We start from the raw sequence: 115,343 nt of genomic DNA on the forward strand, positions 1-115,343 counted from the left end.
GCCCGCGAGGCCCTGGAACGGGCCGCCGCGTCGGGGACCCCGGTCGCGCGCCCCGCCACCGGCGGCCCCCGGCGGCAGCGGGGCGCCCGGCCCCGGCTGCGCCTCGACCCCTACGCGCACGGCGTGCACGTCGCGCTGCCCGTCATCGGCGACAGCGACGACCACATCGTGCGCTGGCGCATCACCACCGACAGCGGCACGTACCAGGTGCGCGGCCACGGCCGGTGGGCCGCCGCCGCGGGCACCGCCTCCCCCACCCTGTTCCCGCTGCCCGCCCCCAGCCGCACCGTCCGCGTGGAACTCGGCGACACCGGCTTCACCGAACACCTGCCGCTGGTCGACCCCGAGGACCCGCTGCTCGTCTTCACCGACGACGGCGACCCGCTCGACCCCCGGCTCGCGCTGCCGCCCGGCCGCCTGTGGCTGCTGCACCCCGCCGACCGGGCCCTGCTGCGCTCCGGCGGCGACACCGGCGACGACCTGGTCGGCGACACCCCCTACGGCTGGGAGGGGTGGACACTGCTGCGGGTGACCCTGCGCCGCGGCGACCGGATCGGCCTGGAGGGCTGCCCCGAGCGCCTCGTGCACGGCCGCGCCCGCCCCCACCTCGACCAGTCCGCTCCCGTGCGGGGCGTGTCGACCACGTCCGGCTCCCCCGTCCACGCCGACCTGCCCGTGGTGGTGCTGCCCGACGCCGAGGGCGAGGCCGTGGACTGGCACATCGACGTGCTGCACGCCGACACCGGACGGCTGCTGGCCGGCGCCACCGGCCGCAGCGGGCAGCGCGTCAGCCCGCTGGAGGGCCTGCCCCGCCCCGTGCTCGGCTCGTTCCTGGTCACCGTGCGCGGCCCTCTCGGCCGCGGCCTGCGCCGCCACCTCACCGTCGCCGAAGGGCTCACCGCCCGCTACGAGCCCGCCTTCCGGGCGCTCACCCCCACCGGGCTGGAACCGGTGGACGCCGTCCTGGCCGGACCCGACGGGCTGGACGTCGAACCGGAGGCGCAGCGGCTCGGCTCCGGCGAGGCGACGCTCGCGGCGCGGCTGCGCACCGCCGCCGCCGAACTGGCCGTCACCGTCCGCCCGCCGCACCTGGCCGTACTGTGCACCGGCGACCCCAGCCCCCAGTGGCGGCCCCAGCCGCTGCGGCTGGCCACCGAGACCGTGACCGGGGTCGGCGACCTGCTGCTGCGCCTCCCCGAAGGCGAGGAGGACAGCGGGCTGCCCGGGCCGCTGTCGGTGATCTCCGGTGAGGACGTGGTGCAGCGGGTGGAACCCGCGGCGCACCGGGGCGGCGCCACCGTCCGCTACCCGATCGCCCAGATCGGCGACACCGCCGCCGCCCACCGGCACCTGCGGATCGCCGCCCCCTACCGGGACCGGGTCCTGCACGTCGCCGTGGTCAGCCCGCGCCGCCTGGCCACCGGGGCGCACCAGGAGGACGGCGCCGTCGTCCTGGCGGACTTCCCCGGCATGCCCGGGGTCGATGCCGCCCTCTACCCGCACCGCGCGCCGTGGCGGCCGCCCCGGGTGGTGCCGGTGTCCAAGGACGGCCGCATCGCCCTGCCCGAGGACCTGCGCGACGGCGGCCCGCTGGAGGTGCTGCTGGCCGTGGACGACCCGTGGTCGGCGGCGGAGTGGCCCGACTGGCCCGACCGGCGCGACGCCAACCGGCTCACCTGCCCCGCGCCCGGCGTCCCCGACTCCGACGACCCCGAGGAGGTGCTGCTCTCCCGGGTCCTCGCCGGGGAGGCCGACGCCGACCGGCTGCGCGGCACCGACGAGACCGCCGCCCGGCTGTGGCGGGTCGTGGGCCTGGCCGACCGGCTCGTCTCCGTCGGCGTGGACCGCGCCGCCGTCGACGCCTGTGCCCGCGCCCTCGGCGCACACCCCGTCACCGCGCTGCTCGCCCACGGCTCCGCCGGACTGGACCCCGCCGACAGCGTCCGCACCCTCATCGCCAGCGGCCTGGCCGCCGCACCCCAGCACGACCGGGTCACCGTGGACGAGGCGGTCCGGCTGTGGCAGCGGCTGCCCGCCGCGGCCGCCCTGGCCACCAGCGACCTGCTGCCCCGCATCCCCACCGACCCCGCCCGGCAGCGGCCCGAGCACGCCGAACTGCTGGAGGAGCTGGAGCACAGCTGCGGGCCCGCCGCCGCGCAACTGCTGGCCGGCGACGCCGACCCGCACGCCCGCGTCGGCCGCTTCGACGCCTCCGCCGAACACCTCGCCCGCATGCCCGAGGCTCAGGTCAGGGCCGCGTGGCGGGCCGCCGGAGTGGTGCCCCGGGCGCTGCTGGACGCCGACAACCGCTCCCAGGCCGCCCTCGCCCTGTTCGGGGTGCGCAACAGCACCGCGCTGCACAGGGTGCGCTCCCGGGCGGCCACCGTCCTGAAGCTGACCGCCGCGGTGTGCGACCGGCTCCCCGACGCTTACCGGACAGCGGCACGCGCCCTGATCGACAGCCGCCGCCCCGACCGGCCCGGGTCCTGGCGCGACCTGCCCGCCCTGTCCGCCGCGCTGGCCACCGCCGCCCGCCTGGCCGCCCGGGACGTGGACGACTGCCGACGGCTGGTGGAGCGCTACCGGCAGGAGTGGGCGGAACTGGCCGCCGCGGCCCCCGACCTCGCCGCCGTCGACCTCGTCCTCGCCGAACTCACCCTCGCCGGAACCGAACGCGCCCGACTGTTCAAGGAGCCGACCGCGTGACCACCACCCTGGACCCCATCGGCGTCAGCGCCCTGATCAGTGACAGCTACCGCCGCTACCTGCGCTCCCTGCTGCCGCTGCGCGACCGCGGACTCGCCGACGCCCTGGAGGAGCAGATCAGCAGCAGCCCGCTGCTGACCAAGGGGCCGCTGCTGGAGGCCACCCCGCCCTACCGGACCGGCGCCACCCCGCGCCAACTGGTCGCCGAAGGCGTGCTGTCGCCCTCCTTCGCCGCGCCCGGCGGCCCCGCGATCCACCTGGACCGCCCCCTCTACCTGCACCAGGAGCAGGCGATCCGCAAGGCCCGCGCCGGACGCAACCTGGTGGTGGCCACCGGCACCGGGTCGGGCAAGACCGAGAGCTTCCTGCTGCCCATCCTCAACGAGCTGGAGGAGCAGCACCGGCGCGGCGAGCTCGGGCCGGGCGTGCGCGCGCTGCTGCTGTACCCGATGAACGCGCTCGCCAACGACCAGCTCAAACGGCTGCGGGAACTGCTCTCCGGCAGCCCGCACATCACCTTCGGCCGCTACACCGGCGAGACCAAGGACAGCGACCGGCAGGCCCTCGACTCCTACCACCGCCTGCACGGCCAGCGCGACCCGCTGCCCAACGAGCTCATCAGCCGCGAGCAGATGCGGCGCAGGCCGCCGCACCTGCTGCTCACCAACTACGCGATGCTGGAGTACCTGCTGCTGCGCCCCGCCGACCTCGACCTGTTCGAGGGCGAGCACGCCGGGCACTGGCGGTTCGTCGCCCTGGACGAGGCGCACGTCTACGACGGGGCCAAGGCCGCCGAACTGGCGATGCTGCTGCGCCGCCTGCGCGACCGGGTCGCCCCCGGCCGCCGCCTGCAGTGCATCGCCACCAGCGCCACCGTCGGCGACGACCCGCAGGCGGTGATGACGTTCGCGTCCCGGCTGTTCTTCGACGCGCCGTTCGAGTGGGACGCGACCGACCCCGACCGGCAGGACCTGGTGACCGCCGCCCGCCGCACCGACGCCCCGGGCCGGCCGTGGGGGCCGCTGTCGGCCGCCGACTACGCGGCGATCGGCCGCGCCGCCGACCCCGGGGCCGAGCTCGTCGCCGCCGCCCGGCGGCACGGCGTCCCCGACGGCGACGCCTACCGGGTGCTCGCCGCCGAACAGCGCATGCGGAAACTGCGCGCCCTGCTCGCCGACGGCGGCCCGCAGCCGCTGGAGGACCTGGCCGTGCGGGTCTTCGCCGGAGAGCACGACGGCACCGTGCGGCCCGCCGCCGCGCTGGCCGCCCTGGTCGCCCTGGGCAGCCGGGTGCGCGACCCCGACGGCAACCCGCTGCTCTCCGCGCGCTACCACCTGTTCACCCGCGCCACCGAGGGCGCGTTCACCTGCCTGTCCGGGAAGGGGCCGCACGTCTGGCTCTCCCGCCACGAGCACTGCCCCGACTGCCACGCGCCCGCGTTCGAGCTCGCCGCCTGCAAACGCTGCGGCGACGCCTACCTGGTGGGCACCACGGCGGCCGAGGACGCGGCGGTCCGCTTCCTGCCCCAGCGCCGCCCCCAGGACCAGGTCCTGTGGCTGCACCTGGGCGACTCCCCGATCGCCGTCGACGACGATGACGACACCCTGGAGGAGCCCGTCGCGCGGACCACCCCCGAGGACGACCACCTGTGCGTCGGCTGCGGCGCGCTCGGCACCGCGGCGCGCGCCTGCGTCTCCGGCTGCCCGGGCCGTGCCGTGCGCGCGGTGCGGAAGCTGCGCAGCAGGAACGGCCGCCCCAGCGGCTGCCTGTCCTGCGGGGCGCGCGGCCTCGACACGGTGCGCCGCCTGGAGAGCGGCAACGAGGCCGCGGCGGCCGTGGTGGCGACCGCGCTCTACCAGGCGCTGCCCGAGGACGCCGACGCCGGGCGCGCCGACCGCCCCGGCGGGGGCCGCAAACTGCTCACGTTCAGCGACAGCCGCCAGGCCGCCGCGTTCTTCGCGCCCTACCTGGAGCACAGCTACTCGCTGCTGCAGCAGCGGCGGCTCATCCTCGAGGGGCTGGAGCACGGCTTCGACGCCGCCGACGACTTCCGGGTCGACGACCTGATCGGCCACACCGCGCGGCGGGCCGCGCGCGCCGGGAGCTTCGAGCGGCGCGTCTCCCGCCAGCGCCGGGAGCACGCCGCCGGCCTGTGGGTGATGCGGGAGCTCGTCGCCACCGACGACCGGCAGTCCCTGGAGGGGCGCGGCCTGCTGCGCGTCCGCATGGAACGCCCCGAGGGCGTGCGGCTGCCCCCGGCGCTGACCCGGATGCTCGGGCTGGACGAGGACGAGGCGTGGGACCTGCTCGGCGAGCTCGTGCGCACCCTGCGCCAGCAGGGCGCGCTGACCATGCCCGAGGGGGTGGCCCCCGACGACGAGGCGTTCGCGCCCCGGCGCGGCCCCGTCTACGTGCGGGAGAGCGGCCCCGCCCCCAAGCGGAAGGTGATCTCCTGGCTGCCCGGCCAGGCCAGCAACCGCCGCGTCGACTACCTGCGGCGGCTGCTGGACCGGCTCGGCGTCGCCGACCCCTCGCTCACCCCCGAGGACCTGCTGCGCGGCGCCTGGAAGCTGCTCACCGGGCTGGGCGGCGGGCGCGAGGGCGAGGGGTGGCTGTGCTCGGACAGCGACCGCGTCCTCGGCACGGTGTGGCGGGTCGACCACACCGCCCTGCTGCTGGCCCCCGTGGGCGCGCACGCCCCGCTCCACCAGTGCGACAGCTGCCGCCGCCTGCACCCGGTGTCGGTGCGCGGGGTGTGCCCCACCCTCAACTGCCCCGGCACGCTCCACCCGTTCACGCCGCCCGCCCCCGAGGCGGACGACGACCACTACCGGCGCCTCTACCGCAGCCTCAACCCGGTGGTGCTGCGCGCCCAGGAGCACACCGCGCAGTGGTCCACCGAGGAGGCCGCCCGCATCCAGGAGGACTTCGTCGAGGGCCGCGTCAACATGCTGTCCTGCTCCACCACCTTCGAGCTCGGCGTGGACGTGGGCGAGCTCCAGGCGGTGCTGCTGCACAACATGCCGCCCACCACCGCCAACTACGTGCAGCGCGCCGGACGCGCCGGGCGGCGCACCGACTCGGCCGCGCTGGTGGTCACGCACGCCCAGCGCCGCTCCCACGACCTGTTCCGCTACCAGGAGCCCGAGCAGATGATCGCCGGGCAGGTGCGCGCGCCCTACGTGCCGCTCGCCAACGAGCGCATCGCCCGCCGCCACGCCCACTCGGTGGCGCTGGCCGCGTTCTTCCGGCACTGGCACCGCGCCACCGGGGAGGCCTGGGCCACCGTCGGCGCGTTCTTCCTGCCCGGGGAGAACGGAGCACCCGCACCGGTGACCCGCGTGGCTGACTTCCTCACCCCGGTCCCTGAGGAGATCAGGGCCGCACTGCGGCGCATTCTGCCGAGCAACGTGGCCGCCGACATCGGGGTGGACGACGACCGGTGGGTTGCCGAACTGTGCGAACACTTGGAGCAGTTGCGTCTCGAAGTCGACCAGGACGTCGCCGACTTTGAACGCCGCCGCGTGGCAGCCTTTGAGAAACGCAACGACCTGCTGGCTGGGCGGTTCGGGAAGACCATCAACACCATCGTGCGCCGCTCGCTGCTCAGCTTCCTGGCGACCCGCAACGTGCTGCCCAAGTACGGATTCCCCGTCGACACCGTGGAACTGCGCACCCACCATGCCGAAGAGCCGGTGGGCAGCAAACTTGAGCTGGCCCGCGACCTCACCTCAGCGATCTACGAGTACGCGCCAGGCGTGGAGATCGTGGCGGGCAGCAGAAAATGGCAGTCGGGCGGGGTGTACCGGCTGCCCGGGCGGGAGCTGCGCCGCTTCTCCTACCGGGTGTGCGACACCTGCGGCTACTACGCGGAGAGCACGGAACGGCTCGCTGAAGTCTGTGCGGCCTGCGGGACCGCAGCCACCGGCACGCCCACCGAGTACTGCATTCCCGAGTTCGGTTTCGTGGCCCTGCCCAAGACGGAAGCCGCGGGCCTAACTCCGCCGCAGCGGTCCTGGCACGGCTCTACCCACGTGCTCCGGCTCGCGGTCGACCCCGTGGAACGACGGTGGCCGCTGCCCAGCGGAGGCGAAGTGGTGTGCCTGGCAGGCAGCCGCGGGGAACTCGTGGCGCTCTCCGAAGGGCCGTCTGGACGCGGATTCTGGATCTGTGAATGGTGCGGCTGGGGCGGCAGAGCAGCCCAGAAGCGTCCTAAAGAGCACACGCACCCGCTCAAAGGCATCCCGTGCACCGGCCCGCTCAGCCGCCTGTCCTTGGGGCACAAGTACGAAACCGACCTCGTGGACATCACCTTCCACGGGAAGCTGAACATCACCACAGCGTCGCCCCAGACCCGGTATTCGCTGCTGTACGCTCTGCTGGAAGGCGCGTCAGCCGCGTTGGAGATCAGCCGCGACGACATCGACGGCACCCTGTTCTTCCAGGCCGGGCAGACCACCAGCCTGGTGCTGTTCGACACGGTGCCTGGCGGGGCAGGCGGCGCCGTCCGGATTGCCACGCACTTCCGCGAAGTGCTGCTCGCCGCCCGGAAACGGGTGGAGAACTGCGAGTGCGGGGAAGAGACGTCCTGCTACGGGTGTCTGCGCACCTATCGCAACCAGACCCGCCACGACCTGCTGGTGCGCAGGGACGCGCTCGCCGCGCTGCACTCGCTGACCTGACCGGTCGGGGAGGGGGCACGGCCCCCGCGGAAACCCGTGTTCAGAGGGTTTCCGCGGGGGCCGTGCATGCCGTCACGACTCTGCGCGGAGAATCTCCAGCGACTTCGCCAAATCCTCCGGATACGAGCTGGTGAACTCCACCCGGCGGTACTGCGTGGGGTGGGTGAACGCCAACCGGATCGCGTGCAGCCACTGCCGGTGCACCCCCAGCCGCTCCGCCAACGTGGGATCCGCCCCGTACAGGGTGTCCCCCACGCACGGGTGGCGGATCGCCGACATGTGGACGCGGATCTGGTGGGTGCGGCCCGTCTCCAAGTCGATTTCCAGCAGGCTGGCCGCGCGGAACGCCTCCAACGTGGTGTAGTGGGTCACCGACGGGCGGCCGCCCGCCACCACCGCGAACCGGCCGTCCCCTGACGGGTGCCGGTCGATCGGCGCGTCGATCGTGCCGCGCAACGGATCAGGGTGCCCCTGCACGAGCGCGTGGTAGACCTTCTCCACTGTGCGCTCCTTGAACGCGCGTTTCAGCGAGCTGTAGGCGATCTCGCTTTTCGCGACCACCATCAGCCCCGTGGTGTTGGCGTCCAAGCGGTGCACGATGCCCTGCCGTTCGGCGGCACCACTGGTCGCGACCGCGACCCCTGCGGCCAGCAGCCCGTCCACCACGGTCGGCCCCGACCAGCCGATCGTGGGGTGGGCGACCACGCCCGCGGGCTTGTCCACCACGACAATGTCGGCGTCCTCGTACACGATGCGCATCCCCGGCACCGGCTCGGGACGCGGCGCAGGGGGGTTCGGGGGCGGGGGCAGGGTGATGTCCAGCCACGCCCCGGCGTTCACCCGGTCGGACTTCGCTGCTGGCGCACCATCGACCAGCACATTGCCTTCAGCGATCAGCTCGGCTGCACGGGTCCGCGACAGGCCGAAGAGGCGGGCGATTGCCGTATCGAGCCGATCGCCTTCCAACCCGTCAGGTACCGGCATGCTCCGGTGATCACTCACGCTTCGTCTCCTCGCGTCGCACCGCGTTTGTCGTCTGTCTCGCGCGTGCCGTCAATGTTGATCCCACGGAAAGCCAACAGCACGGCGAGGACACCGCCGCACACGATCGCGGAGTCGGCGATGTTGAACACCGGCCAGTAGGGCACCTGAATCCAGTCCACGACGTGACCGTGCAACGGGGACGGCGGATGGAACAGCCGGTCCACCCACGTCCCTGGCGCGTCCGGACCCACGAGTGCCGCCGGTATCTCCCGAGTGTCAGGACGCCACACGCGGTCGATGAAATTGCCTATGGCGCCACTGAGGATCAACCCCAGCGACACCGCCCATCCGGCGCTGCGCAGCCGAGGTGCCGTCCACAGGATGGTGCCGATGACCGCCACCATGATCAGGCTGAACACCCAGGTCATCCCGGTACCGATGGAGAACGCTGCCCCCGGGTTGAACACGAGTGTCAGCTTGAGCAGGCCGCCGAGAAGCACGATCGGGTCGCGGGGGGAGAAGTACGCGAGCGCGATCTCCTTGGTGACGAAGTCGGCAACCAAGGGCCCGGCGGCAACCGCCAGCAGCAGCCCTATCCGGCGCGGGCGGTCCTGTGGGGACGCGTTCTCAGCCTCAGTACTCTCGATGCCCTGAGCGGGGTCGACGTCACTCAGCGGGAACTCCTCAACGTGGGATACGGCGTACCGCCGCCTCCGTGGTCTCGCGGCCGTCGGTGTTCCGTCCGCGTGGCGTGCGGGCCAGCCCTCATTCTATGCGCCAACCTGATTCCCTCATCTGGCTGCGCAGCGGCCGTTACTCTTCGACGTGCACGAACCCGCCGTATTCTTCGGCGAGCGCGGCAAGCCCTTCCTCATCCATGACGGCGGGAGCACCGTCCGGGCCGGTGCGGACTTCCACGATCCAGTCCACGTCTTCGGCGTCGTCTTCCCCCGCGTACATGTCCCGGTGCACGGTGCAGGGCGCGTACCCCTGCTCTTGCAACTGCTCGGCGAGTTCTTCCGCGGCGTCGCGTTCCGCCAGCGTCACCAGGACGGCTCCCTCGTGGGTCGCTCGGGTCACCGTTTCCTCCTCGGTCTCGCGGTTTTCGGCGCAAGTATGCCCCGGTCACGTTACAGCCGGAAAACGGCGGCCGGACGGTGCTGCTTCCTGGGATATCCTCAACCCAGCAAGGCGTTGATGGGGACGAGTACCGGCGGACACAGCCATGAGCGACCCGGGGACGGTGGAAGCCTGGGGGTATGACCGCACGGGAAGATCACCCCGGAGCCGCCGGAAGAACGGCGTCTGTGCGGACGCTCAGTAGAACCGGCCGATCAGCAACGAGTGGGGCGCGCGGCAGGACGACGGCCGCGCGGCCAAGGAGGGTGGTACCGCGGGGCGTCTGCCTCGTCCCTCCGTCAGGTGACCAGCACCCCTGATGGAAAGGTACGCCACGTGTCGAAGGAGTCGACTCGACCGTTCCCCACGCTTCCCGCCCAGATCGACCTGCCTGCGATGGAGCACGAGGTGCTGCGGCGGTGGGAAGAACACAAGATCTTCGAACGGTCCCTAGAGCAGACACAGGGCGGCCCGACCTGGGTGTTCTACGAGGGTCCCCCGACCGCGAACGGGACGCCCGGCGTGCACCACGTCGAGGCGCGCGTATTCAAGGACGTGTTCCCCCGGTTCAAGACGATGAAGGGGTTCTACGTCGAACGCAAGGCCGGGTGGGACTGCCACGGCCTGCCCGTTGAGGTCGCCGTCGAAAAAGAACTGGGGATCTCCGGCAAGAAGGACATCGAGGCGTTCGGGATCGCCGAGTTCAACGCCCGCTGCCGCGAGTCGGTGCTGCGGAACGTGGACGCGTTCACCGAGATGACGCGGCGCATGGGCTACTGGGTCAACATGGACGAGGCCTACCGCACCATGGACCGCGAATACGTGGAGTCGGTGTGGTGGGCGATCAAGCAGATCTGGGACAAGGGCCTGCTGGTCCAGGACTACCGGATCAGCCCGTACTGTCCGCGTTGCGGCACCACCCTGTCCGACCACGAGCTCGCGCAGGGCTATGAGACAGTCACCGACCCGTCGGTGTATGTGCGGTTCCCGCTGACGTCCGGCCCGCTCGCCGGGCAGGCCGCGCTGCTGGTGTGGACCACGACCCCGTGGACCCTGGTGTCCAACACGGCTGTGGCCGTGCACCCCGAGGTGGACTATGTGGTGGCCACGGACGGTTCTGAGCAGTTGGTCGTGGCCGAGCCGCTGGTGGGTGCGGCGCTGGGTGACGGCTGGACGCTGACCGGGCAGCGGTTCAAAGGCGCGGAGCTGGAACGCTGGACCTACCAGCGGCCGTTCGAGCTGGTGGAGTTCGACTCCCCCGCGCATTTCGTGGTGCTCGGCGACTATGTGACCGTCGAGGACGGTACCGGCCTGGTGCACCAGGCGCCCGCGTTCGGTGCGGACGACATGCAGGTCTGCCGCGCTTACGGGCTGCCCGTGGTCAACCCGGTGCGCAACGACGGCACGTTCGAGGAGCACCTGGACCTGGTGGGCGGCGAGTTCTTCAAGACCGCGGACGCTGCCCTCGTGGCGGACCTGAAAGACCGCGGCCTGCTGTTCAAGCACCTCGACTACGAGCACAGCTATCCGCACTGCTGGCGTTGCCACACTCCGCTGATGTACTACGCGGTGCCGTCGTGGTACATCAAGACGACCGCGATCAAGGACCAGTTGCTGGCGGAGAACGCCAAGACCAACTGGGTTCCGGCGAACGTCAAGGACGGACGTTACGGGGAGTGGCTGCGCAACAACGTCGACTGGGCGCTGTCCCGCAGCCGCTACTGGGGCACACCGCTGCCGATCTGGGAGTTCCCGGACGGTCGGCGGATCTGTGTGGGCTCCTTGAAGGAGCTGAGCGAGCTGAGCGGGCAGGACTTGTCCGACCTGGACCCGCACCGCCCGTACGTGGACGACATCGTCATCCCCGACCCGGACGCGGACCCGTCGCTGCCGCTGGAGCAGCGGGTGGCCCGCCGGGTGCCGGAAGTCATCGACGTGTGGTTCGACTCCGGTGCGATGCCGTTCGCGCAGTGGGGTGCCCCGCACCGCAACCAGGAGAAGTTCGAAGCAAACTTCCCCGCCCAGTACATCTGCGAGGCGATCGACCAGACCCGCGGCTGGTTCTATTCGCTGATGGCGGTCAGCACGCTGGTCTTCGGCCGCTCCTCGTACGAGAACGTGGTCTGCCTGGGCCACATCCTCGCCGAAGACGGCCGCAAGATGAGCAAGCACCTGGGCAACATCCTGGAGCCGATCCCTGTCATGGACCGGCACGGCGCTGACGCGCTGCGCTGGTTCATGGCGGCCAGCGGTTCGCCGTGGATGCCGCGCCGGGTCGGGCACACGGTCCTGGAGGAGATTGTCCGCAAGGTCCTGCTCACCTACTACAACTCGGCGTCCTTCTTCACCTTGTACGCGGGTGCGGGCGACGGGTGGAGCCACGAGCAGTTGGCGGACGCGCCGGCGCCGCAGGACCGGCCGCTGCTGGACCGCTGGATCCTCTCCGAGCTGCACTCGCTGATCAAGACCGTGGACGACGCGTTGGAGCGGTTCGACACGGCGCTGGCGGGCCGGGCGTTGACCACGTTCATCGACGACCTGTCCAACTGGTATGTGCGCCGGTCGCGCCGCCGGTTCTGGGCGGGTGCGGGCACGCCTGAGGGGGCTGCGGCATTCGCGACCCTGTTCGAATGCTTGGAGACCCTCACCCTGCTGATGGCGCCGATCGTGCCGTTCATCACCGACCACGTGTGGCAGGCGCTGCGCCGTCCGGATGCTCCGGAGTCGGTGCACTTGGCGTCGTGGCCGAAGGCCGACGAGTCGCTGATCGACCCTGCGCTGTCGGAGCAGATGGCGCTGGTGCGCCGCCTGGTGGAGCTGGGCCGGGCGGCCCGGGTGGACTCGGGGCAGCGGGTCCGCCAGCCGCTGGCGCGGGCGCTCGTGGGTGCCCCGGGTTTTGCGGAGCTGCCGGAGCAGTTGCGCGCGCAGATCGCGGAAGAGCTCAACGTGGTGCAGCTCGACCCGCTGTCGGTGGTCGGCGGCGACCTGGTGGACTACTCGGTGAAGCCGAACTTCCGTGCCCTGGGCAAGCGGTTCGGCAAGACCACGCCGCGGGTCGCCCAGGCGATCCGGGAGGCCGACGCTAAGACGCTGGTGGAGCGGCTGCGCGCGGACAATGCGGCGACCGTGGACGTCGACGGGGAGCAGGTGGTGCTCTCCGCTGACGAAGTGGTGGTCACCGAGCAGCCGCGGGAAGGCTGGACGGTGGCGTCGGAGGCCGGTGAGACGGTGGCGTTGGACTTGGAGTTGACGCCGGAGCTGCGCCGGGCCGGTGTTGCCCGCGAGGTGATCCGTCTGGTGCAGGATGCGCGCAAGTCCAGCGGGTTGAACATCTCCGACCGTATCCACCTGTGGTGGTCGGCGACCGACGAGATGACAGCGCAGGCCATGGCTGAGCACGCGGAGGCGATCAGCAGCGAAGTGCTGGCGGTGTCCTTCACCGAGGGCACTGGCGACGCCGACGCCTACGAGGTCGTCTCGGAGGAGTTCGGGATCACCCTGCGGCTGCGGAAGGCCTAAGACACGTCGCACGGGGCCGTGGACCTTTCGGGTTCACGGCCCCGTTGTCGTGGAGTCGTTTCCTCAATCCGACCGTCGGCGGGCACCGCGGCCCCGGTGGGGATACTCGCGGGGGCGGGTGGGCCGGGACGGCGACGTCTCAGGATGTGGCGTCGTCTGCAGCGGCGGTGGTACTGCCGCGAGGCGGGTCGGCAGGGTCGGAACCGTCCTCGGAGTCGGTGGATGTGTCGGATCCGGTCTGGTCCGGTTCCGTCTCAGCGGCAGCCGCTTCCGTGCCCAGGTCGCTGCCCGTGGGGGTCCACCGGGCGGCGAGCTCGGCGATCGCCGCAGCGGAAACGCTCTTGTTTTCGTACTGCTCTTGGGATGGCAGTGTGAAAGGCGGATTCCATTCGGCTGGTTCGCGGAAGGTGATCACGGCCGTCTCGTCGACGTCCGGATCAGTGTCGTCCGCAGGATCCGCCGGGGAGTCGTCGTGGTCGGCGCTGCCGGGCGCGGCGCCGTCGTCACCGGACGGATCGGATTCGGCGGTGTCAGCGCTGCCGCTGTCTGCGGCCTCGGACTCCTCGTCGCTGTCTGCAGTCTCGGAATCCGGTTCCGCGATGGCGGCGTCGACAGACGCGGTGTCCTCGGACTCGCCGTCGTCCGCTTCCGCGTCCCGCTCGGAGTCGACTGTCAGCTCCTCCGCAGCAGAGTCCGGGGTTTCCTCGCTGTCGGCTGCAGGACCGTCGGTGTCGACCGCGGTTGCCCCGTGCAGCTGGTCGGCGAGGACAGGGAGCTCCTGGGTGGCTTCCATATCCGGGGAATGCTCTGCCGCGCTGTCGTCGGAGTCGCTGTCGGAGCAGGGAGGTTCCGCGACAGTCTCCACGGGCGGGTTTTCGTCGACCGGGTCGTCGGTGTCGACCGGGTCGGTGTCCTCCGCCGTTCCCGCCGCACGGTCCTCCGGCTCGGAGGCTGGGACGGCCTCGACTGCGTCGTCGGCGTCCTCTTGGGATGCCGCGGCAGTGGGGGTGTCGTCCGCAGAGCTGCCGCTGCTGGATTCGGCGGATTCGTGCTGCTCCTCCTGGGGAGGCTCGGACAGCGTAGCGTCGCGTGCCTCCGCAGGGGGTGGAATGGATGCCTCCCGCACCGGTTCGGAAACCGGCGCGGGGACGGAGATCCCGACTACCGCGGTCCTGTCTCCGTCGTCCTGGACTGCCACGGGAGGGCTGCCGACGCTGGTGGTCGGGGCTGCCACCTGGCCGGTAGCCGCTGCCGTGCCCAGAGGCGGGACGGACGCCTTCCCCACATCGTCCGTCCGTACCGGTCCGGTCACGGCCCCGGGGAGTCCGGCACTCCGGTGATCGGGCAGTGACTCCGCACGGCCCGGCCCAAACAGGGCTTTCCTGTTGCGGACGAACTCCACCGCGAGCAGTACAGCGGCGAGCCCGCCGAGACCGAGCGCGATGTTGACCAGAGTCAGCTCTGCGAGGGCTAGTGCTGTGCCCATCACGACGAACGCCGCTATGACCAGCACCAGGCAGACGATGATCACCGGGTGAGCGCCTTACTTAGGAATCGAGAGAACGGACAGGACCGGGGTGACCGTCGACCGTCACTCAGTGGCGATCGTGCGGATCACCCGGGTGGTAGCCATGCGGTGCCGGTTCGGGTGACGCGAACGGGTTCGTGCTCCCCGTGCCCGGGTTGGTGTGCTGCAGCGACGGGCTACCTCCCGTGGGAGCAGACATGGTCTGGAAACCGCCCGTGGTGTTCGGGTTGTTGCCGTAGTCGGGCGCTCCCTCGTTGAGCTCCCGCAACTGCCGTTCGAAGTACTCCTTGAGCCGGCTGCGGTACTCGCGTTCGAAGTCCTTGAGCGCGGCGACCTTGTGCTCCAGCTCGTCGCGCTGCTGCACGAGCGAGCCCATGACCTGGCGGTGGCGCTCCTGGGCATCCCGATCAAGGTTCTCCGACCGGGCGCGAGCCTCGTTGATGATCTGCTCGGCCTGGCGGCGGGCCTTGCTGAGGATGTCCTCGGCCTCGTGGCGGGCCCGGCCCAGGGTCTCGTCGGCCTCGCGGCGGGCGTCCGAGATGGCCTGGTCAGCGGTCTGCTGTGCGAGAGCCAGCACCCGTGCCGCGGTGTCCATGTTGTCTTCGCCGCCGGGCAGGCCCATGGCGGCTGCCGGGGCAGGCTCAGGCTGCCGCATCGGCATTTCAGGCTGGGGGGCCTCCTGAGGAGCGGGGGGCTCCTGGGGCTGGAAGTCGTTCATTCCCGCAGGGGGAACCTTGCCGCGCAGGCACTCAGCGAGTTTGCCGCGCAGTTCCTCGTTCTCCTGGATCAGACGGTCGAGCTCAGCCTCAACCTCGTCGAGGAAGGCGTCGACCTCTTCTTCGTCGTATCCCGGTCGTAGCCGGGTTGTACTGAATTGCTTATTGCGTACATCCGCAGGTGTCAGCGGCATGTTCGTCTCCTTGGCGCGCTTGGACTCTGTCCGTAGGGACGCTACCTGATCGTGACCTTATGGCACTCCAGATCATGGTTAAGACGCATGTATTGGAACCGGAGCCTACCTTCCTGCCTCTCGGATCTTGCTACACGGTCATGACAGACGCCACGATCTGGAGGAGGATCATCACCACAAGGAACAGGATCATGAAGCTCAAGTCGAGTGCGACACTCCCCAACCGGATGGGTTTGATGAAGCGGCGCAGGAACTTGAGCGGTGGGTCCGTGATCGTATAGGTCGTCTCGGCCAAGACCAATACCAACCCGGCGGGCCGCCAGGATCGGGCATACATCTGAACCAGGTCGAACACCAACCGTCCGATCAGCGCGATCAGGAAGAGGTACAGGACGAAGATCAGAACGTTGCCGAGCACGACTTGGACGATGTTCACTCTCGTACTCCGGCTGCCTCGCTGGATGTGTGTGCTGCTCTAACTCTGATTGAAGAACCCTCGCTCCGCGATACGTGCCTTGTCTTCAGCGGTCACCTCAACATTAGCCGGAGACAACAGAAACACTTTATTCGTCACACGCTCGATGCTTCCGTGCAGGCCGAAGATCAAACCCGCCGCGAAGTCGACCAGTCGCTTAGCGTCGCTGTCGACCATCTCGGTGAGGTTCATGATCACCGGAATACCTTCACGGAAATGCTCTCCGATGGTACGCGCTTCGTTGTACGTGCGGGGATGGAGTGTCGTAATACGGGCGAGATCTGCGGTAGCGGGCGCCGGAGCGGGGGAACGTCGCTCATTTCGTGACGGAGAGTGATCAGAGGAATCCGTCACAACATTGTTTCGAGAGTCGTCGCGGGGACTACGATTCCGACTGGGCCGCTCGTCGAGAGGCTCGTCGAAGTCCTCGAAGTCATCGTATTCGTCCGCGTAACGGTGATCGTAACGGTCGTCCTCCACGAGGCCGAGGTAGACCGCCATCTTGCGCAGCGCGCCGGCCATCTCTTGTCCTCCGTCGTCCCTGTGGTGATTCACCGCAGATGACTTGCCGATGGATTCGGTCCCCGTCCACCCCTGAGCGGAGGAGGGAACAGCGTATGCCCCAGGGTTCATCTGGGGACATTACCCCACGATCAACCTCCGATTGCCAAGCAACGCCGTACCTATTCTCAGATGTGTCGCTCCCCGCTCAATTGCGGCTTCTAGGTCTCCGCTCATCCCGGCGGAAATCACCGTGGCATGAGGGTAGCGAGCTTGGAGTTCCTCAGCGACCGTTTTAAGCCGGTCGAAGGCTTCTCGTGGATCACCCTGGCGCGGTGCGACGGCCATCACACCTCCCAGGGCAAGTCCTTCCTCGGCTTCCACTGCCTCCGCGAGGGCGGGCACGTCACCGGGGTCGGCACCGCCCCGGGGGCCTAGGACGCCCTGTTCGGAGTCGGGGTCCAGGTTGACTTGGATGAGGCAGGTCACCGTACGTTCCGCGGCGCGGACCCGGCGTCCCAGCTCAGTGACGAGCCGCATCCGGTCCACGGAGTGGACCACGTCAGCGTAGCGGGCCACCGAGCGGGCTTTGTTTGTCTGCAGTTGACCGACAAAATGCCAGGTGAGATCGAGATCACGGCATTCGGCTGCTTTCGGCGCCGCCTCCTGGTCGCGGTTCTCGCCGATGTCGCGGATACCCAGTTCCGCGAGAAGACGCACGTCAGAGGCCGGATACTGTTTGGTCACCGCGACGATGGTGATCTCCTCGGGCTTGCGTCCTGCCGCCGCGCAGGCGGCAGCGACCCGCTCGCGGACCCGTTCCAGGTTCGCGGCGAGCTCTGCGCGTCGTGCCTCCCCGCTCATGGGACCCTCCAGACATATCCGGCGAACCGTCCGGTGGTCGCGTCTCTGCGGTAGGAGAACAAGTCGGCGCTCTCCCGAGTACACCGACTGTCATGAGTGATATTCGTCACGCCCAAGTTCGTCAACTGTGCGGTGACTCCGGCTCGAATGTCTAGTCCTGGTGTGCCTTCCGCGGTTGTGCAGCGGGCTTCTGGAACCGTGCGGGCCACCCTGTCCTGCAGGTCGCGGGGCACCTCGTAGCAGCGGCCGCAGATCGCGGGCCCCAGGAGGGCAACACACCGCTCGGGGCGCGCCCCGTGCCGGGCCATCTCCGCCACCAGGGCAGGCACCACTCCCGCCGCCATGCCCGGGCGTCCCGCGTGCGCCGCGCCGATCACCCCGGCTGCGGCGTCCGCGACCAGCAGGGGCAGGCAGTCCGCCACCAGCACCGCCAAGGCGAGGCCTGCTTCCGGGGTGACGACTGCGTCGACGTCCCCCGCCTGGCCGGATCCGGTCACGGTCACCGCGGTGGCGCCGTGCACCTGGTTCATCCACACCACGCGGTCGGGGGAGATCCCGAACCCGAGGGCGGCCCGTTTCCGGTTCTCCGCCACCGCTGCAGGGTCGTCACCCACGTGGTCGCCCAGGTTCAGGGTCGCGTACGGCTCCCCGCTGACTCCTCCGGCACGGCCGGTGAATCCGGCGTGTATCCCGGGGGCCAACTCGACCACGGTGCCCGTCACGGGGAGCACCTCCTTATCCGATTCGTGGGGGAGCGAACGGTGCGGCCGGTCCGCGAGGACCGGCCCGGATGCGGCTATTTGAGGAAGTCGGGGACGTCGAGGTCGTCGCCTTCGTCGAAGACGACGCGGCGTCGCGGTGTGGGGATCTCACCGCTGCGGGAGAACGGGCTGTCGGAGACCCGGGGACGGGTGTACCCGCCCTCCCCTCCCATGGGGTAGAGGCCTCCGGGCCGGTAGGGCCGGTCTTCGTCCCGATTCGCCGGCGTGTCCTTGGTCTCCTTGGCCTCGCTGGCTGCCGCGCTGTCCGACTGCGGTTCCTCTGTTGCGGCCGGTTCCGCTGCCGTCTCAGCCCCGCTGTCCGGTTCCGTCGTGGGACGGGGGTCGCGCGCCAGGCTCGGCGTCGGCGGTTCGGAGCGGGGCGGCTCCACGGTACGCAGCGGCGGCGGAGGAGGCGGTGGCGGGGTGAACCGCTCTGGCGCCGCGGGCGTGGTCGGTGCGCTGACCGCACGGGAGGGGGTGGGGGATGGCGACTCCACCTGGGGTTCGTCGAACCCGGCGGCGATAACCGTGACCCGCACTTCGTCGCCGAGCGCGTCGTCGATGACCGCACCGAAGATGATGTTCGCCTCCGCGGCCGCGGAGTTGGCGACGAGCTGTGCTGCCTCGTTGATCTCGAACAGGCCGAGGTCGGAACCGCCTTGGATCGACAGCAGCACTCCGTGGGCGCCGTCGATGCTGGCTTCCAGCAGCGGCGAGGAGATCGCCATCTCGGCTGCTGCGACCGCGCGGTCGTCTCCGCGTGCCGATCCGATCCCCATGAGAGCCGAGCCCGCCCCGGACATGACCGACTTGACGTCGGCGAAGTCCAGGTTGATCAGCCCGGGGGTGGTGATCAGGTCGGTGATGCCTTGCACACCCGACAGCAGCACCTGGTCGGCGGCTTTGAAGGCGTCGAGGACGCTCACCTGCCGGTCCGAGATCGACAGGAGGCGGTCGTTGGGGATGACGATGAGCGTGTCTACTTCCTCACGCAGCATCGCGATCCCCGCCTCAGCCTGGGTGGCGCGCCGCTTGCCTTCGAAACTGAACGGGCGGGTGACGACACCGATGGTGAGCGCTCCAAGGGAGCGAGCGATGTTGGCGACTACGGGGGCGCCGCCCGTGCCGGTGCCTCCTCCCTCACCGGCGGTCACGAAGACCATGTCGGCGCCCTTGAGGACCTCTTCGATCTCTTCGCGGTGGTCCTCAGCCGCCTTACGCCCCACATCGGGGTTGGCGCCCGCTCCCAAACCTCGAGTAAGTTCACGGCCGACGTCCAGTTTCACGTCGGCGTCGCTCATGAGCAGCGCCTGAGCGTCGGTGTTGATGGCGATGAATTCGACGCCCTTGAGACCCTCTTCGATCATGCGATTGACGGCGTTGACACCGCCGCCGCCGATCCCGACGACTTTGATGACCGCGAGGTAGTTCTGCGGTGCTGCCACGACGAGGGGCCTTTCCGCTCGCTTCTTGCCAGCCGCGCCGCCCCTCCGGGAGGATCGGCCGTGGGGGACGTCCCTCCCGGAACCGGTTCGGCGCGAAAGCTGTCCGGTTCTGCTTGCTTCGTGGTTCCGGGCGCCTCCGGGGAGATGCCCGGGTGGGGCATGGACCGTGCGGGCACGTCCACGTCCCGCCCGCACCACCACTGTGGCACGGGAATGCTTGTCGTTATATCAACTAAAGACTGTGCTTTCTGACAGTAAGCCGCCACCCTGGTAACGGGCAACTAACCACCGCTTCAGCCTATCGGCGTGTCGCGCACTTCGGTGTCGGATACGCCAGTAAGCGCACCGTCCATCCCACCCTGGGCAGGCAGGGTTAGGAAGATCACCGGACCACCGCCACCCCTTCAGCGCTCACGTCGTAGTGGCGTCCCGGTTCAGGGGGATGCTGCGCCATGAGCACTTCCAGGGCGCGGGCCTTGTCCGCTGCCCGTTCGGTGTCTCCCCACATCGCTGTGGCCCCGGTGGTGAACTCCAGGGTGAGACGGGCCCGGTCGGTCGCCACCACGGCTGCCACATCCGCGGCCAGAGCGTCGGGGAGTGCGGCAAGCACCAGCGCGCTGTCGGCCACCGCGGGGTTGCCTTCGACGTCGCCGGATACGTGGAGCAGTGGGTAGCCTTCCGGCTCCGCTTCGCTCTTCTCCACCCACACCCCTTCCCAGTCCACGAGGAGGTAGCCGCCGTCTGCTGCGGCCAGCGCGAAGACAGGGACGCGTTCGGTCACCGCGACACGGAGCGTGGCGGGCCAGCCGCGCTGCACGTCCACGGAGTCCACGAGGCGCAGTTCGGACACTCGCGCCGCCACAGCGTCGGTGTCCACCCGGGCCAGCGGGGTCCCCGGGGTCACGTCCACGGCCGCCAACACTTCGGTCTCCGCGAGGCGGTCCAGGCCGGTGACCTCAATCTGGCGGACGGCGAGCAGGCGCGAGCCGAACAGCACCCACAGCACTGCCCCGACCAGGCCGCTCACCAGCAGGATGATGAAGGCGGCCTGCCACGGGTCCGGCCGGGACGCGCCCTCGTCGGAGACCGCTGCGCTGCTCCGCTCTTCGACCGTCACCCTCCTCCCTCCGCTCCCCGGTGGTCGACTGCGGCAGCATACCGCGGCGCCCGCGCCGGGCCCGGCTTATCCGAGGGCTTCGACGATGCGCGGGCCGAGCTCCGTCACGTCCCCGGCGCCCATGGTCAGCACGATGTCGCCTGGCTGCGCCACCGACACCACGCATTCGACCGCGGCGTCGCGGTCGGGACGGTAGTAGACCCGGTCGTGGCCGATGCGCTCGGTGATTAGCTCGGCGGTGACCCCCGGCTCGGGGTCTTCGCGGGCAGCGTAGATCCCGAGGACGACGACCTCGTCCGCCTTGGTGAGCGCGGCAGCGAACTCTTCGGCGAAGATGCGGGTCCGGCTGTACAAGTGGGGCTGGAACAGCACCACGATCCGGCCGGCCTTCCCGCCCTTGGCGGCCTGCGAGTCGAGTGCGGCGCGTGCGGCGTCCAAATCGGCGGCGATCTCGGTGGGGTGGTGGGCGTAGCTGTCGTAGACGCTCACCCCGTTCGCTTCGCCCTTGAATTCGAAGCGGCGGGCCGCCCCCGCGAATTCGGCGAGTCCTTCCACCGCGACTTCAGGGTCGTAGCCGATGGTGTCGGCGACAGCGACAGCGGCAGCGGCGTTGAGCGTGTTGTGCCGGCCGGGCAGGGGAAGGGTGCAGTGCACCGGGTCCCCGGTGGGCGGGTCGATGGTGAACATCGTGGTGAACCCGTCCACGGTGATGTCGCGGACCCGGTAGTCGGCCGTGTCGGCTTCGCCGTAGGTGAGGACTTTCAGCCCCCGCTGGCGGGCGACCTCGGCGACCCGGCGCGCCCCCGGGTCGTCCACCCCTACCACCACGGTTTCGGACACGCGGCCGATGAATGCGGCGAACTTGTCGTGGATCTCTTCCAGGTCGCCGTAGTTGTCCAAGTGGTCGGCTTCGACGTTGGTGATCACGGCGACGCGGGGCGAAAGCATGAGGAAGGAGCCGTCGCTTTCGTCGGCCTCCACCACGATGATGTCGTCCGCGCCCGCATCAGCGCCGAGCCCGGTGGTGACCAGCTGCCCGCCGATGACATACCCGGGCATGGCCCCCAGGTGCTGCAACACCACGGTGATCATGGACGTGGTGGTGGTCTTGCCGTGGGTTCCCGCGACGGCGACCCCGTAGCGGCCCAGCAGCAGTGTGCCGAGGGCCGCGGCGCGCGGCAGGATGCGCAGGTTGCGGGCGCGTGCTTCCACGAGCTCCGGGTTGGTGTCGCGGATCGCGGAGGAGACGACGACCGTGTCGGCGTCCCCCACGTGCTCGGCGGCGTGGCCGACGTGGACGGTCGCGCCGAGCTCCTCCAGTTCCCGGAGCAGGGCGCTGTCCCGTGCGTCACTGCCGGACACTTCCACGCCGCGCTGCAGCAGCACGCGCGCGATTCCGGACATGCCCGCGCCCCCCATGCCGATGAAGTGGACGCGGCCCAGCTTGTCGACTTCGACCGGTTCGGTCGGTTCGACCAGGCTCATCGGGTGTCCCCCGATTCCTCCGAATAGTCGATGGGCATCTCTGGAGTCGGCCGTTCCCCGCGGGCGATCGCGATGACCTCGCGGGCCAGCGCCATGTCGGCGTCCCGGCGTCCCAGCCGCGCCGCGGCCTCCGACATGGCCACGATTCGATCAGTGTCTGTGAGCAGCGGGATGAGGTGCTCTCTGATCCAGTCGCGGCTCAGCTCCGAGTTGGCGACCATGAGGCCGCCGCCCGCCTGCACGATCGGTTCAGCGTTGAGCCGCTGCTCCCCGTTACCGATCGCGAGCGGGACGAACACGGCGGGCAGGCCCACCGCGGTCAGTTCCGCACAGGTGAGCGCCCCCGAGCGGCACATGGCGATGTCGGCCGCTGCGTACGCGAGCTCCATCTCGTCGACGTAGGGCACCACCACGTAGGGCACGCCGCCCCGAGTGCGGTCTTCGGGGCCGTCCGCGTTCTTGGGGCCGACCACGTGCAGCACCTGGATGCCTGCCTGGTAGAAGTCTTCGGCGCTGTCGAAAGCGGCCTGGTTGATGGCCTGGGCCCCCTGGGAGCCGCCGAAGATCAGCAGGGTCGGCAGGTCGGGGCGGAGCCCGAACTTGGAGCGGGCTTTGTCGCCCACAGCGAGCCGGTCCAGGTTGGAGATCCGGGTCCGCAGGGGGATGCCGATGTAGCGGCCGTTGCGGATCTCCGTGTGCGGATGCCCGGTGAACACGTGGGGGGTGAGCCGGGCGCCGAGCCGGTTGGCCAGGCCGGGCAGCGGGTTGGCTTCGTGGACCACAATCGGGATGCGGCGACTGCGTGCAGCCAAGTATCCCGGGGTGGCCACGTAGCCGCCGAAACCGACCAGGATGTCGGCCTGGACACGGTCCAGGTGCTTGGCTGCGGTGCTGATCGCGTTGGCCAGCCTGCCGGGGACGGAAAGCAACTGGGGGGTGAGCTTCCGGGGCAGCGGGACAGCGGGGATCTCCGCCAGTTCGTAGCCCCGCATGGGGACGAGCCGCTGCTCCAGTCCTCGCTTCGTACCCAGGCACAGCACCTGGGTGTCAGGGTTGATCCGCCGTAGCGCATCGGCCAGTGCCAGTGCGGGTTCCACATGTCCGGCCGTGCCGCCGCCGGCGAGGACTACCCTCATCGTCGCCGATTCCTCCTCGCTTGAACCTGCGTCGGGCGTGTCTTAGGAGCCCGGTCAGCGCCTGGGGCTGTGCGGCCCGCGCTGTTACCCAGGCCAAGCCAGCTTAGAGCCCTTTGGGGGTATGTAGGGCCTCGAGCACTGAGTGCGCTGCGTGCGGCGGGCTCGTTCCGGGCTAGCGCCAGTAGGACCCCCATGCCCAACATTGTGGGGATGAGTGACGATCCCCCGGCTGAAACGAAGGGTAGCGGGATGCCCGTCACCGGGAGCACCCCGATGACCGTGCCGATGTTGACCATCGCCTGCACACAGATCCACGTGGTGATCGCCACCGCGGACAGTCGGACGAACGGGTCGGTGGTCCGGGCCGCGACCCGCAGCCCCGAGTAGCCGAGAACCCCGAAAAGCCCGATCACCAGCAGCGTACCGAGCAGGCCGAACTCTTCGCCGATGATGGCGAAGATGAAGTCGCTCTCCGGGTGGGGCAGGTGGCCCCACTTCTCTCGGCTCGCCCCGATACCGACGCCCAGGAGGCCGCCGGTGCCCAGCGCGTACAGGCCGTGCAGCAACTGGTAGCCGCTGTTGAACGGGTCGGCTTCCGGGTTGAGGAAGGCGGTGAGGCGTTTCAGCCGGTAGGGTTCGACCGCGATCATGATGGCGACCAGGAGTCCGACGAGGCCGACCACTCCGAAGAACAGGCGGCCGGGGGCGCCGATGATCCACAGCAGCGCCACGAGGACAGCCATCAGCACGAACGAGGTGCCCAGGTCGCTGCCCATGAGGACGAGCAGCACCAGGATTCCGCAGACGGGCAGCAGCGGGACCAGCAGGTGCCGCCATTCGGTCAGTTCCCGGAGTTCTTCTTTGCGGGCCAGCAGGTTCGCTCCCCACAGCGCGAAGGCGAGCTTGGCTGGTTCGGACGCCTGCACGGTGATCCCGCCGATGTTGAGCCAGCGGGTGGCCCCGTAGTATTCGACTCCGCGGAACGTGGTGATCACCAGGAGCACGATGGACACCAGGAGCAGCGGTCCGCCGAGCAGCCGCAGAGTCCGCGGAGGCAGCCGGGAGGCCAGCAGCATCAGCGGGATGCCGATGAGCGCGGCAACCGCCTGCTTCAAGAAGAGGGAGAACGCGGAGCCGGTCTCGGTGTAGGAGTCGACCATGGAGGAGGACAGCACCATGACCAGGCCGAGCACGATGAGCAGGACGCTGCTGCCGACCAGCAGGTAGTAGGAGGTCAGGGGACGGTCCAGCAGCCGGGTGAACTCCTTGACCCGGCTGAGCACGGCGCCGTCCGTCTTCGCGTTCCGCGTTCTTCTGCGCGCGCCGGCGCCTCTTCCCCCCGTAGCCGAGGAAACCGGTGTGGTGGCCGCCATGTCCCTCCTCCCTCCCACGCCGCCTGAGCACTCCATGGGGTGCGTGATGCACCGTGCTGCACCAGTTTGGCGGTTAGCAGGGCCGAGGACATGCACATAACCGGCGTGTTGGGGTTTTTTCTGACTCCATGTCTTCGCAGACGCACCGGCCCGCCAAAAAGTTCACGGGTTTTCGGCGGGGCCGGTGGCGGTTGAGGGTTCAGCCGGCGAGTGCACGGACTTCTCGGGCGAACGCTTCACCCCGTTCGATGTAGTTGGTGAACATGTCCATGGAGGCTGCTGCGGGGGCGAGGAGCACGGTGTCGCCTTTCTGGGCGAGCCGGGCCGCGGCGGCCACCACTTCAGCCATGGCGCCTTCGTCGGTGCGGGCCACGTCCACGACAGGCACGTGGGGGGCGTGCGTGTCGAGCGCTTCCCGCAACTGGTGCCGGTCGGCGCCGAGCAGGACGACGCCGCGCAGCCGGCTCGCGGCCTGCCGCACCAGGCCGGTGACGTCGGCGCCTTTGAGGAGGCCGCCGGCGATCCACACCACCGAGGGGTAGGCGGCCAGCGAAGCGGCGGCGGCGTGCGCGTTCGTCGCTTTGGAGTCGTCGACGTAGTCGACCCCGTCGATGGTGGCCACGTGGGCGATGCGGTGCGGTTCGGGCTGGAAGTTCCGCAGTCCGGTGCGCACCGCCTCCGGGGCGACGCCGATCGACCGGGCGAGTGCGGCGGCGGCCAGCGCGTTCGCCACGTTGTGCGGTGCGCGGGGGGTGACGTCGGCCAGGGTGGCGAGTTCGGTGGCCTCGGTGCGCGGGTTGGCGACGAAAGCGCGGTCGACGAGCAGGTCCTCGACGAGTCCGAGTTCTCCGGCGCGCGGCACGTCCAGGCTGAATCCGACGAGCGGTGCAGCGGGGTCGCCGTGGGTTTCGGCGAGCTCGCGCAGCGCAGGGTCGGCGGCGTTGACGATGCGGATGGTGCCGGCGCCGTAGACCTTGGCCTTGGCGGCCGCGTAGGGTTCCATGCCTCCGTGCCAGTCCAAGTGGTCGGGGGCGAGGTTGATGATCGCGGCCGCGTGCGGCTGCACGGTGGCGGACCAGTGGAGTTGGAAGCTGGAGAGTTCCACGGCGAGGATGTCCCAGCGGTCGGGGCCGTCGGCGAGCGCCGCGTCGATGACGGGGGTGCCCACGTTGCCGACGGCGAGGGCGCGCCGCCCGTCGGCCCGCAGCATCGCTTCGAGCATGCGCACCGTGGTGGTCTTGCCGTTGGTGCCGGTGACGGCCAGCCAGACCTGGCCGGCGGGGCGGAGCCGCCAGGCCAGTTCGACGTCGCCGATCACCTCGACCCCGGCGTCGGCCGCCGCGACCAGGACGGGCGCGTCGGGCCGCCAGCCGGGTGAGGTGACGACGAGGTCGGTTCCCGCGGGGAGTGTGGTGGGCTCACCGAGTTCCACGGTGGCGCCGAGTTCCCGCAGGGTGCGGGCGCGTTCCCGGTTCACGTCGTCGTCGCGGCCTTCCACGACGGTGACGTGCGCCCCGTGTTTCAGCAGTGCTCGGGCGACAGGGGGTCCGGAGACCCCCAGTCCTGTGACGCAGACCCGGCGTCCCCTCAGCTCCATCGCGGTGTCACTCATCGCTTATCGAGGCATCCATTCCAGGTAGAACAAGGCCATCGCTGCGGCGACGAACAGCCCTTGAATGATCCAGAACCGGATCACGATCGTGGTTTCGGCCCACCCTTTCAGCTCGAAGTGGTGCTGGAGGGGCGCCATGCGGAACACCCGTTTCCCGGTGAGGCGGAAGGAGCCGACCTGGATGATCACCGAGGCGGTGATGAGGACGAACAGACCTCCGATGACCAGCAGCAGCAGCTGGGTGCGGGTGGTGATGGCCAGTCCCACGAGCAGGCCGCCGAGCGCGAGCGAGCCGGTGTCGCCCATGAAGATCTTGGCGGGGGGTGCGTTGAACCAGAGGAAGGCGATGCACCCGCCGAGCGCGGCTGCGGCGACCACGGCCAGGTCGAGGGGGTCGCGCACCGTGTAGCAGTTGGGCTCCAGGGCGTTGATGCAGCTCTGGCGGAGCTGCCAGTTGCCGATGATGACGTAGGCGACGAGGGAGAGGATGGTCGCTCCGGTGGCCAGGCCGTCGAGGCCGTCGGTGAGGTTCACCGCGTTGGAGGTGGCCACGATCAGCAGCAGCGCCCAGATCACGAACAGCCACACGGCCATGGGGGGACCGAAGTCGCGCAGCAGGGACAGGTGGGTGGAGCCCGGCGTGTAGGTGTAGGAGTTGGGGAACATGGTGACGCCGATGGCGAACCCTACGCCCACGATGATCTGGCCGAGCATTTTCGCACCGCTGCGCAGGCCCAGGCTGCGGCGCTTGTAGATCTTGATGAAGTCGTCGAGGAATCCTACGCAGCCCAGCCCGACGAACAGGAGGATCACCAGCACGCCGGAGACGGTCGGCGGTGTCATGGTGACCGCGTGCGCGCCGAAGTAGCCGACGACCGTGCCGAAGATGATGGCGATACCGCCCATGGTGGGCGTGCCCTGCTTGGTCTTGTGGCCTTGCGGACCGTCGTCGCGGATCTCTTGTCCAAACTTGAACCGGTAGAGGATCCTGATCAGAGGGGGCAGGAGGAGGAAGGAGACCAGCAGGGAGATCCCCGCAGCTGCGATGATGCCGGTCATTCAGCCGCCTCCACATCGATCAGCTGCTCGGCTACCTGCTCCAGCCCAGCCACTCGTGATCCCTTCAACATGACGATGTCCTTGGGTCTGAGACGCTCTTTGAGCACCGCGACCGCCTCGGTCACGTCGGCGACCGTGACGGTCTCCCCTTTCCAGTCGGCAACGGAGGCGGCGCCGTCCGCGATGCTCGCGGCCTGCTCTCCGACGGTGATGAGGACGTCCACTCCGCTTTCGGTCACCAGCCGTCCGATCCGTTCGTGTTCGGTCCGGTGCGCGGAGCCGAGTTCGGCCATGTGGCCGAGGACCGCGAAAGCGCGGCGGCCGGAGGCCAGCGTCGCCAGGGTGCGCAGTGCCGCACTCATGGATTCGGGGTTGGCGTTGTAGGCGTCGTTGACGATGGTTACGCCGTCAGGCCGCTCGGTGACCTCCATGCGCCAGCGGCTCACCGGTCCGGCTTCGCTCAGTGCCGCGGCGATAGCGGTGACCGGTTCGCCGAGTTCGCGGAGGACTGCGGCGACGGCCAGGGCGTTGTGCACTTGGTGGGTGCCGACGAGCCGCAGACTCACGGGGGCGGTGTCCTCGCCGATGGCGAGGGTGAAGCGAGGACGCCCGCGTTCGTCTAGGGCGATGCCTTCAGCCCGCACGTCGGCGTCGGGGGCCAGGCCGTAGCTCACGACTCGCGCTGCGGTGCGCGAGGCCATGCCGATGACGGCGTCGTCGTCGGCGTTGAGGACGGCGACCCCTCCTTGCGCGGCCGCGGGAAGCGCTTCCACGAGTTCGCCTTTGGCCTGGGCGATGGTGTCCCGGCTGCCGAACTCGCCCATGTGGGCGCTGCCGACATTGAGCACGACTCCGATGCGTGGCGGCGCGATCTGGCACAGGTGCGCGATGTGTCCCACGCCGCGCGCGGCGACCTCCAACGCGATGAAACGGGTGGTCTGGTCCGCCCGCAACACGGTGAGCGGATGACCGATTTCGTTGTTGAACGATCCCGGGGGCGCGACGGTGGGGCCGATCCGCTGCAGCGTCTGAGCGAGCAGGTCTTTTGTCGTGGTCTTCCCCGACGACCCGGTGACGCCGATGATGTCCGCGTCGGGGAGTTCCGCTACGACCGCGCGCGCCAGCTTCGCCAGTGCCGCTACTACCGCGTCGTCGCCGCCGTCGACGAGCAGATGGGGCGCGTCCACGGGGCGGGAGCACAGAACGGCTGTCGCTCCGGCTCTGACCGCGGCCTCAGCGAAGTCGTGGCCGTCGACACGGCTGCCTCGCAAGGCAACGAACAGCGAACCAGGAGCGGCCTCCCGCGAGTCGATGACCACCGGGCCGTCGACAGTGTCCGTGGGCTGCGCCGATCCGCGTAGTCGTGATCGGGTGATCTTGGCGATCCGATCGAGCGTCAGCGCGATCAAATCCACTCCTCATGTCGGGCCCGGTCCACCACGCTGGAAGCGTCGTGATTGCCAGTGAACAGCGTGCGAGAAATGGGGATGCTGCCCAAAAGCCGCGAAAGCGGCATGCGGACGCCACGGTGCCGGGCTGAGAATTGCCGCACCTAACCTTAGAACAAGATCGCCCACCCGGGTTGCGCTCAGACCCGAATGTGGCATGAGTGAGATCCGTTTTGAACCTTAACGCCGAAAAAACCGGCAGGGTGGGGAAGTGTCCGACACGCCGTCCGCGCGTGGCGAACGACAGCGGGCTGCGGGCCCTCACGCGGAGTCCCCACCCGCGCCGGCGTCATTCCCTTGCGGGGTCTGCGCAGGTCAGTCGGTGTCGAGTCGGGCGCGGATCGCTTCGCGGAGCACGTCCCGGTCGTCGAAGGGGAGGATGCGGTCCCCCACGTGCTGGCCGCGTTCGTGCCCTTTGCCGGCCACGACCACGACGTCTCCGGGCTGGGCACGGGCCACGGCCAGTTCGATCGCGGTCCGCCGGTCCGGTTCCACGGTGATGCGGGCGCGCTGCGCGACAGGCACTTTCGCCACGCCTTCAAGCATGCTGGTGATAATGGTGACCGGGTCTTCGCTGCGCGGGTTGTCGTCGGTGAGGATGACCGCGTCGGCCAGGCGGGCCGCTGCCTCGCCCATGAGCGGGCGTTTCCCCCGGTCGCGGTCGCCGCCGCAGCCCACGACGATGGTGAGGCGCCCTTCGGTGATGGGGCGCAGCGATGTGAGAACCGCCTCAATCGCCCCGGGTTTGTGCGAATAGTCGACGATGGCGGTGAAGTCCTGTCCTTCGTCGACCCGTTCCATGCGGCCCGGCACGCCGCGGGCCGCGGCCACGCCTGCCACCGCGGTGGGGAGCGGCACTCCCGCTTCGATGAGGGCGACGATCGCGGCCATGGCGTTGGCGACGTTGAACGGGCCCGGCAGCCGCACGGAAGCGTCCATGGCCATGCCTCCGGGGCCGACCACCCGGAACCGGCTGCCGCCCGCTTCGAGCACGACGTCGGTGGCATACCAGTCCGCTGCCGTGTCGCCGGTGGCGGAGAACGTGGTGACGGGGATCGCGCCCTGTTCGGTGATCCGGTCGATGAGGGTCCGCCCGAAGGAGTCGTCCCGGTTGACCACGGCGACTTTGGCGAATTCGGGAGTGAACAGCCGCGCTTTGGTTTCGAAGTAGTCGTGCAGGTCGGCGTGGAAGTCCAAGTGGTCCTGGGAGAGGTTGGTGAACACGGCGACGTCGTAGCGCACTCCGGCCACCCGGCCCAGGGCCAGGGCGTGGCTGGAGACTTCCATGGCGGCGCCGGCCACGTCGCGCTCCCGCATGAGGGCGAACAGGCCGTGCAGTTCGGTGGCCTCCGGGGTGGTCAGGGAAGAGTCGATGCGCTCGTCGTCGACCCGGATCTCCACGGTGCCGACCAGACCGGTGCGCATTCCTGCCTCGCGCAGCCCGGATTCCACCAGGTAGCTGACCGTGGTCTTGCCGCTGGTTCCGGTGGTGCCGATGAGCAGCAGTTCCCGAGCCGGATGGCCGTAGATCCAGGCGGCCACGTCCCCGAGCCGGGAGCGGGGGTCGGGCACGGTGATGACGGGCAGCCGGGTGGCGGCGGCGCGGTCGTATCCAGCGGGGTCGGTGAGCACAGCCGCCGCGCCGGCGCGGGCTGCCTGGGCGGCGAATTTAGCGCCGTGGACACGCTGCCCTTGGACGGCCACGTACAGGTCCCCGGGGCGTACCGCGCGGGAGTCGTGGGTGACACCGGTCACCACCACCGAGTCCACGCTGCTGGCCTGTTCGAGGTCAGTAGCGGCAGGGGTGGGCGCGGTGCCCAGGGGCGGCTCCGCGGGGTCGACACAAGTAACGAAGGCGTCCGGTCCGAGCAGTGGGACGAGTTCGGAGAGCAGACGTGGCTGGACGTGTTCGGGTCGCATTACGGGTGACACCTCGTGAGGTTATCGGTTCACCGCTAGTGGAGGTCAACGTCGCGCAGGAGCCGGGGCGCACCGGTACCGCCCCCGGCTTCCGGGCCCGCCGCGGCGCAACGTGCGGGTAGAGCCGGGATTGGGCCGTTGACCTCGTATCGTGCGGATGCCCGACAGCATCGGGTACCGCGCGGTGGTGTGGCAAGCGTCTCCGGCCGGTGTGTCCTGTTTCGTAGGAGGCCGGGCGTGGATCACTCCATGAGACGCAGCGGGGGACGCTCGGTCTGGGTCGGGGGGATGCGCGCGGTTTTGAGCGCGAACGACATCACGTCGGTGAAGACCGGGGTCGCCGCCTCACCCCCGTAGTACTCGCCTTTCGGGCTGTGCAGGACCACGGAGACCACGAGTTCGGGGTCGTCGGCGGGGGCGAAACCCACAAAGGAGCTGACGTAGCCGCCGCCCTGGTATTTGCCGGTTTCCGGGTTGATCCGGTTGGCGGTGCCGGTTTTGCCGCCGACCCGGTAGCCCTCGACGCGGGCTTGGGGGGCGGTGCCCGTCTCCTCGGTGACGGCTTCCAGCATCAACCGGAGGTCGGCAGCGGTGTCCGCGCTGATCACCCGTTCGCTTTCCGGGTCGGGTGCGGCTTCGAATTCGCCGTCGGCGTCCTCCATGCCCGCGATGAGTGTGGGGGCCACGCGGACCCCGTCGTTGGCGATCGTGGCGTACACGCTGGCCAGTTGCACGGCGTTGACCGACACGCTGTGGCCGAAGGAGACCGACGGCAGGTCAGTGCCGGACCAGTGCTCCGGCGCGGTGAGGATGCCCGTGTTCTCCCCGGGAAGGTCCAGCCCGGTGGGCTGGCCGACACCGAAACGCCGCAGGTACTCGTACATTTTCTCGGCACCCACCTTTTCACCGATCTGGATGGCCCCCACGTTGCTGGAGGTGGCCATGATCCCGTTGACGGTGAGCCGCTGGGTTGGGTGCGGGTTGGCGTCCCGGAACACCTGGTCGTAGCGGCGGATCGAGCTGGGCACGGTGAAGACGGTGTCCGGGGTCACCAGTCCTTCTTCGAGGGCCGCGGCCACGGTGATGACTTTGGCGGTGCTGCCCGGTTCGAACGCGTCCGCCACAGCGCCGTTGCGGCGCTGTTCGGCGCTGACCGCGGAGAAGTTGTTCGGATCGTAGGTGGGGTAGTTGGCCATCGCTCTGATCTGGCCGTCGCGGGTCATCACCACCACGGAGCCTGCTTCCGCGTCGAGCTCCTCCACGCGCCTGTTCAACGCCTGCTGGGCGTACCACTGCAGGTCCAGGTCGAGGGTGAGCCGGACGGTGCGGCCCGGGACCGGCTCCCGGATGAGGCCGCCCGCCATGGGAATCTGGGTGCCGTCGCTGCCCACCTCCACCTGTTGCTGGCCGGCCTCCCCGGCGAGTGTGGAGTCCAGGACGGCTTCCAGTCCTTCCAGGCCGTGGCCGTCGAGGCCCACGAAGCCGACGAGGTTGGCGGCGCCGGTCTCTTCCGGGTAGACGCGCTTGTAGTCGCGTTCCGCGGAGACGCCGTGGAAGCCGAGTTCGCGGATCTCCTTCCATTCTTCGATCGGCACGCCGCGCTGCACGACCTCGTAACGGGACGGGCGGCCGTCGACGCGGGCGTTGAGCTTGGCGACGATCTCCTCGGGAGGCAGGTCGAAGCGGCGGGACAGTTCCTGGACGATCTCTTCGCGCTGGTCGTCGCGTACTTCAGCCGGGTCGAGGAAGACGGTGCGGACCTCCACGGACATGGCGAAGGGCCGCCCCGCCATGTCGGTGATATCGCCGCGCACGGTGGGGATTTCGATGGTGGTGAGACGCAGGTTGGCGGCCGCCTCGGCGTAGTCGTCGGCGTTGAAGCCTTGGATCTGCACCAGCCGGGCCGCGAAAAGGAGCAGCACGGTGCCGAGGATGGCGCCCATGACCCGGATGCGCGGCTGGATCGCGCCGCGGCGGAACCGGCGGCGCAGCGGGGAGCGGATGCTCGGGGCGGGGGGCGGCCGGCGCCCCGCCGAGGCGCCGGTGCGGTTGCGCGGCACAGCGCGTCGCCGCGCCGCCTCGGCGCTCGGCCGGGGAGAGCGCCGTGCAGGCTGCGCGGAACGCGGTCGGTGCCCGTGCCGGCTGCGTGCTGCCGCTGCCGGCCGGCGCGGATCTTTGGGACTGCGGTCGCGCGGTGTGCTCACCGGTGTACTGTTCCCCCCTGCTCAGTGGCCTGCCACAGTGGTGCGGTCCAGTCCGTGCCTGATCACTCGCCGGTGCTGCGTGGGTTTTCGGTGATCTGGCCGCTGTCGAGGTCGAGGAACTGGGGCTCCTCGCCGGGGTACATCCCCATTTCCTCGGCTGCTTTAGCGATCGCCTCAGGCGATTCTGCCCGCATGACCTGTTCGCGCAGGGTCTGCTCCTGCTGGCTGAGTTCCCGGTTCTCCCGTTGCAGGGTGGCGATCTCGAAGGTGTCTTCGGCCAGCACAGCGTGCAGCATCAGCAGGGTGATCATCGCCCCGCCGAGCAGGCCGAGGACAAGGAGCACGAACGGCAGGCGGGGCGCGGACGGGCGGGTGCGCGGCCCGCTCCGGGCCGCCGCGGGGTGTCCGGCGCGCGGCCGCGGCCGGGCCGTGCGGGACGTGCTCTGTGCAGTCTTCGTGCGCTCTACGGTCTTGGTCTCCACTGTGTTCTCCCGGACGCCATCGTGGGTGTGGCTTCCCGTGGGAAGCCCGTGTGCGGGCCCTGGCGGGCCGGTGGTCACGGCTCCCGTGTCCGCTCCGCGGCCCGCAGCCGGGCCGACGCTGCGCGGGGGTTGGCGGCAGTCTCCTGTTCGGTGGGGAGTTCGGCTCCCCGGGTGAGGAGGCGCAGTTCCGGCTGCCGGTCCGGGAGGGGCACGGGAAGTCCGGGCGGGGTGCTGTCGGTGCTCAGCTCGGTGAGGACCCGCTTGGTGATGCGGTCTTCGAGGGAGTGGTAGGACAGCACCACGATGCGTCCGGCTACAGCGAGACGGGAGAGTGCCGCGGGAAGGGCGCGTTCCAGGATGGAGAGTTCGGAGTTGACTTCGATCCGCAGCGCTTGGAAAGCGCGTTTCGCGGGGTGGCCTCCGCTGCGGCGGGCTGCCGCGGGGATGGCGGAGCGGACCAGGTCCGCGAGCACCCCGGTGGTGCGCACCGGTTCTTTGGCGCGCTGCCGCACGATGGCCTGGGCGATCCGGGCGGCGAACCGCTCCTCGCCGTAGACGCGGAAGATCCGGGTGAGTTCGCTTGCGGGATAGGTGTTGACGATGTCGGCCGCGGTGCGCTCCTGGGTGCGGTCCATGCGCATGTCGAGCGGCGCGTCATAGGAGTAGGCGAAGCCCCGTTCGGCTTCGTCGAGTTGGGGGGAGGACACGCCCAGGTCGAACAGGAGTCCGTGGACCCGGTCGATCCCGAGCTCGTCCAGGATGCGGGGGATGTCGGAGTAGACGGCGTGCACCAGGTCGATGCGGTCCGCGTAGGGGGCGAGCCGCTGCCGGGCGCGTTCCAGTGCGGTGGTGTCGCGGTCCACACCCACCAGGCGGAGGCCAGGGTGGGCACGGAGCAGTGCCTCGGCGTGCCCGCCGAGGCCGAGGGTGCCGTCCACAGCAATCGCGCCGGGCTGCTGGAGAGCCGGCGCGAGAAGTTCCACCACCCGCTCCAGCATGACCGGTACGTGCGCTGGGGCGGGGCTGCCGCGGTGCTGTGGTGCGCTCTGCGGCGCGTCGCCTGTCACTGACGTCTCCCCCCTGTCGTCGCCTCCCCCGTTCCCGCCTGGCCGTCGTTCCCGGACCGGGTGCGACCAGACCTCCAGACACACCTACCGGAAGCGGTCGCGAGGACCCTGCTGGCCACCTGGCGCCGGGGAAGATGCGCCAGGTGAGACCTGGTCGGCCGCGTCTGGAGGCCTGGACCCGACAGAGATGACGGTCGTGACCTCTGGTGTGGCTCGCGGCGCTGCTGATGTGGTGGCGCTGCAGTCCCGTGAGGTCACAGCACCCCCGGCAACACCTCCTCTGCCAGTTCCGCAAAGACCTGCTCCTGCTCGGCCTCGTAGTCGGCCCAGGTCTGGGCGTCCCAGATTTCCAGGCGCGTGTTGGCCCCGATGACCACGCAGTCCCGGTTGAGGCCGGCGTAGGCGCGCAGGTTGGCCGGTATGGTGACCCGACCTTGCCGGTCGGGAAGCTCGTTGGAGGCGCTCGCGAAGAAGACACGGCTGTAATCGCGTACCGCTTTAGCCGTGACGGGGGCTGCGCGGAGGACTTGGGTGATCCGTTCGAACTCCCGGATCGGGAAGACGTAGAGGCAGCGTTCTTGCCCCTTGGTCACCACCAGCCCGCCCGCGAGTTCGTCGCGGTACTTCGCGGGAAGGAACATGCGTCCCTTCTCATCGAGACGCGGCGAGTGCGTGCCGAGAAACATCGTCTTCTTCACTCCCGAGTCACCGCGACGACGCTTTCCTCCACTTGGCTCCACTGTACTCCACTTTCCTCCACCGTCAACAGCAAGCCGCCCTCTAAACCCGGAGAAACACGACAAAACCGCAGGTGATACGGGGTGGATGAAGGTGGAGGAACTGTGCGAGCCCTGGTGGTTTCCCGGCCGCGCGCGGCCGACACCGGCGCCGCGCCACGGCGTGTCCCCGCCCCGTTCTTGTTTGCAAACCTCCGCTTTGGCCCTAGCCTCGTGTTGGACAGTCACGACATGACGAGGGGGACACGTGTCGCTCGACACCTGGGTGGGCGGTCCCGCCGACAGTCCCGTAGGCGTCAGCGGCCTTCTGGCCCCCGCCCACCGGGTCCGGTCGGCGATCGAAACCGTGATCACCGGAAAACCTGAGGTCATCCGGATCACGCTGACCGTCCTGCTGGCCGAGGGGCACTTGTTGATCGAAGACGTCCCAGGCGTGGGAAAGACCATGCTGGCCAAGGCGTTGGGGCGGGCCGTCGACTGCACAGTGAGCCGGGTGCAGTTCACCCCTGACCTGCTGCCCAGCGACATCACGGGGGTCAGCGTCTACCACCAGCAGCGGCGGGAGTTCGAGTTCCGTCCCGGGCCGGTGTTCGCCAACATCGTGCTGGGCGACGAGATCAACCGGGCCTCCCCGAAAACCCAGTCCGCGCTCCTGGAGTGCATGGAAGAGGGGCAGGTCAGTGTGGACGGGGTCACGCGGCGGCTCGCCAGGCCGTTCATGGTGATCGCCACCCAGAACCCCGTAGACACCGAGGTGGAGGGCACGTATCCGCTCCCCGAAGCGCAGCGGGACCGGTTCATGGCGCGCGTCTCCATGGGGTACCCCGACCCGCGCGCGGAACTCGCCATGATCGACGCCCACGCGGCGCACTCCCCCCTCGACCAGCTCACCCCGGTGACCACGGTCGCCGAAGTGAACGCGATGATCGAACGGATCCGGCGCATCTACGTCGCCCCCGCCATCAAGCGCTACGCTCTGGACCTGGTCACCGCCACGCGGACCACGCCGGCCCTGTCCCTGGGGGCGTCCCCGCGGGCGACGTTGCACTTGGTGCGGGCCGCCCGCGCCTACGCTGCCTTGGACGGCCGCGACTACGTGCTCCCCGACGACATCCAGGCGCTCGCCGTTCCCGTGCTGGCGCACCGCCTGCTGCCCAACCCTGCGCTGCACCGGCCGCCCGCCGAAGTGGTCAATGAACTGGTGGCCCAAGTTCCCATCCCCACCCACAGTTGACGCTTGGTAAGGACACGACCGGGACGGTGGACGTACTGCGTGCTCTCACCCCGCGCGGGTGGACCTTGGTGGCTGTGGGGGCAGCGGTCGGGGTCGGCGCGCTGCTGCTTGCCGAACGCGACCTGCTGCGCGTCGCCGTCCTCGTCGTCTCGCTCCCGCTCGTCAGCCTGGTGCTGCTGGCGGTGAGCGCGCCCCGGCGTGTGACGCACACCCGCACGCTGTCCGCGGCACGCCTCCCCGTGGGGACGGAGTGCCAGGCCACGGTCACCCTGTCCTATTCGGACAACCGGTGGCCGCTGCCCGCCGGGCCGGTCCTCGTCGAAGACCGGCTGCCGCCCGCGCTCGGCGCATCGCCTCGCTTCACTCTGGGACTGCTCCGTCCCGGGGAGCAGCGGACCCTGTCCTATCTGCTGGCTGCGCAGGTGCGCGGCCGCCACTCGATCGGCCCGCTCGTCGTGGGGGTCACCGATCCGCTGGGCTGTGCCCGGCTCACTCGGACCCTCGACCCGCAGACGCCGCTGCTGGTGTTCCCCCGGACCGTGGACCTGCCTGCCGTCCCGCTGCCCGGTACAGCCCTGGTGGACGGCCAGCGGCCCCGCCCGGTGCCCACCGGGCCGGAGGCGGGGACCATGCCCCGCCCCTACCGCCCCGGGGACGATGTACGCCGCGTGCACTGGCGGTCCACAGCGCGGCGCGGCCACCTCATGGTGCGCGGGGAAGAACAGCCCTACCGCGATCGCAGTACCCTTCTCGTGGACCTTCGCGCTGCCGCGCACACCGTCCTCCCCGCCGCGTCGTCGCTGGAGGAGACGGTGGCCCTGGCCGCGTCGATCGCGGTCCACCTCGTGGACCGGGGACACCAGCTCAGACTGCTGGGCGTGGCTGCCGCAGCCGCGTCCCCCGCCCACCGCGACGCCGTGCTGGACCTGTTCGCCCTCGCCCAGCCCGTGCCGGAGCCGTCCCTGCTGGCGGAGATCACCCGCCTGTCGCGCAGCCCGGCCGAGGGCCGCGGCGTCCTCGTCGCCGTGGTGGGAGCGCTCACAAGCGACGAAGTCGCCGCCCTCGCGGCCTGCGCGGCCGACCGGACCCGGCCGCGGATCGCGGTGCTTGCGCCGCAGGCCGCGTGGACCGACCAGGAGCGTGACCGTGCCGCAGGCCGCCTCGCGGACGCGGGATGGCGGGTGCTGTGTCCCCATCAGCTCGACGACTTGCCTGACCTGTGGCGGAGTTCGGGGGAGGCACGGTGAGACCCGTCAAGGAGGCGCTTCTAGCGGCCCTGCTCTCGCTCACCACGGCGGCTTCCGCTCTGTGCATGCTCCCCCTCTTGGGACCGCTGTTCGCGGACGCGGACTGGTGGACGCGGCCGGCGAGCGCAGCGGTCACCGTGGCAGCCGCGGGCGCGGTCACCCAGTGGATCCGCGTCCCCGCAGTGGTCACCCCTCTCGTGCAACTGGTGGCGCTGGCCATCACCGTGACCGCGCACGTGCTGCGGGACACCGCACCCTTGGGCATCCTCCCCACACCGGGCGTGGTCGACCAGATCATCGCGCTCGCGTTCTCCGGGGTCGCGGACATTCAGACCCATGTCATCCCGGTGCCGGCCACGGACGGAATCGTCCTGCTGGTGACGTTGCTGCTGGGCGTCCTCACCATTTCTGCCCACTGGATCGCGGTCACCCTCCGTGTGCCCGGTGTGGCCGCGGCCGCCCTGTTGTCCCTGATCGCGGTACCCTTGACCGTCCACCACGAAGGGGTGGACGGGGCCGCGTTCACCTGGGCCGCGGTGGGGTTCCTGCTGCTGTTCGCCGGGGACTCGCTGGTCCGGACCGTCTCCTGGGAGGCGGGGGCGTGGACCGCTGCCGCGGCAGGGCTGTGGGGCCTGGGCGTGACCGGAACCGCCGCGGTCTGCATCGTGCTGGCCCTGCTGGTGCCCGCGCTCCTGCCCGGCGTCAGCAACGGCTCCGTGTTCTCCCTGATCAACCAGTTGCGGTCGGGTGGGCGCACGGTGAGCACCGTGGACCCGCTGACGAGTCTGCGGGGCACACTCACCTCGACCGGGAACCGCCGTGTCCTGGAGTACCGGACCAGCGACCCCGCCCCCGAGTACCTGCGCACCCACGTGCTCGACTCGTTCAACGGGGAAACCTGGACCATGTCCCCGGTCGAAGCCTCCACCAAGGACCTGCTCAACGGGACTATCCCGCACCCGCCAGGGTTCTCCACCGGCTCGGATGCGGAATCGGTGGTCACCGACATCACGATCTCCACCGAGGCGCGGGGTATGGACTTCCTGCCGCTGCCCTACCCCAGCCGGGACGTGCAGGTGAACGGCGAATGGTATGTGGACCCTGAGACGCTCATGGTGTTCTCCCCCAACGACGACGCCGCCGGGCTCACCTACCGGGTCACCAGCATCTCGTCCGTGCCGGACGAGGACGCGCTGCGCGCGGCCCCCGCCGCCACCGCGTTCCGGGTCGACCAGCGGTACGTGGACCTTCCACCGCTGTCGCAGGAGGTCACCCAGCTGATCGAGGAGATCACGTCGGGCGCGGACTCCCCCTTCGACCAGGCGCTCGCGCTGCAAGCGTGGTTCACCAGCGGGGAATTCACCTACGACCTGGACCCGCCCCGGGTCCCCGACAACGCGGACCCGCTCGCCTACTTCCTGCTGGACAGCAAGACCGGGTACTGCCAGCATTTCGCGTCAGCGATGGCGGTCATGGCCCGGTACGTGGGGATTCCCGCGCGGGTCGCCGTCGGGTACACCTCGGGGGAGCGCATCGGCTCCGGGCATTGGATGGTGCGGGAGAGCGACGCCCACGCCTGGCCGGAACTGTACTTCGCGAACTACGGCTGGCTGCGTTTCGAACCCACGCCGGGTGAAGGCCAGCCTAACGCTGCGGTCCCCGAGTACGCTGCGACCGTCCCGGAGCGGGCCCCCGTCCACGAGCCGTCGCCGCACGACTCGGAGCCTGCGTCGCCGTCTGCTCCCGCACCGCAGGACACTCCTGCGCAGCCGTCCGCCCCGGAAGAAACCCGCGAGCCCGCGGAGCCTTCCGCGGCAGAATCCACTCCTGCGCCGGGCACAGGAGCGCCCCGCACGGATGCCGTCCTCACCAACGCCGGGATCGTTGCGGCAGCAGCAGCCCTGATGCTGGTGCTGCCCGCGCTCCTGCGCCGCCTGGTGCGTCTGCTGCGGTGGCGGCGGGCTGCCGACGTGCCCGCACACGTGCGTGCCGCCTGGTCAGAACTGCGCGACGACTTGATCGACCTGGGCTGGGAGTGGAACCCGGCGCACAGCCCGCGCACCGTGGAACGCCTCTTGGTCTCCCAGGGGCGGGTCACCCCGCAGGCTCGGGACGCGCTGCACCGGATCGTGACAGCCGAGGAGGCGGCACGCTACGCCCCGCGTCCTCCCGCTGCTTCCCACCTGGCCGACGACTGCCGTACTGTGCGGCGGGCGCTCGCCGCATCGTTTCCCCGCACGTCCCGGATTCGCGCGCTGTTCCTCCCCCGCTCGCTGTGGCAGGCCCCCCACCTGCGCAGCCCGGAGGTTTCGGGCACAGCCGGGCGTGTGGGCCGTGCTCCCCGCCGCGACCCACACGCGTGACGTCACACGGGCGACTGGTCAGCGCCTGCGGGGGTGTTCTTACTGTTCGCCTTCCTGGCGGCGACGCCAGCGTTCTTCCAACCGATCCATCATGCCGGGGCGCTGCTGGCGCTTGGACCCTCTGTCGATGGTGAAAGAGCTGCTTCCGGCGGCACGCCGCCACCCGGACAGCCCCCACAGCGCGCACACCAACATGATGAGGAAGCCGGCAACACTGACCGGTACTGTCTGGAAGACCATGCCTCCCAGGAGGAGGCCGATGCCGGCCACGAAGCCGATCGACGCCTTGATGAGCCGACGCTTGTAGTGGACCTGCGGGTTCGTCTGCCGCACGGTGTGAGCGAACTTCGGGTCCTCCGCATACAGCGCCCGCTCGATCTGTTCGAGCATGCGCTGCTCGTGTTCAGAGAGCGGCACGGCGCCTCCCAAAAGCAGTCCCCGGGTGGGGCAACGGGTGCTGAACAACTATCTGATGGCCAGTGATATGCCCAGAATACGGGGACTTAGCGCTCGGTGAAAAGAAAAGATGTGCGCACGAGCCCCTTCCGTCTACCACAGTACCTTCGACCACACTGGCTTCCACTCGCCTGCCCGCCCTCCCGTCACTCCGGGGAATCGTATTCCTGGTCCGCCTCTCGGACCGCCTCACCCTCTACAACGCTCGCAGGGGGGAAAACCTGCCGCGTCATACGTCATCTTCCTCACATAATGCCAGTGATGCTGGTCGGAGGGCACCGGTTCCGAAACGGCGCACCACTTCGTCTTGCAGCCGCTCCACGGCGCGCCACCCCGGGCCTTCCTCATCCAGCGCCAACTGGTGGTGGACACGGTCGGCACTGACCAGCCCTTCCACCCGCACCCCGACGAGACGCAGCGGGGCGCCCACCAGTCCGGAGGCAGCATAGAGCTCCCGGGCCACCGCGGCGATCTGCCGGGCCACATCGGTGGGCTCCGGCAGGGTGCGGGAACGGGTAACTGTGCTGAAGTCAGCGCGGCGCAGTTTGACCCCCACGGTACGTCCCGCCTGTCCGGAGGCGCGGAGCCGCCGGGCGACTTTCTCGGACAGGCGCAGCAGTTCGCGGCGGATCCGCTCAGGGTCGTGGATGTCGGTGGGGAAGGTCTCCTCCGTGCTCACGCTCTTGTCCACGGTCTCCGGGGTGACCGGCCGGGGATCGTATCCCCACGCGAGTTCCGCGAGCTGGTTTCCGAGCGCCTGCCCCAGTTCGTGGCGGAGCGTATCAGGCGGGGTCCGAGCCACGTCGCCGACCGTGCGCAGCCCCATGCGCCGCAGCGCCTGCTCGGTCCGCTCCCCCACCCCCCACAGGGCGCCGACCGGCAGCGGGTGCAGGAACGCGGTGACGTGCCGGGTGGGGACCACCAGCAGCCCGTCGGGCTTGCAGCGGGTGGAGGCGAGCTTGGCGACGAACTTGGTGGCGGCGATCCCCACCGAGCAAGTCAACCCTTGTTCTGCGCGCATCCGGGCACGGATGAGCTGGGCGATGTGGAGCGGTCCGCCGCCGAGTCGGCGGTCTGCCCCGGCCACGTCCAGGAACGCTTCGTCCACCGAGAGCTGCTCCACCTGCGGGGTGATCGAACGCAGCAGGTCCATCACGCCGGCGGAGACGCGCCGGTACGTCTCGTGGTCGGGCGGGAAGACCACCGCGTGCGGGCAGAGCCGCAGGGCACGGGACATCGGCATCGCAGAGTGGATGCCGTAGCGGCGAGCCTGGTAGTTGGCGGAGGCGACGACCCCGCGCGGCCCGGTGCCGCCGACGAGCACGGGACGCCTGACGACGTCGGGGTGGCGCAGCTCCTCCACGCTCGCGAAGAAGGCGTCCATGTCGATGTGCAGGATGGTGCAGTCGGCGTCGTTGACGGGGTGACCCTCGTACGGGACAATGCCGCGGTCGGTCATGATCCCGCGCATCGGTTCGCCGCGTTCCAACTGTCGACGACTCATCCCACGCCCTCCTGCCCAGCATGGTAGTGGTGCCGGGGCCGCGGAGCAGGGGTAGTGCGCCGAAGCGGGGGCTAGGCGGGACGCCGCGCCATCACATGCAACTGGGTGGCGATTCGCGACAGTTCCGCGTGGGCGGAGGCTGCCTTCTCTACGGCCAGCAGGGTGTCGGGGGTCTGCGGGTCTTCGAACACGCGGCCGGGCAGGAGGTCGCCGAGGATCCGCACCCCGCGTAGTTCGTGCACTTCCAGACCGGCCTCGCGGACGAGTGCGGTGAGCTGCTCCGCGGTGTAGCGGCGCGGCATGGGGTCGCTCGGCCCCCACCGGCCTTCGTTCGACTGCAGGAGGGCCAGCGCATCGGCGAGGTGCCCGGCCAGCGCCCGGTGCAGGACCGCGGCGACCGCGTTCGTCGCGAGCACGCTGACTGCTCCCCGAGGCTGGGTGATGGAGACGACGTCGCGCAGCGCGGTTAGCGGATCGTCCACGTGCTCGACGACGTTGTGCACCAAGACCAGGTGCGCGGACGCTTCAGGCAGCAGTTCCCGCAGGCCTTCCGCGTCCCCTTGGACCGCGTTCACCCGCACCCCGGCTTCGGCAGCGCGGCGTTCCAACGCTGCCAGGGAGTCCGGGCTGGAGTCGACGACCGTGACCCGGTGGCCGAGTCTCGCGAGGGGCACGGCGGCACCCCCGGTGCCGCCGCCCGCATCGACGATGTTCAACGGCTCGACGAACTCCTCTGCCAGGCGTGCCAGCTCGGCGGTCAACGCCTCCCAAACCACTGCGGTGCGTGCGGCGCTGGAGGCGCGCCCGGAGCTGACCTTGGAGGAGTCCACGTTGAGTCCTTTCCCTCCCGCCCCGCTCGGTGGGGCGACGCTACAGCGACAATGATGGCTTCTTTTCCATCAGACGGGAGAGCAGACCGTTGACGAAGACCGGCGATTCGTCAGTGGACAGCTCCTTCGCCATCGCCACTGCCTCCGCGATCGCTACCCCGTCGGGAATGTCATCGGCCCACAGCAGTTCGTAGACGCCGATCCGCAGGATGTTGCGGTCCACCACCGGCATGCGGTCCAGTGTCCAGCCGATGGCGTAGGTCTCCAGGAGTTCATCGATCCGCGCGCGGTGCTCGTCCACTCTGGTGGCGAGCTGCTCGGTGAATTCGTTGATCGGCGGTTCGGTCTGCGCCCGGCGGCGCTCGATGACCTCGGAGACCGGTACCCCGCGGACTTCGGCCTCGTAGAGGATCTCTACCGCACGCACTCGGGCCTTGTGCCGTGACCCACGGCGCCGTGACCCACCCATCAGTTGACGCGACCCAAGTATTCGCCAGTCCGAGTGTCGACCTTGACCTTGTCTCCAGTGGTGACGAACAGCGGCACCTGGATGACGGCCCCGGTCTCCAGCGTGGCGGGCTTGGTGCCGCCGGTGGAGCGGTCGCCTTGCAGACCGGGCTCGGTCTCGGCGATCGTCAGCTCCACGGAGGCCGGAAGCTCGATGTAGAGCGGCGTGCCCTCGTTGACGGCGACCGTCACAATGGCGCTCTCCAGCAGGTAGTTGGCGTTGTCGCCGACCACCTCGCGGGGAACGTAGATCTGGTCGTAGGTCTCGGTGTCCATGAAGATGTAGGAGTCGCCGTCCGAGTAGAGGTACTGCATCTCCCTCTTGTCGACGGTGGCGACCTCGACCTTCACCCCGGCGTTGAAGGTCTTGTCCACGATCTTGCCGGTGGTGACGTTCTTCAGCTTGGTGCGCACGAAAGCGCCGCCCTTACCCGGCTTGACGTGCTGGAATTCAACGACGTTCCACAGCTCACCATCGTCGAGCCGGAGGGTCATGCCGTTCTTCAGGTCGTTCGTCGTCGCCACTTCAGTCGTCTCTCTCAGCCAGTAGGGCACAGTTTCGTGGTTCGCGGCCGCGCTCTTGGGGTGCGCGGCTCCCCGACAAGGGATTCGCTATCCGGTCTGCCCGGTCGAATGCGGGCGATTGTGATGAGCTGCCGGAACCGCTCATGGGTGAGTCTAGTCGGTGTCGGGCGCGTCCGGCGCGACGCCACTCACCGCCTGGTAGGCCTGGGCCAGCAGGGCACCGGAGGGACCGGCCAGGATCGCGGGTGCGGCCACGTCGTCGAGGACGACGAAGCGCAGGGTTGCGCCGCGGGTCTTCTTGTCCACCCGGATCGTGTCCCGCAGGGCGGGCCAGGCGTCGGCGCGGTAGCGCACCGGAAGTCCCACCGATTCCAGGATACGGCGGTGCCGGGCCACGAGCGCCGCATCGATCCGGCCGTCCAGGCGGGCCAGTTCGGCGGCAAAGACCATGCCGATGGAGATCGCGTAGCCGTGCCGGAACGTGTAGTTCTCGGCGCGTTCAATGGCGTGGCCGAGCGTGTGCCCGTAGTTGAGGATCTCGCGGCGTCCGCTTTCGCGCAGGTCAGCGGAGACCACCTCGGCTTTGACCGCGATGGCCCGTTCGATGAGTTCCCGCGTGTGTGCGCCGTCGGGCCGGGTGGCGGCCTCCGGGTCGGCTTCGACCAGGTCCAGGATGACCGGGTCGGCGATGAACCCGGCTTTGATGACCTCGGCGAGGCCGCCGATGTAGTCCTCCCGCGGCAGGGACGGCAGGGTGTCGAGGTCGCACACGACTCCGGCGGGCGGGTGGAACGCGCCGACGAGGTTCTTCCCTTCAGCGGTGTTGATCCCGGTCTTCCCGCCGACCGCGGCGTCGACCATGCCGAGGAGGGTGGTGGGCACGAGGATGGCGCGCACCCCCCGCAGCCAGGTGGCTGCAACGAATCCGGCCAGGTCGGTGGTGGCCCCGCCGCCCACGCCCACGATCACGTCGGTGCGGGTGAAGGCAGCCTGGCCGAGCCGAGCCCACAGGTCTGCGGCCACGGAGACGTCTTTGGCGGCCTCCCCGTCCGGGACGGGGAGCGGGAAGACGTCGTATCCGGCGGTGCGCAGGATCTCGCACACGGGCCGGGCCTTCTCCTCCAGGGTGTCGGGGTGGATGACTGCGACCCGCTGGGCGCGCTCCCCCACGAGGGCGGGCAGTTCTCCCAGGATGCCGTTGCCCACGACTACGTCGTAGGGCGTGGAGGTGCCCCCGACTCCGATGCGGGTGACCGTCATGGCTGCTCCACTCGCTGCTGTACGCCTTGGGTGTTCTCCCCCGGGCAACCGGGAGCGCGGGCGGGCATGCGTTCACCGCAGCGCTGTGTGCCGCCCGTGCCGGTTGCGGGGTGGGCTCAATTTCTGTCGGTTGGGGACGGGCCCCGGGCGTGGGGGATGGCGTTCCCCGGTTTCCGCAGGGCCCGTCGGGTGCCGCGATGGCGGACGTTTCAGTCGCCGGCGGCGGGCAGTTCTTTCGCGATCAGTTCGGCGGCCTCTTCAGGGGTGTGCTCGCTCGTGGAGACGGTGAGCGTGGCGAGGCTCTGGTAGATGGGCAGCCGTTCGCGGAGCAGAGCTTTGAGGCGGGCGCGCGGGTTGCCGAGGAGGAGTGGGCGCGCCGTGTCCAAGCCCACTCGCTTGGCCGCGTCGGCGAACTCCACTTCGAGGTAGACGACGCGGTGGCCGGCGAGGTCGGCGCGGGTCTGCTCGTTGAGGATCGCCCCGCCGCCGAGGGCCACGACCCCGGGGTGGCTGGCTAGGGCTTCTGCGACGACCTCCCGTTCCAAGGCCCGGAACGCTTCTTCACCGTCCTCGACGAAGATGTCGCTGACGGTTTTACCGGCGCGCCGTTCGATCTCGGCGTCGGTGTCGAGCAGGTCGACACCGAGTCGCTCGGCGAGGGCCCGGCCCACGGTGGTCTTGCCCGCACCGGGGGAGCCAATCAGGACCGCGAGGGGTCGGCTGCTCATCGGGAACTCCTTGCACTTCCCAGAGGGGCGCGATTACCGGACGATCAGCGAGTCCAGGTAGCCGCGCAGGTTGCGGACGGTTTCCGCGACCGAGTCTCCACCGAACTTCTCCAGGGCGGCGTCGGCCAGCACCAGGGCGACCATCGCCTCGGCGACGACTCCCGCAGCCGGGACCGCGGTGACGTCGCTGCGCTGGTGGTGGGCCTGGGCGGGCTGGCCCGTGCTCACGTCGATGGTGTCCAGGGCCCGGGGCACGGTGGCGATGGGTTTCATTGCGGCGCGGACCCGCAGCGGGTCGCCGGTGCTCATGCCGCCTTCCACGCCGCCGGCCCGGTTGCTGCGGCGGCGGATCCCGTCGGGGCCGACGTCGATCTCGTCGTGGGCGGCGGAACCGCGCCGGGCAGCGGTGCGGAAGCCGTCGCCGAATTCCACGCCTTTGATCGCCTGGATGCCCATGAGGGCCCCAGCCAGCCGCGCGTCGAGGCGGCGGTCCCAGTGGACGTGGCTGCCCAGGCCGGGCGGCAGCCCGTAGGCGATGACTTCGACGACTCCGCCGAGGGTGTCGCCGGTCTTGCGGGTGTCGTCTACTTCGGCGACCATGCGGGCGCTGGTCTCCGGGTCGAAGCAGCGCACCGGGTCGGCGTCGACGCGGGCGAGGTCCTCCGGGGCGGGGATGGGGGCGTCGTCGGGGACGGAGACGCTGCCCATCGCCACGACGTGGCTGACGATTTCCACGCCGAGCGCCTGGCGGAGGAACTGGCGGGCGACTTCACCCAGGGCGACGCGCGCGGCGGTCTCGCGGGCGCTGGCGCGCTCCAGGATCGGGCGGGCTTCGTCATAGCCGTACTTCTGCATGCCCACGAGGTCGGCGTGCCCAGGCCGGGGGCGGGTCAGGGGGGCGTTGCGCGCCACCCCTTCGAGCTCCTCGGCGGGCACGGGGTCGGGGGACATGACTTTCTGCCATTTGGGCCATTCGGTGTTGCCCACCTGGATCGCCACCGGCCCGCCGAGGGTGCGGCCGTGACGGATCCCTCCAATGATGGAGACCTCGTCCTTCTCGAACTTCATGCGGGCGCCCCGGCCGTACCCGGCGCGACGACGGAGCAGGGCGGCGGCGATGTCGTCCGAGGTGACGGACACGCCGGCCGGTAGGCCCTCCAGGATCGCGACGAGTGCCGGCCCGTGGGACTCCCCAGCGGTCAGCCAGCGCAACATGACTCCGATCTTTTCACGTCCTGTCCCGCACAGCGACATCGATCTCACCCTTTGACCGGTTTCCCGCGTGCGGCGGGCGGGGCTAGGCGGCGAGGAGCAGCGGGATCGGGTCGCCGAAAAGGAGGACAGCGAGGGCCCCGCCCACCATGAACGGGCCGAGGGGCAGGTGGCTTTTCAGGCTGGCCCGGCCGAGCAGGACCAGTCCGAGGCCCACGCAGGAGAAGGCGAGGAAGGCGAGGAAGGTGCCGCTGACCACGGGGGTCCAGCCGTCCCAGCCCAAGTAGAGGCCGATCAGGCCGGAGAGGGTGACGTCGCCCCATCCCATGCCGGGCGGGTAGATGGCCCGCAGGAGCCGGTAGAAGCCCCACAGGGCGGCCATGCCGCCGAGGGCGTGCAGGAAGGCGGTGCCGCCGTGGGGGGTGGTGAGGGCAGCGGCCCCGAGCAGGGCGAGGGCGATGGGGTAGGCGGGGCGGACGAGGAGGCGGGGCAAGCGTGTGACCCGCAGGTCGATGCTGGAGAGCAGGGTGCCCCACAGGGCGAGGAAGGCGAGGGCCGCGATTTCGGCGGCGGAGCGGTGCGCGGCGCCGAAGCCGACTGCCGCGAACGCGGCGGCCGCGGCGGCCACGGTGGGCCAGGGGGCGCGGACGGTTTCACCGCCGGGGCCGCGTCCGGTCAGCACGAGCCGCCACGGCAGGGGGGACCAGGGCGGCCAGGGCACGACCTGTCCCGAGCGGGGCAGGGTGGGCGGCAGCGGACCGGGTGAGGCGGGGTCGTCGCTGGGCGGGTAGTCGGGGAACAGCACGACGACGCGCCCGGTGAAGAAGGCGAGCAGGCCGCCGAGGGGGGCCATGGCGAGGGCGAGCGGCAGCGCGGAGGACATGTCCGGCATTCTGCCGCTTTCCCGCCCCCGGCGGCAGCGGGATCCGCGCGGCTGTGGACACCGGGACCGCTGCGGGAGGTGAGATGCGTCTCACCGGTCGCGGCGGGCGCGGACCACTGCGCTCAGCTCGACGCCCCCGGGCAGGATGACGGCGAGTTCGGTAGCGAGCCGTTTGGCTACTTTGCGGATCACTTCGTCGTCGCGCCGCTCCAGTTCCAGCCGGATGCCGATGTCGGCCCGCTCGGAGTCGTGGATGCGGACCCGCTCGATACCGAATTCGGTGTGGGTGATCCGGTAGATCAGCGCGAGGACCTGCGGGTCGTCTTTGGGCTCGGGCACCATGCCGTGCTCGGCGAGGGCGCTCAGGAAGCGGCCTTGGATCGCGTAGGTGACGGGGCCTGCGACGTCGATGACGACGGCGTCGGCTTTGTCTTCGTAGGCGGCACGGCAGGCGTCCTGGGTGGTGACCGGGATGGGCCGGGCGTCTTCCCGCCAGCGTTTGACCGTGTCGACCGAGGTGAAGGCGAGGACACCGCGCCGCCCGTCCTTGCCGATGAGCACGGGCATCGCGACTTCGCTGCGTTTTTCGCGGACGCGGCCGTCGGGGCCGGTGGCGGTTTTCACCGGCCGTGCCACCACAGGGACGAGGAGCCGCGAGTGGCGCAGCGTTTCGAGCACCTGGCGGTCGCCGACCCTGCCTCGGGCATAGGCGTCGAGTTTCTCCCGGACGCGGGGGTCAGCACTGCCGTCGTCGTTACGGAACTGCTGCGCGCCGATAATGGTAGGTCCAGCCACAGTGGTGACTCTACTGCGTAGTGGCGGGTCCCCTGAGTGTACTCCCAGGGAATGCGCGGGTGTCGCGGTCTAGTGCGCGGTGGGGTCGCGCAGTCCGCGTTCGAGGACCGCCAGGATGTCGCGGAATTGGGCGGTCTGCTCGTCGGTCAGCCGACCGAAGAGGTATTCGCGCACCTGCGCGACGTGGCCGGGAGCGGCGGCCCGCAGCACTTCAGCGCCTTTGTCGGTGAGGACCGCCCAGAAGCCGCGCCGGTCCTCCACGCAGTCTTCCCGGCGCACGTATCCGTCCCGCTCCAGGCGGGCCACCTGGTGGGAGAGGCGGCTTTTGGAGACGAGGACCGTCTCGGCGAGGGTGCGCATGCGCATCCGCCGTCCTTCCGCCTCGGACAGGTGGACCAGGATGCCGTATTCGACCAGGGTGAGCCCGTTCCTGCGCCGCAGGTCCCGGTCGAGCCGCTCCTGGAGCAGGGAGTTGACTGTGAGGAAGCTGCGCCAAAGGCGCTGCTCTTCCTCAGTGAGCCAGTTGACCGCGTCCATGGCGGCCATCGTACTTACGCCTTCTCTCTCCATGCACTCACTTTTTCTTCTCAGGAAGAAAATTCTTCGGATGTTGTTGTATATTAAACAACGTTGTTCCACGGATCCATCCATCACCCCTGGGAGGAAACCACCATGACCGAACAGCAGCTCCCCGCAGGCACGTGGACGATCGACGCCGCCCACTCCGAGGTCGGCTTTAGCGTGCGGCACATGATGGTCAGCCGGGTGCGCGGCCGCTTCGAGAAGTTCGACGCCACGCTGACCGTGCCGGAAGACCCGCTCCAGTCCTCGGTGGTCGCCACCATCGACGCCAGCTCCATCAACACCAACAACGCGCAGCGCGACGAGCACGTCCGCTCCGCCGACTTCCTCGACGTCGCCAACCACCCCGAGTTCACCTTCACCTCCACCGGGCTGCGCCAGGAGGGGGAGAACTTCGTCCTCACCGGTGACCTGACCATCAAGGGCAACACCCGCCCGGTGGAACTGGCGCTGGAGTTCAACGGCTCCACCACCGACCCCTACGGCCTGAAGCGCGCCGGCTTCCACGCGTCCACTGAGATCAGCCGCAAGGAGTTCGGCGTGGACCTCCACATGCCGATGGACGGCGGCGGTGTCGTGGTCGGCGACAAGATCACGATCGAGATCGACGCCGAGTTCACCCTCAAGCAGGACTGACCCTCCTCGACAGGCTTTCTCCAGCGCTCTCGCTATCGTGATGGGGCCGCCGGTGCACACCGGCGGCCCCGCATTCATTCCGCACACGAAAGGACGTCAGCGTGTCTGCCACCCCGTTCTCCCCCGACGTCGTCGCCGCAGTCACGCAGCACATGAACGACGACCACCCGGACGACACCCTGCTCATCGTCCGCGCTTTCGGCGGCTATCCGGAGGCGACTGCGGCGCGGATGACCGGTCTGGACGGCACCGCGGGAGAGTACTCCGCCACCGTCGACGGCCGAGAGGTCGCCGTGCGCATCCCCTGGTCCCAGCCGCTCACCGAACGCGCCCAGATCCGCACCGAAGTGGTGCGGCTGTACCGGGAGGCCTGCGCGCGGCTCGGCGTCGCCCCGCGCGGGGAAGCCCAGGAGGGGACGGAGCACTGAGCTGCCTGGCGCGGTCCCGTGCCCTTGCGACGCATCCGCGGCGCGCTCCACTGCGTCTCATCGGATGACCGGAAAGCGCGCCTGGGCCGCGCCCGGTCACCTACCCTGAGAAGGGCCGACAGTTCGGCCCACCGTTCCTGGAGCGTCGCTTCCCGATGACAGTTCCCCAACCCTCTGACCCTGAGTCGCCCACCCGCAAAATCGAGGCGGTCGAGCCGACCGTCCAGCTCACCCCCTCGGAGCCGGGTGTCACCCGCAAGCTCACCGCGCTGCTGCGGCCCGGCGCCACGCGGCGCCTTCCCGCGGCCGAGCCGCGCACCGCGGTGCTGACCAGGCCGGTGCGGCGCCGGGGAAGGCTGGGGCGGCTCGCCTGGCGGGTACTGGAAGGACCGGCCAGCGAAGTCGAATACCGGATCCCTGCGGAGCTGCGGGAACGCTACACCGTCCAGGAGTATGTCGGCGCGGGCGGCGAGGCGGTGGTCTACCGGGCCGTGCCGGTGGGCCGCGACGGACCGCCGATCGCGCTCAAGCTGTACCGGTCCGGACACGACATCAACCGGGACCTGCTGGACCGGATCAGCGCCCTGGGCACGGTCAGCCCGCACATCCCCGTGCTGCACGGCTACGGGTATGCCCGCGCTCCGTGGGGGGAGGAGATCGCCTGGGAGGCGCAGGAGTACTTCGCGCTGGGCTCGCTGCGCACCCTTATCGACCAGGCCCCGCTCCCCGACGACCAGGCCCGCGCCGTCATCGCGGCCCTCAGCGATTGCCTCGGCTACTGGCAGCAGTCGCTGAACTACAACCACACCGACGTCAAACCGGAGAACCTGCTGATCCGCTCCCTGGATCCTCCGGTGTTCGCGCTGACCGACTTCGGCGGAGCCGTCCGCGCGACGATGAGCCAGATCTACGGCGGGCAGGCCATCACCGAGGCCTACGCCGCGCCCGAGGTGATCGAAGGGCGCCGGGAAGCCCCGGCCGCGTGGTGGTCGCTGGGGGTGATCGCGCACGAGCTGGTCACCGGGCAGCGTCCCCCGCGCAGCGGCAACTGGTTGACGGCCCGCAGTACCGCGGTGGACCTCTCCGCGGTCGCCGATGAACGCTGGCGGCTCCTGATCCGCGGCCTGCTCACCCCGGACCCTAAGACGCGCTGGGGTGACGCCCAGGTGCGCCAGTGGCTGCGCGGGGAGCGCCCCAGCGTGGCCCGGCCGCGCAAGCACCGGCCCATCACATTCGAAGGCGTGGCGCACGAGGACCCGCCCAGTCTCGCCTTCGACTTGATGGACCGGTTCGATAAGGGGGCGGTGTGGCTGCAACGCCGCCACCAGGAGGTGGAGACGTGGCTGTCCCGCGAAGTCCACGACCTCACCTTCGACCCGGCCCCGCTGAAGCAGCTCCGCACCCGCCCGGAGCGGGCGCACGTCGCGATCAGCGCCCTGGCCGCCCAGTACGTGCCAGGGCTGCCCCCGCGCTACCGGGGCCACCAGATCACCGCCGAAGGCGTCTTGGAGCTCGCCCGCGGGGAAAGCACCCAGCAGGCGGTTCTGCGCGAGGCGATCGAGTGGGGGGCCGTGCAGTCGGCGGCTCGGCACTGGTGCACCCACCCGCGGTGCCGCAGCCACGAAACCCGGCGCTGCCAGCTGCTGGAACTGGTGCACCACGAGGTTCCGCTCATCATGCGGCAGGTGCGGGCCACCGTGGACGGGCTGGCGCAGACACCCGACTTCACCCCGCCGGAAGAACACGACTGGGATGCGGCCTGGGCGCGCGCCGCCGAACTCGTCTTGGACCCCGAGGCCGCGGCACGCTACCGGCGGCTGCTGCTGACCCGCTCGTGGCTGCCCGGCCGCTACGGTGATGCTGCCCGCGCCCGGTGGTGGACCGAGCAGCGCACGACTGCGCTCCGCGGCGACCGCACGGCCCGGAGCACCCGGGCGGCCCTGGTCACCGCGGTCCTGCTGCTGCCCAGCGCGGTGCAGGCGGGGGCCGCGCAGCGGGCCCGGGCGGCGACCGAGTCCCGGGAGCGGCGCCAGCAGCGCTGGGAGCGGTTCACCTCGTCGGTCGAGTCCCGCTGGTCGGCGACGCGGGCTCGGCTGGCCCGGCAGTGGGAGAAGCGGCGTACCGGCCCGTTCGAATGGCATACGCCGGAGGCGCGGGAGGAGCGGCGGCGCCGCCGGGAAGCGCGGCGGATGGAGCGCGGGATGGCGCGGCTCCAGCGGGCCATGGCGGCGGGCCGCTGCCGCCGTTTCGCCCGGCCCGCGGCGCTGGCCGGGCTGCTGGACGGGTGCGGGCTGTGGCTCTGGGAGTCCCAGGGCGGCCTGTTCACCGACCAGGAGTGGGTGGTGACCGCGTTCGGGTGGGCGGAGGCGATCCGCGACAACAGCCTGGTCACCTTGGCCGCCCAGCTCTGCTCGTCGCTGCTGGAGCTGCTGCCGGGCGGGATCGGCCTGGTCTGGTGGTTCCCGGTCCTGCTGGGGGTGCTGCTGTTCGCCTTGGGGCGGACCGCGGCCAATCAGCACCGCAGTGCCCGCACCCGGCTGGTCGCCTACCGTCTCGCGGTGGTCGCCAGTGTGCTCGTCGTGGTCAGAGCACTGGCCCACGGGCTGTTCTTCCTGTTCATGGGGGTGCTGATTCCCGCCGCGCTCTTGGCCGGCTGAGCTGGGCTGCGGGGGTGCCGAAAATCTAACCAAACTCTTGTGGAACACAATGTGCCTGGTAGGCAGCCCAGAGTAACTGACCACCCCCGGCCACCCCGGTTTCCGGGAAGCGGAAAAGGGTTATATTCGCAAACGGTTCGTCAGCCCCACAAATCGGAGAACTGGTGCAGAAAATGGCCGAGGGTTCGCATTCCGCTATCACGTTGGAAGCGGGAAAGTACCGCGCCACAGTCGACCCGCTCGGTGCCGCCCTGCGCACGCTGCACTGGGGTGAGCGGGAACTCGTCTGGGGATACCCGGAGGGCCGCCCCCAACTCGCGCAGGGACAGATCCTCCTCCCCTGGCCGAACCGGATCGACCACGGTCGGTACTCCTTTGGCGGGACCACCTACCAACTGGAGATCACCGAACCGGAACTCGACAACGCGATCCATGGGCTGACCAGCACACTCCTGTGGCAGCCGAGCCAGATCACCGCGGACTCGGTCCGTTTCACCCTCGCGTTCGACGGCGCGCCCGGCTACCCCTTCCGCATGGAGTTCTGGGTGTGCTACAGCCTCGACCCCGACCACGGGCTGCACGTCCGCATCGGGGCGCAGAACACGGGGGACGGCCCGGCACCCTACGGCCACGGCAGCCACAACTACCTCACTTTGGGACTCCCGGTCGACGAGGTCACCCTGCAGCTTCCCGCCGCGGAATGGCAGCCCGTCAACGAGCGGATGATCCCCACAGGACCGGTCCGCTCCGTGGCCGGCACCGACTACGACTTCCGCACTCCCCGGCAGGTCGGCCCCACCGTCTTGGACACGGCGTTCACCGGCCTGCGCTTCGACGAGGCGGGGCGTTCCTGGACGGTGCTGAGCGCCGGGGAGCTGTGCGTCGGCCTCTGGGCCGATGACAGCCACCCGTGGCTCCAAGTGTTCTCCGCCGACTATCCCGGCCCGGAACGCCGCCGCCATCTGGCTGTCGAACCGATGACCTGCCCGCCCAATGCGTTCGTCACCGGAACCGACCTGATCGTGCTGGACCCGGGGCAGAGTATCGAGTCGTCCTTCGGCATCACCTCTACCCCGGAGTGACGCGGCACGTCATGCGGGGCGTCCGCGGCTCCGGGGCTCCTAGGTCAGGATCGAGGTCAGCGCCAGGACGATGATCGTCAGCCACAGCAGAGTGATGACGATCCGGTCGATCCGGCTCTGATGGCGGTACTTCCTTCCCCAATGTTTGGAGCCCATGTCCTTAGGACGTTTCCGCTCCACGGAAGGTTCTCAGTTTCGGCCAGGTTTTTACCTCGTTATGACAGGAATTGAAGGATCCCTACCGCCCTGGCCGGGGCCGGGACGCCCGCGGACTCAGCCGCGGCTGGGTTCTGCTGCTTCGCCGCGCTCCCGCAGGTGGTGCCGGAACTCTTCGAGGTAGGCCCGGGCCAGTTCCCCGTCGTTGCTCTGGATCCCCATCACCGCCAGGGTGGAGCCGTCGGCCAGGTCGATACTCGGCCACGGCTCCCCCACCGGCATTCGGGCGTCGATGATCTCCGGCCACACCAGGACGTGGGTGCGGATCACATTGACCACGGTCACCCGGTGCTCGGTCAGCTCGAGCCGGGGCCGGGCCAGGAAACGCAGCCCGCCCCCGATCAGCGCGCCCACCAGGATCAGCGAGATGCGGTCCTGGATCCCCCAGTTCGGGGGCATGATGACGGCGAGGAACACCATGGTCGCCATGATGAGCGCGGCGAGTCCGTAGGCGACGATGCGGAGGTTGCGTGGTCGGAAGGTCACCGGCAGCGCACGCGGCGCCTGCCGGTTCATCCCGTTCACCATGCCCCTGTCTCCCGCATCCTGGATCGGCACGCCTGGCTTCCCCTCTGTGCTCTTCTTCCGTCACGTGGTTGTCGGCCGCGGCCGTCAGTCCCGTTGTCCTCGTGCGTCCCGGAGTTTGCGGAGCACGAGGGCGGTGTCGAGTGCCGCTACCGCAGCCTCCCATCCCTTGTCTTCCTTGCTGTCCGGGAGGCCGGCACGGTCCCGTGCCTGTTCCAGGGTGTCACAGGTCAGTACTCCGTTGCCCACGGGGACCTCGGTCCGCAGCGCCACCTCGGTCAGCCCGTGGGTGAAGGACTGGCACACGTAGTCGAAGTGGGGGGTGTCGCCGCGGATAACCGCGCCCAGCGCCACGACGGCGTCGTGGGTGCGGGCCAGTTCCTGGGCGACGACGGGGATCTCCACGGCTCCGGCGACCCGCACCACCGTCGTCTCGGCCACCTTGCACTGTTCAGCCGCGGCTAGGGCCCGCTCCAGCATCGGTTCGACGACTTCGGCATTCCACCGGGTGGCGACCACCCCGAGGGTCAGCCCTTGGGCGTCTACCGTGTACTCAGGCCGTCCAGCTCCGCTCATCGTTACTGCTCTCCACCACGGTCAGGAGGCCAGACCCGGCAGGTCGTGGCCCATACGGTCGCGTTTCGTACGCAGGTAGCGCAGGTTGTCGGGGGTGATGGCGGCGGGGAGCGGGATCCGCTCGTCGACCACGACGCCGTGCGCGGCCAGCCCGGCGGCCTTGTCCGGGTTATTGCTCAGCAGCCGCACCGACCGCACGCCCAGGTCGAGGAGGATCTGCGCTCCGGTGCCGAATTCGCGGGCATCGGCGGGCAGCCCCAGTTGCAGGTTGGCGTCCACCGTGTCCGCACCCTGGTCTTGGAGCCGGTAGGCGCGGAGCTTGTGCAGCAGGCCGATGCCGCGGCCTTCGTGGCCGCGCTGGTAGACGATCACTCCGGCACCGGTTTGGGCGATCCGCGCCATGGCCGCGTCCAACTGGTCGCCGCAGTCGCAGCGGTACGAGCCGAACGCGTCCCCGGTGAGGCATTCAGAGTGGAGCCGGACCAGCGCCCGCTCCCCGGTGCCGAGGTCGCCGTAGACGAGGGCCACGTGCTCGGAGTCGTCCACGACGGAGCGGTAGCCGACCGCCCGCCATTCGCCGTAGCGGTTGGGGATCCGGGTCTCCACGACCCGTTCGATGAGGGTCTCCGTGCGGCGGCGGTAGGCCACGAGCTGTTCGATGGAGACCAGGGCGAGGCCGTGCTCGTCGGCGAAGGCGCGGAGTTCCGGCAGCCGGGCCATGGTGCCGTCGTCGTTGACGATCTCCGCGATCACCCCGGCGGGGCGGCGGCCAGCGAGCCGGGCCAGGTCCACGGCGGCTTCGGTGTGCCCGCGCCGCACCAGCACCCCGCCGGGACGGTAGCGCAGGGGGAAGATGTGGCCGGGCCGGACGAAGTCGCCGGGCTCGCTGGCCTCGTCGGCGAGCAGCCGGATCGTGCGGGCACGGTCCGCGGCGGAGATGCCGGTGTGCACCCCGGTACGGGCGTCCACGGTCACGGTGTAGGCGGTGTGCAGCCGGTCCTCGTTGCGCGGTGTCATCAACGGCAGGTTGAGCCGGTCCAGGTCTTCGCCAAGCATCGGCACGCACACCACCCCGGAGGTGTGGCGGATCATGAAGGCCAGCAGTTCGGGGGTGGCCGCATCGGCGGCGAAGACCAGGTCGCCCTCGTTCTCCCGGTCGGCGTCGTCCACGACGACGACCGGGCGTCCCGCGGCGATGGCTTTGAGCGCCTCGTCGATGTCGTCCAGCGGGATGGGGCTGGCGGTGCGGTTCACGGCAAACTCCTCTGTGCGGCAGGAACGGTAGGTCACGACGGTCAGGCGAACGAGTGCACTGCTGGGGCCTCAGCGTTGCGGCGGGCCCGGTAGTGGCGCATCCAGTTGCGGAGCCCGAGGACGGCGAGCACGAAGAACACGCCGTAGACGACACCGCTCACCCACAGGCCGGACAGCACGGTGATGGGGATGCCCACCATGTCCACGACGATCCACACCACCCAGAAGTCGACGAGCCCGCGGCTTTGGGCGTACATCGCCACTGCGCTTCCCACGAAGATGAACGCGTCCAGCCACGGCGCCCAGGACCAGCCGGTGACGGTGAAGAACCAGCCCACGGCGGCGGTTCCTCCGGCCAGGACGGCGATCAGGCGGAGTCGTTCTGCCCGGTGGGCGGGGCGTACCGCGAGGTCTCCTTCGTCGCGGATTCCGCGCGCCCAGCGGTACCACCCGTAGACGGCGAGCCCCGCGACGACCACCTGTTTGAGCGCGTTGCCGACCAGGTGGGCGTCGACCGAGACCACGAAGAGCAGGAACGTGCCGGTGAGCTGGACGGGCCAGGTCCACAGGGTGCGGCGGATCGCCAGCGCCACGGTGGCCAGGGCCGCGAGGTTGCCGATCAGGTCGGCCCAGCGGACATGCTCACCGAACAGCGTGAACCCGGCGTAGGCCCACTCCAGCCATGCGCTGCCGGGGCCGCTCATCGGATACCGCCCACCCGGTCGCCCAGCAGGCGCTCCACGTATTTGGCCAGGGTGTCGACCTCGATGTTGACTTTCGTGCCTACCGTGGCGAACCCGAGGGTGGTGGCTTGCAGCGTGGTAGGGATCAGGCTGACCGTGAACGAGGAGTCGGTGCAGGCGGCAACGGTGAGGCTCACCCCGTCCACGGCGATGGACCCTTTTTCCACCACGTAGCGGGACAGGCGGGCGGGCAGGGAGAAGGTGACGGTTTCCCAGTCCGTGCCGGGAACCCGCTCGGTGACGACGCCGGTGCCGTCCACGTGCCCTTGGACGATGTGGCCGCCGAGCCGGGAGGAGACTTTGAGGGCGCGTTCCAGGTTCACCGGGGAGCCGACGGTGAGCGCGCCCAAGTTGGAGCGGTCCAGGGTCTCCTTCATCACGTCGGCGCTGAACCGGCCGTCGGCCAGTTCGGTCACGGTCAGGCAGACCCCGTTGACCGCGATGGAATCGCCGGGAGACGCGTCTGAGGTGACGTCAGGACCGTGGATGGTGAGCCGGATCGCATCCGCGGAATCCGATCCCACCGGGGTGACCTCGACAACCGTGCCGAGTTCTTCAACGATGCCGGTGAACATGCGAGAGCCTTCCCCCTAGCCAGGTCAGGCTCCGGGGTAAGGCGGCATCAGACGCCATCGGACCGCCGCGGCACACAGCAGCGAGTACCGCACAGATCCACCACGTACTACCTCCCATCCGGACTTTCACCGTCGGTACCGGAGTTTCACCGGTTCCACCAGCCGATGGCTTCGACTGGGTCGCGGACTGTCACCGCCGGTTCGGACTTTCACCGACCCCGGAGCACGCGTGTGTACTTCTTGCCCAACAGTGTGCCACGGAGGGGTATTCCGCGGCCAGACCAGGGTGGGGAACCGAATCCCGCACTATTCACTCTTCGTTGCAGGAAAAATACTTTTTGTTCTTATTGCGTTCATCACCTGCAACAAAAGTGACGGAAAGGAAACGGATCGTGCGGGCGGGATGCCGCGGTGGTCGGACCAGTCGGGTGCGGGAGCCGGTCCGACCGCGGGTCTAGCGGGCGGTGGCCCGCTCTGCGAGGGCGCGCAGGTGCTCGACGGCGGCCGCCGGGTCTTTTTCGCCGTAGACCGCGGAGCCTGCCACGAAGACGTCGGCCCCGGCTTCCGCGCACCGTTCGATCGTCTCCGCGCTCACTCCGCCGTCGACCTGGAGCCACACCGAAGCGTCGGCGTTGCGGATGAGTTCGCGGGCGCGGCGGATCTTCGGCAGCACGAGGTCGAGGAACTTCTGGCCGCCGAAACCGGGTTCGACCGTCATGACCAGCAGCATGTCGATCTCACCCAGGAGGTCGGCGTACCCGTCGACCGGGGTGGCGGGGTTGAGTGCCAGCCCGGCGCGGGCCCCGGCCGCACGGATCGCCCGGAGCGTGCGCACCGGCGCCTTGGCGGCTTCGGCGTGGATGGTGACGCTCTGCGCGCCCACTTCGGCGTAGGCCGGGGCCCACCGGTCCGGGTCCTCGATCATCAGATGGCAGTCCAACGGCAGCGGCGCCACCTTGAGCAAGGACTCCACGACGGGCAGGCCCAAGGTCAGGTTGGGCACGAAATGGTTGTCCATGACGTCGACGTGCAGCCAGTCGGCGGCACCGGCGACGGCCTCGACTTCGTCGGCCAGGCGCGCGAAGTCGGCGGAAAGGATGCTGGGTGAGATCTGGATTGCCACGGAAGAAGAGTGTATTGGGGCCGAATCTCAAGGTCAGACCGGCTCAGCGTTTCCGCAGCAGCGCCAGGAACATCGCGTCGGTGCCGTGACGGTGCGGCCAGAACTGCACGAAGCGGTCGGCGGCGACGTCGGGGACTTCCGGCAGGTGGCGGGCAGCGTTGAGCAGGTCCGCGTCGTCGCGTCCGGCGAGGACGTCGGTAACGACGCCGCGGGTCTCCGCGAGGTGCGGTGAGCAGGTGACGTAGCCGACCACTCCGCCGGGGCGGACCGCGTCCAGGGCCCGGTTGAGCAGGGCGCGCTGCAGCGGGACGAGTTCGGCGAGGTTCTCCGGGGTGCGCCGCCACCGCGACTCGGGGCGGCGGCGCAGCGCGCCCAGGCCGGTGCACGGCGCGTCGACGAGCACCCGGTCGAAAATGCCGTCCCGCCACGGCGGCTGGGTGGAGTCGGCCACGATGACGCGGGCGGAGTTGCCGAGCGACCGGTGGACGGCGCGGGCGACCAGTCCGGCCCGTGCGGGCTGCACTTCGGCGGCGAGCAGGCGTCCGCCGCGCTCCCCCACGAGTCCGGCCATGAGGGCGGCTTTTCCGCCCGGTCCGGCGCACATGTCCAACCACTGCTGGTCAGGGCCGGAGACCGGCACCCGGCTCAGGGCCAGAGCGACGAGCTGGCTGGCTTCGTCCTGCACGACGGCGCGGCCTTGGCGGACCAGGCGCAGCATGCCGGGGTCCCCTTCCGGGAGGACCGCCCCGTACGGCGAGTAGCGGGCGGCGACAGCGCCTTCGTCGACCAGGTCGGTGACGGTGGCGCGCCCGGGTTTGGCGAGCAGGGTGACGCGGGGCCGCTCGTTGTGGGCGGTGAGGAGCCGTTCGGTCTCTTTCAGGCCGCTGCTGGTCTCGTCGCCGAGCGCTTCCGCGAACGCCTGGACCACCCAGCGGGGATGGCTGTGGGTGATCGCGAGGTGTCCGACAGGGTCGGTCTTCCGGTCGGGGGCGAGCACGCTCAGCCATCCGGTGAGGTCGCGTGCGGTGACTTTGCGCAGGACCGCGTTGACGAATCTGGCGCGGTGGTGGCCGACGATCCGGCGGGCCAGGTCGACGGTGCTGCTGACCGCGGCGTGCGGGGGGACGTCCATGGACAGCAGTTGGTGGGCGCCCATGCGCAGCAGGGGGAGGACTTCGGTGTCGACGGAGCGCAGGGAGCGGTCCACGCAGGCGTCCAGGACAGCGTCGTAGGAGCCTTGGAGGCGCAGAGTCCCGTAGGTCAGCTCGGTGGCGAGCCCGGCGTCCCGTCCGGTGATCCCCCGTTCGCGGAGGAGGACGGGCAGCAGCAGGTTGGCGTAGGCGTCGCGGGTCTGGACTGCGTACAGCACGTCGTAGGCGACGCGGCGGGCCGGGTCCCGGGGGCGGGTCCGCGACGCGGAACCGCGAGGGCTGCGCCGGGTCGTGCGGTACGGGGATGAGAATCTCTGGGTCACGGTTGAGCCGCCTCGTCCCTGATCGTGGTGACGCTGTGTCTTGCGGTACGTCCCTCACCAACGAGGGTATCGGTCTGCCTCGGCATTCTCAGTCGTCTCCGAGGCGTTCCCCGTCGCCGATCCGGGCACCGCGGGCCCAGTCGGCGGCGGGCATGGCTTTCTTGCCTTGCGGCTGGACTTCGCCGAGCCGCACCGGGTGGGTGGCGGTGCCGACCAGCACGTCCCGGCTGGTGGCGACGAGCTGGCCGGGGGGCAGGGGTGCAGCGTCGGGAAGGGGTTCGACGGGGCCGAGTTTGATCCGGGTACCGCGGAAGCGGGTCCACGCGCCCGGGGCAGGGGTGCAGGCGCGGATGAGGCGGTCGACGCGCAGGGCGGGGGCGGTGAAGTCGACCCGGGCGTCGTCGGGGGTGAGTTTGGGGGCGTAGCTGACGCCTTCGCTGCCCTGCGGGCGGGGGACGAGCTCGTTCTTGGCGATGCCGTCGATGGTGCGCACCAGGAGTTCCGCGCCCGATTTCGCGAGGCGTTCGAGCAGGTCTCCGCTAGTGTCGCGGGGGCCGATGGGCTCGGTGACCGTGCCGTAGACGGGGCCGGCGTCGAGTTCCCGTTCGATCTGGAAGGTGGTGGCTCCGGTGATGTCGTCGCCGTGCAGGATGGCGTGTTGCACGGGGGCAGCGCCGCGCCAGGCGGGAAGCAGGGAGAAGTGCAGGTTGACCCAGCCGTAGCGGGGGATGTCGAGGGCTTCTTGCCGGAGCAGTGCGCCGTAGGCCACCACAGGGCAGCAGTCGGGGGCGAGCTCGCGGAGCCGGTCGAGGAAGGCGGGGTCGTCGGCCCGCGCGGGTTTGAGGACTTCGATTCCGGCTTCGGCGGCGCGGCGCGCAACCGGGCTGGCGACGAGGCGGCGGCCCCGTCCTGCGGCCGCATCGGGCCGGGTCACGACCGCGACGACCTCGTGCTCGGAGGCGAGTAGCGCATCCAGGGACGGCACGGCCACCTCGGGCGTGCCCGCGAAGACCAGTCTCATGTACGACCCCCTCATCCGCGATGGTGAGACCACGGCCGCTGCACCGCAGGGCTCTCCTGCTGCCGGTTCTGTCCGACCGTGGTCCAAGCGTATTGATCTTCGCGGGTGTCTCGGTCCTGCTGTGCCACGGCGTCGGGGAGTGCGCCGGTGTCCTCCCGCTGCCCGGCACTACCCTGCCCGGCCGGTAGTTACGCCACGCGTTTTTCTCCGGCGGGTTTCCGGAGTTCTCCTACCTCCGACCACCACGGGTTTTCCCCTGTGTTTCCGCGTTTTTTCTGCTATTTTCCTCCGACTCCGTTGTGACGCCCATTATCGATATGGATGATCTGACGTCTGAATCCCCTTGTCACCCTAGACATTCACCCATTTTGTCGCTTTTACGGCTTTCTTTGGGAGTTCTCCGTTTCACCAAGGAACAAAACCGCAACGGAGAGTAGGCGCGGTCTTTACAGCTCCCTTGCCAATGGTTATCGTCCGAACGGAAAACGATCTGGGAGCGCTCCCAGCCATGCGCTCCTCTTCGTGCCCCTCACTTCTTTTGAGCCTTGTGCTCGTTAGGAGCCCCGAATGTCCCCCAGACCTCTTCGCGCTCTTCTGGGCGCCGCGGCGGCGGCCTTGGTCAGCGCGGCTGCTCTGGCCTTCCCGTCGCAAGCGGCGGCCAATGATTCTCCGTTCTACGTCAACCCCAACATGTCCTCCGCCGAATGGGTGCGGAACAACCCCAACGACCCGCGTACCCCGGTGATCCGCGACCGGATCGCCAGCGTGCCGCAGGGCACCTGGTTCGCCCACCACAACCCCGGGCAGATCACCGGCCAGGTCGACGCGCTCATGAGCGCCGCCCAGGCCGCCGGCAAGATCCCGATCCTGGTCGTGTACAACGCCCCGGGCCGCGACTGCGGCAACCACAGCAGCGGCGGCGCCCCCAGTCACAGCGCCTACCGGTCCTGGATCGACGAATTCGCTGCCGGACTGAAGAACCGTCCCGCCTACATCATCGTCGAACCGGACCTGATCTCGCTGATGTCGAGCTGCATGCAGCACGTCCAGCAGGAAGTCCTGGAGACGATGGCGTACGCGGGCAAGGCCCTCAAGGCCGGGTCCTCGCAGGCGCGGATCTACTTCGACGCCGGCCACTCCGCGTGGCACTCGCCCGCACAGATGGCTTCCTGGCTCCAGCAGGCCGACATCTCCAACAGCGCGCACGGTATCGCCACCAACACCTCCAACTACCGGTGGACCGCTGACGAGGTCGCCTACGCCAAGGCGGTGCTCTCGGCCATCGGCAACCCGTCCCTGCGCGCGGTCATCGACACCAGCCGCAACGGCAACGGCCCCGCCGGTAACGAGTGGTGCGACCCCAGCGGACGCGCCATCGGCACGCCCAGCACCACCAACACCGGCGACCCGATGATCGACGCCTTCCTGTGGATCAAGCTGCCGGGTGAGGCCGACGGCTGCATCGCCGGCGCCGGCCAGTTCGTCCCGCAGGCGGCCTACGAGATGGCGATCGCCGCGGGCGGCACCAACCCCAACCCGAACCCCAACCCGACGCCCACCCCCACTCCGACCCCCACGCCGCCTCCCGGCTCCTCGGGGGCGTGCACGGCGACGTACACGATCGCCAACGAGTGGAACGACGGCTTCCAGGCGACCGTGACGGTCACCGCGAACCAGAACATCACCGGCTGGACCGTGACGTGGACCTTCACCGACGGCCAGACCATCACCAACGCCTGGAACGCCGACGTGTCCACCAGCGGCTCCTCGGTGACCGCGCGGAACGTCGGCCACAACGGAACGCTCTCCCAGGGAGCCTCCACAGAGTTCGGCTTCGTCGGCTCTAAGGGCAACTCCAACTCTGTTCCGACCCTTACCTGCGCCGCCAGCTGACCCCTCCTGGCAGTGCACTGGGTGGCTTAGGCCGTGCTGGGGCCTAAGCCACCCCCTTTTTTTGTGACCTCCGCTGCACCACCAGCGGCTCTGGTAAGACAGAGAAGCCATGTCTGACCAGACCGATCCCGCTGAGAAAGCCCTCTTCGAAGCGCCGCGCGCCTCCAAGCCCTCGCGTCCCCGCAGCCGCCGCCCAGCCCCCACCCGGTCCGTGGCGCGCGTCGTCGTGGACACCCCGCTGCCCCACCTGGACCACCCCTTCGACTACCGGGTCCCCGAATCCTTGGACCAGGACGCCGTGCCCGGCTGCCGGGTCCGGGTCCGCTTCAACGGGCAGCTGCTCGACGGCTTCCTGCTCGAGCGGGCAGACACCTCCGACTTCCCCGGCCGGCTGGCCTACCTCCACCAGGTGGTCTCCCCCGAACCGGTCCTCACCCCGGAGATCGCCGCACTGGCCCGGATCGTCGCCGACCACTACGCGGGCACGCTCAGCGACGTGCTCCGGCTGGCCATCCCGCCCCGGCACGCCCGCGTCGAGAAAGAAACCCCGCACACCCCGCCCCCACCACCCCCGCTCCCCGAACCCGACCCCGACCCCGGGCCTTGGGCCGACTATCCGACCGGCCCGGCGTTCCTCACCGCACTCCGCGACCAGCGAGCCCCGCGCGCCGTGTGGACCGCACTGCCCGGGCCCCAGTGGCGCGACGCGATCGCGGCGGCCGCCCACACCGCGGCCGTCGCGGGACGCGGAGTCCTCATCGTCGTGCCCACCGGGCGCGACGTGGCGAGCCTCGACGCAGCGCTGACCGCGCGGCTCGGCCCCGGCCACCACGTCGCGCTCACCGCCGAGCTCGGTCCCGCCGAACGCTACCGGCGCTGGCTGTCGGTCCTGCGCGGCCACGTGCGGGTCGTGGTCGGCACCCGCGCCGCCATGTTCGCCCCCGTCCGCGACCTGGGCCTGGTGGTGCTGTGGGACGACGGCGACGACGTGCACAGCGACCCGCACGCCCCCTATCCGCACGCCCGCACCGTGCTCTCGCTGCGCGCCCACTACAGCCGCTCCGCGGTCCTCATCGGCTCCCACACACGGACCGCGGAAAGCGCCCTCCTCGTCGAATCGGGGTGGGCGCACCCGATCGTCGCCGACCGGGCCCTCGTCCGGCGCCGCGCCCCCCTGGTGCGAGCCGCGGGCGACGACGCGGAACTCGCCCGCGACGAGGCGGCCCGCACGGCCCGGCTGCCGAGCCTCGCGCTGCGGGTAGCCCGACAGGCCGCACGCCACGGCCCCGTCCTGTTCCAGGTGCCGCGGCGCGGCTACCTCAACGCGCTGGCCTGCGCCCGCTGCCGCACTCCGGCCCGCTGCGCCGCCTGCCGGGGGCCGCTCGCCCTGCGCAGCGCCCACGCCATCCCCTACTGCCGCTGGTGCGGGCACATCGCCGGAGACTGGCGCTGCCCGTCCTGCGAATTCCCCCGGCTGCGCGCCACCGTGGTGGGGGCGCGCCGCACCGCCGAAGAACTGGGGCGGGCCTTCCCTGCCCTGCCGGTGCGCACGTCGGGCCGCGACGAAGTGCTCACCGAAGTCCCCGCCACCCCGGCACTGGTCGTGGCGACACCGGGAGCCGAGCCGACAGTGCCTGGAGGGTATGCGGCGGCGGTGCTGCTCGACGGCTGGGCCCTGCTGGGACGGGCCGACCTGCGCGCCGCCGAGGAGGCGCTGCGCCGCTGGTGCAACGCTGCCGCGCTAGTGCGCCCCGCAGCCGAGGGAGGCCAGGTCGTCGTGCTGGCGGATGCGGCGCTCCCCGCCGTGCAGGCGCTCATCCGGTGGAGCCCGGCGGCTTTCGCGGAACGGGAGCTCGCGGAACGGCGGGAGCTCGGCTTCCCGCCCGCGGTCACCATGGCGTCGGTCACGGGGGACCCGGAGCGGGTGCGGGAGTTCCTCGCGCAGCTCGACCTGCCCGAAGCAGCGGAACTGCTCGGCCCGGTCCCCGTCGGCACCGACGGAACCGAACGCGCCCTGCTGCGCATCCGGCGGGCCGCGGCCCGGGAACTGTCCGCGGCCCTCAAAGCGGCGAGCGCGGCCCGCAGCGCCCGCCGGGAAGAAAAATCGGTGCACGTGCGAGTGGACCCGCTCGACGTGCTGTAGCCTGCTTCGCTCGCTGTCTCCTGCCCAGCCCGGCCACAGCGGCCGAGCCCGCCCCCGGGGAGGTCCCGTGAAGCATTCCACACCGGAGTTCGCCGCTATCGCCGAACGCGGCACCGTGCTGCGGTGCCAGGTCGGCTCCGAAGTCCACGGCATTGCCGTGCCCGGGCACGGCGACCGCGACGAGATCGGCATGTGCATCGAGCCGCCCGAATACGTCATCGGGCTGCGCTCGTTCGAACAGTACCTCTACCGCACCCAGCCCGAGGGGTCCCGCTCCGGTCCGGGCGACCTCGACGTGACCGTGTACTCCCTGCGGAAATGGACCCGGCTCGCGTTGGCAGGCAACCCCACGGTGCTGATCCCGCTGTTCGTGCCCGACACGGCGATCGTCCGCATCACCGACGTGGGACGGGAGCTGCGGGCCCATGCGGACCGGTTCGTGTCCCGGACTGCCGGCCGCCGGTTCCTGGGCTATCTGCGCGACCAGCGGGACCGCCTGCTGGGCCGCCGCGGCGGACGGCACACCAACCGTCCCGAGCTCGTCGACAGGTACGGTTTCGACGTGAAATTCGCCGCCCACCTGGTCCGGTTGGGCATCCAAGGGGTGGAGCTGCTGGAGACCGGACGTCTCACCCTGCCGATGCGGGAACCGTGGCGGACCTGGCTGCGGGACCTGCGCCAAGGACGGCACAGCCGCGACGAGGTGCTGGACGTGGCCGCCGACTACGAGCAGCGGCTGGTCGACCTCATCGCCCGTTCCGACCTGCCCGATCAGGCCGACCATGCGTGGGCGGACGCCTGGCTGGTCCGGGTCTACCGGGAGACGTGGCGCTCCTGGGAACAGCAGGGCGCCTCCAGGTGACCGCCGATCAGCAGCGGCGGGCCAGCCCGGCCAGTATCCCGGTTCCTTCAGCGACGACTTCCTCATCCGGGTAGGGCCACCAGGCGAGGTCGGCCACCCCCGGTTCCACCAGGCAGAAAGGGTCGAAGAGCGCGGCGGCGAGCGCTTGGGCGTACGGGTCGGCGGGGTTGGCGGGGCGCTGGCGGAGCGCCAGGTGGCTGCCGGGCGCCAGGACGCGGTGCAGCGCGGGGACCAGGTCGCGGACGTCCCCGCCGGGCAGCAGGTCGACGTCGATGAGCACTGCCACCGGCTCCCCCAGGTCGATACGGCCGCGCAGGCTGAGGTGCGCGGCCACGTCGTCGGGGCGCACCTGCTCCAGCCAGAGCATGGCGGGCTGAAGCGCCGACGCCCGCGGATGCAGCGGCACCGCGGTTCCGATGCCGACCTGCACCACGCGGGCGTCGGGACACTGCTCCGTGACCAGGGCGTGGACCCCGGTAGTGTGCGGTACCCGGGACCCGAAATCCACGTACTGCCGGATGCCCACGTCGACGATGAGGTAACTGAGACAGCGGGTGAGGAAGCGGCGCTCGGCTTCGGCCAGGCGGAGGTTCTGGGCGCGTTTCTGGGCGTCCGCCGGGGGGCGGCTGCCGGTGCGGTGGTCGTCGAGGGGGATCACCCGGGGGGCGTGCCCGCCCAGGGAGCGGGGTTCGTCGTCGAAGGGCAGTGCCTGCCGCTGTTCGATCACGATTGCCTTCCCCCAACCGTCGGCCGGCGAGGACGCGGCCGACGAGCGGGTGGCTCAACTCCGCGCTCGCCCACCGTGACCTCGGTCACTGACCTCCTGATCGTAGCGTCTCCGCGGAGAATCCCCTATCGGGCAATTCTCACGGTGTTTCCCACTATGCTGCCTACCCGCTCTTCGGCCGCACCGCCCCCGCCTTATGGGCATTTCTCTAGGAACCCCGACCCTTGACAATGATCGGCGGCGCGCAGGCATACTGAAAAAGCCTGCCCTCTCGCCGAGGACGCCATCGAGAAGTCCCGCACTACTTCCCGCCGACGTCCTGCCAGGCGTGAGACTCCAGCGCGAGAGTCCCGTATGCCTTCCTGTGTCATGAAAGAGGGCTTTGCTCGTGCTTGAGCATGCACGCCGTCTCCTGGACAACCCTGACGTCGTCCTCATTTCCGGATACGCCCGGCTGCCGGACACCGTGGCAGGCCGACACCAGTACGAACGGCTCGGTGTCGTCTTGGCGGTAGAGCGGTCCACCGGCCGGATCGTGGCCGCAGACAGCACCCTGATCACCGAGCTGGCCCGGGAGTTCTTCCGCGTCCTCGTCGAAGGCCTGTCGATCTACGACGACCTCGCGGAGATCGTGCACCGCGTGCAGACCCGCTACGCGGGACAGTCCGGTGCCGCCCTAGCCACTGCGCTGCGCCGCTGCCTGGAGTCCGGGCTGCACCTGCGCACCACGCAGCGTGCGGGGGAGGACCGGCCGTGACCGCACCGCCTGCCCCGTCCTCCGCCCCACTTTCCGGGATGCTCGTCGCCGACCTGTCCCGGGTACTCGCCGGGCCCTACGCCACGATGCTGCTGGCCGACCTGGGCGCGGACGTGGTCAAAGTGGAGCATCCCGAGCGCGGGGACGACACCCGCGCATGGGGCCCGCCGTGGGCGGGCGACCAGTCCGCCTACTATCTCGCGCTCAACCGGGGCAAGCGGAGCCTGGCCGTCGACCTCAAAGACCCGGACGGGCTGGCCGCGGTGCGGACCCTGTGTGCGCGGGCCGACGTGGTCGTGCAGAACTTCCGGCCTGGCACGGCCGAACGGCTGGGCCTGGGGTATGCCGACGTGGCCGCCGACAACCCCGGGGTGGTCTACTGCTCGATCAGCGGGTTCGGTCCCGGGCACCTCCGCCCCGACCGTCCCGGGTTCGACGTGGTCATCCAAGGTGAGAGCGGTCTGATGAGCACCACGGGCACGCCGGAGGGCGGGCCCACCAAGATCGGGATCCCGCTCGCGGATGTGCTCACCGGCCTCAACGCCACCACCGCGGTCTGCGCGGCCCTGGTGCGGCGCGCCACTACGGGGCGCGGGGAGCACATCCACGTCTCGCTGCTCAACTCGGCGCTCTCCGCGCTCGTCCAAGTAGGCCAGTCTGCGCTGGTCACCGGGGCAGAACCGGAGCGGGTCGGGCACGCGCACCCGTCTATCGTCCCCTACCAGACGTTTCCCACTGCTGACGGCGACATCATCATCGCCGCCGGCAACGACGCGCTCTACCGCGCCCTGTGCACGGTCGTGGAGCGCCCCGACCTCGCCGAGGATCCGCGGTTCCGCCGCAACGCGGACCGGGTCGCGCACCGGGACATCCTCGTGGCGGAGCTCACCGCCGCTTTGGCGAAGCGCAGCGCCGAGGAGTGGACCGCGCTGTTGAGCGACGCCGGGGTGCCCGTGGGGAAGGTGCGCGGGGTGGCTGAAGCGCTCCGCACCGCCGACGCCTCCGGGGATGAGGCGACCATGACCGTCGACCACCCCGTGCTGGGCGCAGTGGAGCTGATCCGCCCCGGGTTCCGCTTCACCGGCGCAGCCCCGCAGCACGGTCCTGCCGTGCTGCCTCCCCCGCTGCTGGGGCAGCACTCGGTGGAAGTCCTCCGCGAGCTCGGCTTGTCGGAGGAGCGCATCACCGCCCTGGTGGAGCGCGGCACTGTCGTCCAGCACCCCGTCCACTGACCGCGCCATTCCGGCCAGTCGGTACCGTGCTGTTCTGCTGTCGCTGTCCGAATGTGTGGAGGAGTTGAGTTCTCGTGTCCACCAGTCACGGCCCTGCCGCCCCTGACCCGCTGGATTTTCTGGCCGTGGACTCTTCGCTCAGCGCGGAGGAGCGTGCTGTGCGCGACACGGTGCGCGAGTTCGGCCGTCGCGAGCTGCTGCCGCACGTCGCTGAATGGTTTGCGGCCGGCACAATCCCCGACCCGCACGGCCTAGCCCGGAAGTTCGGGCAGCTCGGCCTGCTCGGCATGCACTTGGACGGGTACGGGTGCCCGGGGGCGGGCGCGGTCGCCTACGGGCTGGCCTGCCGGGAGCTGGAAGCGGTCGACTCGGGGCTGCGCAGCTTCGTCTCCGTGCAGGGGTCGCTCGCCATGACCGCCATCCACCGCTACGGCTCGGAAGAACAGAAGCAGCAGTGGCTGCCCCGCATGGCCGCGGGGGAGGCGATCGGCTGCTTCGGCCTGACGGAACCGGACTCGGGGAGCGACCCCGGGGCGATGCGGACCCGGGCCCGCCGGGTGGGTGCTGACTGGGTGCTCACCGGCACCAAGATGTGGATCACCAACGGGTCAGTCGCCGACGTGGCCGTGGTGTGGGCGGGCACCGAAGAGGGGATCCGGGGGTTCCTCGTCCCCGCCGGCACCCCCGGGTTCACGGCCACGGTGATTGAACGCAAGCTCTCCCTGCGGGCGTCGATCACCGCCGCGCTCTCCTTGGACGAGGTCCGGCTCCCCGACTCCGCGCGGCTGCCGCTCGCAGCAGGGCTGCGCGCTCCCCTGTCGTGCCTGACCGAGGCCCGGTACGGCATCGTCTGGGGTGCGGCGGGCGCGGCCCGCGCCTGCTACGAGGCAGCACTGGAATACGCCACCTCCCGCGAACAGTTCGGCCAGCCCATCGCCGCGTTCCAGCTCACCCAGCGCAAACTCGCGGAGATGGTGGTGGACGTCAACCAGGCGTCGCTGACCGCCCTGCATTTGGGGCGGCTCAAAGAAGCGGGGGCATGCCACCACTACCAGGTGAGTTTCGGCAAACTCGCCAACGTGGCCGCGGCCCAGCGGGTAGCCGCCAAGGCCCGATCCGTGCACGGCGCCAACGGCATCACCTTGGACTACCCGGTGCTGCGGCACCTGCTGAACCTGGAGACGGTCGCCACCTACGAGGGCACGGAGGAGATCCACACGCTCAGCCTCGGCCAGGCGGTCACCGGAATCTCCGCGTTCCGGTAGCGGATTGCCCGGGTATGCCGCAGAGGCGAAGCATTCCACCACCCCCCACAATAGGGGTGTGAGAGGAAGGGGTGCGATGGAGCACGGGACGAAACGGTTCAGAATGACCCGGGTGCGGCGGGTCCTCAACGCCGTCATCGGCGGGGCGGTCGCCTACGGACTAGGCACTCGGGACCTGCATCTACTCACCACTCGAGGGGCGAAGACCGGGTTCCTCCGCACCGTTCCCGTCAGCGTGGTGGACAACACCGACGGCCGTTTCCTGGTCGCTCCCTACGGGGAGGTGGGCTGGGTGCGCAACCTCCGCAAAGAGGGGTATGCGACGCTGCGCCGCGGTGGCTGGATTGAGCTGATCAGCGTGGAAGAGGTCGGTCCGCAGCGGGCCGCCCCGGTCTTGCGGGACTACCTCAACCATCCTCGTGCTGCCGTCGTCGGCCCCTATTTCCGGGTCGGCCCGGACGCGTCCCTGGAAGAGTTCGAACGGGAGGCGGTGCACCACCCGGTCTTCGAGATCGTGCGCAGCACCGTGGTCCGGATCTGACCTTCCCCGGGTCCGGGCAGGGGTCTGCTGCCCCGGGCAGCAGCAGTGCGGCGTGCCACCGTGCCGCGCTTCCTTGCGGAGTGGCGGCACGGTCCGGCACACACTCCGCCTCTGTCCTCCGAAAGTAGTACGCGGTTTCCTTCCTCTTCCTGATGTGCCGGGGACCGCGGCCCCGCGATCATCGCGGTGTCACTTGCATGCGAGAGGGGCCGCTGACACATGACCGCAACGGAACACCGATCGACCGCGCTCGCCCACGATTCTCCTCCTGTCAGCCGTCTGCCGCTGCTCGATGTGCTGCGCGGGACGGCGATCCTCGGCACGCTCGCCACGAACGTGTGGCTGTTCACCGCCCCGCTGGGGGAGGTCACGCCGCTGTATTCCACCGAGTTGACGGTGTCGGCCTCCGGGGTCGGGCAGGTGGTGGAGAGCGTCTTCCGTTTCCTCGCCAACGGCAAGTTCCTTGCCCTGCTGGCCATCCTGTTCGGCGCTGGGCTCGCCATCCAATACGGTTCCGCGGCCCGCCGCGGCCGGCGCTGGCCGGGCACGTACCTGGCCCGAGCCCTGTTCCTGCTGGTGGAGGGGGCCCTCCACTTCGTGCTGGTGTTCGCGTGGGACGTGCTCATGGGGTATGCGGTGACCGGCCTGGTCGTCGCCTGGCTGCTCACCCGCTCTCCGCGGACGCGCCGCATCGTCCTGTGGACGGCGGCCACCGGGCACGTGCTGTTCATGACGCTGGTCACCGCGGCGCTGGCTACCGCCAACGTCCAGGAGCCGAGCGCCCGCGAAACCGCTGAGCTCACCGCGCTGTACGCCGAGGGAAGCTACCTGGAGCAGGTGCTGTTCCGCCTGGACCATGCGCTGCTGCTGCGCATCGAGCCGATCATCACTTTCGGGCTGCTGGTGGCGCTCTTCCTCATCGGCGTGGGCCTGCTGCGTGCCGGGGCGTTCCACCCGGACGTGTCCGGCCGACGGCTGCGGGTCCGGCTGGCCTGCTGGGGTCTGGGTGTGGGGCTTCCGCTGAACCTCGCCACCGCGCTCGGGGGTGCTGAGCTGTTCCTGCTCGACCGCTACGTGGCTGCCCCCGTGGTGGCGGTGGGCTACATCGGCCTGATCGGGGTCGTCGTGGACCGCCTGTCCAAATTCGGGGTGGTGGCGAACGCCTTCTCCGCCCTGGGCCGCACCGCTATGAGCGGCTACATCGCCCAGAACGTGGTGTGCGCCCTGCTGTGCTACGGGTTCGGGTTGGGGCTCGCGGCCCAGCTGGGCGGGGCCCAGCCGTGGTGGACGTTGGGCCTGTGGACCGCGGTCAGCCTGGGCCTGCTGGTCGGCGCTTCGCTGTGGCTGCGGCGCTTCCGGTACGGACCGCTGGAGTGGGTGCAGAAGTCCGTCGTCTCGCGGTTCACCGGCAGCCCGCGGCGTTGATCCGGCACCACCGTCGGTGGGGTCCCGTAACGGGGCCCCACCGGCGTTACGGCAGGAAACTCTGGATCAGGCGCCCACGGCAGCCTTGAGAGCGTCGACGCGGTCGGTGCGCTCCCAGGTGAAGTCGGGCAGCTCCCGGCCGAAGTGGCCGTAGACCGAGGTCTGGGAGTAGATGGGGCGCAGCAGGTCCAGGTCGCGGATGATCGCGGCGGGACGCAGGTCGAAGACCTCCAGCACCGCCTTCTCCAACTGCTCCGGGGCGACCTTCTCGGTGCCGAAGGTCTCCAGGAACACGCCGACCGGGTGGGCTTTGCCGATCGCGTAGGCGACCTGGACTTCGACTCGGTCGGCGAGCCCGGCGGCGACGATGTTCTTCGCGACCCAGCGGGTGGCGTACGCGGCGGAGCGGTCCACCTTGGACGGGTCCTTGCCGGAGAACGCGCCACCGCCGTGGCGGGCGTAGCCGCCGTAGGTGTCGACGATGATCTTGCGGCCGGTCAGCCCGGCGTCACCCATCGGGCCGCCGATCTCGAACCGTCCGGTGGGGTTGACGAGCAGCCGGTAGTTGTCGGCCTCCAGGTTGTAGCGGGCCACTACCGGGTCGACCACGTGCTCCTTGATGTCCGGGGTGAGCAGTTCCCGCAGGTCGATGTCGGGCGCGTGCTGGCTGGAGACCACCACGGTGTCCAACCGGACGGGCCGGTTCCCGTCGTACTCCACGGTGACCTGGGTCTTGCCGTCGGGCCGCAGGTAGGGGATGGTCCCGTCGCGGCGCACTTCAGCGAGTCGCTGCGACAGGGCGTGGGCCAGCGTGATCGGCAGCGGCATCAGCTCCGGGGTCTCGTTGTTGGCGTAGCCGAACATGAGGCCTTGGTCGCCTGCGCCCTGCCGGTCGAGGTCGTCGAAGATCTCTTCCTCCCGGGCCTCGTAGGCGTTGTCGACGCCCTGGGCGATGTCGGGTGACTGCCCGCCGATCGACACGGACACTCCGCAGGAGGCGCCGTCGAACCCCTTGGCCGAGGAGTCGTAGCCGATCTCCAGGATCTTCTCGCGGATGATGGTGGGAATGTCGACGTAGGTGGATGTGGTCACTTCGCCGGCGACGTGGACCAGGCCGGTCGTGATGAGGGTCTCCACCGCGACCCGGCTGTGGGGGTCATCCCTGAGCATCGAGTCGAGGATCGCGTCACTGATCTGGTCAGCGATCTTGTCGGGGTGGCCTTCGGTGACCGACTCGGAGGTGAAAAGTCGACGGGACACGGTGTAGGACTCCTTGCAGCGGCTGCTGGCTGACTTGTCGGTGCCGGCCGGTCCGGGGGCCCGGGAGAGCGCCTCGGCTGTTCCCGACCGACGCAGTTGGTTTACTGGTTCACTGTAGTGGGGATCAGCACATGCCGGACCGATTGTGCGGGTCGGATTGTGGATCGTGGCGCACTTCTCGCGCGCCCGGCTCCCGGCAAACCTCCTCCGGAGCTGGCCGAGCTATTGTGCTACCGCCCAGTATCAGGGGTTTTGCTCACGGAGCCAAGACGTTCCACGACAAGATCCCATACCCGGTCGGCAAGGTTTTCCTTAGGACCGCGGGGGATCTCCACGGCTCGGCCGTCCCGGTCGAGGACCACCGCCTCGTTGTCCGGGGTGCCGAACGCGATCCCCTCTCCGACCTGGTTGACCACGATCAGGTCGCACCCCTTGCGCTGGAGCTTATCGCGGCCGTAGGCGACCGCGTTCTCCGTTTCCGCGGCGAAGCCGACGATGACCTGGTCCTTGCGGGGGCGGTTCCGGCTGAGTTCCGCGAGAATGTCCGGGTTCTCTACGAGGGTAATCGTGGGGGGCGGTCCCCCGGTCTTCTTGATCTTCCCGGCGGCCTTCGTGTCGGGGCGGAAGTCGGCGACCGCGGCAGCCATGACGACCGCGTCGGCGTCGGCAGCCGCAGCCAGCACTGCTTCGCGCATCTCCACAGCCGAGGTGACCGGAATCACGTCGGCTCCTGCCGGGGCGGGAAGCGCCACGTTCGCAGAGACGAGGGTGACGCGGGCGCCGCGCGCCACCGCGGTAGCGGCCAGTGCGTACCCTTGCCGCCCGCTCGACCGGTTCCCCAGGAAGCGGACCGGGTCGAGGGCCTCCCGCGTCCCGCCCGCGGAGACCACCACGTGCCGCCCGGTCAGGTCCGCGGCGAGCGTGCCGCGGGCGAGCACCCTGCGGGCCACGTCGAACAGCTCGGCGGGCTCCGGCAGCCGTCCTTTGCCGGTGTCGGCCCCGGTCAGCCGTCCCGTCGCCGGTTCCAGCACGATCGCTCCGCGCGCGCGGAGCGTGGCGACATTCTGCTGGGTGGCCGGGTGCTCCCACATCTCGGTGTGCATGGCGGGAGCGAACACGACCGGACAGCGCGCGGTGAGCAGCGTGTTGGTCAGCAGGTCGTCGGCCATGCCGTGGGCGGCGCGGGCGAGCAGGTCGGCGGTGGCGGGAGCCACGAAGACGAGGTCTGCCTGCTGTCCCAGCCGCACGTGGGGGACTTCGTGCACGTCCTGCCACACCTCGGTGGCGACCGGCTGGCCGGAGAGCGCCGCCCAGGTGGGCTCGCCCACGAAGCGGAGCGCGTCCCGGGTGGGGACCACCCGGACGTGGTGCCCGGACTCGGTGAGACGGCGCAGCAGTTCGCAGACCTTGTAGGCGGCGATCCCCCCGCCTACACCGAGAACGACCCGGGGTGCGCGCTGAGCCGCCATCGGTGGCACCGTCCCTTCTTGTCGCTGCACAACTAGTTCGGCTTCCCGCCGACCGTGACCTTATCCACCGCCCGTCTGGCGGAAACGGGCGGGGTGAGGTTCTCCGGTCGGGGGAAGCCGGCAGCGGGTACGGCTACGCTTCCTCCTGGGTTTCCGCGGTCAGGAGTCCTTCCCGGATCTCGCGCAGCGCAATGGACAGGGGCTTCTCCTGGGGCTGCGTCTCGACGAGCGGGCCCACGTACTCCAGCAGCCCCTCGCCCAGCTGGGCGTAGTAGGCGTTGATCTGCCGGGCCCGCTTGGCAGCCATGGTGACAAGGCTGTACTTGCTGTCGACGACCTCGAGGAGCTCGTCGATCGGCGGGTTGGTAATGCCTTCGGCAACAGGTGGTGTACCAGCCAAGGTGCCTAACCCCTCGACGATCGGTCGGCCCCGCGCGCACAGCGCGGCGGCCGGGAGTGCGGACGGAAGAAGGTTGCGAGGCGCGGACCGCTCCAGCGGTCCCGTGCCTGGAGTGGTCAGGCCGAGCGCCCCGGGACGCGCCTGGTCACTGTGTTGACGGCGCAGCTATCAAAGCTAGCAGTTCGTCGCAGACTTCGTGTACTGACGTGTTGACCAGGGTGACGTCGAATTCTTTTTCGGCGGCGAGTTCGATGCGGGCGGTCTCCAACCGGCGCTGGATGACCTCGGGGGATTCGGTGCCGCGCCCGGTGAGTCTGCGGACCAGCTCCTCCCAGGACGGCGGGGCGAGGAACACCAGGAACGCGTCGGGCATGTTGGCGCGCACCTGGCGTGCGCCGTTGAGATCGATCTCCAGCAGCACGGGCTGTCCGGCGGCGAGCCGCTTGAGCACCGGTTCGCGGGGGGTGCCGTAGCGGTTGCCGGCGAACTCGGCCCACTCCAGCAGTTCGTTCTCGGCAACCAGCCGGTCGAACTCGGCGTCGTCGACGAAGTAGTACTCGACCCCGTCGGTCTCGCCGGGACGCGGGGGCCGCGTGGTGACCGACACCGAGAGCCACACTTCGGGACGGCGGCGGCGCAGCTCTTTGACGACGGTGCTCTTTCCTACCCCGGAGGGACCAGACAGGACTGTGAGACGTTTCGGCTGGTCGTTACCGGCTCCGGACTCAACAGGCACTGATTCTCCGATTCCCGGCTCCCGCTGCGCACGGGATGGACGGTGGTTCGTCGCCGCGGCTTCGCGCCGCGGTGGATCTTTTTATACCAGTTCAACGGGGACCGGCTCGTCACCGCCGTGCAGCGACGAGCCGGTCCACACAGTAGCGGCGCGCACAGTGGGCGCGCCGTAGCTCCCCTGAACTACTGGCCGCCGAATTCGCTTTCCAGCGCGGCACGCTGGTTGGCGCCCAGGCCGCGGATCCGCCGCGACTCGGCGATGTTGAGCCGCTCCATGATCTGCTTGGCGCGGACTTTGCCTACGCCGGGGAGCGACTCGAGCAGGGCGGAGACCTTCATCTTGCCGATGACCTCGTTGGTCTGGCCGAGCTTGAGGACCTCGGTCAGCGAGATACCGCCGTGCTTGAGGCGGTGCTTGACCTCCGCGCGCTCTTTTCTGGCCTTCGCGGCCTTCTCAAGAGCCGCGGCGCGCTGTTCAGGAGTGAGGGGAGGAAGGGCCACGCCGGGTCACCTCGGTTTTCTCTCGTTTTCAGAGGGCGGACGCCTGCGCAAGTTAGTAGGTTCCGCCCCTCTTCGGCAACGCAAAGGCGCTTTTCATGCGCTATTTCCTTCAAGGAATTACGCTAAGCACCCTACCAATTACCCAATGTCGTCAATTTGTAGGTTTTCTGCCTGCTTGACAATCCGGACAGAGCCCCGGACACCACTGACGACATTGACGTGAGGTTCGCCACATCAACGCCAGAAAACCGTATTTCGGACGAAGAAACCGGGAACCGATGGATGACCGTAACAGATCCTGGCCGGTCAGGAGGGGGACGCCCCGGTTTTTTGGAGCTCTGCGGCGAGCGCCGCAGCCGCCGCCCCCGGATCCGGTGCGCGGGTAATGGGCCGTCCGATGACCAGCAGGTCCGCCCCGGCCGCCAGCGCCGCCTCGGGAGTCGCCACCCGCGCCTGGTCCCCCTGGGCGGCCCCGGCCGGCCGCACCCCCGGGGTGATGAGCGTGACGTCCGGGCCGACCTCGGCGCGGACCATAGCCGCCTCCTGCGGGGAGCACACCAAGGCCCGGGCCCCCGCCTCCACTGCGAGCACCGCAAGCCGGCGCACCGCCTCCCTCGCCGGGCCGCGCATCCCCACCGCGCCGAGCGCGGCCTCGTCCAGCGACGTCAGCACGGTCACCGCGGCGATCCGCGTCTCGGGTGCCGCCTCCACCGCGGCGCGGACCATGTCGGCGCCTCCGGCCGCATGCACGGTGAGGAACGCCGGAGCAAGCCCGGCCACCGATCGGGCAGCGCCCGCGACCGTGGCGGGGATGTCGTGCAGTTTCAGGTCGAGGAACAGCGCGGTCTCCCGCGCACCGCGCACGGCCTCCACAACCGCGGGCCCGTAGCGCAGGTACAGCTCCAGCCCGACTTTCAGGGTGCTGACGTGCGGGGCGACCGCGGCGGCCCAGCGGGAAGCGGTCTCCACATCCGGGGCGTCGAGCGCGACGGCGATGGGTGCGGCCAACAGTGGTCCTCCTTCGTGTCGTGGTTGTTTTCCGCGTCCCGCCGCACGCGGCAGGGCACGGAACAGGCGCGCCGCTGGATACGGCGCTCCGGCCTCCTAGCGCATCGGGCGCGGCGGACGGCAGCAGTCCGCCCGGGACACCGTATGCCGCATCCCGACCGCGTGCCGCAGAGAACCCGCTCAACGCGTTCTCTGCGGCACGGCATCCGGCGGCAGAGGAAAAAACTCGCGCGCAGCAGCGCAGGACGTTACCGCGCGTTTCAGCGCGGTGTGGGTGCCCGCCACGCCGGGGGAAGCGGCAGGCCGCTCATCCCGCGGCCACGCCGAGGCCTCCCATCCCGTGGTGGGCGGCCCCGATCAGCGACTCGACCCGCTCCACTCCCCGGTCGATCAGCTCCCGCTCCAGTTCCCGCAGCACGCGCATGCACGCCGAAGGGTCGTGGAAGAGCGCGGTCCCGACCGCTACTGCGCTCGCCCCGGCTAGCAGGAACTCCAGCGCGTCCCGGCCGGTGCCGATCCCGCCCATCCCGATGATGGGCACCTCCGGGTATGCGGCATGCACCTGGTAGACGCAGGCGACCGCGATCGGCCGGATCGCGGGACCGGACAGGCCGCCCATCCCCCCGGCCACGGCGGGACGCATCGTGTCGACGTCGATGACCATGCCCCGCACCGTGTTGACGAGGGCCAGCCCGTCGGCGCCCGCAGCCACGCACTTGCCGGCGAGCGCCACCAGGTCGGCGACGTCCGGGGAGAGTTTCGCGAACACCGGGATGTCGGACCGTGCGGTCTCCCGCACCGCCGCCACCACCTGGGCTGCGGCCTCGGGGTCCGCGGTGAAATGCTCGCCCCCGCGGCTCAAGTCCGGGCTGGACAGGTTCACTTCGATCGCGGTGACCCCGGGAGCTTCGGAGAGCCGCTGGGCGAGCGTGACGTACTCGTCGACACTCCCCCCGGCCACCGACACCACGGCACGCGCCCCGCGGGAGAGCAGCCACGGCAGGTCCCGCTGCACGAACACGTCGATGCCTGGCCCCTGCAAGCCAACCGTGCTGAGCACCCCGCTCGGGGTCTCGGCGATACGCGGCGCAGGCCAGCCGGCCCGCGGCTCCACGGTGACCGACTTGGTGACCACCGCGCCGATCCGCGCAATGTCGAAGAACCGCGCCAGCTCCCGCCCGGCCCCGGCGCATCCGGCCGCGGTCACCACCGGGTTGGCCAGCTCCAGTTCCCCCAGCCTGACCCGCAGATCGGGAATCATCGCCGCTGTCTCCGCCACCGTCTCCGCGTCCAAGGGCATCGTCACTCACCCAGCCTCGCGGGCCTGGTCCTCGACGCTCCGCGCCTTCCAGCCAGGGGCTCCTAGAGCGTCGAACGGAACTGTACCGACGTCGTCGAACCGCACCCGCTCGCCCCGGAACACGGGGCCGTCCACGCAGGCGCGCGCCATCCGGGTGATCCCGTCCTCGCCGACCACCGGGACCACGCACGACATGCAGATCCCGGTGCCGCAGGCCATGGTCTCCTCCACGGACACCTGGATCGGGATGCCGTAGTGCATCGCGATCGCAGTGACTTCGCGCAGCATCGGCATCGGGCCGCACGCGTACACCACGTCGGAGTAGGCTTCCTCGATCACCTGGGCGAGCACGTCGGTGACCCGGCCCTTGGTGCCCAGCGAACCGTCGTCGGTGGTGAAAGTCGCGGTCTCCGCGATCCGGCGCGCGGTCATCGCGTTGAACACCCGTGAGGCGGTGGCCCCGCCCAGGACGAAGTCCACGCGGCAGCCGCGCCGCCGCAGCGCGTGGGCGAGCGGGAACAGCGGGACACTGCCGGAGCCGCCGCCGACGAGGACGCAGTTGACCGGGTCGCGCGGCAGCGGGAACGGCCGCCCCAGCGGGCCGATGATGTCGAGCAGGTCGCGGGAGCGCCGCTCCGCCAGCCAGGCGGTCCCCTTGCCGCGCACCGTGAACAGGAACTCCACGGTGCCGCCGTAGTCGGGTTTGACCTCGTGGATCGCGAACATCCGCCGGGTGAGCATGGCGGAGTGCTCGCCGCCGACCGCCACAGCCACGAACTGCCCTGACCGGAACCGCTCCGCAATCCCCGGAGCGACCACCGTGATGGCGTGGTAGGCGTCCACCTGCCGCACCGTCAGTACCGGGCTGCTCATCTGCACCGGCCGCACGTCACTCACTGAGAGGGTCCCCTCCCGGTCTCCACCATCGCTTCGAGCGCTTCCCGGACGTCGTTGCGACGGGCCGCGAGGGGGCCCGCGGAGAAACCCCGCTCCCCGGGCGCTCGCTGTCCCATTGTTCCGCAACCGGCTGCCCCTCGGGGACGGGAATGCCCGCCCGCCCCGAGGGGCAGCGGTCGACCCTACGCGGTCGCCTGCGATGCGTCGCGCAGCCGCTGGGCGTGCTCCTGGAGCGAACGCACCTGGATCCTGCCGTTGACCAGCGACTCGATGGCTTGCACGGCGGCGGCCAGGCCTTGGACCGTGGTCACGCTGGGCACGCCGCGCGCCACTGCGGCGGTGCGGATCTCGTAGCCGTCCAGGCGCGGTCCGGACTGGCCGGGGCCGCCGAACGGCGTGTTGACGATGAGATCCACTTCACCGTTGTGGATGCGCTGCACAATGGTCGGCTCCCCGTCCGGTCCAGGCCCTTCGCTGTGCTTGCGCACCACGCGGGCCTGCACCCCGTGGCGGCGCAGCGCCAGCGCGGTGCCTTCCGTGGCCAGGATCTCGAACCCGAGGTCGGCCAGCCGCCGGACCGGGAAGATCATGGTGCGCTTGTCGCGGTTGGCCACGGAGACGAACACGGTTCCCGACGTGGGGAACGTGCCGTAGGTGGCCAGTTGGGACTTGGCGAACGCGGTGCCGAAGTCCACGTCCAAGCCCATGACTTCACCGGTGGAGCGCATCTCCGGGCCCAGGACGGTGTCCACGCCCTGGCCGTGGCGGTCAATGAAGCGGTTGAACGGCAGGACCGCTTCCTTGACGGCGACCGGTGCGTCCGGGGGCAGAGTGCCGCCGTCGCCGTGCCGCGGCAGCAGGCCCTCGTCGCGCAGCTCCTGGATGGTCGCCCCCAGCATGATCCGGGCTGCAGCCTTGGCCAGGGGGACCGCGGTGGCCTTGGACACGAACGGCACGGTGCGCGACGCCCGCGGGTTGGCTTCGAGCACGTAGAGTTCGCCGGCGGAGAGCGCGTACTGCACGTTGATCAGGCCGCGCACCCCCACCCCGGCGGCGATGGCCTCCGTGGAGTAGCGGATGCGTTCAATGTCCTCCTGGCCCAGGGTGATCGCGGGCAGAGCGCAGGCGGAGTCGCCGGAGTGGATGCCCGCCTCCTCGATGTGCTCCATGACACCGCCCAGGTACAGTTCGGTGCCGTCGTAGAGGGCGTCCACGTCGATCTCGATGGCTTCGTCGAGGAAGCGGTCCACCAGCACCGGGTGTTCGGCACTGACTTCCGCGTTGCGCTCGATGTAGTCGGCGAGCATGGCCTCGTTGTAGACGATCTCCATGCCGCGGCCGCCGAGCACGTAGGAGGGGCGGACCAGCACCGGGTAGCCGATCTCTTCGGCGATGGCCCGGGCTTCGTCGAAGGACTGGGCGGTGCCGTGCTTGGGGGCGGGCAGCCCGGCTTTGGCCAGGACCCGGCCGAACTCGCCGCGGTCTTCGGCCAGGTCGATCGCCTCGGGGCTGGTGCCCACGATCGGCACCCCGGCTTCTTTGAGCTTCTTGGCCAGGCCGAGCGGGGTCTGGCCGCCCAGTTGCACGATCACGCCGACGACTTCGCCGGTCTGCTGTTCGGCGCGCACCACTTCGAGCACGTCTTCCAGGGTCAGCGGCTCGAAGTACAGCCGGTCGCTGGTGTCGTAGTCGGTGGAGACCGTCTCAGGGTTGCAGTTGACCATGACGGTCTCGTAGCCGGCCTCCGACAGGGCGAAGGACGCGTGGACGCAGCTGTAGTCGAACTCCACGCCCTGGCCGATCCGGTTGGGTCCGGAGCCGAGGATGATGACCTTGGGCTTGCTGCTGGGCGGGACCTCGGTCTCCTCGTCGTAGCTGGAGTACAGGTAGGGCGTGGTCGCGGGGAACTCGGCGGCGCAGGTGTCCACGGCCAGGTAGACCGGGTGCACGTCGAGGGCGTCGCGCAGCTCCCGCACGACTTCTTCGGAGCGGCCGGTGATCTCGCCGATCTGCGCGTCGGAGAAGCCTAGCTGTTTGGCGGAGCGCAGCAGGTCCGCGTCGAGGCGGGGCGCGGCGGCGAGTTCGCGGGCCTTCTCGTCCAACCGGAGGATCTGGTCGAGGAACCACGGGTCGATCTTGGTGGCCTCGTGGAGTTCCGCGACCGTGGCCCCGGCCCGCAGGGCCTGCTGGACTTGGCGCAGCCGGTGTTCGCTGGGGGTCCGGACCGCCCGCAGCAGCTCCTCTTTGTCCCCGGGGTCTCCTGTCCAGGTGAAGGAGCTGCCTTTCTTCTCCAGCGACCGCATGGCCTTCTGCAGCGCTTCGGGGAAGGACCGGCCGATCGCCATGACTTCGCCGACCGACTTCATGGTGGTGGTCAGGCCGGAGTCGGCGCCGGGGAACTTCTCGAACGCGAACCGCGGCACTTTGACGACGACGTAGTCCAGGGTCGGCTCGAAGCTGGCCAGCGTCTTGGCGGTGATGTCGTTGGTGATCTCGTCGAGGGTGTAGCCGACGGCGAGCTTGGCCGCGATCTTCGCGATGGGGAACCCGGTGGCTTTGGACGCCAGCGCCGAGGACCGGGAGACGCGCGGGTTCATCTCGATGACGATGGTCCGCCCGGTCTCGGGGTGGACCGCGAACTGGATGTTGCAGCCGCCGGTGTCGACCCCGACTTCGCGGATGATGGCGATCCCCAGGTCGCGCAGCCGCTGGTATTCGCGGTCGGTGAGCGTCATCGCGGGGGCGACCGTGATGGAGTCGCCGGTGTGCACGCCCATGGGGTCGAGGTTCTCGATGGAGCAGACGACGATCACGTTGTCGTTGGCGTCGCGCATCAGCTCCAGCTCGTATTCCTTCCAGCCGAGGATGGACTCCTCAAGGAGCACCTCGGTGGTCGGGGAGAGCGCGAGCCCCTGCCCCGCGATGCGGCGCAGCTCCTCCTCGTTGTGGGCGAACCCGGAGCCGGCGCCGCCCAGGGTGAAGGAGGGGCGGACCACGACCGGATAGTTCAGTTCTTCGGCGGCGGCCAGGCACTCTTCGATGGAGTGGCAGATCACCGAGCGGGCCGACTCGCCACCGACCCGCTCCACGACGCGTTTGAAGCTGTCGCGGTCTTCCCCGGCCTGGATGGCGTCGATGTTGGCGCCGATCAGTTCGACCCCGTACTTGTCGAGCACCCCGGCCTCGTGCAGCGCCACCGCGGTGTTGAGCGCGGTCTGGCCGCCCAGGGTGGGCAGCAGCGCATCGGGACGCTCCTTGGCGATGATCTTCTCGACCATCTCCGGGGTGATGGGTTCCACGTAGGTGGCGTCCGCGAATTCGGGGTCGGTCATGATCGTGGCCGGGTTGGAGTTGACCAGGATCACCCGCAGCCCTTCGGCTTTGAGCACCCGGCACGCCTGAGTGCCCGAGTAGTCGAATTCGCACGCCTGGCCGATGACGATCGGCCCGGAGCCGATCACGAGCACAGACGAAAGATCAGTACGGCGCGGCATAGTCGTCGGTATTCCTCAGGTATCGCAAATCACGTCAGGGGTGGCGGCCCGCCAGCAGTCCCGGCGGGCAACGCCGAGCTGCGCGACACAGGTCAGGCGCGCGCGGCCTCGCGGGCCTGCCGGTGGGCGGTCATCATCTCCACGAAGGTGTCGAACACGTCCGCGGCGTCGTGGGGCCCGGAGGCGGCCTCCGGGTGGAACTGGGTGCTGAGCGCGGGGCGGTCGAGCAGCCGCAGTCCTTCCACCACGCCGTCGTTGAGGCCGATGTAGCTCACTTCGGCGCGGCCGTAGGGAGTGTCGAACGGGCCGTCGAGGGGCGCGCGGACCGCGAATCCGTGGTTCTGGCTGGTGATGTAGACGCGCCCGGTCCGGGTCTCGCGGACCGGGTGGTTGGCGCCGCGGTGGCCGAAGGGCAGCTTGTAGGTCTCCAGGCCGAGGGCGCGTCCCAGGATCTGGTTGCCGAAGCAGATGCCGAGCAGCGGGGTGCCCGCGTCCAGGATGCCGCGCATGGTCTCCACCACGGCGTCGGCGGCGGCAGGGTCGCCGGGGCCGTTGCTGAAGAACACGCCGTCCGGGTTGAGGGCGAGGATCTGCTCGGCCGTGGTGTGGGCAGGCAGCACCCGCACTTCGCAGCCGCGTTCGGCGAGCTGCTGCGGGGTCATCGCTTTGATGCCGAGGTCGACCGCTGCGACGGTGAAGCGGACGGGGACGCCGTCCGGCGGGCGGACCGTGTACGGCTCGGCGGTGGTGACCTCTCCGGCCAGGTTCGCGCCGACCATCTGCGGGCTGGCGAGGACGCGTTCCCGCAGCTTGTCCGGGTCGGTTTCCACGGTGCTGATGGCGGCGCGCATCACACCCTTGTCGCGCAGGTGGCGGGTGAGCGCCCGGGTGCCGGAGAGGGCGATGCCGACGACTCCTTGGCGGCGCAGTTCCTCTTCGAGGGTGCGCTGGGCCCGCCAGTTCGAGACGATGCGGGAGGGTTCGCGGACGACGTATCCGGACACCCAGATCCGGTGGGATTCGGCGTCGTCGTCGTTGACCCCCGTGTTGCCGATGTGCGGTGCGGTCATCACCACGATCTGGCGGTGGTAGGAGGGGTCGGTGAGGACCTCCTGGTATCCGGTCATTCCGGTGTGGAACACGATTTCACCGAAGGTCTCCCCTTCTGCACCGAAGGAGACCCCGTGGAAGACTCGGCCGTCCTCCAGGACCAGGATCGCGGGTACCTGCACGTTCTTGTTCCCCTCTGCGGGCATGGTGGTTGTCTGGTCGCTCTGGCGCTGGGCGTCCGCTGCTGCGGTGGGCAGGCGGACGGCTGCTGGGGCGTGGTGACTGGTGCTCACTGAATCTTCCCGTCGAGAACGGTGGGTACCCCGCGGAGGAAGGTGGCGAGGACACGTCCGGGCAGGGTCATTCCGGCGAAGGGCGTGTTGCGGCTCTTCGACACCATCGTCGCAGGGTCGATCACGCGCGTCGCCGTGGGATCGTACAAGGTGAGGTTGGCGGGTTCTCCCACGGCGATGGGGCGGCCCTGGTCGGTGAGGCGTCCGATGCGGGCGGGGGTGGCGGACATGCGCTGCGCCACTCCGGCCCAGTCGAGGAGGCCGGTGTCGACCATGGTGTGCTGGACCACCGACAGCGCGGTTTCCAGGCCGATCATGCCCATGGCGGCCTGGTTCCACTCGGTTTCTTTGGCTTCGCTGGGGTGGGGGGCGTGGTCGGTGGCGACGATGTCGATCGTGCCGTCCGCCAGTCCTTCACGCAGCGCTTCGACGTCTTCCGCGGTGCGCAGGGGCGGGTTGACCTTGTAGACCGGGTCGTAGCTCTCGGCGAGCTCGTCGGTGAGCAGCAGGTGGTGCGGGGTCACTTCGGCGGTGACGTCGCAGCCGCGGCTCTTGGCCCAGCGGATGATCTGCACCGACCCCTTGGTAGAGACGTGGCAGACGTGCAGCCGCGAGCCGACGTGCTCGGCGAGCAGGCAGTCCCGGGCGATGATCGCTTCTTCGGCGACGGCGGGCCAGCCGGCGAGCCCCAGGCGGTCGGAGACGACGCCTTCGTTCATCTGGGCGCCTTCGGTGAGGCGCGGTTCTTGGGCGTGCTGGGCGATGACGCCGTCGAACGCTTTGACGTATTCCAGGGCGCGGCGCATGAGCTGGGCGTCGGAGACGCACATGCCGTCGTCGGAGAAGACCCGGACTTTGGCCGGGGAGTCCGCCATGGCGCCGAGTTCGGCGAGGCGTTCGCCTTTCAGGCCGACGGTGACCGCCCCGACCGGGTGGACGTCGCAGTATCCGGCGTCCCGGCCCAGCCGCCAGACCTGTTCGACGACGCCGGCAGTGTCGGCGACGGGGTCGGTGTTGGCCATGGCGAAGACGGCGGTGTAGCCGCCCATGGCGGCGGCCCGCGACCCGGTGGCGACGGTTTCTGCGTCTTCGCGTCCAGGCTCCCGCAGGTGGGTGTGGAGGTCGACGAGTCCGGGCAGGGCAATGGCCCCGGCGGCGTCGACCACTTCGGCGCCGTCAGCGGGGAGGTCGGGGCCGATCGCGTCGATACGGCCGTGGGCGAGCAGCAGGTCGGTGGGCTCGCCCCCGAGGATGCGGGCGTTGCGGATCAGGTAGCGCGTGGTGGTCGTCATCGGGGCTCCCCCTGGTTTCCCGGTCTGTGGATGGCACCGCCGAGCAGCAGGTACAGCACGGCCATGCGGACGCTGACACCGTTGGTCACCTGTTCGGTGACGGTGGAGCGGGCGGAGTCGGCGACCTCCGCGGAGATCTCCATGCCGCGGACCATGGGGCCCGGGTGCATGACGATGGCGTGGTCGGCCATCCGTGCCAGGCGGTCGGCGTCCAGGCCGTAGCGGCGGCTGTATTCGCGCGCGGAGGGGAAGAACGAGGAGTGCATCCGCTCGGCCTGCACCCGCAGCATCATGACGACGTCGCTCTTGGGCAGGACTTCGTCGAGGTCGTAGGAGACCGCGCAGGGCCAGGTGTCGACGGAGACGGGCAGCAGGGTGGGCGGGGCGACCAAGGTGACCTCGGCGCCGAGGGTGGTGAGCAGCAGCACGTTGGAGCGGGCGACGCGGCTGTGCCGGATGTCGCCGACGATGGCGACCCGCAGGCCTTCGACGCGGCCGAGCCGTTCCCGCATGGTGTAGGCGTCGAGCAGCGCCTGGGTGGGGTGCTCGTGGGTGCCGTCGCCGGCGTTGATGACGACGCCGTCCACCCAGTCGGCGAGGCGGCGCGCCGCTCCGGGGGCGCTGTGCCGGATGACGACCCCGTCGGCGCCCATGGCCTGCAGGGTCAGCGCGGTGTCTTTGAGGCTTTCTCCTTTGGAGACGCTGGAGCCGCGGGCGGAGAAGTTGATGACGTCCGCCGACATGCGTTTGGCGGCGGCTTCGAAGGAGATCCGGGTGCGCGTGGAGTCTTCGTAGAACAGGTTGACGACGGTGCGGCCGCGCAGGGTCGGCAGCTTCTTCACGGAGCGTTCGCTGACCTGGGAGAGTTCCCGCGCGGTGTCGAGGATGAGCAGGGCCTCGTCTCGGGTGAGGTCTCCGGCGGAAAGCAGGTGCTGCATCAGCGTGCTCCTCCCGGGGTGGCTGCGGCGGACTCGGGCGCTCCGGGACGGGGCTTGGCGGGGCCGATGAGGACCGCGTCGCGCCCGTGGAGTTCTTCGAGCAGCACGGTGACGCTTTCGCGGAGCGAGGTGGGCAGGTTCTTCCCCACGTAGTCGGCGCGGATGGGGAGTTCCCGGTGGCCGCGGTCGACGAGGACCGCCAGTTGCACGGCGCGCGGGCGTCCCAGGTCGTTGAGGGCGTCCAGGGCGGCGCGGACCGTGCGGCCGGAGAAGAGCACGTCGTCGACGAGGACTACGGTCCGCCCGTCGACGCCTTCGGGGGGAATGTCGGTGCTGCCGAGGGCGCGGGCCGGGGCGAGCCGCAGGTCGTCGCGGTACATGGTGATGTCGAGGGCGCCCCAGGGGACCGGGCGCTGTTCGACGCGTTCGATGCGTTCGGCGAGCCGCTGCGCGAGGGGCACGCCTCCGGTGCGGATGCCCAGAAGGGTGAGGTCGTGGCCCCCTTTGGTGCGTTCGAGGATCTCGTGGGCGATGCGGGTCAGCGCCCGGGAGATCTCGGGGCCTTCCAGAACCGCTCGTCGCTGGTCTGGTCGCTCACCGCCGGCATGGTTGTGGGCATGCACAAGCGGACCTCCTTCCCTGCCTCACTGGACAGGTCGTTAAAGGACGTCGGACGGCTCTCACGGTACCAGCGACGACTTTCCGCGCATGACGTAGCATGGGCCCAACATCCAGGGATTATGAGAGTAATCACACTCTTAGATCTTGACTCTGCGCAATCTTTCGGATTCGGAAGGTACGCTTTCTTTACGTGGTGACGAGATGAGCAGGGAAGGAACCTCGCAGGAGGTGACATTCAGGAAAAATCGACCAGGGTGTTATGTCCTGTTGAGGAGACCTATGAGAGTCGTCTCACTTACACACAGTTTGGCCACTGAATCGTCGCGTTTTCACCCAACGGCTTGACCTGAGCACTCTTCCCGCCCTACCGTCACTGTGCGTAACCATTGTGGGGGTGTGATGCCGCGAGTCGCCGACTGAGCCGCACTAGGTCGGTGTGATGCGACGGGGTTCTCCACCGGACCCGCAGCGGATCCCGCCTCCTGTTTCAGCCACTTTTCATGCCGGGGAGCACGAAAGAATGCCACCATCGGAATACGCGAAAGCTCTGGGTGCCCGACTGCGTGCCATCCGTACGCAACAGGGACTGTCCCTGCACGGAGTAGAGGAGAAGTCGCAGGGGCGGTGGAAGGCTGTCGTCGTCGGTTCCTACGAGCGCGGTGACCGCGCGGTCACGGTCCAGAAGCTGGCCGACCTCGCCGAGTTCTACGGCGTGCCGATGTCGGAGCTTCTGCCGGGCGAGCCCGCACCCGCCCCGCTGGGTCCGACGCCCAAGCTGGTCATCGACCTGGAGCGCATGCAGCAACTGCCCAAGGAGAAGGCCGGGCCCCTCGCCCGTTACGTGGCCACCATCCAGAGCCAGCGCGGCGACTACAACGGCCGGGTGCTGTCCATCCGCCAGGAGGATCTGCGTTCGCTGGCGGTCATCTACGACCGGTCGCCCGCTGAACTGACCGAAGAGTTCATCAACTGGGGCGTCCTCGACCCCGAGGCGCGGCGCGCAGTGGAAGCCTTCTAAGGCTCGCGCACGGCCCGGGCACCATACCGCTGAGGGCGTCCGGGACAACGCCGCAAAGCATGGTAAAGGCGGCTGGCTGTGCAGCCAGCCGCCTTTACCATGCTTTGCCTGCATACCCCGCAGGGGGCCGTTGGGAGGGTCGGGCGAGAGGCTTCCCCTCCTCCCGCCCGACCGGCGAGGTTTCGGGACGTCAGGGGGGCGCCGCCCCGAAACGACGACCGCGGGAGCCTTCCTCACCGGCAGCGAGGAAGCCGCCGCGCACACTCCCAGTGAACACCTTCGAACACATGTTCGTCAACCCTGGCGGAAAGAGCCCCGCAGCGCACGCAGAGTGCACGGCACACCGGCAACCCCGCAGCCCGCACGCCCCGACCGCTTCCCGGACAGCAAGCCCCGCGGCAGGCTAGTGCTTACGTGCGGTGGCAGCGACGATGAGGTCCGCCAACGCGGAACGCGCGTCGTCGGCGATCACGTCGTTCTCCAGGGCCTGCGTCGCATCGGCCACATAGTCGGCGATCCGGGCTTCGCAGGCTTCCAGCGCACCGCTGTCCACGATGACCGAACGCATCCAGGCGATCTCCTCGGCCCCCAGCTCGGGGTCGCCCAGCAGGCGCCGGAACTGCTCGGCGTCGTCCGCTGCCGCCCGGCGCAGCGTCTCTGCCACCAGCACCGTGCGCTTCCCCTCCCGCAGGTCGTCCCCTGCAGGCTTCCCCGTCTCCTCCGGGTCCCCGAACACCCCGAGGACGTCGTCGCGCAGTTGGAAGGCGATCCCCAACGGGATGCCGTAGGCGGTGTAGGCGGGGGCCAGCTCGGCGTACCGTCCCGCCAGCGCTGCACCCAGGTGGAGGGGCTGCTCAATGGTGTACTTGGCCGACTTGAACCGCATCACCCGCAGCGCTGCCTCCACGGTGTCCGCGCCGCGCGCCTGCTCCACCAAGTCCAGGTACTGGCCGGCCACCACCTCGGTGCGCATCAGGTCGAAGGGGCCCCGCCCCGCAGCGAGCGCTTCCGCGGGGAGCGCGCTCGACTGGTACATGTCTTCACACCACGCCAGGCACAGGTCCCCCAGCAGGATCGCCGCGCCCCGGCCGAACTCGTCGGGGTCGCCGTGCCATCCCGACTCCCGGTGCAGGGCGGCGAGCCTGCGGTGCACGGCGGGCTGCCCGCGCCGGGTGTCGCTGTTGTCGATCACATCGTCGTGGATCAGCGCGCACGCCTGGAGCAGCTCCAAGGCTGCCGCGGCCGTGTAGAGGCCGGGCTCCTCTCCCCCGCCCGCGCCGCGCCATCCCCAGTAGCAGAACGCCGGCCGCAGCCGCTTGCCGCCGCTGATCATGGCTTCGAGGGCGGCCAGCACCGGTTCCCACTCCGCGCCGATCTCCAGCAGCAGCGGGCGTCGGCTCGCGACGAAGGCCGCCAGTTCGGCATCGACAAGGGGGCGCACGAAGGCGACGGGAGACAAGTGCGAGGAGCTCATAAGGGCAGGCTACCGATTGTTCCGCCGCCCGTCTTCACCACGACACACCCAAACCCCACCGATATGGTCGATTACAGTGGGAGACATGCTCGGATCACCCACGCCGCGCCCGGCGCCTCGTCCGCGCCGTATCAGCGAACTGTTGGCGCGTAAAGAGCCCACGTTCTCCTTCGAGTTCTTCCCCCCGAAAACGCCCGAGGGGGAGCGCATGCTTTGGCGGGCGATCCGGGAGATCGAGGCCCTACGCCCTTCCTTCGTCTCGGTGACCTACGGTGCGGGCGGCAGCACCCGGGACCGGACCGTGAACGTCACCGAGAAGATCGCCACCAACACCACTCTGCTGCCCGTGGCGCACATCACCGCGGTCAACCACTCGGTGCGGGAGCTCCGCCACCTCATCGGCCGGTTCGCGGCGGCGGGGGTGTGCAACATGCTCGCGCTGCGCGGCGACCCGCCCGGCGACCCGCTGGGCGAATGGGTCAAGCACCCGGAGGGCCTCACCTACGCCGAAGAACTGGTGCGGCTGATCAAGGAGAGCGGTGACTTCTGCGTCGGGGTGGCCGCATTCCCCTACAAGCACCCCCGCTCCCCCGACGTGGAGACCGACACGGACTTCTTCGTCCGCAAATGCCGGGCAGGAGCGGACTACGCGATCACCCAGATGTTCTTCGAAGCCGAGGACTACCTGCGGCTGCGGGACCGGGTCGCGGCCCGGGGCTGCGACGTGCCCATCATCCCTGAGATCATGCCGGTCACGAAGTTCAGCACGATCGCCCGCTCCGAGCAGTTGTCGGGAGCGCCGTTCCCCCGCAGGCTGGCGGAAGAGTTCGAACGGGTCGCCGACGACCCCGAGGCGGTGCGCGCGCTCGGTATCGAGCACGCCACTCGGCTGTGCGAACGGCTCCTCGCCGAAGGGGCGCCGGGCATCCACTTCATCACGTTCAACCGTTCGACGGCGACCCGCGAGGTCTACCACCGGCTCGTGGGCGCCACCCAGCCGGCAGCGGTAGCTGCGCTGCCATGATGGTGAACTCCTGGTCCACTGTGCCCGGGAACCGGAATCCGGTGATCAGATCCACAAACCCTGACGAACGGTAGAGCCCGTGGGCGGGAGTGGCCCCGGTGGGAGTGGACAGCACCGCGGTGCGCTCCCGCCGGGGCTCCAGCAGCCGGTACAGGAGTGCCCGGCCGATCCCGTTGCCCTGCCACTCCGGCAGCACGTGGACTTCGGCGACTTCGAACGAGTCGGCGAACCAGCGGCGCACCCCTTCCGGGTCGATGCGCCCCAGTTCCGCGGTGACCACGTCGTGCCACCACTGCCCGGGGCAGCCGTGGAACCCGTAGGCGAACGCGACCGCGTTGCGCTCCCCGGTCACCGCGACCACGGAATGGAACCGGGGATAGTGGGCGTGCTGGCGCATGATGGCCTGCCGCCCCGGCAGCTGCCGTGGGGGCGGTGCCATGGCAGCCGCGTAGATCTCCATCAGCGCGGGCAGGGCGCGGATGAAGGCTGGCGCGGCCAGTTCCCAGAACTCGATCTCGGTTTCCACACCGCCCCCAGGTGTTCCCGGTCTCTTAGGACGACTCTTGCCCCACGTCAGCCGGTCTTCCCCCGGTGAGGCGGCAGAGTTCCGTAAACGAGGTGGGGAATACCGCGTTGGGGTGGCCTGCGGCGGCCCACACAGTCTCGTAACGCTCCAGCCACTCGTCGACCAGGGTGGGAAGCGGCTTGGGGTGGCCGATCGGAGCGACCCCGCCGATGGGCTGGCCGGTGTGTTTCCGGACGAACTGCGGGGTGGCGCGGACGACCTCCGCTGCGTCGAGGAGGGCGGCGACTTTGCCGGTGTCGACCCGGTGGGCGCCGCTGGTGAGGACGAGTACCGGGTGGAGCGTATCGGGGGAGGTGTCCGCCGAGTCGTAGCGCGCGGCGAAAACAAGGCTGTTGGCGATCGCGCCGATCTCGCAGCCCAACTGTGCCGCGGCGTCCGCGGCGGTCCGGGCAGAGTCCGGCAGCTCTTTGACGGTGCCGGAAGCGCCGTGGGCAGCGAGCAGTTCGGCGACAGCGCGAACATTGGGGTGCATGGCGCGATCCTAGGACATAGCCCCCGGGTTGTGCTCAGCTTCCGGCAGGCGTGCGGGCATCCCGCGCGTGTGGGGGATTCCCGGTGCCGGGGCCGCGGTGCGCGGGGCGGTACCGGCACGTTTCGCGCGCGGTCCGGCGCGCCGGTCAGTGCACGTCCGGGACTGTTTGCCGAAGATAAACACTATGGGTGAGGATCTGAGAGCGGAACGTGTTATCGCGACGACTGGGGCGACCGGAGCCGTCGGCGGCAAAGTAGCCGCCCAGTTGGCACGGCTGGGCCTTGCGCAGCGGCTCATTGTCCGTGACCTCAACCGCGCCCCCGAACTCCCGAAGTCGAGCGCGGTCCTGGCCGCCTACGAGGATCCTGCCGCTTTCGGCCGCGCAGTCCGCGGCGCCGAGGTGCTGTTCCTCGTCGCCGCGGACCACGCGGAGAACCGCGAGGAACTCCACCGGGCCGTCATCGACGCGGCCGTGGCCGAAGGGGTGCGCCACATCGTCTACCTGTCGTTCCTCAACGCGAGCGCCGCCGCGACCTGCGTCCTCGGCCGGGAGCACTACGCCACCGAGGAGTACCTGCGCACCACCGGGGTGGCCTACACCTTCCTGCGGCCCAGCCTGTACCTGGACCTCCTGCCCGAGTGGATCGGCGAGGACGGCACGATCCGCGGCCCGGCCGGGGAAGGCACCGTGGCGTGGGTGTCGCGGGACGATGTCGCCGACGTCGCCGCCGCTGTGCTGCGCGCCCCGGAAGAGCACGTCAACCGCATCTACAACGTGACCGGTCCGGAAGCCGTCTCGCTGGGGCAGACCGCGACCCGCCTGTCCACGCTCACCGGACGCACCATCGTCTACGTTCCGCAAACCCCGGAGGAGGCCATCGACTTCCTCTCCTCGCAGGGGTTGACCGCCCGGGAAATCGCGGAGCGGGTGAGCGCCTGCACGGCGATCGCCGCCGGGGAACTCAGCACCGCCAACCGCACCGTACTGCGGCTGACCGGCCACCCTGCCCGCTCCCTCGAGGGCTACCTGCGGAAGAATCCGAGCGCGCTGTCCCACGCGCCGCTCTTCAGCGGCTCCGGTAGCGCGCTCGGCCCCCGCTGAGCGCCCTTTCCGGCCCGCCCGGGCGGGGGCGGGCCGCGGTCAGGCTGCGGCCGCTGCCACGAGGCGGCGTTTGAGCTCCGCCGCCGCCGCACGCGGGTCTTCGGCTTCGGTGATGGCGCGGACCACGACAGCCCGGCGGGCGCCCGCGGCCAGCACCTGGTCCAGGTTGTCCTCGTTGATCCCGCCGATCGCGAACCAGGGGCGCTGCGGGTGCAGGGCGGCGACCCGCGCCACCTCGTCGAGCCCGGCAGCGGGCCGTCCCGGTTTGGTCGGGGTCGCCCACACCGGGCCGATACAGAAGTAGTCGACGCCTTCTTCCCGGTCGGCGGCCGCAGACAGCTCCGCCGCGTTGGTGGAGCGGCCGATCAGCGGCCGGTCCCCGAGGATCGCGCGGGCGTAGCGCACGGGCAGGTCCCGCTGTCCCAGGTGCAGCACGTCGGCGTTGACGGCGTGGGCTATGTCGGCCCGGTCGTTGACCGCGAGCAGCGCCCCGTGGCGGTCGCACGCCTCACGCACGACTTCCAGCGCGGCGAGCTCGTCCCGCGCGTCCAGGGTCTTGTCGCGCAGTTGCACGATGTCCACGCCCCCGGCGAGCGCCGCATCAAGGAACTCGGCCAGGTCGCCTCGGTCGGCGCGGGCGTCCGTGCACAGGTAGAGCCGGGCGGATTCCAACCGCTTTCGCAGAGTCTCGTCCACGGCTCCCACCCTAGATCGTCGCCGAGCGCCTGTCCCGCGGGGCGGGTGCAGCGTACCCGGCGACGGGGTGTCTTACAGCAGCATCGCCTGGGCGCGGCGGCGCACCTCGGTGCCGCGGTTGCCGCGGATCGCATCGAGCGGAGTGCCGGGCAGGCTGTCGTCTGCGGTGAACATCCAGCGCAGCGCCTCCTCCGGAGAGAAACCGCTGTCCGCGAGCACGGTGAGGGTGCCTTGGAGGCCTTTGAGGATGGTGCCGTTGGTGATGAACGCCGCGGGAATCGCCAGTTCTCCGCCGCGGACCACGCCGAGGAGCCGGTGGTTGCGGATCATCTGCCGGACCTGGTTCTGGCTCACACCGAGGGCCGCGGCCGCTTCCTGGAGAGTGAGCCACTCTCCGACGAGCGCGTCGAGGTCGCGATCGATCTGTGTCACGGTCCCAATCTTCCACATCTGGCGCGCGCCGAATCCTCTCGACCGACCGTGATCGCTTTAGGCGTACATGTCGGACCTTTGGCTTCCCCAGTCACGGGCGACCTAGAATGCGGACGAAAGCGAAAACCCGCGGGAGCCGGGGCGGAACCCGGCTGAGAGGGAGGCTGTCCGCCTCCGACCGCAGAACCTGATCCGGGTCATACCGGCGAAGGGAGTGGCGCGCCGTGCAGTTGCGCTCAGCCCCGGACGTCCTTGTCGTTGGGGGCGGACTTATTGGCCTGGTCACCGCATGGCGTGCTGCCCGCCTCGGGATGCGGGTGACCGTCGTGTCCGCGGAGAAGGCGGGCGCCGCGTCCGGGGTGGCGGCGGGCATGCTGACCCCCGCAACCGAAGCGGTGTTCGGGGAAGAGTCGCTGATCCGTCTGGGGCTGCGGTCCCAGCAGCGCTACCCCGATTTCATCGCCGAGCTCGCAGAAGACACCGACGTCGACCCGGGCTACCGCACCGAAGGCACCCTGCAGGTGGGGTTCGACCCGGACGACATGGCCACGCTCGCGGAACTACAGCAGCTACGCGACCGTCTCGGTATCCGCACCGAACGGCTCACCTCACGCGAATGCCGCCGGCTCGAGCCGATGCTGGCTCCCACTGTGCGGGGCGGCTTCCTGGCCCCTGACGACCACTCGGTGGATCCGCGCCGCCTGTCTGAGGCGCTGCGTGCCGCCGCCGCTGCCCGCGGCGCACTGTTCGTCGCCGGGCACGTCCGGGAGGTGGTCGGGGGCGAGGACGCCGTGCGCGGCGTCGTGCTGGACAGCGGCGACACTCTCGACGCGGGCCAGGTGGTGCTCGCCGCGGGCGTGTGGAGCTCCGACATTGTCGGACTGCCCGAGGGAGTGGTGCCCCCGCTGCGCCCGGTCAAGGGGCAGCTGCTGCGGCTGCGCACCCCCGTGGGCGCCGAGCCGCTGGTGACCCGCACCGTGCGCGGCTTGGTCACCGGCTCCCCCGTCTACCTGGTGCCGCGGGCCGATGGCGAGGTGATCCTGGGGGCCACCCAGGAGGAGATGGGCTTCGACACCCGGTTGACCGTCGGCGGGGTCTGGGAGATGCTCCGCGACGCGCGCGAGCTCGTACCCGGGGTCACGGAACTGGAGATCGTCGAAACGTGCGTGGGGCTGCGCCCCGGGCCGCCGGACAACGAGCCGCTGCTGGGACCCACCCGTGTGCGCGGGCTGCACCTTGCGGTCGGCCACTACCGCCACGGGGTGCTGCTGGCCCCGGTGACCGGAGATGTCATGGCCGAAGTCTTGAGTACGGGGCGGCTGCCCGACTATGCGAGCCATCTCGCCGCAGACCGCTTCCTTCCCTCATCCTCACCATCGAAAGGGGTTGAAACATCGTGAACGCGATCATCAACGGTGAGCCGCGTCAGCTCGCTCCGGACACCACGGTGGCCGACGTGGTGCGCTCCCTGACCCGGGCGGAGTCGGGCGTGGCTGTGGCGGTCAACGACGAGGTGGTGCCCAAGACCGACTGGGCGCGCACCGTGGTCTCCCCCGACGACCGGGTGGACGTGCTCACCGCTGTGCAGGGGGGCTGACTTGACCGACGCTGCGACCGGGACGACCCGCGCCGACACCTTCGAGGACCCGTTGGTGATCGCCGGGGAGAAGTTCCATTCCCGGCTCATCATGGGCACCGGGGGTGCTCCGTCGCTGCACGTGCTGGCGGACGCGCTGCGTGCCTCCGGCACCGAGATGACCACTGTGGCGATGCGCCGGGTTGACCCGAACGCCCAAGGGTCGGTCTGGGATGTGCTCCGGGAAACCGGGGTCCGCCCGCTGCCCAACACGGCAGGCTGCTTCACCGCGGTCGACGCGCTGCGCACTGCGCGGCTGGGGCGTGAAGCGTTGGAGACCAACTGGGTGAAGCTGGAGGTGGTCGCCGACGAGCGCACCCTCCTTCCTGACCCGGTGGAGACGCTGGACGCCGCAGAACGGCTGGTGGACGAGGGGTTCGTCGTCCTCGCCTACACCAACGACGACCCGGTGCTGGCCCGCCGGCTGGCGCAGGTGGGGTGTGCCGCGGTGATGCCGTTAGGGGCGCCGATCGGTTCGGGGATGGGCATCCGCAACCCGCACAACATCGAACTGATCGTCGAAGAGCTGGACGTCCCTGTGATTTTGGACGCGGGCATCGGCACCGCAAGCGATGCGGCACTCGCCATGGAACTGGGCTGCGACGCGGTGCTGTTGGCAACCGCGGTCACTCGGGCCCAGGATCCGGTGCTGATGGCGCACGCGATGCGGGAGGCGGTGTCGGCTGGTCGGCGGGCCCGGCTGGCCGGGCGGATCCCGATCCGCCGCTACGCGCACGCCTCCTCCCCGCCGCGCGAGGGCTGAAACCCGGGGCGGGACCGTGGTCCCGCCCCGGGTTTCTTTACTGCTGCGTGCCGAAACTGTGGTGAGACCGTCAGTTTCCGCTTTCCCCCGTAAACTTCCCCTCGTGGACATGACGGCTGCGGACGCGCTAGTGGGAACGACCCTCGCCCATCGGTACCGGGTCGAATCGAAGATCGCCAACGGCGGTATGGCGACTGTCTTCCTCGCTCACGATCTCCGGCTGGACCGCCGTGTCGCGCTGAAGGTGATGCATGCCAACCTGGCGCGCGACCCGCAGTTCGTCCAACGGTTCATCAACGAGGCGCTCGCGGTCGCCAAGCTGTCGCACCCCAACGTGGTCCAGGTCTACGACCAGGGCAGCGACCAGGGGCACGTGTACTTGGCGATGGAGTACGTGGCGGGCCAGACGCTGCGCGCCGCGTTGAAGGCGCGAACCCGGTTCTCCCCCGCCGAGGCGCTGCGCATCATGGTGCCGATCCTCGCCGGGCTGGGCGCCGCCCACCAGGCGGGCATGGTGCACCGGGACATGAAACCGGAGAACGTCCTCATCACCCACGACGGCCAGATCAAGGTGGCCGACTTCGGGCTGGCCCGGGCCGCGGAGGCCAGCCAGCAGGGGCTGACCAAGACCGGCACGCTCATGGGGACCGCCGCCTACCTGTCCCCGGAGCAGATCACGCACAGCACCGCGGATGCCCGCAGCGACGTCTACGCGTGCGGCATCATGCTCTACGAGCTGCTCACCGGCCGCCAGCCGCACACCGGTGACTCTCCGATCGCCGTGGCCTACCAGCACGTCAACGAGGACGTCCCCCGCCCGTCCCGGGTGGTGCCGGGGATTCCCCCGGAAGTGGACTCGCTGGTGGTGCGCGCCACGGAACGCGACCCCGCCTACCGGCTCGCCAACGCCGGCCAGTTCCTTGCCGCGGTCTTCGCCGCGCAGAAAGCGTTGGACGAGCAGCCGTCCGCCGCGGTGACCTCTGTGATGGAGATGGCGCCCGCCCCTGCCGGGGACACGGCGGAAGACTCGGACAACGCCACCCGCACCCTGCAGGGGGTCGAGCTTCCCCCCGTGGAGTACGACGACTACGAGGACGACCGGCCGCCGCGGCCGAGTCTCCGCACGCCGCTGCTGGTCGCCACCGTGCTGCTGCTGGTCGTGGCGGTCGGGTTCGGCTGGTGGATGGTGGACGGCCGCTATGAGACGGTTCCCGACCTGGTCGGCGTAGAAAGCGACGAGGCCCGCCGGGACCTGCGCATGCTGGGTTTCCGCGTGCAGACCGCGGAAGAGCCCGCCTACAGCGACGAGGCGCCGCCCGGTACGGTCGCTGCCACCGACCCGGAGGCTGGGAGCAGGCTGCTGCCGGACACGCTCGTCACCCTCATCCTGTCGGCGGGGCCGCAGTATGTGGAGATGCCCGACGTCGAAGGTGCTTCGGTGGCGGAGGCCCGGGACGCCCTCAAAGAGGTGGGGCTGACCGACATCGTGGAAGACGAGATCACCTCGTTTGACAACCCTCCGGGCACGGTGATCACCACCAAGCCGGCCCCGGGCGAGAAGGCCAACCGCGAGGAGAGCGTGACGCTGACGATCAGCGCCGGGTTCCCCATGCCCAACGTGGTCGGCCAGAAGGTGGACGATGCGCGCCGCCTGCTGGAGTCCAGCGACTTGGAGGTGACGGTCGTCGAGGAGCACCACGACGAGGTCCCCGAAGGCCATGTCATCTCCCAGGACCCGGAGGCGGAGACCACCGTGGGGGCGGGGCAGAGCGTCACCCTCACCGTCTCGTCCGGTCCGGAACTGGTGGAGGTTCCCGACATCCGCGGGTGGAAGGTGGACAAGGCCCGCAAGGAGCTGGAGGAGCGGGGCTTCGAGGTCACCGTGCACCAGGTGATCGGCAACCGGGTCGGCGACTACAACCCCAAGGGCGAGGCGCCGAAGGGCTCCACGATCGAGATCTGGACGTCCCCCTTCGGCCGGGAGCGGGATCGGGACCGGGGCAGGGAGGACCGGCTCTGGATCGGGCTGGGACTGAGCGGGCCCGCTCAGTCCAGCGGCGGCCCGTCCCCGGGGTCCTCCTGGTAGGAGTAGCGCTGCTCCAGCCACGGGTTGGCGAGGTTGTGGTAGCCGCGCTCCTCCCAGAAGCCGCGCCGGTCCGCGGTGAGGTATTCGATGGCGCGCACCCATTTCACGCTCTTCCAGCCGTAGCGGTGGGGGACGACGAGCCGCACCGGGTATCCGTGCTGGGGTTCCAGCGGCTTGCCGTCGCGGTGGGTGGCGAGGATGACGTCGGGACGCCGGAAGTCGTCGAGGGGCAGGTTGGCGCTGTAGCCGTACTCTGCCCAGACCATGACGTGGGTGGCGTCCTCGGCGGGGGGTGCGAGTTTCAGCACGGTGGAGGCGGCCACCCCGCGCCACCGCACGTCGAGCTTGGTGAATCTGGTCACACAGTGGAAGTCGGTGACCACGTCGACGCGCGGCAGGGTCTGGAACTCGGTCCAGTCCCACCGGTACTGCGTCCCGTCCGCTGTGGCTCCGTAGACCTGCAGATCCCAGCGGTGCGGGCGGAATTTCGGTACCGGGCCGTAGTGCACAGCAGGCCATTCGTTCGGCACGTACTGCCCTGGCGGCAGCCGTCGCTCAGACAATCGTTCTTCTCCCGATACTCATCCCAGGACCATCTTTTCAGGTGCCCGTGCGCGCGCTCCTACCCCCGTGGGCTTCAGCGGCGGCGGCGCGGTGCGCTATAGTCGCTGCCATGCAGCGGTACTTTTGGCGCTTTTACGGCTACCGGCCCACGGGCCCGGTCGCCCAACGAGCGCTGCGCTGACACGGACGACTTGGAAGCCCTGGGCCGAACGGTCCAGGGCTTTTCTGTTTTTCTGTCCAGGTCACCGCTGCTCCCACACTCTCCACAGCACCTGGTAAGGACAGCGTTCAATGGTCATCGTTATGGCGCCCGACGCCCCTTCCGACACCATCGACTCCATCGTTGACCTCGTCGCCTCGGTGGGTGGTGAGGCCTACGTGACCCGGGGGGTGAGCCGGACCATCATCGGCCTGGTAGGCGACGTGGAACGGTTCGAGACGCTTAATCTGCGTGCCCTCCCCGGCGTCGCCGACATCCTGCGCATCTCCACTCCCTACAAGCTGGTCAGCCGGGAAAACACGACTGAGCGGTCGGTCGTGCAGGTTGCTGGGGTACCGATCGGCGGCGACCATATGACACTCATCGCCGGTCCCTGCGCGGTGGAAACCCCGGAGCAGACTTTGGAAGCGGCGCTGATGGCGAAGCGTGCGGGTGCCGCGCTGCTGCGCGGCGGCGCCTACAAGCCGCGGACCTCCCCCTACGCGTTCCAGGGCCTGGGCGAGACCGGTCTGAAGATCCTGTCGGATGTGCGTGCGGAGACCGGCCTGCCGATTGTGACCGAAGTGGTGGACGCCTCCGACGTGGAGCTGGTCGCCTCCTACGCCGACATGCTGCAGATCGGCACCCGCAACATGCAGAACTTCGCGCTGCTGCAAGCCGTGGGCGACGCGGGCAAGCCGGTGCTGCTCAAACGCGGGATGAGCAGCACGATCGAGGAGTGGCTGATGGCCGCCGAGTACATTGCGCAGCGCGGCAACTTGAACATCGTGCTGTGCGAGCGCGGCATCCGCACGTTCGAGAAAGCGACCCGTAACACGCTGGACGTGAGCGCGGTCGCCGTGGCGCAGCGGCTGTCGCACCTGCCCGTGGTGGTGGACCCGTCGCATTCGGGCGGCAAGCGGGAACTGGTGCTGCCGCTGTCGCGTGCGGCGATCGCGGTGGGCGCGGACGGCCTCATCGTCGACGTGCACCCTGCTCCGGAGACGGCACTGTGCGACGGGCCGCAGGCGCTCACGCACGCAGACTTGGCCGAGCTGGCGCACGTGGTGACGGCGCTGCCGCCGCTCGTGGGCCGCACGCTCACGCCCAGCGTGGCGCAGGTGGGCGCCGGCGTGTAACCGGACCCGCGCCCGTCGCGGCCGGGTGCGGCGGGCGCGGAAGGTCCGGTCAGGCTGCGGTGTTCTCCTCCTCGCCCAGGAAGCTGGGGCGGTGCAGTTGCACGTTGCTGGCCAGGTGTTCGGCGAGTTCTTCAACGTCCAGTCGCTTCTCGATCTGCCGCAGATCGGCGATCTTGGCCGCAGTCTCCACCTGCCGCGGGGTGAGCATGGTGCAGCAGTCCTCGTCGGGCAGCTCGGAGATGGTGAGCGTGCCGATGGCGCGGGCCTGGTCCATGATCTCGGTCTTGTCCATGCCGATCAGCGGACGCAGGATCGGCAGGTCCACAGCGTCGTCCAGGGCGGTGATGTTGGCCAGGGTCTGGCTGGACACTTGGCCGAGGGCGTCCCCGGTGACCAGCGCGCTGGCGTTGAGCCGGTCGGCAAGGGCTTCCGCGGTTTTGAGCATGAGGCGCCGCTGAGCGACGATCTGCAGCCGTTCCGCGCCGGAGTTGCGGAGCTGCTGCTGGGCCTTGCCGAACGGCACCACGTACAGCCGGGAGCCGTTCTGGAAGCGGTCGAGCTGCCGGACCAGGCTGTACGCCTTGTAGATGGACTCCGGTCCGGTGAACGGCATGCCGGAGAAGTGCAGGAAGTCGAGCCGGAGCCCGCGGCGCATCATGCGGTAGGCCGCGACCGGGGAGTCGATCCCGCCGGACAGCAGGACCAGGCCGCGTCCACTCATGCCTACCGGGAGGCCGCCCTGGCCGGGGATGCCGTCGGTGAAGACGAACACCTCGTCTTTGTCGACCTCGATCTGGACCGTGTGGTCGGGCTGGGAGAGGTTGACGGTCAGGTGGGGGTAGGCGCGTTTGATCGCGGCGCCCACGTGCCCGGCCAGCTCCGAGGAGATCATGGGGAAACGCTTGTCCCGGCGGCGGGCCCGCACCGCGAAAGAGCCGGAGCGGTCGGCCATGGCCTGCACCGCGACCTGGGTGACGGTGTCCACGTCTTTGGCGACCCGGCGCACCAGGTGCACCCACACGATCCCCATGACGTTGCGCATGCGCTCGGCCAGCTGGGCCACTTCGAGGTCGGAGGCACCGGGCATGCGCAGCATGATGATGCCTTTGCGCTGGGAGAGCCGGAATTCGGGCAGGCCTTTAGCGGCGGCGCGGATGTTGTTCTGCAGACGGCGCTCGAACAGGTGCCGGTTGCTGCCCTTGAGCACGATCTCCCCGAGCTTCAGGAGCACACACAGCTCGCCCAGCTCCTGCGCGGCTGTCCCGACCGCGCCGTCCGCACGCGCGTCGACGGTGGTGGAGTCGAGCGAGGCGGACATGGCAATACCTCCGGTGGTTGCGAGTCGGATGGGATCAGTGCAGAGAAAACTGCTTACCTCCCAGTATCAACCAGGGACGCAAGCGTTTTGTTCTCTTCACGCGGACACGACCGCGGCTCCCAGCATTCTCCGCTGGGAGCCGCGAGAAATCCTACGGGAATTTAGCCGAAGAAGACTTCGGCTTCCTCGTACCGCTCGACCGGGACAGTCTTGAGCTGGTCGGTGGCTTCGGACAGGTCAACGCGGACGATTTCGGTGCCGCGCAGGGCGACCATCTTGCCGAAGTCCTTGTCGTGGACCGCGGTGATGGCGTGCAGGCCCAGCCGGGTGGCCAGCACCCGGTCGAAGGCGGACGGCGTACCGCCGCGCTGCACGTGGCCCAGGACCACCGAGCGGGCTTCCTTGCCGGTGCGCGCCTCGATCTCTTCGGCGAGGCGCTGGCCGATGCCGCCGAGGCGGACGTGGCCGAAGGAGTCGCGTTCCGCGCTGGCCAGGGTGAGCTGGCCCTCCTTCGGGTGGGCGCCCTCGGCGACCACGATGATCGGCGCGTAGTTGGTCTTGAAGCGGCTTTCGACGTAGGCGACGACCTCGTCGATGTCGAATGGGCGCTCGGGGATCAGGATGACGTTGGCGCCGGCCGCCATGCCCGCGTGCAGCGCAATCCAGCCCGCGTGGCGGCCCATGACCTCGACGACCAGGGCACGGTGGTGCGACTCGGCGGTGGTGTGCAGGCGGTCGATGGCCTCGGTCGCGATGTTGACCGCAGTGTCGAAGCCGAAGGTGTAGTCGGTGGCGTTGAGGTCGTTGTCGATGGTCTTGGGCACACCGACCACGTTGACACCGTGGTCGTGGAGCTGGCGCGCGACGCCGAGGGTGTCCTCACCGCCGATTGCGACGAGCGCGTCCACCCCGAGCGCGGCCATGTTGTCCTTGACCCGCTCGACACCGCCCTCGATCTTCATGAGGTTGGTGCGCGAGGAGCCGAGGATGGTACCGCCGCGCGGGAGGATGCCGCGGACCGCCTCGATGTCCAGCGGCATGGTGTCGCCTTCCAGGGGGCCGCGCCACCCGTCACGGAATCCGACGAACTCGTATCCGTATTCCTTGATGCCCTTACGGACCACCGCACGGATGACCGCGTTCAGGCCCGGGCAGTCGCCACCCCCGGTCAGTACCCCGACTCGCATTTGCGTGTACTCCTTGAATCGTCTGGAATCCCGTGTGCCACGGGAGTCACGAAAACGACCGCTCCCGGCCGGGGCGATGCCCCGCGGGCGCGGAACGCACACGGCAGGACCGCGTTCTCACGCAGCAACCATCGTATGGTCTAGACCATAGCGCTCGCGAGAGTCGAGGCCAACTCGCGCGTCCGTCCGTTCGTCCCGTGGCTTTTCCCGCGCGGGTCACTACCCGTGATCGGTCTTCCAAACGACCAGGTTGCGCCGTAGTTTCTGTCCGGCGCAGCCCGGCAGCGTGAGCGGAATCACGGCTGTGCGGACTCCGTTTTCTTCTTCCGCTTGCGTTCCGCCTTGCGGCGGGCGCGTTCCCGCCGCTTCGCTTCCCGTCGGGCGCGCCGCTGCTCCTTGCGGGACTGCTGCTCCTCTTTCTTCTCCTGCTGGGCGGCGGCCGCCAGCTCGGCTTTCACTGTCTGGGCGTAGCGGTCCACGTACTCCTGCCCGGACAGTTCCATGAGGGCGTACATGATCTCGTCGGTGATCGCCCGCAGCACCCGCGGATCCTTCTCCAGCCCGTAGTAGCGGGAGAAGTCCATGGGCTTGCCGAATTTGACGATGGGCCGGATACCGAGCCGCGGAATGATCTTGCCGGGCGGCATGATCTTGTCCGCGTTAATCATCGCCATCGGGATGACCGGGACTTTTGCTTCCAACGCGAGCCTGGCCACCCCGGTGCGCCCCCGGTACAGCCTGCCGTCTGGGGAGCGGGTGCCCTCAGGGTAGATGCCCAGCAGCTTGCCCTGCTCCAGCACGCGCAGTCCGGTGCGGAGCGCCGCCTCGCTCGCCTTGCCTCCGGACCGGTCGATGGGGATCTGGCCTACGCCGGTGAAGAAGAGGCGACTGAGAAAGCCTTTGATCCCTTTTCCGGTGAAATATTCGGCTTTAGCGAGAAAGGTGATCTTCCGGGGCAGCGGTAGCGGACCGAAGAAATGGTCCGAGAAGGACAGGTGGTTGCCCACCAAAATGGCAGGCCCGTGGCGAGGGACGTTCTCCACTCCGTAGGCACGCGGCTGCCACAGCACCGCGAGCACCGGTCCGAGAGTTGCCTTGAGCACCCAGTAGAACACGGTTCACCTCTGCCTATGCGGGAGTGCCCGTCCGGCACGGCCATAGTCGTTCTCCCGCTGCCACTGACAATCGTGGTCATCTTCCCATCTGGTGGGGGACACCGCCAAAGCCACCATGGCGCCACGGACGAAGAGGACTACCGAGTGCCGCGGCGCTCGGCTAGTTTCGTAATTCCAGTGTTCCCCCCGCTGGCCGTCTCACCGCCTGGAAGGGTCTGCAATGCCGTTGTTCGCGGAAGCTGCGCTGTGCCGGAAGACCAGCACCACCCGGTGCTATGGATCTCCCCGGAGCCCGCGGCCGGCGTGCCCCACACCACGGCCAGCACCCAGAGCAGCCGTCCCACCCTGTGAGCTGTTCCCCGCTGCCCCGCCCTGGCCGCCACGGGAAGCGCAGGCCGCCGCGCTGCCTGACAGCCTGTCCTGGACGGTTCCCGGAGCACTGGCGGTGCTCCCGCTCCGGGAGCGCTGCGTATCCTTCACACCGAGGACGGTCCATGCCGCGGTTCCTTCCTGCGGACGCGGCACGGGGACCGCCGTCGACGGCTGGGGCGCTTCTGTGCGCGCCGCCGGACGCGGGGAAGGGGCCGGACATGACTGAGCGCCGCGGCAATGGTCTGCTTGCTGACTCCTACGTCCCGCTGCTCCTGCTCACCCCCGCGCTCGCCGACACGATGCTCGAAGCGCTCGGCCGGGCCGGGATCGCCGCCTACGCGGTCACCGTGGGCCCCGCGGCGGAGTCCGCGGACACGGAGGCCACGGACCGCTTGTACGTGGACGCTAAGGAGCGCGCGGCCGCGGTGGCGGTGCTGCGCGCCGAACTTCCGGAGCTCGCCGATCGTGTCACGGAGGGTGCGGACCAGGCGGAGGACGCGGAGCCGTCCCCGAACGCCGACACAGACCCGGACGAGGTCTGGGCGGATCTCGTGGCGCGGTACTACACCTCCGATGCTTCCGAGTCCACCTGGCCTGAGATAGAGAACGTCTCCGACCGCCCCGAACCGGAGGATCCGGACGACGCCGAGGACCACGTGCTGCCGCCTCGGCCGTTCCACCCCCCGGTGGGGGAGCCCGCCGGCGTCGACGACAGCGACCAGGAGCGTTACGTCCCTCCTCCCCCGCCGCCGCTGCCCCGTGGGGACCTGGTCGGCAGGCTCGCCTGGGCCGGTCTGCTGGGCGGGCCCGTCCTGCTGCTGGTCATCACCCTGCTGGGCATGGCGGTGCCCGGCTGGCTGGTGCTGGTGGCGCTGTGCTCGTTCGTGACGGGGTTTGTCGTGCTGCTGATCCGCATGGGCGACCAGCCCTCCGGTCCGGACGACGGGGCGGTGGTCTAGGCCCGCGGCCCGAGTCGCTGTCCGGGTGGGCAGCCCGCGGGCAGGCGGACTATTCCTCGCCCGGTAAGGCGATCTCCGCGAGGACCGGAAGGTGGTCGCTGGCTGCGACGAGGTCGCGGCGGGCCGGTGCCGCGGGGATTCCTGCGGCGCGCACGGTAAGACGCCGGTCGACGAAGATCGTGTCGATCCGGCTGCGGGGCCGCCAGGACGGGAAGGTCGGCTCTCCGCCTTCCGGGCCGTGGGCGCCCGCGTCCACCAGGTGGGTGGCGAGCATCTGCCAGGCTGGCCCGTCGGGCCGCTCGTTGACGTCGACGGCCAGCACCGCGGGGGCGGGCTGCATTCCCAGGAAGGCGAGGAGCTGGGCGGCGTGCGCGTACCGGGCCCGCGCCTGCAGGTCGAGGTGGCTGACGGCCACGGCGATGCGGCGGCGGCCCCGGCGGATCAGCGCGATGGCCAAGGCGCGCTGGTGCAGCCGGGGATAGCGGTGCAGCAGGCGGTGGCTGCAGTGGTCGACTGCGAGGGTGGGGGCGGTGAGGATTTCCAGGCCGCCGGGGCGGCGGCCCACCGCGAGGCGGAGACCACAGCGGCGGGCCAGCCACCGTCGTTTGGTCTGCCACAGCAGGTGCCGGGGAGCTTCCTGCAGGCAGACCACATCAGGGCGGCACGACCGGATGACCCGCGCGACGGCCAGGGGATCGTCGCGTAGGGACCGGATGTTGTAGGACAGCACGCGCAGCACAGCGGCCATATCCGGCGGCTACCCCGCCTGGCGCGCCTCTCCCATGCTCTTTTCGGTTAGCAGCGCACGAGGTCGGCCGCACCCACGATGCCCGCCGCCGACCCGAGTTCCGCGATCCGGATGTCGGCGAGGGTCCGCACCTGGCGGCCGGTGACGTTGCGCGCGAAAGAGTCGCGGATCGGGCCGAGCAGGATTTCTCCGGCTTCGCAGACCCCGCCGCCGATGACGAACCGTTCCGGGTCGAGGATCGCGGCGAGGTCGGCTAGCCCTTGCCCCACCCAGGTGCCGAGGGTGGTGAAGCATTCCAGCGCGGCAGCGTCGCCTTCGAGGGCGGCCTGGGTGATGTGGTGCCCTTGGAGGCGTTCCGGGTCGCCGTCCGCGAAGTCGAGGAGCCGCTTGGCGCGCCGGGGGTCGGTGCGGGCCAGCTCGCGCGCTTCAGCGACGAGGGCGCGTCCGCTGGCGTACTTCTCCCAGCAGCCCCGGTTGCCGCAGCCGCACAGGCGCCCGTCCGGGACTACGCGGTAGTGGCCGATTTCCGCGCCCACCCCGTAGCGGCCTCTGAACAGTTGCCCGTTGAGGATGATGCCGCCCCCGATCCCGGTGCCTAGGGTGACGCACACCACATGGTCGACGCCGCGGCCTGCGCCGAACCGTGCTTCGCCCCACGCCGCCGCATTGGCGTCGTTCTCGATGATGACGGGAAGGTCGATCCGGCGCCGGATGCGGTCGCGCAGTGGTTCTTTGCACAGGTCCAGGTTGGGGGCAAAGATGACGGTGGAACGATTCTCGTCGACGAACCCGGCGATACCCACGCCGACTCCGCCGATGGCGCCGGCGGGGTAATGTCCCGCGAGTTCGTCAACGGTGTCGCAGACCACATCGGCGAGGGCGTCGCCGTCGGCGGGAGTGGGGTGCTTGACCCTCGTCAGGATCCGGCCGTCAACATCGACAACGCCGGCGGCCACCTTGGTGCCACCGATGTCCACGCCGATCGTCAACCGCATGGTCGGCTCCCTTTCACCTCATGCCCGAGCTCACGTCCGAGTGCCCTGGGACTCGCCGAATGGAGTAAACCATTGGATTAAACCAGTGTCGACGATCGGCCTGGCCGGTCGACCCTTGCGCTGACGGGTCTATTGTTCCCCGTCAGCGGGAGTTCCGGCGGCGCCGTTCCCGGGACGGGACCGCAGCGAACGCTCCACCGCGGACAGACTACGACTCATAGCGTCGAACATCAGCGCGCCCGCGGCGCTCAGGTGGCGGCCGATTTCGGGCAGGGTTTCGCGCGCGATGTCGAGCACCTGGTCGGTCAGCGGGGCCTCCGGCTCTGTCTCCTGCCGGATCGCCTCTGCCCATACATCATCGCTGCGCGGCGGCGGAGAGGCGGCGTTCTGGACTTGCCGCCGGATGGCGGCGGTGAGCAGCCTGCGCTGCACGGCGTCCACGAGGCGCAGCGCTTCGTCGATGATCTCGCTCGGATCCTGGTTGCGGTGGGAACTGGCCATGGTCATCCGTCTGTCGCTCGGTTGCCTCTTCTCACCGTAACCGTCTGCTGCGGTACTGTCTGCGCCAGATTGCCAACCGCGCACTGTTGATCCGAGTTCCACGATATGCCCCGAAACCTCCCCTCGCAGGCGAGGTGCGCCATACTTACCTCGCCGGACCCGGCTCACTGGCACGCGCGGTCACGGACAGTACAACGGTCCAGTTCGGGGCGTGGCAGCCGGATCACCATCCGGTACCAAATAGGCACAAATGCTACCAACCAGTAGCGTAAATTGTTACCGTCGTCACACTCTCTTGCCATGCCCGCACAACATCAGGAGCTGAACAGTGCGTGAGTACACCACCCCCGCGGTAAAGGAACTTGACCCGGATACACGACTCACTGACACCGTCTTCACCCGTGCGGCTCAGGAGCCCAACGCCGTGATGTTCCGGCGGCTCGTGGACGGTGCGTGGCGAGACGTGACCTGCGCTGAATTCCACCGCGACGTCATGGGCGTGGCCAAGGCGCTCATCGCCGCCGGGATCAACCACGGCGACCGGGTAGCGCTCATGTCGCGGACCCGCTACGAGTGGACCGTCATCGACTACGCCATCTGGACCATCGGCGGAGTGACCGTCCCCATCTTCGACACCTCCTCCGAAGAGCAGGTCGAGTGGATCCTCCGCGACTCGGGAAGCACGCTCGCCTTCGTGGAGAACGACGAGCACGCGGAACGAGTCCGGGCTGTCTCCGCACAACTCCTGGAACCCGACCGCATCGTGCAGATCGAAAGCGACAGCTTCCCCGCTTTCGTCGCCACCGGCGCGGACGTGGCTGACTCGGTGGTGGAGGAGCGCCGCGCCGCCACCGGCCTCGACGACCTCGCCACCCTGATCTACACCTCGGGCACCACCGGCCGTCCCAAAGGCTGCGAGCTCACCCAGCGCAACCTGGCCTTCGACGTCATGAGCGTCAACAGCGGCCCCATGAAGGACGTCTTCACCATGGAGGGGCGCTCCACCCTCCTGTTCCTCCCGCTGGCGCACTCGCTGGCCCGCATCATCCAGGTCGGCTGCGTGGAGACGAAGACCGTCATGGGCCACTTCCCCTCCACCGGCCCGGACCTGCTGGACGCGCTCGCTTCGTTCCGCCCCATGTTCCTGCTTGCCGTGCCCCGCGTGTTCGAGAAGGTCTACAACAAGGCTGAGCAGAAGGCCATCGCCAGTGGCAAGGGCGACATCTTCCGGAAGGCCGCGGAGACCGCCATCGCCTACAGCAAGGCGCTGGACACCGGGAAGGTGAGCCTGGGGCTGCGTCTCAAGCGCGCCGTGTTCAGCCTGCTCGTCTACCGCAAGATCCTGGCTGCGGTGGGCGGGCAGGCCAAGTACGCCGTCTCCGGTGGTTCCGCCCTGGGTGAGCGGCTCGGCCACTTCTTCCGCGGGATCGGCCTGACCGTCCTGGAAGGCTACGGTCTGACCGAGACGTCCGCCCCCACCACCGCGAACGCCCCCGACACCAACAAGATCGGCACGGTGGGCCGCCCCATCCCCGGCACGTCGATCCGGATCGCCGACGACGGGGAGATCCTCGTCAAGGGCGACAACGTGATGCGCGGCTACTGGAACAACCCGAAGGCGACGAAGGAGGCGTTCACCGAGGACGGCTGGTACCGCAGCGGCGACATCGGCGAACTCGACGAGGAAGGCTTCCTGCGGATCACCGGGCGGAAGAAGGAGATCATCGTCACCGCAGGCGGGAAGAACGTCGCCCCCGCGGTCATCGAGGACCGGATCCGCAGCCACGCGATCGTCAGCCAGTGCATGGTCGTCGGCGACAACCGCAAGTTCGTCGCCGCGCTCATCACCATCGACCCGGAAGCCTTCGAGTTCTGGAAGAAGCAGCACAACAAGACCGGCACCATCGCCGAGCTGGTGGACGACCCCGACCTGCGGGCCACCGTGCAGAAGGCGGTGGACGACGGCAACAAGGCGGTCTCCCGGGCCGAGTCGGTACGGAAGTTCGCCATCCTGCCGGTGGACTTCAGCGAGGCTGAAGGCCACATGACCGCGTCGCTGAAACTCAAGCGGCACGTCATCGAAAAGCAGTTCAGCGCGGAGATCGAGGCGCTCTACGCCGAGTGACCGGGCCTCTCCGGCACGGAATGAACCAGGGCTCCCGCCGCACGTGCGGCGGGAGCCCTGTCATGTTGGCCAGGCCTAGCGGGGCCGGTTAGCCGGGACGGACCGCCCCGACGAAGTTCTGCCGGTAGTAGGAGGTGAGCTCCACCACGCCGATCGGCTTGGACGACGTGGAGGCGTGGATCATCCGGCCGTCCCCGGTGGCCATGCCCACGTGGGTGGGCGCCACACTGTCGTAGAAGAACAGCAGGTCGCCACCTTGGATGTTCTCCCAGGAGACGCGCTGGCCGGCGTAGAACTGGTCCTGCGAGACCCGCGGCAGGCTCACCCCCGCGGCCGCCCACGCGGCCTGGGTCAGCCCGGAGCAGTCGTAGCCGTTCGGCCCAGTCCCGCCCCAGATGTAGGGCTTGCCGATCTGGGCGAAGGCGAAGTCCAGGGCGATCTTGGCTTTGCCGGTGGCCGGACCGGTGTAGGTCGTCCCCGAGGAGCTGACCGTGTTGATCCCGGCCGTCGCCGCAGCCTGCTCTTCCGCGGTGAGCTCTTCGAGCAGGGCTTCCTGCTCGGCGATCCGCGCCTCGCCCTCCTCACGGGCCTCCTCAGCTTCGTCGAGCTTGGCCTGGGCTTCCTGCTCGGTCTCTTCCGCCTCCTGGCGGAGCTGCTCCAACTTCTCCCGCTGCTCGGTGTAGCGCTCCAGCTTGTTCTGCTGGCTGACCGACAGGTAGTGCAGGTCCGCTGACTGGACTAGCATGTCGTCGGGGTTGTCGGAGCCGATCAGGTAGACCAGCGAGCTGTAGTCGACCCCGCTGTAGGCGGTGTTGGCGAGCACCCTGATCGACCCTTGGAGGCCGTCGAGTTCCTCTTCGGTCTCCTCCAGGTCCTCGGTGATCTCTTCGAGTTTCTCCTTAGCGGCCTCGTGCTCTTCTTTCGCCTTGTTGTAGGCCTCGTTGAGCTCGGAGAACTCTTGTTCCAGCCGTTCGATCTCCTCGCGGACCTCGTCGGCGGTCGGCTCGGCGTAGGCGACCCCGGGGGTGAGGGCGAGGAGGCTTGCGGCGATGACGCCCGCGGCCGTCAGACGGCGGCGCCAGAAGCCACGGTGATGGCGGTCATCATCCACGGTTGTGGCACACCTTTCTCCCGTTTCCGCCTACCGGTAGGACTGGGCAGTACAGGGCGGGAGAGACGCCCCGTCAGCAGAAGGACTCTCCGGCACGGTGGAGTGGGGATTACGCGCCGGGAGGGAGGTTCCCCGGTCTCCGCGGTCTGAAGGTGCGAGAGAGATCGCGGAGTGCGGCGGGAGCGGTCGCTGCCATCGGGTGATGGCGAGAGTCACGACTCCGCTCGGGATGAACATAGTGCATCCGCGCCAACACTCTCAACCAATTCGTTATGTTCTGCACAAAATTCGTCAAGTCCAAAATCACCGCATGATCGGCCCGAATCCCCGTCTGGCGCGGAAAAGCGGACGTATCCCGCTGCTGCGGGCCGTGGCCCGGATCAGGCTGGAATAGTCACGGCCATGCGGACGCCACGCCACGGCCAAGCCAGGGCCAAGCGCGCACCGCTCCCGGGCCGCCGTCCGTCCCGGCCCCGTCGTGGCGGGCTGGGCCAGCGGGACAGCACACAGCCTGCCGCCGGGGAGCAGCCCTCGGAAAAACACCTGGGGGTGGCGGCACGTGCCGCCACCCCCAGGCAACGACCGGTGCGCGGCGCCCGGTGACGGCGGTTCACCCCACGGGACCGCAGCTCTGCCCGTGCGGGCACGGCCGTCCCGTTCCCCCAGGGGAACCCCCGTTCCGCTCCCCTCGTGAGCGGGCTACGGGCGCACCGCGAACTGGAAGTGCTGGCTCCAGTAGCCGGAAAGGGAGACCACCTCGATGGTCCGTCCCGAGCTGGGGGCGTGGATCATCTGCCCGTTGCCCACGTACAGTCCCACGTGACTCAGCTCGGGGTAGAAGAAGACGAGGTCGCCCGGCTGCATGCTGTTGTAGCTGACCCGGGTGCCGACGGTGGCCTGCGCGTACGTGGTGCGCGGCAGGCTCACCCCGGCCGCACCCCAGGCGCGCATGGTCAGCCCGGAGCAGTCGTAGCCATCCGGACCGGTCCCGCCCCAGATGTAGGGCTTGCCGAGCTGGGCATAGGCGAAGTCGAGAGCGGTGCGGGCGTTGCCGGAAGCAGGACCGGTGTACGTGCCGCCAGTCGAGCTGGAGCCCGAGGTGAGCGGGTCGGCATCCGGGAACTGGGCGAGCAGGGCCTCCTGCTCTTCGATCTTCTCTTCGACTTCCTTCTGCTTCTTCTCGACCTCTTCCTTCTTCTCCTCGGCTTCCTTGAGCAGCTCCTCGTTCTCCTCCTTGAGCTGGATCAACCGCTCGGAAGAGTTGGAGAACTCCTCAAGTTCCGCCCGCTGGGTCTCGGAGAGGTAGCTGAGGTCCGCGGACTGCTCCAGGATGTCCGCCGGGTCCTCCACGGAGAGGATCGTCGTCACCGCCTCCAGGTCGGGGGACATGTAGGCGGCGCTGGCGAAGCTGGAGACCTTCTCCCGCAGCTCCTCGTAGCGCTCCTCCTCGTCCCCGAGCTGCTTTTCGAGCTCTTCGACCTTTTCCTTGGCAGCGTCGTATTCCTCTTTGGCCGCGTTGTACTCGTCGACGAGGGCGCTGGCCTCTTCGTGGAGTTCTTCGAGCTTGGCTTCGACCTCTTCTTTGGTCGGCTCAGCATGCGCGGTCCCATGAGGCAGCACGAGGCTGCTTGCCGCTACGAAACCAAGTCCGGTCGCGATTCGACGAGCCGCGCGCCGTCCACCTTGACTAGTCATGGCGCGGTACACGCTCCTTAAATCTGGTTCACCGTGAGGGGTTAGGTGACGTGGGGGGTGCGTCGGGGGGTACGACGCGAGGGAAGTTGTGTGGAGTCGGCAGCACCGGACGGGCGCACAGCCACGACCCCGGTTAGAGAACTTAGCGGACCAGTTTCCACCCGCTCAACCGTGGCAGAGAATTGCCACTTTCGACACAGGCGTCTTCTCCCAGCTCAGCACCGTTCATTCCAAACGGCGGAGGAGCAGGGGGGACGCGACGGTCCGCGCTTTTTCCCGCCGTACCGCCGCAATGATCTCTTTATCCGAGGTGACCACGGCCACGGGCCGCCCTTCCGGTTCGGCCCGCACCAGCCGGATGATCAATTCGTCGGCGGTCTCCCCGGGACTGCTGAACAGCACGCGGACCCGACGGGAATTCACCAGCGCGATCGGGGAGTCGATTTCCGCGCCGTCGAACACGCACGTGATCTCGGCTTTGGTCTGGGACGCGAGCCCTTCCAGACCGGCGAGCAGCTTGGCGCGCTGGTCGGCGAGCGGCCGGTCACCGTAGCCGGTCTTGGTGACGTTGTAGCCGTCGACGAGCAGGTGGATCCGCGGGATCGTCAGCAGTTGGTCGATGAACTTGGGGTCGTCGTCCGGCAGGCCCTGCCCCGGCATCTCCGCGGTGCCTGACCGCGCTTCGGCGGCCACGAGGTCGGCGGGGAGCGTGATCGACGCGGGCAAGGCCAGTTCGCGGCGCAGTCCTTGCGCGGCTTCTTGGAGCACGTCTAACAGCACCCGCAGGCGGGCTTCTTCGGCGCCGCGCGCCGCGCGGGCCGCCCGGCGGGCGTTCTCCACTTGGGCTTCCGCGGCAGCGAGCCGGTTGCGTAACCTCCGGTTCTCCGCTTCGACGGCGTGCAGCCGGGCCGCGGCGGCGTCACTGTGCTCCTGGGCTTCGGCGATGGAACGCTCTGCGCCGCGGACCGCTTCTTTGGCGCGCTGGCGCTCGTGGTGGAGCTTGCGGCGCAGCTCCGCGATCTCCGCTTTGTGCTCCCGCAGCTCCGCGCGGAGCCGGAGGACTTCCTGGCGGTGCTGGGTTTTGATCTCGTCCAGTTTGGTCTGCAGTTCGACGAGGGTTTCCGCGGTGTCGTCCGCGGCTTTGGCCCGGGCTTCGCGCTCCAGTTCGTCGTGGATCTGCTGGACGGTTGCCGCCCACCCTGGGGGCCGCAGCACGTAGAGGACGGCCCCGGCGATGACCGGGTCCACGGCGGGGGGCAGCTCCCCCTGGTCAAGCTCCGCAACGAGAGACGGCCACGCCTGCCGCATCCGCTCAGCGACGCGGGAACGGAACTCTGCGTCAGCCTCGAGTTGCGCGGCGATGTCAGGTCCGGCCAGGCGCGCTCGACGGCGCGGTTCGAACTTGGCGATCCTCCGCAGCCTCGGCGGGATCTCCGTCGGGAGCATCATGCCGAGGATCTCGGCCCCGTATTCGATGACTCGGGTGCGCACCGCTTCGGGGAGCGGCCGGTCCAAGGTCTCGTCGTCCGCGTGCTCCGGTCCGCGTTCCTCAGCATTCCCGGAATCGTCTGTCATGACGGTGCCCCATCGTCTCCGGGTGACGCCGTCGCCGCCCACACAGTCTGTTCCCTCCTTATGCTGCTGCCGGTGTGACTGCCCCTCCCGGCCGCGATCACACCTGGGCGTCCCCGCCGGCTACCGCGGCGCTCCGGGCAGTCTTCCCCATCTTTCCATGCTCTTCTGGGAAAACCGTGTGCCGCTCCTCGGCGGCCCTCCACCGCTGGCCGGGCCGTACCCTGGCGGGGTGACAGTACCCAAGGACCTGGTCCAGGGGTCTTTCGACGACCTGGGCCGCCCCCTCGCGGACGTGACGTTCGTGGTGGTCGACGTGGAGACCACCGGCACCCACCCGGCGACGGCAGCGCTGATCGAGGTCGGGGCGGTGCGTCTCCGCGACGGACAGGTCCTGGACGAGTTCACCACCCTGGTGAACCCGCACGCCCCTGTGCCCGCGTCGATCACCCTGCTCACCGGGATCACCACGGCCATGGTGGAGTCCGCGCCCTCGCCTGCGGCGGCGCTCTCCGCGTTCCTGGATTTCGCCGGGTTCCGTCCCGGCACCGTGCTGGTCGCGCACAACGCCCCGTTCGACGTGCGTTTCCTCAAAGCCGCGTGTGCCCGGCACGGGATCCCCTGGCCCTCCCCCGCGGTGCTGGACACGCTGCAGCTCGCCCGCCGCCTCGTCCCGCGCGGCGAGGTCCGCAATCACCGGCTCGACACGCTCGCCCGGGTCTTCGGTGCCCACCCGCCCGCCCACCGGGCGCTCGACGACGCCCGCGCCACCGCGGACGTG

The 115,343-nt window shown here is 69.7% G+C and carries 100 protein-coding genes and 2 riboswitches (1 of these 102 running past the window's edge); of the genes, 29 read left to right on the top strand and 71 right to left on the bottom strand.

The window, feature by feature from the left end:
• Both CW348_RS02775 and CW348_RS02780 read left to right on the top strand, forming a co-directional pair.
• The coding region (locus CW348_RS02775; protein ID WP_287462688.1) for a hypothetical protein at positions 1 to 2,706 on the top strand (2,706 nt) is incomplete at its 5' end.
• Positions 2,703 to 7,388, top strand: a complete 4,686-nt coding sequence (locus CW348_RS02780; RefSeq protein ID WP_104612570.1) for a DEAD/DEAH box helicase — start codon at positions 2,703 to 2,705, stop codon at positions 7,386 to 7,388. The genes CW348_RS02775 and CW348_RS02780, both read left to right, overlap by 4 nt.
• A 72-nt stretch (positions 7,389 to 7,460) precedes the next feature.
• Here CW348_RS02780 and CW348_RS02785 read toward each other — a convergent pair whose 3' ends face one another.
• The 3 genes from CW348_RS02785 to CW348_RS02795 form a co-directional block, all read right to left on the bottom strand.
• Complete coding sequence (locus CW348_RS02785; protein ID WP_011291570.1) at positions 7,461 to 8,390, bottom strand: RluA family pseudouridine synthase; 930 nt, start codon at positions 8,388 to 8,390, stop codon at positions 7,461 to 7,463.
• Positions 8,387 to 8,935 (bottom strand): signal peptidase II, encoded by a 549-nt coding sequence (locus CW348_RS02790; protein ID WP_011291569.1) that lies wholly within the window; start codon positions 8,933 to 8,935, stop codon positions 8,387 to 8,389. Before CW348_RS02790 ends, CW348_RS02785 begins: the two co-directional genes overlap by 4 nt.
• 250 nt (positions 8,936 to 9,185) lie before the next feature.
• Entirely contained in the window at positions 9,186 to 9,452 is a 267-nt protein-coding gene (locus tag CW348_RS02795; RefSeq protein WP_011291568.1) for a hypothetical protein, read from the bottom strand.
• Positions 9,453 to 9,827: 375 nt separating this feature from the next.
• On the opposite strand from CW348_RS02795, the gene ileS reads away from it, so the two are divergent.
• A complete protein-coding gene (ileS, locus tag CW348_RS02800) occupies positions 9,828 to 13,010 on the top strand; it encodes an isoleucine--tRNA ligase (protein ID WP_016188495.1) in 3,183 nt (1,060 codons plus the stop codon).
• A 139-nt stretch (positions 13,011 to 13,149) separates the two neighbouring features.
• Here the strand turns inward: ileS and CW348_RS02805 are convergent, their stop codons facing one another.
• From CW348_RS02805 to mraZ, 19 genes are all read right to left on the bottom strand, one after another.
• Positions 13,150 to 14,541, bottom strand: a complete 1,392-nt coding sequence (locus tag CW348_RS02805) for a hypothetical protein (protein ID WP_287462693.1) — start codon at positions 14,539 to 14,541, stop codon at positions 13,150 to 13,152.
• Between the two features lie 64 nt (positions 14,542 to 14,605).
• Positions 14,606 to 15,448 carry a DivIVA domain-containing protein gene (locus CW348_RS02810; protein ID WP_011291565.1) on the bottom strand — a complete coding sequence of 281 codons (843 nt, stop codon included), beginning with the start codon at positions 15,446 to 15,448 and terminating at the stop codon, positions 14,606 to 14,608.
• A 130-nt stretch (positions 15,449 to 15,578) separates the two neighbouring features.
• Positions 15,579 to 15,884: a YggT family protein gene (locus CW348_RS02815; RefSeq protein WP_011291564.1), complete on the bottom strand. Its 306-nt coding sequence runs from the start codon at positions 15,882 to 15,884 to the stop codon at positions 15,579 to 15,581.
• A gap of 39 nt (positions 15,885 to 15,923) precedes the next feature.
• Complete coding sequence (locus tag CW348_RS02820) at positions 15,924 to 16,445, bottom strand: cell division protein SepF (protein WP_104612572.1); 522 nt, start codon at positions 16,443 to 16,445, stop codon at positions 15,924 to 15,926.
• Between the two features lie 120 nt (positions 16,446 to 16,565).
• The gene (locus CW348_RS02825; protein WP_011291562.1) at positions 16,566 to 17,288 is read right to left on the bottom strand and encodes a YggS family pyridoxal phosphate-dependent enzyme; all 723 of its coding nucleotides are present in this window, start codon (positions 17,286 to 17,288) and stop codon (positions 16,566 to 16,568) included.
• The gene (pgeF, locus tag CW348_RS02830; protein ID WP_038043535.1) at positions 17,285 to 18,010 is read right to left on the bottom strand and encodes a peptidoglycan editing factor PgeF; all 726 of its coding nucleotides are present in this window, start codon (positions 18,008 to 18,010) and stop codon (positions 17,285 to 17,287) included. The genes CW348_RS02825 and pgeF overlap by 4 nt, the downstream gene beginning before the upstream one ends.
• Positions 18,011 to 18,084: 74 nt before the next feature.
• Positions 18,085 to 19,494, bottom strand: coding sequence for a cell division protein FtsZ (gene ftsZ / locus CW348_RS02835; RefSeq protein WP_011291560.1), 1,410 nt, complete (start codon positions 19,492 to 19,494; stop codon positions 18,085 to 18,087).
• Between the two features lie 382 nt (positions 19,495 to 19,876).
• Entirely contained in the window at positions 19,877 to 20,611 is a 735-nt protein-coding gene (locus CW348_RS02840) for a cell division protein FtsQ/DivIB (RefSeq protein ID WP_061783583.1), read from the bottom strand.
• 66 nt (positions 20,612 to 20,677) lie between these two features.
• Positions 20,678 to 22,096 (bottom strand): UDP-N-acetylmuramate--L-alanine ligase, encoded by a 1,419-nt coding sequence (gene murC / locus CW348_RS02845; RefSeq protein ID WP_104612573.1) that lies wholly within the window; start codon positions 22,094 to 22,096, stop codon positions 20,678 to 20,680.
• Complete coding sequence (murG, locus tag CW348_RS02850) at positions 22,093 to 23,232, bottom strand: undecaprenyldiphospho-muramoylpentapeptide beta-N-acetylglucosaminyltransferase (protein WP_011291557.1); 1,140 nt, start codon at positions 23,230 to 23,232, stop codon at positions 22,093 to 22,095. The genes murC and murG overlap by 4 nt, the downstream gene beginning before the upstream one ends.
• Complete coding sequence (gene ftsW, locus CW348_RS02855; protein ID WP_011291556.1) at positions 23,229 to 24,605, bottom strand: putative lipid II flippase FtsW; 1,377 nt, start codon at positions 24,603 to 24,605, stop codon at positions 23,229 to 23,231. Before ftsW ends, murG begins: the two co-directional genes overlap by 4 nt.
• A 199-nt stretch (positions 24,606 to 24,804) precedes the next feature.
• A complete protein-coding gene (gene murD / locus CW348_RS02860) occupies positions 24,805 to 26,217 on the bottom strand; it encodes a UDP-N-acetylmuramoyl-L-alanine--D-glutamate ligase (RefSeq protein ID WP_041427854.1) in 1,413 nt (470 codons plus the stop codon).
• 3 nt (positions 26,218 to 26,220) lie between these two features.
• Positions 26,221 to 27,276, bottom strand: a complete 1,056-nt coding sequence (mraY, locus tag CW348_RS02865) for a phospho-N-acetylmuramoyl-pentapeptide-transferase (protein ID WP_011291554.1) — start codon at positions 27,274 to 27,276, stop codon at positions 26,221 to 26,223.
• Positions 27,273 to 28,685, bottom strand: a complete 1,413-nt coding sequence (gene murF / locus CW348_RS02870; RefSeq protein WP_011291553.1) for a UDP-N-acetylmuramoyl-tripeptide--D-alanyl-D-alanine ligase — start codon at positions 28,683 to 28,685, stop codon at positions 27,273 to 27,275. The genes mraY and murF overlap by 4 nt, the downstream gene beginning before the upstream one ends.
• Positions 28,686 to 29,039: 354 nt before the next feature.
• Positions 29,040 to 30,644, bottom strand: a complete 1,605-nt coding sequence (locus CW348_RS02875; protein ID WP_016188487.1) for a UDP-N-acetylmuramoyl-L-alanyl-D-glutamate--2,6-diaminopimelate ligase — start codon at positions 30,642 to 30,644, stop codon at positions 29,040 to 29,042.
• Between the two features lie 242 nt (positions 30,645 to 30,886).
• Positions 30,887 to 32,848, bottom strand: a complete 1,962-nt coding sequence (locus tag CW348_RS02880; protein ID WP_287462705.1) for a penicillin-binding protein 2 — start codon at positions 32,846 to 32,848, stop codon at positions 30,887 to 30,889.
• A 62-nt stretch (positions 32,849 to 32,910) separates the two neighbouring features.
• Positions 32,911 to 33,330, bottom strand: coding sequence for a hypothetical protein (locus CW348_RS02885; protein WP_011291550.1), 420 nt, complete (start codon positions 33,328 to 33,330; stop codon positions 32,911 to 32,913).
• A 74-nt stretch (positions 33,331 to 33,404) separates the two neighbouring features.
• The gene (gene rsmH, locus CW348_RS02890) at positions 33,405 to 34,397 is read right to left on the bottom strand and encodes a 16S rRNA (cytosine(1402)-N(4))-methyltransferase RsmH (protein WP_011291549.1); all 993 of its coding nucleotides are present in this window, start codon (positions 34,395 to 34,397) and stop codon (positions 33,405 to 33,407) included.
• Positions 34,398 to 34,651: 254 nt separating this feature from the next.
• A complete protein-coding gene (gene mraZ / locus CW348_RS02895) occupies positions 34,652 to 35,083 on the bottom strand; it encodes a division/cell wall cluster transcriptional repressor MraZ (protein WP_011291548.1) in 432 nt (143 codons plus the stop codon).
• Between the two features lie 298 nt (positions 35,084 to 35,381).
• On the opposite strand from mraZ, the gene CW348_RS02900 reads away from it, so the two are divergent.
• Genes CW348_RS02900 through CW348_RS02910 form a run of 3 tightly spaced genes read left to right on the top strand, consistent with a single transcriptional unit; the run spans position 35,382 to position 39,978 of the window.
• Complete coding sequence (locus CW348_RS02900) at positions 35,382 to 36,368, top strand: MoxR family ATPase (protein WP_011291547.1); 987 nt, start codon at positions 35,382 to 35,384, stop codon at positions 36,366 to 36,368.
• A 26-nt stretch (positions 36,369 to 36,394) separates the two neighbouring features.
• Positions 36,395 to 37,615, top strand: a complete 1,221-nt coding sequence (locus tag CW348_RS02905) for a DUF58 domain-containing protein (RefSeq protein WP_104612574.1) — start codon at positions 36,395 to 36,397, stop codon at positions 37,613 to 37,615.
• Positions 37,612 to 39,978 (top strand): DUF3488 and transglutaminase-like domain-containing protein, encoded by a 2,367-nt coding sequence (locus CW348_RS02910; protein WP_255266126.1) that lies wholly within the window; start codon positions 37,612 to 37,614, stop codon positions 39,976 to 39,978. Before CW348_RS02905 ends, CW348_RS02910 begins: the two co-directional genes overlap by 4 nt.
• 39 nt (positions 39,979 to 40,017) lie before the next feature.
• On the opposite strand, the gene CW348_RS02915 is transcribed toward CW348_RS02910, so the two are convergent.
• From CW348_RS02915 to CW348_RS02965, 11 genes are all read right to left on the bottom strand, one after another.
• On the bottom strand, positions 40,018 to 40,395 hold the full coding sequence (locus CW348_RS02915) for a DUF3040 domain-containing protein (RefSeq protein ID WP_011291544.1): 378 nt from the start codon (positions 40,393 to 40,395) through the stop codon (positions 40,018 to 40,020).
• A 268-nt stretch (positions 40,396 to 40,663) separates the two neighbouring features.
• Positions 40,664 to 41,938, bottom strand: a complete 1,275-nt coding sequence (locus tag CW348_RS02920) for a DNA polymerase IV (protein WP_287462711.1) — start codon at positions 41,936 to 41,938, stop codon at positions 40,664 to 40,666.
• A 71-nt stretch (positions 41,939 to 42,009) separates the two neighbouring features.
• Positions 42,010 to 42,768, bottom strand: a complete 759-nt coding sequence (locus CW348_RS02925) for a methyltransferase domain-containing protein (RefSeq protein WP_011291542.1) — start codon at positions 42,766 to 42,768, stop codon at positions 42,010 to 42,012.
• A gap of 40 nt (positions 42,769 to 42,808) precedes the next feature.
• On the bottom strand, positions 42,809 to 43,237 hold the full coding sequence (gene nusB / locus CW348_RS02930; protein WP_011291541.1) for a transcription antitermination factor NusB: 429 nt from the start codon (positions 43,235 to 43,237) through the stop codon (positions 42,809 to 42,811).
• Positions 43,237 to 43,800: an elongation factor P gene (gene efp, locus CW348_RS02935; RefSeq protein WP_011291540.1), complete on the bottom strand. Its 564-nt coding sequence runs from the start codon at positions 43,798 to 43,800 to the stop codon at positions 43,237 to 43,239. Before efp ends, nusB begins: the two co-directional genes overlap by 1 nt.
• A gap of 153 nt (positions 43,801 to 43,953) precedes the next feature.
• The gene (aroB, locus tag CW348_RS02940; RefSeq protein WP_104612575.1) at positions 43,954 to 45,060 is read right to left on the bottom strand and encodes a 3-dehydroquinate synthase; all 1,107 of its coding nucleotides are present in this window, start codon (positions 45,058 to 45,060) and stop codon (positions 43,954 to 43,956) included.
• A gap of 209 nt (positions 45,061 to 45,269) precedes the next feature.
• Positions 45,270 to 45,788 (bottom strand): shikimate kinase, encoded by a 519-nt coding sequence (locus CW348_RS02945; RefSeq protein ID WP_011291538.1) that lies wholly within the window; start codon positions 45,786 to 45,788, stop codon positions 45,270 to 45,272.
• A 33-nt stretch (positions 45,789 to 45,821) separates the two neighbouring features.
• Positions 45,822 to 47,003 (bottom strand): chorismate synthase, encoded by a 1,182-nt coding sequence (gene aroC, locus CW348_RS02950; RefSeq protein WP_011291537.1) that lies wholly within the window; start codon positions 47,001 to 47,003, stop codon positions 45,822 to 45,824.
• A gap of 82 nt (positions 47,004 to 47,085) precedes the next feature.
• Positions 47,086 to 47,883 (bottom strand): A24 family peptidase, encoded by a 798-nt coding sequence (locus tag CW348_RS02955; RefSeq protein WP_258076835.1) that lies wholly within the window; start codon positions 47,881 to 47,883, stop codon positions 47,086 to 47,088.
• Between the two features lie 90 nt (positions 47,884 to 47,973).
• A complete protein-coding gene (locus CW348_RS02960; protein WP_011291535.1) occupies positions 47,974 to 48,678 on the bottom strand; it encodes an SseB family protein in 705 nt (234 codons plus the stop codon).
• A gap of 69 nt (positions 48,679 to 48,747) precedes the next feature.
• The gene (locus CW348_RS02965; protein ID WP_104612577.1) at positions 48,748 to 49,224 is read right to left on the bottom strand and encodes a MarR family winged helix-turn-helix transcriptional regulator; all 477 of its coding nucleotides are present in this window, start codon (positions 49,222 to 49,224) and stop codon (positions 48,748 to 48,750) included.
• A 126-nt stretch (positions 49,225 to 49,350) separates the two neighbouring features.
• Here CW348_RS02965 and CW348_RS02970 point away from each other — a divergent pair, with 126 nt between their 5' ends.
• The 4 genes from CW348_RS02970 (at position 49,351) to CW348_RS02985 (ending at position 54,063) form a co-directional block, all read left to right on the top strand.
• Positions 49,351 to 49,896, top strand: a complete 546-nt coding sequence (locus CW348_RS02970) for a YceI family protein (RefSeq protein WP_011291533.1) — start codon at positions 49,351 to 49,353, stop codon at positions 49,894 to 49,896.
• Between the two features lie 101 nt (positions 49,897 to 49,997).
• Positions 49,998 to 50,324, top strand: coding sequence for a DUF2470 domain-containing protein (locus CW348_RS02975; RefSeq protein WP_011291532.1), 327 nt, complete (start codon positions 49,998 to 50,000; stop codon positions 50,322 to 50,324).
• Between the two features lie 155 nt (positions 50,325 to 50,479).
• Positions 50,480 to 52,981, top strand: coding sequence for a protein kinase (locus tag CW348_RS02980; RefSeq protein WP_011291531.1), 2,502 nt, complete (start codon positions 50,480 to 50,482; stop codon positions 52,979 to 52,981).
• A 173-nt stretch (positions 52,982 to 53,154) separates the two neighbouring features.
• Positions 53,155 to 54,063, top strand: a complete 909-nt coding sequence (locus CW348_RS02985; RefSeq protein ID WP_016188478.1) for an aldose 1-epimerase family protein — start codon at positions 53,155 to 53,157, stop codon at positions 54,061 to 54,063.
• Between the two features lie 39 nt (positions 54,064 to 54,102).
• On the opposite strand, the gene CW348_RS02990 is transcribed toward CW348_RS02985, so the two are convergent.
• The 9 genes from CW348_RS02990 to fmt form a co-directional block, all read right to left on the bottom strand.
• Positions 54,103 to 54,243: a hypothetical protein gene (locus tag CW348_RS02990; protein WP_155983531.1), complete on the bottom strand. Its 141-nt coding sequence runs from the start codon at positions 54,241 to 54,243 to the stop codon at positions 54,103 to 54,105.
• A 93-nt stretch (positions 54,244 to 54,336) separates the two neighbouring features.
• Positions 54,337 to 54,807: a PH domain-containing protein gene (locus CW348_RS02995; RefSeq protein ID WP_011291529.1), complete on the bottom strand. Its 471-nt coding sequence runs from the start codon at positions 54,805 to 54,807 to the stop codon at positions 54,337 to 54,339.
• An 84-nt stretch (positions 54,808 to 54,891) separates the two neighbouring features.
• Complete coding sequence (gene ribH / locus CW348_RS03000) at positions 54,892 to 55,380, bottom strand: 6,7-dimethyl-8-ribityllumazine synthase (protein ID WP_016188477.1); 489 nt, start codon at positions 55,378 to 55,380, stop codon at positions 54,892 to 54,894.
• A gap of 21 nt (positions 55,381 to 55,401) precedes the next feature.
• On the bottom strand, positions 55,402 to 56,634 hold the full coding sequence (locus tag CW348_RS03005; protein WP_011291527.1) for a bifunctional 3,4-dihydroxy-2-butanone-4-phosphate synthase/GTP cyclohydrolase II: 1,233 nt from the start codon (positions 56,632 to 56,634) through the stop codon (positions 55,402 to 55,404).
• Positions 56,635 to 56,675: 41 nt separating this feature from the next.
• Positions 56,676 to 57,338: a nicotinamide riboside transporter PnuC gene (pnuC, locus tag CW348_RS03010; protein WP_011291526.1), complete on the bottom strand. Its 663-nt coding sequence runs from the start codon at positions 57,336 to 57,338 to the stop codon at positions 56,676 to 56,678.
• Positions 57,335 to 57,952, bottom strand: a complete 618-nt coding sequence (locus CW348_RS03015; protein ID WP_011291525.1) for a riboflavin synthase — start codon at positions 57,950 to 57,952, stop codon at positions 57,335 to 57,337. The genes pnuC and CW348_RS03015 overlap by 4 nt, the downstream gene beginning before the upstream one ends.
• 100 nt (positions 57,953 to 58,052) lie before the next feature.
• Positions 58,053 to 58,183, bottom strand: a riboswitch (FMN riboswitch).
• A gap of 223 nt (positions 58,184 to 58,406) precedes the next feature.
• A complete protein-coding gene (gene rpe / locus CW348_RS03020; protein ID WP_011291524.1) occupies positions 58,407 to 59,075 on the bottom strand; it encodes a ribulose-phosphate 3-epimerase in 669 nt (222 codons plus the stop codon).
• Between the two features lie 43 nt (positions 59,076 to 59,118).
• Positions 59,119 to 60,549: an RsmB/NOP family class I SAM-dependent RNA methyltransferase gene (locus tag CW348_RS03025; protein ID WP_011291523.1), complete on the bottom strand. Its 1,431-nt coding sequence runs from the start codon at positions 60,547 to 60,549 to the stop codon at positions 59,119 to 59,121.
• 88 nt (positions 60,550 to 60,637) lie between these two features.
• Positions 60,638 to 61,570, bottom strand: coding sequence for a methionyl-tRNA formyltransferase (fmt, locus tag CW348_RS03030; protein WP_104612578.1), 933 nt, complete (start codon positions 61,568 to 61,570; stop codon positions 60,638 to 60,640).
• 567 nt (positions 61,571 to 62,137) lie between these two features.
• Between fmt and CW348_RS03035 the strand changes: the two genes are divergently transcribed.
• The 3 genes from CW348_RS03035 (at position 62,138) to CW348_RS03045 (ending at position 66,468) form a co-directional block, all read left to right on the top strand.
• Positions 62,138 to 63,463, top strand: a complete 1,326-nt coding sequence (locus CW348_RS03035; protein ID WP_011291521.1) for a glycoside hydrolase family 6 protein — start codon at positions 62,138 to 62,140, stop codon at positions 63,461 to 63,463.
• Between the two features lie 109 nt (positions 63,464 to 63,572).
• Complete coding sequence (locus tag CW348_RS03040) at positions 63,573 to 65,606, top strand: primosomal protein N' (protein ID WP_287462722.1); 2,034 nt, start codon at positions 63,573 to 63,575, stop codon at positions 65,604 to 65,606.
• Positions 65,607 to 65,673: 67 nt separating this feature from the next.
• The gene (locus CW348_RS03045) at positions 65,674 to 66,468 is read left to right on the top strand and encodes a DNA polymerase beta superfamily protein (RefSeq protein WP_011291519.1); all 795 of its coding nucleotides are present in this window, start codon (positions 65,674 to 65,676) and stop codon (positions 66,466 to 66,468) included.
• Between the two features lie 7 nt (positions 66,469 to 66,475).
• Here CW348_RS03045 and CW348_RS03050 read toward each other — a convergent pair whose 3' ends face one another.
• Positions 66,476 to 67,195, bottom strand: a complete 720-nt coding sequence (locus CW348_RS03050; RefSeq protein ID WP_104612579.1) for an SAM-dependent methyltransferase — start codon at positions 67,193 to 67,195, stop codon at positions 66,476 to 66,478.
• Between the two features lie 382 nt (positions 67,196 to 67,577).
• Between CW348_RS03050 and CW348_RS03055 the strand changes: the two genes are divergently transcribed.
• The 5 genes from CW348_RS03055 (at position 67,578) to CW348_RS03075 (ending at position 72,415) form a co-directional block, all read left to right on the top strand.
• Positions 67,578 to 67,952 carry a DUF3870 domain-containing protein gene (locus CW348_RS03055; protein WP_016188475.1) on the top strand — a complete coding sequence of 125 codons (375 nt, stop codon included), beginning with the start codon at positions 67,578 to 67,580 and terminating at the stop codon, positions 67,950 to 67,952.
• Positions 67,949 to 69,184 (top strand): CaiB/BaiF CoA-transferase family protein, encoded by a 1,236-nt coding sequence (locus CW348_RS03060; protein WP_011291516.1) that lies wholly within the window; start codon positions 67,949 to 67,951, stop codon positions 69,182 to 69,184. Before CW348_RS03055 ends, CW348_RS03060 begins: the two co-directional genes overlap by 4 nt.
• A gap of 74 nt (positions 69,185 to 69,258) precedes the next feature.
• A complete protein-coding gene (locus CW348_RS03065; RefSeq protein ID WP_011291515.1) occupies positions 69,259 to 70,449 on the top strand; it encodes an acyl-CoA dehydrogenase family protein in 1,191 nt (396 codons plus the stop codon).
• Positions 70,450 to 70,525: 76 nt separating this feature from the next.
• A complete protein-coding gene (locus CW348_RS03070; RefSeq protein ID WP_011291514.1) occupies positions 70,526 to 70,990 on the top strand; it encodes a nitroreductase/quinone reductase family protein in 465 nt (154 codons plus the stop codon).
• A gap of 219 nt (positions 70,991 to 71,209) precedes the next feature.
• The gene (locus CW348_RS03075; RefSeq protein ID WP_011291513.1) at positions 71,210 to 72,415 is read left to right on the top strand and encodes a DUF418 domain-containing protein; all 1,206 of its coding nucleotides are present in this window, start codon (positions 71,210 to 71,212) and stop codon (positions 72,413 to 72,415) included.
• Between the two features lie 66 nt (positions 72,416 to 72,481).
• Here the strand turns inward: CW348_RS03075 and metK are convergent, their stop codons facing one another.
• The 13 genes from metK to pyrR all read right to left on the bottom strand — a co-directional run bounded on the left by metK (position 72,482) and on the right by pyrR (position 87,675).
• Positions 72,482 to 73,675, bottom strand: coding sequence for a methionine adenosyltransferase (metK, locus tag CW348_RS03080; RefSeq protein WP_011291512.1), 1,194 nt, complete (start codon positions 73,673 to 73,675; stop codon positions 72,482 to 72,484).
• Positions 73,676 to 73,905: 230 nt separating this feature from the next.
• Complete coding sequence (coaBC, locus tag CW348_RS03085) at positions 73,906 to 75,144, bottom strand: bifunctional phosphopantothenoylcysteine decarboxylase/phosphopantothenate--cysteine ligase CoaBC (RefSeq protein WP_016188474.1); 1,239 nt, start codon at positions 75,142 to 75,144, stop codon at positions 73,906 to 73,908.
• A 133-nt stretch (positions 75,145 to 75,277) separates the two neighbouring features.
• A complete protein-coding gene (gene rpoZ, locus CW348_RS03090) occupies positions 75,278 to 75,544 on the bottom strand; it encodes a DNA-directed RNA polymerase subunit omega (protein ID WP_011291510.1) in 267 nt (88 codons plus the stop codon).
• Between the two features lie 145 nt (positions 75,545 to 75,689).
• Positions 75,690 to 76,280: a guanylate kinase gene (gmk, locus tag CW348_RS03095; protein ID WP_011291509.1), complete on the bottom strand. Its 591-nt coding sequence runs from the start codon at positions 76,278 to 76,280 to the stop codon at positions 75,690 to 75,692.
• Between the two features lie 182 nt (positions 76,281 to 76,462).
• Positions 76,463 to 76,780, bottom strand: a complete 318-nt coding sequence (gene mihF, locus CW348_RS03100; protein ID WP_011291508.1) for an integration host factor, actinobacterial type — start codon at positions 76,778 to 76,780, stop codon at positions 76,463 to 76,465.
• 306 nt (positions 76,781 to 77,086) lie between these two features.
• Positions 77,087 to 77,788 carry an orotidine-5'-phosphate decarboxylase gene (pyrF, locus tag CW348_RS03105; RefSeq protein ID WP_104612580.1) on the bottom strand — a complete coding sequence of 234 codons (702 nt, stop codon included), beginning with the start codon at positions 77,786 to 77,788 and terminating at the stop codon, positions 77,087 to 77,089.
• A 307-nt stretch (positions 77,789 to 78,095) separates the two neighbouring features.
• A complete protein-coding gene (locus CW348_RS03110; RefSeq protein WP_038043548.1) occupies positions 78,096 to 79,049 on the bottom strand; it encodes a dihydroorotate dehydrogenase in 954 nt (317 codons plus the stop codon).
• A gap of 45 nt (positions 79,050 to 79,094) precedes the next feature.
• Positions 79,095 to 79,985 carry a dihydroorotate dehydrogenase electron transfer subunit gene (locus CW348_RS03115; protein ID WP_011291505.1) on the bottom strand — a complete coding sequence of 297 codons (891 nt, stop codon included), beginning with the start codon at positions 79,983 to 79,985 and terminating at the stop codon, positions 79,095 to 79,097.
• Positions 79,986 to 80,167: 182 nt separating this feature from the next.
• Complete coding sequence (gene carB / locus CW348_RS03120) at positions 80,168 to 83,479, bottom strand: carbamoyl-phosphate synthase large subunit (protein ID WP_011291504.1); 3,312 nt, start codon at positions 83,477 to 83,479, stop codon at positions 80,168 to 80,170.
• 92 nt (positions 83,480 to 83,571) lie between these two features.
• Positions 83,572 to 84,735, bottom strand: coding sequence for a glutamine-hydrolyzing carbamoyl-phosphate synthase small subunit (gene carA / locus CW348_RS03125; RefSeq protein WP_287462740.1), 1,164 nt, complete (start codon positions 84,733 to 84,735; stop codon positions 83,572 to 83,574).
• Between the two features lie 83 nt (positions 84,736 to 84,818).
• Positions 84,819 to 86,114: a dihydroorotase gene (locus CW348_RS03130; protein ID WP_011291502.1), complete on the bottom strand. Its 1,296-nt coding sequence runs from the start codon at positions 86,112 to 86,114 to the stop codon at positions 84,819 to 84,821.
• A complete protein-coding gene (locus CW348_RS03135; RefSeq protein ID WP_011291501.1) occupies positions 86,111 to 87,052 on the bottom strand; it encodes an aspartate carbamoyltransferase catalytic subunit in 942 nt (313 codons plus the stop codon). The genes CW348_RS03130 and CW348_RS03135 overlap by 4 nt, the downstream gene beginning before the upstream one ends.
• Positions 87,052 to 87,675: a bifunctional pyr operon transcriptional regulator/uracil phosphoribosyltransferase PyrR gene (gene pyrR, locus CW348_RS03140; RefSeq protein WP_011291500.1), complete on the bottom strand. Its 624-nt coding sequence runs from the start codon at positions 87,673 to 87,675 to the stop codon at positions 87,052 to 87,054. The genes CW348_RS03135 and pyrR overlap by 1 nt, the downstream gene beginning before the upstream one ends.
• A gap of 518 nt (positions 87,676 to 88,193) precedes the next feature.
• Here pyrR and CW348_RS03145 point away from each other — a divergent pair.
• On the top strand, positions 88,194 to 88,691 hold the full coding sequence (locus tag CW348_RS03145) for a transcriptional regulator (protein WP_011291499.1): 498 nt from the start codon (positions 88,194 to 88,196) through the stop codon (positions 88,689 to 88,691).
• Between the two features lie 403 nt (positions 88,692 to 89,094).
• On the opposite strand, the gene CW348_RS03150 is transcribed toward CW348_RS03145, so the two are convergent.
• Positions 89,095 to 90,165 (bottom strand): polyprenyl synthetase family protein, encoded by a 1,071-nt coding sequence (locus tag CW348_RS03150; protein ID WP_011291498.1) that lies wholly within the window; start codon positions 90,163 to 90,165, stop codon positions 89,095 to 89,097.
• A gap of 85 nt (positions 90,166 to 90,250) precedes the next feature.
• Here CW348_RS03150 and metF point away from each other — a divergent pair, with 85 nt between their 5' ends.
• The gene (metF, locus tag CW348_RS03155; RefSeq protein WP_038043518.1) at positions 90,251 to 91,189 is read left to right on the top strand and encodes a methylenetetrahydrofolate reductase [NAD(P)H]; all 939 of its coding nucleotides are present in this window, start codon (positions 90,251 to 90,253) and stop codon (positions 91,187 to 91,189) included.
• Here metF and CW348_RS03160 read toward each other — a convergent pair.
• Positions 91,107 to 91,715, bottom strand: coding sequence for a GNAT family N-acetyltransferase (locus CW348_RS03160; protein WP_011291496.1), 609 nt, complete (start codon positions 91,713 to 91,715; stop codon positions 91,107 to 91,109). The two genes, metF and CW348_RS03160, sit on opposite strands and share 83 nt — an antisense overlap.
• 25 nt (positions 91,716 to 91,740) lie before the next feature.
• On the bottom strand, positions 91,741 to 92,247 hold the full coding sequence (locus tag CW348_RS03165; RefSeq protein WP_011291495.1) for a YbaK/EbsC family protein: 507 nt from the start codon (positions 92,245 to 92,247) through the stop codon (positions 91,741 to 91,743).
• 184 nt (positions 92,248 to 92,431) lie between these two features.
• Here CW348_RS03165 and CW348_RS03170 point away from each other — a divergent pair, with 184 nt between their 5' ends.
• Positions 92,432 to 93,349 (top strand): SDR family oxidoreductase, encoded by a 918-nt coding sequence (locus tag CW348_RS03170; RefSeq protein WP_016188471.1) that lies wholly within the window; start codon positions 92,432 to 92,434, stop codon positions 93,347 to 93,349.
• A gap of 39 nt (positions 93,350 to 93,388) precedes the next feature.
• Here the strand turns inward: CW348_RS03170 and thiE are convergent, their stop codons facing one another.
• Together thiE and CW348_RS03180 are read right to left on the bottom strand one after the other, a co-directional pair.
• Positions 93,389 to 94,045: a thiamine phosphate synthase gene (gene thiE / locus CW348_RS03175; RefSeq protein WP_011291493.1), complete on the bottom strand. Its 657-nt coding sequence runs from the start codon at positions 94,043 to 94,045 to the stop codon at positions 93,389 to 93,391.
• A 72-nt stretch (positions 94,046 to 94,117) separates the two neighbouring features.
• A complete protein-coding gene (locus tag CW348_RS03180) occupies positions 94,118 to 94,477 on the bottom strand; it encodes an Rv2175c family DNA-binding protein (RefSeq protein WP_016188470.1) in 360 nt (119 codons plus the stop codon).
• Positions 94,478 to 94,596: 119 nt separating this feature from the next.
• Positions 94,597 to 94,709, top strand: a riboswitch (TPP riboswitch).
• Between CW348_RS03180 and thiO the strand changes: the two genes are divergently transcribed.
• From thiO to pknB, 4 genes are all read left to right on the top strand, one after another.
• The gene (gene thiO, locus CW348_RS03185; protein WP_016188469.1) at positions 94,702 to 95,877 is read left to right on the top strand and encodes a glycine oxidase ThiO; all 1,176 of its coding nucleotides are present in this window, start codon (positions 94,702 to 94,704) and stop codon (positions 95,875 to 95,877) included. Its footprint overlaps the riboswitch before it by 8 nt.
• The gene (gene thiS, locus CW348_RS03190) at positions 95,874 to 96,074 is read left to right on the top strand and encodes a sulfur carrier protein ThiS (RefSeq protein WP_011291490.1); all 201 of its coding nucleotides are present in this window, start codon (positions 95,874 to 95,876) and stop codon (positions 96,072 to 96,074) included. Before thiO ends, thiS begins: the two co-directional genes overlap by 4 nt.
• Before the next feature lies 1 nt (position 96,075).
• Positions 96,076 to 96,876, top strand: a complete 801-nt coding sequence (locus tag CW348_RS03195) for a thiazole synthase (protein ID WP_011291489.1) — start codon at positions 96,076 to 96,078, stop codon at positions 96,874 to 96,876.
• A 103-nt stretch (positions 96,877 to 96,979) separates the two neighbouring features.
• Complete coding sequence (pknB, locus tag CW348_RS03200) at positions 96,980 to 98,962, top strand: Stk1 family PASTA domain-containing Ser/Thr kinase (protein ID WP_104612581.1); 1,983 nt, start codon at positions 96,980 to 96,982, stop codon at positions 98,960 to 98,962.
• On the opposite strand, the gene CW348_RS03205 is transcribed toward pknB, so the two are convergent.
• Positions 98,923 to 99,525, bottom strand: a complete 603-nt coding sequence (locus CW348_RS03205; RefSeq protein WP_011291487.1) for a sulfite oxidase-like oxidoreductase — start codon at positions 99,523 to 99,525, stop codon at positions 98,923 to 98,925. The genes pknB and CW348_RS03205 overlap by 40 nt on opposite strands.
• Before the next feature lie 292 nt (positions 99,526 to 99,817).
• On the opposite strand from CW348_RS03205, the gene aroF reads away from it, so the two are divergent.
• Complete coding sequence (gene aroF, locus CW348_RS03210) at positions 99,818 to 100,864, top strand: 3-deoxy-7-phosphoheptulonate synthase (RefSeq protein WP_011291486.1); 1,047 nt, start codon at positions 99,818 to 99,820, stop codon at positions 100,862 to 100,864.
• A gap of 49 nt (positions 100,865 to 100,913) precedes the next feature.
• Here the strand turns inward: aroF and thiI are convergent, their stop codons facing one another.
• The 3 genes from thiI to CW348_RS03225 all read right to left on the bottom strand — a co-directional run bounded on the left by thiI (position 100,914) and on the right by CW348_RS03225 (position 104,484).
• Positions 100,914 to 102,182 carry a tRNA uracil 4-sulfurtransferase ThiI gene (thiI, locus tag CW348_RS03215; protein WP_011291485.1) on the bottom strand — a complete coding sequence of 423 codons (1,269 nt, stop codon included), beginning with the start codon at positions 102,180 to 102,182 and terminating at the stop codon, positions 100,914 to 100,916.
• 161 nt (positions 102,183 to 102,343) lie between these two features.
• The gene (locus CW348_RS03220; RefSeq protein WP_016188467.1) at positions 102,344 to 103,369 is read right to left on the bottom strand and encodes a 6-phosphofructokinase; all 1,026 of its coding nucleotides are present in this window, start codon (positions 103,367 to 103,369) and stop codon (positions 102,344 to 102,346) included.
• 296 nt (positions 103,370 to 103,665) lie between these two features.
• Positions 103,666 to 104,484: a 1-acyl-sn-glycerol-3-phosphate acyltransferase gene (locus CW348_RS03225; protein ID WP_011291483.1), complete on the bottom strand. Its 819-nt coding sequence runs from the start codon at positions 104,482 to 104,484 to the stop codon at positions 103,666 to 103,668.
• 590 nt (positions 104,485 to 105,074) lie between these two features.
• Here CW348_RS03225 and CW348_RS03230 point away from each other — a divergent pair.
• Entirely contained in the window at positions 105,075 to 105,815 is a 741-nt protein-coding gene (locus tag CW348_RS03230) for a hypothetical protein (RefSeq protein WP_104612582.1), read from the top strand.
• A gap of 49 nt (positions 105,816 to 105,864) precedes the next feature.
• Here the strand turns inward: CW348_RS03230 and CW348_RS03235 are convergent, their stop codons facing one another.
• From CW348_RS03235 to CW348_RS03245, 3 genes are all read right to left on the bottom strand, one after another.
• A complete protein-coding gene (locus CW348_RS03235) occupies positions 105,865 to 106,563 on the bottom strand; it encodes an endonuclease/exonuclease/phosphatase family protein (protein ID WP_011291481.1) in 699 nt (232 codons plus the stop codon).
• A gap of 47 nt (positions 106,564 to 106,610) precedes the next feature.
• Positions 106,611 to 107,558, bottom strand: a complete 948-nt coding sequence (locus tag CW348_RS03240; RefSeq protein WP_011291480.1) for an ROK family glucokinase — start codon at positions 107,556 to 107,558, stop codon at positions 106,611 to 106,613.
• 129 nt (positions 107,559 to 107,687) lie between these two features.
• Positions 107,688 to 108,059, bottom strand: coding sequence for a hypothetical protein (locus CW348_RS03245; protein ID WP_152436233.1), 372 nt, complete (start codon positions 108,057 to 108,059; stop codon positions 107,688 to 107,690).
• A 328-nt stretch (positions 108,060 to 108,387) separates the two neighbouring features.
• On the opposite strand from CW348_RS03245, the gene CW348_RS03250 reads away from it, so the two are divergent.
• The gene (locus CW348_RS03250) at positions 108,388 to 110,184 is read left to right on the top strand and encodes a long-chain fatty acid--CoA ligase (protein WP_011291478.1); all 1,797 of its coding nucleotides are present in this window, start codon (positions 108,388 to 108,390) and stop codon (positions 110,182 to 110,184) included.
• 88 nt (positions 110,185 to 110,272) lie between these two features.
• Here CW348_RS03250 and CW348_RS03255 read toward each other — a convergent pair whose 3' ends face one another.
• From CW348_RS03255 to CW348_RS03265, 3 genes are all read right to left on the bottom strand, one after another.
• On the bottom strand, positions 110,273 to 111,295 hold the full coding sequence (locus CW348_RS03255; RefSeq protein WP_011291477.1) for an NlpC/P60 family protein: 1,023 nt from the start codon (positions 111,293 to 111,295) through the stop codon (positions 110,273 to 110,275).
• A gap of 699 nt (positions 111,296 to 111,994) precedes the next feature.
• The gene (locus CW348_RS03260) at positions 111,995 to 112,990 is read right to left on the bottom strand and encodes a C40 family peptidase (protein ID WP_011291476.1); all 996 of its coding nucleotides are present in this window, start codon (positions 112,988 to 112,990) and stop codon (positions 111,995 to 111,997) included.
• A gap of 225 nt (positions 112,991 to 113,215) precedes the next feature.
• Positions 113,216 to 114,565 carry an NYN domain-containing protein gene (locus tag CW348_RS03265; RefSeq protein WP_011291475.1) on the bottom strand — a complete coding sequence of 450 codons (1,350 nt, stop codon included), beginning with the start codon at positions 114,563 to 114,565 and terminating at the stop codon, positions 113,216 to 113,218.
• 157 nt (positions 114,566 to 114,722) lie between these two features.
• Between CW348_RS03265 and CW348_RS03270 the strand changes: the two genes are divergently transcribed.
• The coding region annotated (locus CW348_RS03270; RefSeq protein ID WP_287462736.1) for an exonuclease domain-containing protein crosses the window boundary (this coding region is incomplete at its 3' end): on the top strand, positions 114,723 to 115,343 show 621 of its 663 nt. 42 nt of the annotated region lie beyond the right edge of the window.

Origin of the sequence: Thermobifida sp., assembly GCF_017577275.1 — a bacterium.
GTDB classification, from domain to species: domain Bacteria; phylum Actinomycetota; class Actinomycetes; order Streptosporangiales; family Streptosporangiaceae; genus Thermobifida; species Thermobifida fusca.

Coding starts and splice junctions, on each gene's coding strand:
- CW348_RS02995 (WP_011291529.1), bottom strand. CDS start 54,807: ATGGTGAACGGGATGAACCGGCAGGCGCCGCGTGCGCTGCCGGTGACC.
- murC (WP_104612573.1), bottom strand. CDS start 22,096: ATGAGCCTGGTCGAACCGACCGAACCGGTCGAAGTCGACAAGCTGGGC.
- CW348_RS03015 (WP_011291525.1), bottom strand. CDS start 57,952: ATGTTCACCGGCATCGTTGAAGAACTCGGCACGGTTGTCGAGGTCACC.
- pnuC (WP_011291526.1), bottom strand. CDS start 57,338: ATGAGCGGCCCCGGCAGCGCATGGCTGGAGTGGGCCTACGCCGGGTTC.
- CW348_RS02820 (WP_104612572.1), bottom strand. CDS start 16,445: ATGGCCGGCGCGCTGCGCAAGATGGCGGTCTACCTCGGCCTCGTGGAG.
- carB (WP_011291504.1), bottom strand. CDS start 83,479: ATGCCGCGCCGTACTGATCTTTCGTCTGTGCTCGTGATCGGCTCCGGG.
- CW348_RS03240 (WP_011291480.1), bottom strand. CDS start 107,558: ATGCGGTTGACGATCGGCGTGGACATCGGTGGCACCAAGGTGGCCGCC.
- CW348_RS03130 (WP_011291502.1), bottom strand. CDS start 86,114: ATGACGACCACCACGCGCTACCTGATCCGCAACGCCCGCATCCTCGGG.
- mraZ (WP_011291548.1), bottom strand. CDS start 35,083: ATGTTTCTCGGCACGCACTCGCCGCGTCTCGATGAGAAGGGACGCATG.
- CW348_RS02810 (WP_011291565.1), bottom strand. CDS start 15,448: ATGCCGCTGACACCTGCGGATGTACGCAATAAGCAATTCAGTACAACC.
- CW348_RS02970 (WP_011291533.1), top strand. CDS start 49,351: ATGACCGAACAGCAGCTCCCCGCAGGCACGTGGACGATCGACGCCGCC.
- CW348_RS03260 (WP_011291476.1), bottom strand. CDS start 112,990: ATGACTAGTCAAGGTGGACGGCGCGCGGCTCGTCGAATCGCGACCGGA.
- CW348_RS02985 (WP_016188478.1), top strand. CDS start 53,155: ATGGCCGAGGGTTCGCATTCCGCTATCACGTTGGAAGCGGGAAAGTAC.
- CW348_RS03235 (WP_011291481.1), bottom strand. CDS start 106,563: ATGGCCGCTGTGCTGCGCGTGCTGTCCTACAACATCCGGTCCCTACGC.
- aroB (WP_104612575.1), bottom strand. CDS start 45,060: ATGACGGTCACCCGCATCGGAGTCGGGGGCACCTCCACGCCCTACGAC.
- CW348_RS02955 (WP_258076835.1), bottom strand. CDS start 47,883: ATGTCCTCCGCGCTGCCGCTCGCCCTCGCCATGGCCCCCCTCGGCGGC.
- coaBC (WP_016188474.1), bottom strand. CDS start 75,144: ATGGCGGCTCAGCGCGCACCCCGGGTCGTTCTCGGTGTAGGCGGGGGG.
- murD (WP_041427854.1), bottom strand. CDS start 26,217: ATGAGTGACACCGCGATGGAGCTGAGGGGACGCCGGGTCTGCGTCACA.
- CW348_RS03040 (WP_287462722.1), top strand. CDS start 63,573: ATGTCTGACCAGACCGATCCCGCTGAGAAAGCCCTCTTCGAAGCGCCG.
- ribH (WP_016188477.1), bottom strand. CDS start 55,380: ATGAGCGGAGCTGGACGGCCTGAGTACACGGTAGACGCCCAAGGGCTG.
- CW348_RS02920 (WP_287462711.1), bottom strand. CDS start 41,938: ATGAGTCGTCGACAGTTGGAACGCGGCGAACCGATGCGCGGGATCATG.
- CW348_RS03035 (WP_011291521.1), top strand. CDS start 62,138: ATGTCCCCCAGACCTCTTCGCGCTCTTCTGGGCGCCGCGGCGGCGGCC.
- CW348_RS03110 (WP_038043548.1), bottom strand. CDS start 79,049: ATGATTCCCGATCTGCGGGTCAGGCTGGGGGAACTGGAGCTGGCCAAC.
- ftsW (WP_011291556.1), bottom strand. CDS start 24,605: ATGGCGGCCACCACACCGGTTTCCTCGGCTACGGGGGGAAGAGGCGCC.
- CW348_RS03165 (WP_011291495.1), bottom strand. CDS start 92,247: ATGCACCCCAATGTTCGCGCTGTCGCCGAACTGCTCGCTGCCCACGGC.
- CW348_RS03135 (WP_011291501.1), bottom strand. CDS start 87,052: ATGCAGCACCTGCTTTCCGCCGGAGACCTCACCCGAGACGAGGCCCTG.
- metF (WP_038043518.1), top strand. CDS start 90,251: ATGCTCGGATCACCCACGCCGCGCCCGGCGCCTCGTCCGCGCCGTATC.
- carA (WP_287462740.1), bottom strand. CDS start 84,735: ATGCCCGCAGAGGGGAACAAGAACGTGCAGGTACCCGCGATCCTGGTC.
- CW348_RS03245 (WP_152436233.1), bottom strand. CDS start 108,059: ATGGCCAGTTCCCACCGCAACCAGGATCCGAGCGAGATCATCGACGAA.
- CW348_RS02825 (WP_011291562.1), bottom strand. CDS start 17,288: ATGAGCGGGGAGGCACGACGCGCAGAGCTCGCCGCGAACCTGGAACGG.
- CW348_RS02965 (WP_104612577.1), bottom strand. CDS start 49,224: ATGGCCGCCATGGACGCGGTCAACTGGCTCACTGAGGAAGAGCAGCGC.
- fmt (WP_104612578.1), bottom strand. CDS start 61,570: ATGAGACTGGTCTTCGCGGGCACGCCCGAGGTGGCCGTGCCGTCCCTG.
- aroC (WP_011291537.1), bottom strand. CDS start 47,003: ATGTTGCGCTGGCTGACCGCTGGGGAGTCCCACGGGCCGGCACTCGTC.
- CW348_RS03075 (WP_011291513.1), top strand. CDS start 71,210: ATGACCGCAACGGAACACCGATCGACCGCGCTCGCCCACGATTCTCCT.
- CW348_RS03170 (WP_016188471.1), top strand. CDS start 92,432: ATGGGTGAGGATCTGAGAGCGGAACGTGTTATCGCGACGACTGGGGCG.
- CW348_RS03220 (WP_016188467.1), bottom strand. CDS start 103,369: ATGCGAGTCGGGGTACTGACCGGGGGTGGCGACTGCCCGGGCCTGAAC.
- murG (WP_011291557.1), bottom strand. CDS start 23,232: ATGAGGGTAGTCCTCGCCGGCGGCGGCACGGCCGGACATGTGGAACCC.
- mraY (WP_011291554.1), bottom strand. CDS start 27,276: ATGACCGGCATCATCGCAGCTGCGGGGATCTCCCTGCTGGTCTCCTTC.
- nusB (WP_011291541.1), bottom strand. CDS start 43,237: ATGGGTGGGTCACGGCGCCGTGGGTCACGGCACAAGGCCCGAGTGCGT.
- CW348_RS03150 (WP_011291498.1), bottom strand. CDS start 90,165: ATGAGCTCCTCGCACTTGTCTCCCGTCGCCTTCGTGCGCCCCCTTGTC.
- CW348_RS03230 (WP_104612582.1), top strand. CDS start 105,075: ATGACTGAGCGCCGCGGCAATGGTCTGCTTGCTGACTCCTACGTCCCG.
- CW348_RS03070 (WP_011291514.1), top strand. CDS start 70,526: ATGGAGCACGGGACGAAACGGTTCAGAATGACCCGGGTGCGGCGGGTC.
- CW348_RS02980 (WP_011291531.1), top strand. CDS start 50,480: ATGACAGTTCCCCAACCCTCTGACCCTGAGTCGCCCACCCGCAAAATC.
- CW348_RS03265 (WP_011291475.1), bottom strand. CDS start 114,565: ATGACAGACGATTCCGGGAATGCTGAGGAACGCGGACCGGAGCACGCG.
- CW348_RS02875 (WP_016188487.1), bottom strand. CDS start 30,644: ATGCGACCCGAACACGTCCAGCCACGTCTGCTCTCCGAACTCGTCCCA.
- thiI (WP_011291485.1), bottom strand. CDS start 102,182: ATGTCCGCCTCGCTCGACTCCACCACCGTCGACGCGCGTGCGGACGGC.
- CW348_RS02945 (WP_011291538.1), bottom strand. CDS start 45,788: ATGAGCAGCCGACCCCTCGCGGTCCTGATTGGCTCCCCCGGTGCGGGC.
- aroF (WP_011291486.1), top strand. CDS start 99,818: ATGGTCATCGTTATGGCGCCCGACGCCCCTTCCGACACCATCGACTCC.
- CW348_RS03145 (WP_011291499.1), top strand. CDS start 88,194: ATGCCACCATCGGAATACGCGAAAGCTCTGGGTGCCCGACTGCGTGCC.